Below are 115,343 nucleotides of genomic sequence, written 5' to 3' on the forward strand. Positions count from 1 at the left end.
TACATTTTCGATAACTGTGATGCAGTCGGTCTGATTTGCGATGACATTTTCGAGCCCGCGGTAAAGGAGATGAAGAGCCGGCTGGACAAGATAAAGCGGTTCTTTTCGGCAGGAGCCGGAAAATTCGATGGATTCGACTCCATAGAAGAAATAATGGCTTCCGGTGATTCATCAGACCCCGGTATAGAAGTGGACGAATACGCCGAGAGCGAAATCATCTACACTTCGGGAACTACCGGACGCCCCAAGGGTGCGGTCCTGTTACATCATAATCAGATAGTCTTGACCACCACGGTTTGTTCGCTCTATGCACTCAATCCGGACGATCGCATTTTGCATGTTGCCCCGCTGTTCCACTCTGCCGAACTCAACCTGTATCTCAATCCCGGTACTTATATGGGAGTCACCCACGTTATCATGAGGGACTTCATTCCGAACCAGATTTTAGCAACGATTCAAAAAGAGAAGATTACGCAATTCTTCGGTGCTCCGGTAATGTACCTGGCGCTAATGCAGGTTCCAAATTTTGACGAATACGATCTCTCCTCAGTACGCTTTTTCGGATACGGTGCTGCGCCAATGGCTGCGGAATCCGTAAAGCAGGCGATCAACAAATTTAAGACCACCAACTTTTTCTGTCTGTGCGGTTTAACCGAAGGAGGGCCCGGAGGGATCGCTCTTTATCCCAAAGACCAAATCCGCAAGGCTGGCGCAGGGGGGAAGTATATCGTCAACATGGAAACCAAGCTCGTTGACGAAAAAGGCAATAAGATTACCGAACCCGGTGTGGTGGGCGAACTGGTGATCAAAGGCGAAACCACCATGAGAGAATACTACAAGAATCCTCAGGCCACGGCTGAAACTATTCGGGACGGTTGGGTTCATTCGGGAGACCTGGGCATGATGGACGACGAAGGCTATATCACTCTGGTCGACCGTAAGAAAGACATGATAATTACCGGTGGGGAAAACGTGTATTCCAAAGAAGTGGAAGACGCTCTCTTCGAGCATCCGAAGATCAGCATGGCCGTCGTTATTGGAGTACCTCATGCGGTTTGGGGTGAGACCGTTATGGCTGTGGTAACACTGGCTCCCGACCAGGAGCTTACGCTCGCGGAATTGCGGGAATTTCTCAAGACACGTCTGGCGGATTACAAGATTCCACGGTTGATGGAGATTGTTCAGGCATTACCGGTCAATGTCTCAGGTAAGGTAATGAAATACCAGCTCAGGGAACAGTTCAAGGATAGAGCGTCCACCATGCAGAATTAGACCGGCGAGCGCTAAAAGTTTTTTGGAGGGGTCGGGGAAACACTTCTTACAAGAAGGGTTTCCCAGATTTTATCTCTTTGAATGCAAATCAGTATCAGTCGTTGCCGCTGGAGGAAAACATGCATTTCACACCGGAAACCGTGAAAGAGTTAGTGGAAAAGAAAATAGCCTTTGTGGAACGCATGGGGCTTAAAGTCATTGAATTAACGCCAGGATACGTGAAGCTCATAGCGCCGCTCCAGGGAAACGAAAATCACGTCGGCAGCATGTACGCCGGCGCACTTTTTACCCTTGCGGAAATACCTGGTGGTGCACTGATTTTGACCACTTTCGATCCCACAAAGTGTTTCCCCGTGATAAAAGAACTGACCATCAAATTTCTGCGTCCGGCAGTCTCCGATATAACCACAGAGATATCCCTTTCTCGTGAGGAAGTGGACCGTATTACGGGAGAAGTCTCCGAGAAAGGTAAGGCAGACTTTATTCTCCATGGAGAATTGAAGGATCAAACCGGGACTGTAGTTGCCGTGAGTCAGGGATTGTACCAGATACGTTTGACGGACAAAGCATGGGCTCACATCGACGGGTGATCGGTCGCCGTCGTCTCTGTCTGCCCGAACTGGTCGATTTGTTATGAAAAATGTGCCGGCACGGAGGCACGGCACCCACCGATTTTCGTGAAGCGCTTTTCGCAATCGGACAAAATTCTGACGTCTATCTCACGCTCCAATACAAGATCTTAGTGGGGATCGGCGTCCCTATCGGTCTATTCTGGCGATATCATTGATCATATTGAAGATGTGCCGGCACCGACGTCAATACTCCTATCCTCGAATCGAACGTTATTTCTGGCAATTCCCATAGAGAAGGATCACGTTCTTTCGGCAGTAATCCTGAGTAGTTCACGTTGTGGCTGATTTCTTACATTGGGACCGTGGGCCGAAATCACTCTTGGGGTGGGGTACTCTCGCTCGATAAGGACAATGATCAAGCATATGAACACCAGAAGCAGTATGGAGCTCCGGTTCATTGTCAAAACAGGTCCGCCAAAACCTGCTGCAACGATCATCAACCATAACAGGAGCATTACCAGGCCGTATTTGCTGTTTTTCACGATTCCTTGAATGCCGCTTCGGCCGATTATTCCCAGGATGAATATATACCAGGCCAGGGCTACAATTCCTCCTTGTGTGAAGAACTCGAGGTACGCGTTGTCCAGTACATCGGAGGTTCCCAATCCTATCCCGCAGACTGGGTCACTTCTCAATATTCGCTCGACTTGCGTCAGAATCCACCCTTCCTTTCCGAATCGTCCCGCAGTGTATACACCTATAGGATCGCTCGCCAGATAACCGGGATCGGTCATGAGTTCCAAGAAGGAGATACCGATCCACTGATCCGCAAATTCTATCGCAATAATCGCAACACCCGACAATCCGAGAAAGACTTTGAACAGTGTTCCGAAATGCAATTTCTTGCAGAAAAGAAAGTAGAGAATTCCTGCCGGTATGCCCCCGAACAGAAATACTTTGGAAGCAGAGAGAATTCCTCCGATAATTAAAAACGGAAGTAAGAGCCACTGCCAGCTAGAGCGATATTGGTTGACATAGTAAGTCCAACTCACCAGGGCAACCGAATATGCTAACCCATTTTCAACGGGCTGATCGAATATTCCACAATATCTTCCTTGTATGACTGCATTTTCCCATACAGTCCGTTCATCCATAGAGCGAAGAAAAAAATGGGCCACCGGCCACATGTCCCAGAACATCTGACATGCAGCAATCACGGTATTAAGACTCAAGAGAATACACATCGTAAGAGATACTTTTTGCAGTGCATCGGATAGTACTCTCTCTTGTTTCTCTGCCGTAATGAAGGCCATAATCCCTATGATAGCCATGGGTTGAGTAAAATTATCCAGACTGGCAAGCACCAAATTCCATGAAAGTTTTGGGTGCCCTCCGAAAAACGTTGAGACTAATGTCCATATAGCAACAGCAAAGAAAGAGAGGGTAAGCCACAGAAGCGCATGGTTAAATCTCATTGTGAAGAAGAAAGGCATATCCATAATGAAGAAAGCAATGCACAGACCATAAATAACAGCATGGTCGAGCCTCAATCCCAAACCGGGAAGCAAATATGGACCGAATGCCGATGCAACAAGACAGCAGCTCACAATACCGAGCCTGTGTGTATTGAAACAATGTGGAACACCGTGATTCCTATCGACCATCATAGTGAGCACACTTTCAACCAGGGAAATGCCCTGTTCGACTTCTCGTTCCCAGGGTCAATGCGTTCCTTACAAATAGTGTGTTTCAACGACCGCCTCCCTCAACCACAGGAAGAGAGCAGCCGATTATAATCAATAGACACTTCATCACTGCAACAGTCACTTCCGATGATCTCCTCTCAAACGAGACCATCCAAAATGAGGTTCGAACCCGCCTGGTACGGCTGGCGTTACATTTCTCAGATGGATTCTGCCTGATGAATCGTGCCGAAAGTCGTCTATTTCGATCTCTTCCAAATTCTGTGAGAAGATAGGCCATCGATGACAAGCAAAGGCTTCCCTGACCAAGGGGATCATAGAGGGTTCAAACCCCATCAGTCTTGACACTGTCGCGTCAACTTCTGCCGGATTACTCCCTGCTACAAGCACTTTGGATTTGACAGGATGCGGGCGAGTGGGACCATGGCCCTCACCACCTACGATCCCGTCTACAATGCAAAGAAAGTGCTTGCGGTTCCCCGCCTCTCTCCAGGTACCATCCAGGTTTCCGTAAAGAAGTGCTCGATTCAAATCCAATGCCATGCGCCAGCACGTGTCATTACCGTACCAATTACCATTTCGCACGACACGTTCGCTGTCTCCCAGGAACTTCTTGCCAAGCGACCGCGTGACTTCCAGAATTCGTGTTCCAAGTCCAGGCATCAGAAGCGCCATCTGGTGCATACTCCGTTTGAGAACACTCTCCATATGGTAAGAGAATCGTGCTTCCGGAAATTCGTCTCCACCTTCTCCCGGGTAGCCTTCTGCATGATGGGGCAACCAATTCTTGTCACCGTTGATACCCACCAGATTCTTCAAAGAGCACGTCAGGCCTGTCTTCTTGTGCGTTTTGAGCTTGGGAAGATTGATAAACAGATCGGAATTGAGGGGCGTCGATGCTATCAGATACTCGTGCTTGGTTCCACAGTGATGGTCGTTGACTTCCTTACGGTCATAATCCGCCCCATAATAGTGTCCCTCTCCAGGATGCTGAAAAAATAGGCTATCAACCCCCAGGTTCAACTGTGTGTAACCCAATGGATCGGGAACATTTGCCAATCTGTCGACAATTACTCCGTTGCGAATCACGAAAATCTCGCGGCGGAGATCCAGCACACTCAGCGACAACCGCGGGTAACGTTGTCGTAACCTGTCGAGTCTAACCCCAAGATCTCCTCGGTCGATTATCTTTGCAAACCGGGCATTACTATGAGGGGCGTCACAGATGATAATGGAACCAGTGCCCCCCATGTTTGCAGCCAATTCGTCAACGACAATTTCTACAATAATGGGGTGAGTAATGACCGATTCCCACTCGTTTGCATTCTTGTCGTGAGACTCTTGAATCCAGTTGGGTTTTACTACGACCATCTTGGATGTACAAGACAGTGAGTTCCAACCCATTGCTTCCCACTGCAGGCGTAATACTTCTCTGATAAAAGAGGCAATCTTTTCCGTTTCCTCGTAGGACTCTATGTGACCAATCCTTGGAATCATGGCAATTCACATATTCTTACTATTGGGGATCGGAATCTACGTTCAAAGCAATTTCTCGAAAAACAAGGTGTACACTATAGATTAACATGAAATCCGTGCTGCTTATTGGTCGAGCTTTCAAAGGCAACTATTTCACCGTCATCCATCTCAACCCTGTGAGCAGACCCGCTCTAATCCGCCACGGGGCCCAGGCAAACTTCCTTCCCAGCCATTCTGCATCTTCGCGATTTATGACTCTCAAGAATCTCAGACAGATGGCGTACATTCCGACTCCAGTGCCGACTGCTAAAGGAATAGCCGCAGGGAAGGGGAGGAGTGTCAAAACAGCCCGTGCTGACAAGGCGCAGAAGGCGGCTGCAAACAAGGTCTTCACAATGAACATATACGGTACCTTATGCTTTAGCCCAAACGCTATATACAAAGTCTGAAAAGCAATTATTCCCGTCTGAACGCCTGCGCGAACCCACACTGCTCCCCACGCGCCATGGGACGGAATAACAAAAAAACAGGCGCCTATAGCTATTAAGCCACCAAGTCCTTCTACGAATGCAACGAAACGCGAATAGCCTATCCCATACACAAGGGCAGACCCAACTCCACCGAACGTGAGACATGAAAGCCCTATCAGCACCACTGCCATAGGCACTGCAGGCCTAAACTGCTCGCCGTACAAGAAGGGAAGCAGAACCGGAACAATTGCTGCTCCCCCCAGACCGAGTGGAAAAGCCAGCAATGTCATGATGCGTGTTCCGGCTGCGTACGTATGTTCGATAGTGCTTCTATCCTCAGCTCCCAGGAGATTGGCGAAATGAGGCAAGAATGCACCCCGTAGTAGCAGAGGAGCATAAATTGCCATACTCGAAAGGGTGAGACCGGCGCTGAACAAGCCGACTTCGTAGCTGTTCCAATATTTTTCTATAAAGAAGATTTCGACCCGTCCCCAAACCACAGCGGAAACGATATGACCGATCCATGCATTGCTCGTATATGTCCAGAATTCCTGTTTCAGCATGGGGCTTGGGGTGCGTGTAACTCGATTCGGTTTTAAAACGCCCAGGATCAACAACAGTAATGGGAGACTGCCGAGCGCATAGCCTACAACCGCTCCGGTTACCCCGAAAAAGAATACTCCGAAATATTGTACTATGATCAAGAGAATCGCAGAAACGAGATTGACCAAAGCCAGTGAATGAAAGTCTAACCTCCCGGTATATTCGGCAGTTTTCATGCTGGCGAAGAAAGTCGATACGAATGCAAGCACTATTGAAGAGGTCAATACCATGTCTAAATAGTGTGTTTCTTTTTCGTACCACCATAGAAACAGCATCAACAGAGTGCACCCGAACAGACACGCAATAACAGATCGTTTGTAGATCCATTTCATCAAACCATTAATTTCACTTGTGCGACCTCCTCCCTGCAATTCGGCTACATAGCGTGTCATTCCATTTGAAAGACCGAAATTCGTCAGTACGTAGAGGCTTTCACAGACGCACGTCAAGAAAGCGAACTGCCCTATTCCGATCGGCCCTAGTATTCGCGCGATCATGATGTTGCTCGCGAAACGCCCAAGAATGCCGATCACACTTGCAAATGCCGACCAAACGCTTTTTGCTGCTAACGACTCCATCGATGTGATTCACCGGCTTCGATTGTTATAGTCAGTGCCAAAAATTCTGTCGTTTATCCCGCATGTGAATTACAGGATATTGGTAGGGAACCGGCGTCTCTGCCGGTCCATTCTAGCGATATCATTGATCATATTGAAGATGTGCCGGCACGGAGGCACGGCACTCACCAATATTCCTAATCTTCAATCGGATACACTAATTTTGGCACTTACTATAATTTCTTCCAACGAATTCCTTCCTGCATCATCAGATGATACAACCCATAAGGAATTTCACTTTTCACATTCTGCATCAGCATGTTTCTGTTGAGATCTCTTTTCAAGCAGCAATTCCATGCATTTTAATGCATCTCTTGCTTTTACTTCTCTGGAATACTTTTCTTTTGCGACTTCTCGACCTCTCCTCCCCATCTGAGTCAACCTGTCTTTCTGAGCACTCAAACCGATTACTTCTGCGGCTAATTTTTCGGCATTGCCTGAAGGAATGCATACTCCAGCTCCTGCGTCTTCAACGAGACAAGCGCTTTCACCTTCAACCGCATGAATAATAGGCACTTCCATTGCCATTGCTTCGAAAATTTTCGATGGAATTACGGTTCGAAATATGGGATCGGGCCTCAAGTGAACGAGAAATGCATCCAGACAACTCAGATAAGAGGGCATCTGCTCACGCGGAATGAAGTCTCGAATTATTACATTTTTGAGACCATTCGCATTCGTAAGCTCTTGAATTCGAGCTCGTTCAGCGCCTTCGCCCATAATAAGAAATTTCAGATGCTCGTGGTCCTTGCATAACGATGCCGCGTGTACAATGGTTTCTATCCCGTGTGCCATGCCTACCGTCCCGATATATCCGGCCAAAAAGTCTTTTCCATTCACGCCCAAAGCAGCTCGAGCATCCAATTTTACATTTGTCGGATGAAAAAAATCAGTGTCCACTGCATTTTCCACGACTGTAATTTTTTCAGCAGGTATTCCTCGGCTGACGAGGTTTTCTTTGAAAGAATGTGTCAGGCTGATAACATGATCCGAATTCCGGTAAAGAAAGAGCTCGATTTTTTCGGTAAACGAGACGATTCCGCCGTTCAAGGCGCCCACGGCTTTTATCGAATCGGGCCAGAGGTCTCTCAGTTCAAAAATCCATGGACGATCCAACAACCTCGAGATTACGCATCCTGCCATAGGCACAAACAGAGGAGGAGAAGTTGCCAGAATGAGATCGAATCCGGGAAAACGAAAGGACTGCAGAATGGCGGAAACCATGAAGCTGGCGTAGTCGAGCACTCGTCTAACGAGTTTTTCATTCGGGGCCATGTAGGAAAACAATCTTATTACTCGAATCCCTTCAATGATTTCCTCTTGATACAAGGCGTTTCTGTACCCAGGAAACAGCTCCCCTCTCGGAAAATTCGGAGCGCACGTTACTACCGTGACTTCATTTCCCAGTTCAATCCATTTCCTGGAATGTTCCAGTATCCGAAAAGAAGGGGCCGTAATTTCCGGATAAAATCTATCTGTAATGATAAGTATGTGCATGATTGGAACCCTAACAATTTCGCTTTCAACCCAAGTCAGTTGAATCTCATTATCATTTCACCTGGCGCCACGCATAACTGTGCCAAGGGTTCTTATGATAATTGCAAGGTCCAATATAAAATTACCATTCTTTATATAGTATAAATCGTAACAGAGCTTTTCTGCAGCATCTTTTTCGCTGGATCCATACCGGTACATAATCTGCGCCCATCCTGTAATTCCGGGCTTTACTAGGTGTCGTACATCGTAATATGGAATACTTGACGAGAGGAGAGATACGAATTCAGGACGTTCGGGACGCGGTCCGACAAACGACATGTCGCCTTTTAAGACATTGATAAACTGAGGGGTTTCGTCAAGTCGGGTTTTTCGTAAGATTCTCCCGATTTGAGTCACCCGGCTATCGTTCTTGGATGCCCACACCGGTTTTCCCTGCGATTCAGCGCCATCCACCATAGATCTAAACTTAATGAGAGAAAATGTCTTGCCATCCAGGCCAACACGGGTCTGATAATAGAAAATCGGTCCCGGGCCGCTTATTTTTACAAGAATCCCGATTAACACCCACAGAGGCAGGCAGAGGACCAAACCTACGCTCGCCAGGAGCACGTCCGAGGCGCGTTTGAATGCTCGGCCTAGCGGTCTCAGTAAATAGAGATCGGCAGACATGAGCCAATTCAGGTCCATTTTTTGCAAAGGGGCCTTCTGAAAAGTGCTCTCGAAATACCAGAAGAATCCTGCAACCTGTTTCCCTTCCTTGAGATACTCCAAAGCCCTGAGAAGTACTTCGCGGTCGCATGCGTCATCCACAATAATGAGATCGAACCCGCCTTTTTCGTCCAATGCCTTGGAGTCCGGGTCCGAGCGGGAAGATTGATCCAGAATGGCGCAGAAGTGACCTGGAGCAACTGCAGCTATCTTCGACAAAGATCCTCCGATCTTCTGAACTTCATCCTGAACCAGACTGGCAGTAGCAGTGGTTCCTACTACCAGAATATTTTTCTGATTTCTTGACCCAAAAAACGATAATAGTGCTCTCACGCCGAATGCTGTCGGAATGAGCGAAACTGTACTAATAAAAACGATCCATCTACCTACACTACGATAGTAGATAACATAATTTGCAAGTAAAAATATTGCCCAAGCCATCACTACCGCTGCAATTACAGCAAGAAGAGGCTGCCATAGCATACGTAAATGCCTTCGGTCGTATGCTCCTGCAGCTAGCCCGCACAGAGAAAAAACGGCACTGAAGGCCGGCATTGCGACCTCTGCGCTTACATGTTGGTCGGTCAAATCGAAAAAAGAATACGAAGGGGACAGTGAATACCCTAAAATCACTGAGGCTGCAGCTAATAAGACATCCGAAACCAGCAAAATCTTAATTTGCAGTGAAGGGGTGGCAGATAGTTGTTGTACGATCTTGATTAATTCAGACGCAATCGCTCTGGGTGTCCACCTTCTATTTGCAGGATTTTGGGCCGTACCGATGCAACTTTCAGCCGCTCGTGGACAGTTATGTATATTATCAATTCTTGAGTTGATGCTCATGGATTAATTCTCCCCTCTACAATTCTGTACACGCTAATCGCCTCAGAGCATATAATTCATCTATTTAAACAGTTTGAGGCATGAATTTCTAAGTTAAATTGTTTCAGTAATTAATTAAGTGACGAATAATACGAACAGTAGCTTGCGGTGTCCCCCCTTTCGATGAAGATAGATTATCCTAGCAACCCCTGTACGTTGTGTCAAGCCTACAATTTGGCTACGTTTGTGACCATTTTTTGTTACTTGTACGAGATCTCTACCTACTTACAAGTATTGCAGAACCCTTCTTATACCGATTCGCTTTTCTTTTCACGATCTGGGAGGCTGGAGATATCCTTCGCACGCGAATTGGTACAAGGCCTATCAACAAAGAGATCGTCCATTCCTGAACACAGATGCCGTATCCGCTGCGTTGAAAACAGTACCGATGAGATTTGCCCCACCATTCATCCCAGTAAGTGACGTAACCGCCCTTTGAACAACGAGAGGCGACGAATAACCATTCTTAACGACCAGTATTATTCCATCTGCCACATGTGTGAGGATTTTCGCATCCGATAATCCGGTTAAAGGCGGTGCATCGATTATGATGTGATGGAAATGCTCTTTAAATACGGGGATGACTTCCTCGAGGCGGCCTGACTGCAGCAATCTGGAAGGGTGCTCGGGCAAGGGCCCTGAATCAATGTAATATAATCCTGGAATTTCCGATAATTGCATTGCTCGTGCAGGATTGATATCCGGCCGGGCCAGAATGGTCGATAGTCCGTACTCGCGCTTGTCCGGCTGGGAGAAAATCTTATGGAATCTCGGACGCCGGAGATCGCCTTCGATCAGGAGGACCGGAGTTTTGTCGGAACTGAATGCGCTCGCCAGTAAAACCGAGATGAACGTCTTTCCCTCGCCGGAAATTGCGCTTGTCACCAATAATGTGCCGTGGGAATTGTCCGGATGAGACAAAAGCAGGTTGATTTTTACGGATTCTATTGCTTCAGCTATATCGGACGTGGGCAGTTCATTCACGAGTAGTTCGACCGGTTTCCTGTTTCGGGAGTTCACTTTTCGTGCCCGACGAACATTCGGGATTTGTCCTAAATTGGGGATGTCCAGATTCTCCACGTCATCGACAGATTTGATTGTATTATCCATCGACTCTGCCAGGAATGCTCCGACGAGAGCCCCAAAAACACCGATCAGGCAACCGAGAAGCAGGTTCAGAGCTTTCCGTGGTCTGATCGGTGTGATTGTCGCGGATGGGGGGTCTACCGTCACGACATTATTGCCGATGATTTGCGTATTTAGCTGTACCTCCTTGGATTTCTTGAGGAGCAGTTTGTAGATCTCCTGGGTGGTATCTGCGTCCTTTTTCAGAACAGCATATTGCACACCGAGCGAATTCGATCTGAGCGCTTCCCTTTTAGCCTCTTCAAAAGCTTGTTCATTCATCAATTCTTTTTGTTTGGCGCTTTGGACAGTACTGGATATGATCTGTTTTTGGGTAGAAGCGATTCGATCTTTCAGGACCGCTATTTGGTTTTTTAGCAAGACGAGCTTTGGATAATCATCCGAGTACACTTCGGAAAATTCGGCATATGTAGCTTCCATAGTGGCGAGCTTGGTACTAAGAGTTTCCAATTCCGGTATCTTAAACTCATGAGGAAGAGCCAACATTCCCTGCCCGGAAAGTCTATGAAGCGATTCAAGCAGTATACGATTCTCCTTTGATTTCAGAAGATTATCTGATGTGTTGGCGAAAATTGCGAGTTTATGATTGACATTGGCATTGGGATAATTCATTTCTAACGAGACCATATCGTGAGTCGTGGTGAAATCGACCACTGCATCCAAAGCCGCCAGGGCCCTGCTTTCGGCATTCTTGATCTCATCGACGAGCCAGCGGCTGGCTTCTGCATTCATTCGTCGTCTTTTAGAAAGGTTTTCATCAAAGTAGAGTTCCAGGTATTTCTCAAGCATTCTCTTGGACAATTCCGGCGATTCCGATTCGATCGCTATCACCATCGTCCTGCTTTTTCCCTCTCGTGACACCTGAATGCTATCCATAACTTTCTTTATGATTCGATCTCTTACTTCCGATTGTGACTCCAAAACATAATCATTGTCGCCCGAGAAAGCTCTGGGAATTGCTGCAAGCAGTTGAAAGCTTCTTTTAATGAATGAAACTCTACTGAATTCGGGTATTGTGTTAAGTTGCAGTTCATCTGTTAAACGTTCAGCCAAAACTTTGCTTTTTATAATTACGATTTCAGTAGCAATATCTTCATTCTCGACACCGTTATGCAGTGTGGGGGATATAGAAGTTAGTATATTTGACAGAGAAACTCCCCCGTCTTTTTCAAGCTCTACTATGGCCTGTGCACGATAGACTGGTGTTGTAGCCAGAGTAAGGAGAATCGTCAGAAATACAGTGCCGAAAAAAATACCCAGAATAATCTTTTTTCGCCGGCGGATGATTGCTCCATAATAGGGAAGAGTGGCGCCACTCTTGGCATTATATGCGGATGCAACTGTATAGACACGGGCTGAACCGTGGCCCATCTCTCTATCAGGAACGCTAATGTGAATATTATCATCGGTAAAGTCTTCGGGTTTTTTAATCAATTGCTTCCCCCTGCCGGTCTCAAACAACAATTATGTTCAGTCTATATTGTGCGGCCACAGGAGTCAAGCCATGAAATTGCAGTGAGGATAAAAAAATGTTCGTTCGTCGGAGCTTACTTTATAGATTCCACAGTATATGCAGACAACCTTTTGCGGCATGGCAGAGAGGTCTCCTTTATGGGGCAGTCACTCAAGCCCAGTTAAACCGACAAAGGAGAACGGTCAGGCAAGCCGTTCTTTTTATAGCGATTATTGAAAATAGCGACGGATTACGATTCACGTCATCATCCCCCATACGAATTCCCCTGGAATAAGATATGCTTGGAATCCTTCGGATTTGGGAAGTAGTAAGTATTAATTCCACATTATCTACCCCATGAAAGCAAGTCAACAGATTCCCGAACAATGCAATTATCGAATATAGCCAAGCCTGCTCATAGAGCGGACAGGTTTATTTTTTTCACCCTGGACGCGAGTATTACCATTCAGTAACGAACTTAATGCTGGTTGCCATATCAGGAGAATCACGGTTGACTGAAGGCATAAAGTGAATTAGAGTCGAACGCTGATCATGCTCTTGCTCCGCGTCGAGTTCAATCAATGCAAGCCGCTGGATGAACTGCGCAGTACCAAGACAAATAGTGTGATCCCAGCAAAATCTCGCATCAGGAGTTGGCATTGCGATTCAGAATTCGATTCTTACCGAGACAACTTTTCGCAGCAGCAGGAACAGCGTTGATCACCATTTTACTGGCCCCGATCATGATAATCAGAAGCATGTTTCCGGGCTCTGCCTATATCAACTACCGCATCGGCCGTTTGTGGAATTTAATTGTCGCGAAGTTTATGGGAATATCGTTCTCTATTACCGGAACGGAGAAGATCGTCCCGGGTGAATCGTACATCATCACACCCAACCATCAGAGTTTCGCTGATATCCTGGCGTTATTCGTCAATCTTCCGCTTCCGTTCAGATGGGTAATCAAAAAAGAGCTTCTCAAGATACCACTTTTCGGACGTGCTCTCGGCGCCACCGGCGCTATTTCTCTTGACCGTTCCGACAGGGAACGAGCAGTCAAGAGTCTCCGGGAGGGCGCTCGCAAATTAGGCGAAGGCTGGTCGGTCCTCATCTATCCTGAAGGAACCCGAACTCCCGACGGGCTTCTTCATTCCTTCAAAAAGGGAGCATTCATGATGGCTATTCAGACTGGAATTCCGATTCTTCCAGTCACCTGCAACGGCGCATTCAAAATCATGCCGAAGAACTCGCTTCTATTCAGGCCGGGGCACGTGTCTGTTGCTATCGGGGACCCGATCCTGACGAAAGGGCTGACCGAAAATAGCGTCATGGAGCTGATGGAGCGGACTTGGCAGGCTATTAACAGTCGTCTGAATCCGGCCTTCGATCCTTTCAGGAAGATTCTCGCAGGAACGGATGCTCTCCAGCAGCCAATTACTGACGAGGCTGTCGGTATATCGAGCTCAGAGAAAGTCCCTGACCCAAGGTAAAGGAATTATAACCTTCAGGCCGTTGCGAGTTTCTCTTTACAACTGAAGAAGTCGACTGATGAATCCCCCTGAACACCGGCTGCCTCCGACGGTGTCAAGGTGATGCTTCCATTGCGGGCGGCTCAATGGGATGAGGCTCGTCTTTGCGAGTCTTCTGCAGTGATTCTCAAAAGTTATCTCGTATTATTAAGAGCCGTTCTTCGAAATTAGTAGCCACCGGTCTCCTGCCTGTGGACGATACGTAAATAAATCAATCAATTAACTCTGTCCGAGTTTCCCAATGAACATCAAAACACTCCTGGACACGAACCGCACAGCAATAATTGATGAATGGCTCCGCAAGCTCCAGACTGAAGTCAGTCCTTCGTACTCGTCCAGACCGGAAAAAGAACTGATCCTCACGGTAACCCGAGCAATGGACGCCGATTATGATGCGCTGGTTCACGGCAATTTCGACAAGCTCAATCAAGCGATTGATTTCATAGGAAATCTCCGAGGAAAAGCCGGCTTCACCCTTTCTGAGGTGCAAAAAGCATTTGAGCTATTTCGAACCATCCTGGTTCCCATTCTCGAAAAAGAGATGACAAAATCCGAAGCCTTCAAAATCCTCGATCGCCTGAATCATTGCCTGGCCTATACCATTCATAAGTTCAGCGACCAATTCCAGCAGGTTCACGAACGAGAAATAAAGCAGCATGCCAAAAAACTCGAAGTGACGGTTGAAGAAAGGACCAGGGAACTGGCTGAGTCGGAACGCAAATACCGGCAGCTTGTAGAAGAAATCCGAGACGGCTATTTTATCCACAAACAAGGGATAATCGTTTTTGCAAATCAGGCTTTTTGCGATATGCACGGCTACACGCTCGATCAGGTAATTGGGAGCAATTTCAGAGTATTCGTAGCTCCGGAATCCCTCGCCGACGTTGAACGGCTCTATGAAGATAGAACGTCGTGCAACAAAACCGAAAGCCAATACGCATACTTGCGACTTAACAGCCGGGGTGAGGCATTTCCCACCGAGAACAAAGTCATTGTCACTCAATATGAAGGCGAACCAGTGGTCATGGGGATCTGTCGAGACATAACCGAACGCACCGAAATAGAAAAGCGAGTGAGAGAAGCCGAACGTTTTGCACATATCGGTCAACTCACGACCTCCATAGCCCACGAAATCAGGAACCCACTCTCCGCAGCCGGCATGAGTGTCCAGGACCTGCTCAAGCATGCTTCGCTCTCCGGGAACAACGAGCGACGTCTCGAAATAATCGGTAAAGAGCTCGCCAGAGTGAATAAGATCGTGACTGAAATGCTGGATTTTGCAAAGCCCGTGAAATTCGAATTTCATCCCGAATCGGTTGAGCTCTTGATAAAATCGTGTTTGGATGTACTTGAAGCACGCATACGAGAACAACGTGTCAGGGTAGTCCAAAGAATGTTGGAACCCTTACCCGAGCTGCTCATGGATCGGGAAAAAATGCTTCAAGCTCTTATAAACATTCTGCTCAACTCGCTTGAAGCGATCGGCGAAAATGGGCGACTGGAAATCTCTGCATCTATGGCAGACGGAAATGTAAGGATAGGAATCTGCGACAATGGCCCGGGTATCGCCGAAGAAGACCTGGCATATGCATTCGATCCCTTCTTTAGTAGAAAGAAGAAAGGAACGGGGCTCGGGCTTGCTAATGCCAAGAAAATCGTCGAGGCTCATGGCGGACTGATCGACATCAGAGGGATGCCCAAGGGCACGGAAGTGACGGTGACCTTACCGTGTCCGGATACTGTTGGAAGCGAACGTAGGACATAATTCCTGCCGTCTCGCATATATTAGAGTGGCTGTCAAAAATTCTGACGTTTATCCTGCGCTCGGATACAAGATTTTAGTGGGGACTGGCGTCTCGAAACTGTCTCAAAAGCCGAAATTCATTCCAGATCGTGGCACGAATTTCCATCGATCCTGACTGCCCGATTGTAGGGGCGGGCCTAGTGTCCGCCCAGATAAGGGCAGGCACGAGACCTGCCCCTACTCGGATGGAGAATCGTGGCACGATTCCTGTGTATTCGATAATTTTGAGACAGTTTCTCTCTGCCGCTGCATTCTATCGATATCATTGATCATATTGAAAATGTGCCGGCACGGAGGCCGGCACCCTGCAATAGTCCTATCCTCAATCGGACATTAATTTTAGCAATTCGTATAATCTGGTAGGATGTCCATCCCGCTCATATGAATTTTCCAGGCTTCCAGAGCCCCGCTGGTGAACCCGAGCGGGGCAGGTACTTGCGGAAAAGAGTACGAAGAGGTAAACGTAAGTTGTAATCGTAACTCAGCATTTGCCACGAATTCTCACAAAGTAGGCGCCGAAGGAAGGTCAGTAAGCTTGCAGCGAACCAGGATACTCATCGTCGATGACGAACCGTCAGCCTTGGAAGTCCTTGAAATGCACCTCACTGAAAAGAATTTCGAGGTGTATTGCACTCTCGAAGCAAAAGGGGTTATCGACAAGATCGCTTCATTCAAGCCGGCAATCGTGATTCTCGATGTACGACTGGCAGATGCGGACGGGCTCGACGTATTGAACGAGATACGTGCTTCATCCCAAAAGCCGTATGTTATCGTAGTCACCGCTTTTCACGATATGGCTACTACGATAAAAGCCATCAAACGAGGCGCTTTCGAGTACATTCCCAAACCCATAGATCTGGACGATTTGGATGCGGCCATTGAAAGGGCGGGTGACCTTTCCCGGGCTCATCTTGGTTCGGACGGCTTGTCTATAAGCGATCTTCACGATTTTGAACCCAAGGAGATCGTTGGCAAGACCAAGGAGATGAAGGAGATCTTCAAGACCATCGGGATTTTGTCCAACAACACCGTCACGGTTCTTATAGAAGGAGAGACCGGCACGGGAAAGGAACTGGTAGCCAGAGCAATCCACTACAACGGTCCTCACAGGGAGGAACCGTTTGTGGCCATAAATTGTTCAGCAATAGTAGAAGGTCTTCTCGAAAGCGAATTGTTCGGACATGAGAAAGGAGCCTTTACAGGAGCAGCTTCTTTCAAGAAGGGTAAGTTCGAAATAGCAGCGCATGGCACGATCTTATTGGACGAGATATGCGAAATGCCTCTTTCATTACAAGCGAAGCTGCTGCGTTTCCTGCAAGACAAAGAATTCCAGCGTGTGGGAGGCGAGAAAACCATCCGCTCCGAAGCCAGAATTATTGCTTCGACAAACAGGGATATGTTCGAGATGGTGCGTCAAGGCTTCTTCCGTCGCGATCTCTACTATCGTCTCAATGTGGCGACTATACGAATTCCTGCCCTGAGGCATCGATCAGCGGATATCCCCTTGATCGTCGAATATCTACTCAAGAAGATCAATCTCAATCTCAATAAACAGGTGGATCATGTCGAGCAGAACGCTCTCAAACGATTACGGGAGTATCATTGGCCCGGAAACGTGAGGGAACTCGAAAACTTGCTTACCCGAGCCGTCATGCATACCCAGGGGAATGCAATACTCGATGATGTTTTAGTCCCCCTTTTTCAAAGTCCTCAACTTTGTGAAGATGTAGATGCCGAAACAATCCCGAACAAACAGCTTTCATCGGACAAACCTCTCACCGATCGAGAACTTATATTGAACGCCCTGGAAAGTACAAAATGGCATTACGGAAACGCAGGTAAAATCCTGGGCATATCGTATCCGACGCTCAGGAAACGTATGAGAGCGTTTGGCATCGTCGCAAAACCTCATAATCAAAGTCATCCGTGAACTCCACGTGCGGTAACTTAGGGTCGCAGTTGCTTAAATGGGCACCTCCTAGTGTCAAAAAGGCCATCAATGTCCCCCTTTTCTAAAGGGGGATTCAGGGGGATTTCAGAGGTTTAGATCAAAATCCCCCCTGGCCCCCCTTTATAAAAGGGGGGAATATTCTGATAAGTCAACGTCTATGCCCGTACACCTCAGCTTCTTTTTCAAAAATCAAAATCCTGTTTTCATAAATTGAAAGACATTTTAAATCGCGGCTCACATCTAATTCGCCCAATTAAGGTGTAAATCCTTTCTTAATAGAGACTTGATTCTGCAGTGTTACGGTCAGGCACGATCCTTGCTTCCGTAAGCCCCGATTAATCATCAGAAAGGAGCAAGGATATGGCGGGCGCAGTCGAGAAGAAAGTTAATCTTGCTGAAGAGCTTATTGGGAAGAATTCGTTTGAGCGACCTGACAAGATTGCCTTTTTTTGCGGTGATGTAAAGGTTACTTACCGGGAACTCGCGAAAAATGTGAACAAATTTGCCAATGTTTTGCGAACATTAGGGGTGAAGCCCACTGAGCGAGTTATGATTCACCTTCCGGATTCCCCGCTCTTCATTTATGCGTTTTTAGGAAGCGTGAAATGCGGCGCCTGGCCGGTTCCTGTCAACACCATGCTGTCAGAGGGCGATTACCGGTACCTGCTGACCGACAGCGAGAGCAGGTTTTTGGTCACTAATATGGACAGCAGAGCCGCTCAAATCGAAACCGATCACCATTGCGACAAAATCTTCCCTGACGACCGGTTTCGAGAATTGTTCTCGGCTGCATCGGACGAAGCCGATCCATACCTTGTAAATCCTGATGATATAGCTTTTTGGCTTTACAGTTCGGGTAGTACGGGCAAACCGAAGCCCACACCGCACAAGCAGAGTTCCATGCTGTTCACCGCTGACAATTACGCAAAGCACGTCCTGGGCATTCGTGAAGAAGACATCTGCTTCTCGGTGAGCAAATTGTTTTTTGCATACGGACTGGGAAATGGATTAACCTTTCCTCTCAGGTTCGGCGCCACGGCAGTTCTGCTCTCCGATCCTCCCACACCGGAAAAGGTGATAAACACTCTGGTCACCTACAGGCCGACCGTGTTTTTCGGGGTGCCGACAATGTACAATTCTCTCGTAAAGAAAATGAACGGCGCAGACACAAGTTCGTTGCGACTCTGTGTGTCTGCCGGTGAGGCTCTGCCACCTGAGATCTTCAAACAATGGCAGGCAAAAACGGGTTGCGAGATAGTTGACGGCATCGGTTCGACTGAAGCTCTCCACATTTTTATCTCCAATCGGCCTGGTGCGGCCAAAGAAGGGTCCTCAGGGAGTCTGGTCCCCGGATACGAAGCCAAGATAGTTGACGACGAGGGGAGTGACGTTCCGGTCGGAGCAACCGGCCACCTGCTAATCCGCGGTAGTAGCATTACACCCGGCTATTGGAATAGGCCGGAGCAGAATCGTGAGAAGATGCTCGAAGACGGATGGTTCAGGACTGGTGACATGTATAGTCGAGATAACGGTTATTTCATATATCAGGGTAGGGGAGACGACATGCTCAAGGTCGGTGGGATCTGGGTCTCTCCCATGGAGATCGAATACGTCCTGATCGAGCATGCAGCAGTCTCGGAATGCGCTGTAGTCGGCCATGAAGTGGAAGGTCTGCAAAAACCTTTTGCATATGTAGTCGTGAATCCATCCCATGACGGAACGGGTAAGGAAAAACTCACAGGTGAACTCCTGGAATTTGTGTCTCAAAGATTGCCGAAGTTTAAACGTCCGTGGGGGATTCACTTCGTGAATGAGTTGCCCAAGACAGCGACAGGCAAGATCCAGAGATTCAAACTACGTAAGTCGTAAGAATAATGCTTTGCGGGATTTCGGATTATAGCAAATGACAGAATTTTTGTCCGATTGCGAAAAGCTCTTCTTGAAAATTGGTGGGTGCCGGCCTCTGTGCCGGCACATTTGTCACAACCAAACAATTAGTTAGGCCAGGCAGGGACGCCGGCTCCCTTACAAAGGGAGTTCAAAAGGTCAGAAATTATGTCAAGCTGCTGCAAATAATCGTTGACCGTCAATCGACGGACTTACCGCCCGAAGATACCCAGCAAGCCGATTATGATCAGATAAATGCCGACTATCCATGATAACAAACGCGGCACGGTCAAGATCAGAATACCGGCTATCAAAGCAATCAATGGCTCTAACGGAATATTCGTTGGCATAATTCTTTCTCCGGATGTCAAGCTGTACATTGTATGACAATAATTTAGTAATTCTTTTGGTAAAAAGTCGTCACTAATGTGACACACGGAGCGGCAAAACAGTTCAAATTGTTATTTCGTTTTCTAAATACAGTTTTCTCATCACGTGCGGCGATTCTCATTTCTTTTTGATAACTTGACATTCTATTCGGTCAAAGACCGGGGAATGGATATCGTAATTGGAGAAAAGGCAGGCATAAAACTTATGTTTCTGAAGGGCAGCGCGCATGTTGTCATTTTCGTTCAAACTCGGGAACTTGGCATCATTTAATCGTGATACTATTGGGTTACGGCATATTGCAACTACAATATCAATGAATAATTTGTACATGTATGTAATTACTAACAACCGAAAGGAATAACCATGAAAGTGTCAGAAGTTATGACGCCAACAGTGTTGACAATAAATGGGGATTCCACCGTAATTGATGCGGCTAGGAAGATGCGAGACTTTGACGTTGGTTTTTTGGCCGTGGTCTCCGATTATTCTGTTCTTGGAACATTGACAGATCGGGACATAGTTATCAGAGCCTTGGCTCGCGAAACGGAAAAATCCCCGTTCGTCAAAGACATAATGACCAGAAATCCGATCACATGCACAACAGACAGCGACATTGAGGATGTTGCTCAATTGTTATCCAAACATCAGATCCAACGTATCCTGGTAATTGACGAGACTGAAACACCCGTAGGTGTCCTCTCAATAGGAGACTTGGCATCAAAAGTGGATGACAGCCAGCTCATAGCGTCGACACTCAAGACTGTAAAAAAAGACATCGTGTCGAAAGAACCTCCGTGGATCAAAGAAGAACAGAGACCGGCAGAAATAAGCTACGAGGTGTGATTATGAGAAGAACTGGAGCTCTGCGGTCACATGCAGCCGGCCGCAGAGTCTCCTACTCTATCTAATTGTGTATCTGTTCTTTTTTCGGAAAATGAGCAACAAACGTAGTGCCATGTTTTGGTCTTGACCTGAAAGTAATGGTTCCGCCATGCTCGCGGAGAATCTTCTGAGTCACCATGAGTCCCAGACCGGTCCCTTTGTCACCTTTGGAGGTGAAAAAATCTTCAAAAACATGTTGTTTCAGGCGCTTATCTATTCCGATTCCATTGTCTGCGACTTCGATAATTGTAGCTCCTCTCCTGCCTTTGCGGGTACGAATTTCAACCAGGTGTTCGTCTTTCCAGAGATCGAGCTTACAGGCGTCCATTGCATTGGATACGAGATTCGACAGAACCGTGTGAAGGCCTTGGGGGTCTATTATTGCCTCTCCAAGCTCTTCATCGAGAGCCAGATGGATCTTGATAGCATATCTTTGAGCCGCGTCTTTGAACAACTCGTACACTTCCCGGACGATCTTATTCGGTTCGATTGTCTCGAGATTAGGCTCCCGCTCCTTTGAACAGTACAGAATGTCTTTCACGATATGGGAGATTTTCTCAAAATTTAGGAGAACAATTTCCCACCCTTCTTTCACTTCATCGGGTTTCTTGTCTTCAATGCCTTTATTGACGACGTAAATCCCGCCTTCAAGTCCCATCATAATGTTCTTGATGCTATGGGCCATGCCCGCAACGGTTTGTCCGAGGAGTATCAATTGTCTTTGGATATCTTTTACGGAAGTAATGTTCACGCCGGTTTCTATGACCGAAGACACTATTCCGGTTTCTTGATCCACCAGAGGTGCCGATGAGACCAGGATAGTCATGCGGGAGCCGTTACGGTTGGTTACCTGCAATTCTGCGCTGTGAATGGATCTATCCGAAAAGGTCTTGAGAACAGGGCATTCCGAGCAGGGCGCATTTCCGATATTGTAGAATTGATGGCAGGTTTTTCCGGACGAGTCACCGAAATCCTGTTGCACGAGATCGTTGGCCCACAGGATCTTGAGATTTGCGTCCTGAACAGTCACATAGCAAGGGATGGCATGGGCAATTCTGCCACATCCATCCTCGCTCAATCGTGTGTCAGTTTCGTGTTCTTTCATACAAGAATCCGCTGCAGATCTTTCAACTGAGGAACTCCTGCGGTTTGGGCACTCTCGTTATGAAATCCCCTATTCGCCGATCGTCTCCTTGATACTGCTCAACAATGCGTTGCGATCGATCGGTTTTTCAAAGACCGCAACAGGCTTTGAGACAGCCAGGTGGCGTCCGGGAATTCCGCTTATGACAATCACGGGAGTGTCCTTGAAGTGTTTATCTTTGATCATATTGCGATAGAACCGCGTTCCCGTTTCATTCGGCATCTGTAAATCCAGGGTCACCAGATCCGGGTTCTCCTGCTTGAGGACTTCCAAAGCCGATTCTCCATCACCTGCGGAGCACGTTTCATATCCGCAATCCTGAAGAAACGTTGTCAGATATTTTACGATATGGGGTTCGTCATCCACCACGAGAATTTTTTTCGGCATGATGTTTCCTCCCGTATCAGTGCTTCTCGGGTTCAAAATCCGGATGTTCGTACAGAATGGGCATGCGATTCATGATCCACTGAAAGGTGATGATGCCGATAGTGATCACTGTCACGGTAAGCACAACTTCCATCCAGTGGGGGACGTACCGGTCAGCCCAGGACAAGTGCCAGTTGAACGCTATAATAGAGTGATTCACCCTGTTCAGAATGATTCCGATCACTGCAACGATTGCCCAATTGCGAACCATCTGAACCAAATGGTTTTGCACTGCATACATGAGTGCGAAGGCCGGAATGAGCACGAACCCTATGATTTCTACCAGATACCAATATCCATAGCCGGTATCCAGGTAACTCCAACTGTTGCCGTGGGCAAGTCCGATCATCTTCATGAAGAAGTAGGCAAATAGTGTGACGGAAGTCGCCTTGCCCAGTCCCAGTGTAACACGATCCAGTTGATCGGGATCATGATTTTTTATCTGGTGAGCAAAGACTCTATGAGAAATGGTGCTCTCCAGAATTGTCATTGCCAAACCGCCTACAATAGCGCTCATGAAGAAAAAGAGAGGAATGTACTCAGAATACCACAATGGATGGAGCTTTTCAGGCATCAAGAGGAAGATGGAGCCCAGTGCCGATTGATGGAGCATGGAGAGACATACTCCGAATATGGTCGCTCCGAGTGTTGCTTTTATGAAAATACTCCGTAGTTTTTTCAAATTCAGCCATTCCCAGATTGCCGGACACCATTCCACGAACTGACAGCTCAGATAAAGTGCCACATGCCAGGCAACCAGGAACAGCACGGAATTGACACCCCACGACACCACCATGGGGTACGGAATTCGGTAGTACCTGCCCAAATCGAAGGTGAGGGCGATAATAGCGAACAAGTACCCGAGAAAACCTGTCAACACGGCAGGTCTGAACAGAAAACCATAATCTTTCATTCCGAACAGATGAACCGCTGTGCCGATAACAAATCCACCGGCTGCCAGAGCAACTCCACAGAGCATGTCAAAACCTATCCAGATACCCCAGGGGTTGTTATCTGACAGATTCGTTGAAGGGCCCAGTCCGTACACAAGGCGGTAGATGATGACCGGTATTCCCACCGCAAGAATGAACGCGATCACGGCATTGGACGGAGTCATGTTGCTCCGCACATAGTCTTTGAAAGTCATGCCGAGAAACAGTTTTTCCTGCATCCATGTGGGCTTGATATCCGTTGTGATTGCTGTTGTATCCAATTACTTGCCCTCCTTGCTCTCGAGAGCCTTCTTGAGCTCTTCTTCCGCCAGCTTGTCTCTTCGTTTCTTGAAGCTGTAAAACCCCATAGCCAGTGCTGGTATGGTAATAAAGACCGGTGAAACCAGTGACAAGAACGGCTTTCCCAACGTAGGTATCGGAGTCGTTCCAAGATCTGTTCGGAATCCGATCATGTTGAAAGGCACGGCCGACAAATACATCCAGCTTGTTCCGCCTACTTCATTTTCTCCATACACGTGATTCACGTATCGAGTAGGGTTGTCCCTGATCTTTTTATGGGCCAGATCGATAAGATCTGTTCGCTTTCCGAACGTCATAGTTTCGACCGGACACATGCCGACGCAAGCAGGAACGCCGCCTTCTTTGGAAATCTTGTCAAAGCAGAACGTGCACTTGGTGACTTCAGGAGTGAAGGGATCGAAATATTGATAAGCCGGGATGTCGAAGGGGCAGGCTGCCATGCAGTACCGGCATCCCACGCACAGTGAAGCATCGTATGTGACTGCGCCAACCGGCTGCTTCGTGAACGCCTTGACGAAGCACGATGACGCACAACCGGGCTCGTAGCAGTGCATGCACTGCTTTTTCACATAAATCGGCTTGGATGCATCAAGCGGATTGGGGAACCGGTTTACCACCGTGTAAGTGTCTGCATGGGTTCTTCGAACCTTAAGAAAAACGGATTGGTCTTTTTCGTATTCCTTCAAGGGCTGCTGACCGGGCAATTTATTGGATTCCTTGCAGGCCCACTCGCAGCGGCGGCAACCTATGCATACAGTCGTATCCACCAACACTCCGAATTGATCCGGATACCCACGGAGCGATGCTACGTCTGCCAGAGCATTGCCCTCCAGCCCGAATCCGAGTGCCATCCCCGTGCCCGCGAGCATTTTCAGGAAGTTGCGTCTATCGGCATTCATTTTGAGATCCTCTCCTGTAGGGGAGTTTCTGGTCCGCTATCTGAGTAGCGCAGTTAACTCAGTCTTTTTCCCGGTATGTCAGGAATCTCCAGAAGGAGATGAACACAAAAAGGTAAACGATCACGATCAGGTATTCCATTCCTTTGGTAAGGATATAGAATTCATGCAATATGTTCGGCATGGTTTCCTCCTGTACGACGATCACTTGTTCGCCGGAACATGGGAAATGACTTCTAATGCAGTCTTTATCTCCCCTTTTTCAGCATGGCATTTCGCGCATTCCAATGCAGTCGGCTTCTGCTTCATCGATCCATGACATCCGATGCACTGGCGGTGGTACGCTCCCATCAAAGTCGGTTTGCCCAAAGAAGCAAGATCCACGGTCTTATTGTGACACGTCGTACACTTGGGCACCTTGACCGCTGCCTGTTGAAATTCACTTCTATGATGACACCCTGCACAGAGAGCCTGCTCTCGTGTAGAGTGGAACCACCGGGCCAGGGAACTTTCGTTTGAAATGGTCACGAGCTTGTTCACGATTTTCAGATGCGCAAACTCTGCAGGCTTAAACTCCTTTTCCAGGAGCTTCATCACCACTTTGTCGGGAACCTTTTCTTTGTCCTGAAACAGAGGCATCGGCGGAACATCGATGGCTTTCCCGTTTGACGGACCTCGGTGGCATACGGGACATGAGGAACTTGGTGTTGGACCTGTTAACCACTGGTGACATCCTGCACATTTCTGATCCTGCTTCTTTTGAGCATGACAACCGATACACGCCTGGTTTGACGTAACCATATGGAATGCCCGCTCGTAACTGATTCCGCCGCCCTTCTTTACGTCGCCTGTTTGCGTGTGACAGTTCACACATTTTTCCAGGGAGTTGTGATGGCAAGCATTGCAGAATTGAGCACGGGGTTCATGAGCCTTGTGGTTGAAAGTCACTGCTTTCATGCGGACCGCAGGAGACTGGATTCCCGGAATTTCCTTGGGCATCTCCACAGAAGTGTTATCCGGCAAGACAAGTGCGAGATCCATAACATCTTTCTGGCCTCTCACCAGTCGAGGAACTTTCATGATCTCTTCAGGGGTCAGCTCTTTGTGCTCCCCGTGGCATCCCTTGCATTCAAACGGTCCGAATTTGTTCTGCGAAGTTGTCGATGACGATCCTTGCTGAGAAGTCGTTTCAGCCTTGGCTTTTTCCGCAAGCTTCATATGACAGCCGATGCACGCGGAATGAGCCACTTTCTGCATGGATCGTGCATTCTTTTCGTCCTTGCTCTTGTGACAGGCCTGACATGAGTTCTCGGTATCTTTTTTATAGATGAGCTTCTTCTGCTTCTCGTCGTACTGGTGATGGCAGAGTTCACACCTGTTACCGCTTGTATCCGAGACGACTTGAACCTTGTCCGCAATCGCAAATTCAGTTGCCGGATCGAGCTTCTTGACTGCTTCCACGTGCTTGCCATGTCGGGCATAGTTGAAAATAGGACTCCAGGCCCAGGTGGTTTGCTGGACTTCAGGACGTTTCTTGTGACATTTGCCGCAAAGGCCGATATCCGGTCCGGATTTCTTCCCTTCGGATTGAAGGGTACGATGACAGCTCACACATCCCTCGTGATATGCATACATGATTGCAGTCTTGTCGGTTGGATCGAAAGCGCTTTTCGGAAATTTGAAGACTTTGACTTCAGGATTGGAAAGGCTGGCACTGGCATCCTTCACAATGTGACATATTGCACAATCCTGACCTTTAGACTGTTTCAATGCTTTCGTATGCATGTCATGATCGAACACTACAGGCGGACGCTCTAATCGGGGAGATGACCCCAAATGCGATATAAGAATCGGCGGATTTGTACTACTGTTTTGAGTTGAACTTTGCGGAGAGTTGTCCGAGAAAGCCGGTACATTTGGAAACAAAGTCCACAGGAAACCCGAAAGAATTATCAAGATCGTCCTTGTAGTCGCTTGCATGAGTCTGCCCCTTTTTGCACCCGAGTCGCACATTATATTACTCGGCTCTCAGTTCATCGGGAATTTCCATTACCTGCATGAGTATCTCACTAAAGAATTTCACATGCATGCCGAGTTTGTACGAACCGATGATATCTTCAATCCCACTGTGGCAGTTGTGGCACGGCGTTATTACCACATGTGCTTTCGTTGCCGCCAATTGTTCAGCCTTGACGCTGTTACCCTTGACACGCGAGGTTTTCCACGGAGGACCGCAGTTGATGACTCCGCCTCCGGCTCCACAGCAGTAGTTATGCTCAAAGTCAGGACTGGGAGGTACAAAATGCGAACAAGTAGCTTGAACGATTTCGCGCAACTTGGTTCCGAGCCCTCTGCCTCTCACGATGTTACAAGGTTCTTGAACAGTGACCGGCTCATCGAATTTGCGAGCAATCTTGATGCGGCCTGAAGTAATAAGCTCATGGTAGAAGTCCACTGCATGAATCACCGGAATCGGAGGTTCACGCCATGCGAGCCACTTGGGGCCGTCGTACACTGCTCCTCTAAATGCATGACCGCATTCGCCCATCACAATTCGTTTGCACTTCAGCTTCAATGCAGCCTCGTGATGAGCGCGTTCAACTCGTCCCATGATCTCGAAATCGCCGGAGAACATGGCCATGTTGCTGTTATCCCAGCCATCGAACGAAGGCATGGTCCAATCGATCTTTGCTACAGCCATGATCTGAGCAATATTGCCGATGAGTTGCGCAAGAATTTTTGGTTCAGGAGCTATCACCGAGTAAAAGACTTCGGCACCTTCTTTGTCCAACGGAATTCTCGCCCCTACGACTTCAGATCTGGCATCTTCCTCTTGCCACTGGAGCGTATCGATCCACTCGTCCTGCTTCACCCACATCTGGTTCAGGGTGACAGCGTGGCTGTTAACAGTGTCTTGCATGAATTGCGGCACCATGTGGAGCTCATGGCAAATCCGCCGCACTACCAGAAGCAAATAGGCAATGTCGATGCCGAAGGGACAGTACATGCTGCATTTTCGGCAAACATTGCACTCCGTCTGGGCAATTCTGGAGCACTCCTTGATGAAGTCGGAATCCACATTCCCTTTCTTCTTGAGTATTTCCCAGAGCGTCTGTTTGACCTTGCCAACTGGAGAGAACCTGGGGTCACGATCGTTTGAAAGAAACCAGTGGCACGCGTCCGAGCAGAGTCCGCAATGTACGCAAGTATTTAAATATACGTTGAATCTGGCTGCCGTCTCTTTATCGATCACTCTGTTTATGACCTGGCTTATCTGCTCACGAGTGAGTTCCTTTGCATTGAGATCTAGACCCGGGTCGGAAACGGCCGGTAATTGTGGTAAATAGTATGCCGGTAAGCCCATATTCGCCTCCGTACGGTTTGATGGCATCTACCAATCCCTGGCATGACGGACTGCGCCGAATTCGGATCCCATGTACGCCCGGGTAAAGGGAAAGAAGAGCATATGGCTAAGTCTCGTGAACGGTATCGCCATAAGCATTGCTGACCCGCAGATGATGTGAAGGACAATGATAGTATCGTAATCAAACCACTGATTACGAGCTGCGAAACCTGTTAGAAAGGGAGCCGCGACGAGAGCTAACAAGAGATAATCCCCTATTGAAGTGACAAAATGCACTTCAGGAAGCATCCATCGTCGCACAAGAAAGAACAATGCAGCGAAAATCACAAGCACTGTGAGCCAATCTGCCGCCCTTTCCGAGATAGTCGGCCACTTGCCTCCCCATGCATACGAGAACATAGCCACGTGTGCCGTGAGAAAGATCGGTACCAGGAAAAGGCAAATATGGAATGCGAAGGTCACCAAAGTCGTCTCGTAGCGCATGCGCATGTTCCTGGAGGCAAAAGGCACGAGCCAATGGACAAGCGAACGCAAACCATATTTTAAGCTCATATAAGGGAGCACAACTTTATCCTTTTGAGCCATCCTTACCATTCTGAAAAACTGATAGAGCATCCCACCGATGAACACAGAGAATGCAATCCAGACGAGCGGTCCGCTCACGAGGTTGTACATGGCTGTCTCTCCTCTACTCAGCGCAGAAGTTCTCTGAGGGGAAGAAGGTTGCGATAAAGGCGACCGAATTGAACCGCCTTGACCAAAATCTTCTCACCATCAGGACTGAAGATTGGGTCCCACATTTGAACGTAACCTAACGACGCAATTTTGCCGTTGACTACAAGGAAATATTCCTGCCCTTTCGCCGCTCTTGCAGCTACCTGTCTCCCATCGGGACTGAAAACCGGGTCCCAAATCATGTCGAATTCCTGGTCCCACGGGGTGCCGTCTACAGCGATAGTCCATTTATTGTGATCTTTTACTACTGCCGCGATTCTCCCTCCGCTTTCACTGAAGACTGGTGGCAGTACAGCGTCGCCGAAAGTGCTTTGCCATGGACTACCATTTACTGCTACGGTCCAGCGCCCGAATGAGGGCGCAACCACGGCTGCAAGTCGTTTTCCATCAGGGCTGAATGTCTGATGCCAGAGTTGCGCGAAGTATTCATTCCATAAAGGCTCGCTGTTCAGAAGCAGCCCCCATCCTTGCGGTGTCAGACACGGAGCTATAACATCGTGCTCACGGGGAACAAAGAGAGGCTTCCAGACTGCTTTGAAACCATTTTTCCAGGGCAGGCCGTCGACACAGATCGTCTGAAGACCGGATTTTAGTCGCACTTCCGCAGCAACTTTCGATCCATCATCACTGAAGACGGAATCCCAGACATTAAGAAAATTAGTGTCCCAGGGCTCTCCGTCCACCGCAAGGCTCCAGACTCCCTCTCGAAATTTCCAGATGTCACCTTCCGATACAGGCTCCAACTGCACGTTGCCTGCCGTGCGAGATCCATCAGCGCTGATTTCGCAAGCCCTCATTTGGACAAACGTACTCTCCCAGGGCTCTCCGTTCAAAACTATACCGTAGCCTTCAGATGTCCTGATGTTTGCAGCCACTGCGGCACCATCGCGACTGAACCTCAGATTCCAGACATACTCGAATGTCTCTTCCCAGGCCCGATCGTCCTGAATAACAGTCCATTCATCCTCGTTCATTCCGAGACAGGTGAGCTTGCCATCGGGTGCAAACCTAAGAGACCACACTTTTTCAAACGTGCTCTCCCAGGGTACTCCGTTAACGCAGACTGTGAACACATCTTCATCCGACTTGACAATGGCAGCTACTGTTTCGCCATCCTCACTGACCGTTAATTCCTGCACTTCGGAATACTCGTTGTGCCAGTCATCCACGTCTGCCACGGCTTTAGAGGGGATATCCCAGTCCCAAATATTACAGGGTATAGATCGTTCTGCTTGTTCCATGAGCCCCTCCGCTGTAAGTTACTAATCCTTCAGAGAAATCACGCCTCGAAAGATTTCTGTTTCGACTCGATTGATCCCACCGGGTTCGTCTGAACGCCAGGGTCTGCTGCAGACTCCTTTTTGTCGTCAGAAGAGTCGAATAGATTGTGTTTCTTTTCTTTGGGTTTGCCGGGAGGCAGTACGACGGTAAATGTCGTTCCTGCTCCTTCCTTGCTTTCAAACGATATCCGACCACCATGCTCGGCGATGATTTTGCTGGTCACAAGGAGACCGAGACCGGTTCCTCTGCTTCCCTTGGTCGAGTAAAACCTCGAGAAAAGTTTTCGCTGGATGTCATCGCTCATTCCCACGCCGTTGTCGGACACTTCGTATGTGAGGAACCCCTCCGGATTCAGTCTTGTTCGCACTATGATGTGGTGTTCGGATTTTGCACTATCGAGAGCGCAGGCATCGATTGCGTTCGCAATCAGGTTTGACAGGCACGTGTGAATGCCCCGTTGATCGAGATAGATTGCAAACATCCTGTTTGCTTGTGCATCGAAATCCCTGCGGATCTCTATGGACTTTTCCTGAGCACTCATGTCGAAGAGGGCACAAACTTCTTCTGCCAGGAGATTTGGATCGGTTTCTTCATACTGAGGCGCTCGCTCCTTACTGTAACTGAGAAGATCCTTCACGAGAGCCGACACTCTGCTAATATTGTTTCGGACCATACTCCAGCCGCGGGGGAGCAGTTCATCGTCATGATCTTCCATAGCCGTTTCTACGACGAACACTCCACCCTCCAAGCCGGTGAGAATATTCTTGATACCATGAGCGAGACCCGCCACAGTCTGGCCTGCAACCGCGAGCCGGTCAGAAGCCTGTTTCTCACGTTCCAGTTTCTTGAACATGCGGAGATCCTGAAGAAATCCTACTGCACCGACTATTTTTTTGTCGTCGAAAAGAAGGAATCCGGAGAAGCGAACGGGAATGGATTCTCCTTCCTTTGATGTAATAACCATTTCCTGTGCGATCAAACGAGTCTGCTCAGTCTCTCGTCCCAGATGTGCAGTAAGGACCATCTCAACGAACGGTTTCGGAAAATATTTCTCCAGATCGCCGTCGCCGATCACTTCTTCAGGCGAATAACCGAACATATTTTGAGCCGCAATGTTGTAGATGTTTATTTTTCCATCTTCATCGGTTGCTATAATGCCGTGGATCGAGTTCTCGATGAGGTTGGCCTGAAAATCCTCCGAAGCTCGCAGTGCCTTCTGCAGCTCGATCCGGTCACTGATATCGACTGCTATGAGCATCGCATAGATAACTTTGCCTTTTTCGTCGAACACGGGTGTCGTGTAACTCAAGTAATTTGTTTCTTCACCCGTGATCTTGAGACCGCAATGCTCCCGTCCCGAAGATTTTCCTTCCTGAAATGTCACGTCTACATGACAGTCGTCGCATTTTGACTTGCGCTGCTTGAAGACTTCGTAACATTTCATTCCTATGGTGCCTCTGAACAGTTCCTGCATATGTGAATTCTGGCGGACGATATCGAAGCGATCGTCAATTAAACAGATGAAGCACGGCACTTGCTCGAAGAGATTCTTGTACTCCCACCGGCTGCGGACAAGCTCGAGAGTGCGCCGTCTGATCTGATCCCGCATGACATTGAATGACTGTGCGAGTTCACCGATCTGATCCGTCGACTCCACCGGCACCTTGTACGTATAATCTCCTGCTGCTATCTTTTTTGCTCCCAACCGCAATCGACCTATCGGTCTGTTCACTTTAGCTGCTATATATACGCCAATGATCCCGAAAATCGCAGCGAATGTGCCTATTCCAATGATCACTATGTTCATTACAAGGGACTTAACCCGATCGTCAAACCACTTCAGGGACATACTTACATCAAGCACCCCCAGGATTTGTTGATCCTTGGAATGAACATGACATGCCGCGGTATAGCAGCTTTCTTGTATGAATATTGGAGTGATCATACCAAGGACTCTGTAACCTTCGTGATAGTGCACTCGAGCTCTTTGATCGGTAACTACTTGATCGAACGGCTTGTCAACTGAGTGGCACACGAAACAGGCTTCGGACTGCTTATCTACCCTGGAGCCGACTTCACGCGGTCGATTTGAAAACTTTATCAAACCGTCATGATCGTATATCCGAATGGCTGAGATCCCCTCCTGCTGCCCCATATTGTTGATGATGTTCCGAGTCGCGTCCCGGTCGTCTTCCAGCATGCTGTGGTTGGTAGCATTGATCACTGAAGAACTGAATCTGTCCGCTTCTCGCATCACTTGCTCGTAATAGAAGTCCTGCTGAATGTTTAGCAGGAGAGAGACGAAAATTATGAAGGAGCCAAGAAGAATCAGCCCCACCATGGAGGCAATCCTCAGACCCAGGCTTCTTGAGAGGGCAGCCCATTTTTGCTTAAGCCAACCCACCTTTGCCTCCCGGTTTTGACGACAACTGTTGTTAAGTAAGGCCGAGAAAGCTCCGATTATTCCTGGAGAACCTCTTTTACCGCCTTAAGAAAAAGTTCCCTGTCAATCGGCTTTTCGATATACCCTTCCGGAGCAGGTAAAGATCTTTCCTGGATGTACTGCTTGAATCCTTTGAAGTCCCAGGGATCCGCTGCTTCAATTCCTGTGACCATGATGACGGGCAAATGCTTGAGACGCTCGTCCCGCCGCATCTCTCGATACATTTTGATGCCTGTTTTTTCCGGCATCAGCAGATCGAGACAGACTAGATCGGGCTTCTCTTCGATGACTTTCTTCATCCCTTCCACTCCGTCACACGCTTCACACACGGTGTATCCGTTCTTTCTCAGGAGTGTTCCGATAAACGTTAGGATATCGGGCTCGTCATCGATAACGAGAATCTTCTTGGGCATGACCGGTCCCTCCTTTGTTGTTGGCTCCGGTTATGGAGAGGGTGAACGGAGAATATTCCCCGGGATCACCCCGAATCTGCGTGCTTGACGGTTTCTTACTTGAGCAAACACCATGCCAAAGGACACTAACAGGATACTTACTCACAACCAAAATGCTTGCATAATGGGTTAGAGAGGGAGAACACAAAACGGGAAGTAGTCGGAATAGCTATCGGGAGAACGATGCTAGAGCTATTGCTAAATTAATGCTGGATTGAGCATAAGAGTGCTGGTGGGTGCCGACCTTCGTGCCTGCACATCTTAAAGATGATCAATTATATCAACAGAATGTACGGGTAGGGAGAAACTGTCTCAAAAATCGAAATTTATCCCAGATCGTGGTACGTATTTCTCATCATCTTCCTGGCATGATTGTAGGGGCGGACCTGCGAGTCCGCCCAAATTAGGGCAGACACTACAGGTCTGCCCCTACTCGGATGAGAATCGTGGCACGATGTTTTGTCCATTCATGAATTTTTGGGACACTTCCGGGACGCCGGTCCCCACTAACATCGTCAAAATGTTTCGGTTGCGCGACGCTTTTTATGAAACAGTGGTGAGGGTGACATCTGGTGGGAGTTAAGAGACCGTTTCACACTTGAAACGTTGTCTCACTGCCGGACTACTTTGCGATACCGTATTTGTCCATTTTTCGCCAGAGTGTGGCGCGGCTCATACCGAGTCGCCGCGCTGCCAGAGCTTTCTTCCAGTGAGCGCGTTCCAGTTCCTTGACAATTAACTCTCTTTCGACGAGATCGAGCTTTCCCTGGGCCCGCTGCGCGCCCCGGCTGACTGTGACGGGAGGTGCGGAAGCGATATTCTGCGGAAGATCGGAATGATGAATCAACACTCCTTTGCAGTGCACAAAAGAGTGTTCAATTGCGTTGGCCAGTTCCCTGACATTGCCGGGCCAGGGATAAGCTTCCAGGATCTCCAGAACCTGATCCGCTATTCCCTGAATACTCTTGCCCATTTGTTTGTTGAATTTTCTGATGAAATAACCGATGAGGAGCCGGATATCTTCTTTTCGTTCTCTTAAAGGAGGTAGGTTCACGGGAAAAACACTCAGTCTGTAATAGAGGTCATCGCGAAATGAACTATCCAGCACTTTCCTGTAAAGGTCCTTGTTCGTAGCTGTTATAAGGCGGACATCCACCTTGATGTTTCTGTTGTCTCCGATTCTCTGGAATTCTCGTTCTTCGAGAACCCTCAGCAGTTTGACTTGTATGGCAGGGCTTATTTCACCAATTTCATCCAGGAAGAGAGTGCCTCCATTGGCGAGTTCGAACTTGCCGGCATGATTGCGAATTGCGCCTGTGAACGCCCCTTTGACGTGTCCGAACAACTCTGTTTCGAGAACTCCCTCAGGGAGGGCAGAGCAGTTTATGGCGACAAACGGTCTGTCTTTCCGAGGGCCGTAGAAGTGCAATGCGCGAGCGATAAGTTCTTTTCCCGTCCCGGATTCGCCTTGAATGAGAACGGTAGTGTCTGTCCCAAGCAAGGATTCCAGGATGTCGTACACAATCTTCATGGGTTCGCTTCGCCCCACGATATTGGCGTACCCGTATTGCGCCTTCAACTCTTCCCGCATCCAGTAATTCTGAGAAACGTCACGGAAGGTTTCGAGTCCGCCGATGATTTGCCCATTCGAATCATAGAGTGGCGCAGCATTGACCATGAGGTGAATCAGCTCATTGCGTTTGTTATGAATCGCTATTTCTACGTCGTGATAAGGGTGGCCGCACGAAAGTGCCTTGTCCACGGGACAGTGCTCCCGGCACAGGGCCGCACGAAAAATGGTCATGCATTCCTTTCCCAGGACTTCTTCTCTATGAAAACCGGTTATATGCTCAGCGGCCCGATTCCAAGAGGCAATTCTCCAGTCTCGATCCAGCGTCATTACGCCTTCTGAGATGCTGTTGAGAATGGCCTCGCAGAATTGGTTATTTTCCATGTTTATCTCACCCCTGATTGCGTGCTCGAAAGCTGTGTAGCGAGCGGCAGGTTTGCCCGGCATGTGGGATGCCCGATTGAGATAAACTAATGCTGAATCAGGGAACTCTTCATTTTCTTATCATAGCCGATCATCGATTGTTTTGCGAGAGGAACTATTCCTCAGGGGACAAAAAGATGCAAATTTCGTGCCTCTCCCCAAAAAAATCACCGTGGGTTGTCAAATTTTCCCGCTCCTTCCTTGGCACGGGAAACAAGGACGACATCTCCCGGTTCGTTGATGACTTCCCTGCAGATTCATGGCTTTGTAAGGAAGCCGATAGGTCATTCATGTCTGAGGCTGTATTTTTCAGGCGTCGTATTGGGTCTCGGGGAGAATCCGTCAATGAGGATGTATCAAGAAAGTCGCTCCTCTGTGACGTTGCGGCGAAATTCCCCCCGAGAAGAAAGAGTTGTCAGGCATTCGGATCAATCCGTGGGGCTGAGTTCATCTCACCTCTAACGTTAGATCAGGACTTTCCTAATCTTGAGACTTAACGGTAAGCACAGGGCATTTGGCCATTCTAACCACATGCTCCGCAGTGCTTCCCACAAGCAAATGGCTCAGGCCGGTCCTGCCGTGAGTGCCCATTATGATCAGATCGACGGATTGTTCTTCTGCAAGTTTCAAGATTTCTTCGCCGGGGATGCCTTTTCTTGAAAACGTTTGAACAGCAGGCATCTGACGTTTGAATCTTTCACTAATTTCTCGCAACTGTTCTTCAGCTCTCTTTTCCACTGAATCAACTGCGTCGCCGTATACCGGAAGACCAATCAACGCCGGATGTTGAAGAAATCTGATGTTGATGACATTGACGACCAGCAAGTCTGCTTCAAAGGTTCTAGCGTAGCTCAATGCAATTCTCCCGGCTCGTTCGCTGTTTTCGGAGAAATCTGAGCAATACAGGATTCTGTTTGGGGTCAACATTCGAATCTCCTTAAGTCGTAGATCGGTGATACCGAGTTAGAGTGTACACAAGGCAATCCAAAAAAATCAAAATGGTTTTCGAAGAAGCACTTCATTCTATTACCATCAAAGATGAAGAAGCGTAGTGTGAGGCGGACCCTTCTGTCAAGACAAAAAACAGTCTTTTTGTAGGCTTTCGAGTCGATCCTCTCTGGATTTTTCAGAGTGGGGTCCGAATTGCCTCATGCATCTAAACAACGATCTCTCTTGTTTATGGGAGTAACGTCCCATGGAAGACCCGGAAGATGTGAAGAGACGCCTTCGAGTGATCTTACGCAATCACGATGGTAAGAGGCGTGCCGTTTTCGTTGAACCTAACCAGAACATTTGAGTTGACTCACGGGTTGATAGTGAGTTACCTTGAGGAACACTACCACAGAGGCTTATTCAGAGATATGACCACAGCTTTGTCTGGTAAGGTCTTGTGGGAGACACATGGGAGCCTTTTTCCGAATAGGTGAAACGGTCCTCTAGACGGGACTTGAACCAAAGGACCTCGAAGAAAAGGATACCGCAGCGTGAATCCCCTGAAATGAGATTTCTCGCGAGAACATTCTTTTCCGCCAGCAGCTCCCACAAAAATCATAGTTGGCTTATCGATTCATCATACCATGATGGAGACGTCGGAATGTCGAATAACCGTTGGACCGGAGATAGGAACCAAGCGGATATTCACCATCCTCCCTCTCACAAGTCGAATTGAGGCTTATTGCCTGGATTCGTTCCGGTTCGGAAAGACCGACGACCCGGGACAAGAGAAGAAAGGTCCCCAAAAGAGCCTTACAAACGGGAAAGTCAGCGGAGTGACGACATCGAATTTTTCCGTTTTAAGCGGCTGAATCGAAGTTGGACCCAGGGAACGCTTGGGTTGATATGTGGTGCGATTCATTGTTGCAGGAGATTGCATGACATCGTTACTGCGAGTCACCCAAAGAAAAATCGAGTGAAAGGAGAGTCAGTATGAAAAGATCATCCTTTTTGGCTATGATCATGCTGTTGATCCCAGTCTTTGCATTCGGTGACACTGTGAAAATCGGTCTGGCCCACGTCTTTTCCGGCCCCATGGCCACATTCGGAGAAGTGGCTGAACAAGGGGTGCGCCTTGCAGTCAAACGAGTAAACGAGAAGGGTGGATTGCTGGGACGAAACCTGGAAGTAATCAAGGCTGATACGGAAGCGAAGCCGGATGCAGGCCTGAAAGCAGTCGAAAGACTGGTTACAAAAGACCGGGTAGACGCAATAGTGGGAATAGTGTCAAGTGCCGTGGCGCTCAAGGTTACCCCTGAGATGGATCGGCTCAAGACACCACTAATCATCACACATGCAATGGCTGACCAAGTTACTGGCTCCAAATGCAGTCCGTGGGTCTTTCGAATGACCTGGTCTACAAGAGAGGCGTTAAAGGGTGCAGCCCTGTTGGCAAAATCGGAACTTAAGTCTGACACATGGACCACTCTCGGTCCTGATTACGGGTTCGGCCAGGAGACATGGGATCTTTTTCAAAAGTACCTTGGCGAACTTGGGCCCTATAAGTTTGTCAATCCTAACTTTTCCCCTATGGCAACCAAGGATTGGAAGCCGTATATCGAGAAGCTTAATGCCGCGGGAGCCAAAGGCGTTCTGGTCTCTTTGTGGGGAAACAACTTGCGAGACTTTATCAAGCAGGCCAACGCCGAGAAGTTCTTCGAAGGTAAGGACGTGATCTGTGTAGTGGGTGGAGGAGTCGAAGTATTCTGGGCCTTGGGATTCCTTGATATGCCTGTTGGTGTATGGTTCGGTACACCCTATTGGCAGGGAGCCAATGAGAGCCCCACCAATCGTGAATTCATTGCCGAGTACATGAACCTCTCTTCTTCGCAGGTTCCTCCGTCATATTCGGCTTATACAGCCTATGCTTCTGTGATCATGTACGCTGAGGCCGTCAAGAAGGCCGGCACAACCGACAAGACTTCAGTTGCAAAGGCGCTGGAGGGATTACGAGTTGAACTACCCGGAGGACCCACCACATTCAGACCGGGCGATCACCAGGCTGTGTTCCCGTTGGTGTTCGGCAGATCGTCAGATCAAGCCTCAAGAAGCGGAAAGAGATATCGACGGCTGACCCCGTTGAAGATATTCCCCGGTGAAGATCTCTTGCCTAAGCCGGAGGACACCGGTTGCGTCATGAAATCGTTGAACTAGGATTTCATGCCGTTTCATAACAATTGCCATAATTAACGTCCGATTAAGGATAGGAGAATTGGTGGGTGCCGGCTTCCGGAAAGTGTCTCAAGACCGTATTGACGCTCAGAATCGTGCCACGAAATTCTCATTATCTTCCCTGCCTGAGTGTAGGGGCGGACCTGCGAGTCCGCCCAAATGAGGGCAGACACACGGGTCTGCCCCTACTCGGATGGCGAATCGTGGCACGATGTTTTGCCCATTCATGAATTTTGAGACACTTTCTTCATTGCCGGGAAGAAGGATGTCGTGCCACGACTTTTTTACATATACGACTTTTGAGACAGTTTCTGACACCCACGGCTACCGTCGGGTTGCCTCTTCAGGGCTGCATCGCATTCCATACGTAAGCAAACGGTTACTGTCACAGCAAGTTTTTTGTGGATTATTCTCGATTCTTCATTATCAATGTGCAGACTGTGGTTGATAGACAATACCGGTGATTCTGTCTTTCGTAAAATCAAAGAGGGTTTCCACGTCCGATCCCTGTACGATCGTGATTTTGGGTTCCTCAATTACTTTTCCGATTACTGCCGCGTTTATTTTCCTTTCATGAAAGAGCTCAATCACTTGATCGGAGTGACGGGGAGGAACGGACAAGATAAAGCCGAAACTTTGAAAAGAAAACAACCAGTCCGAGAAAGCGATTTCCAAGGGAGTCGGAATGGAATCGAGAATAATCTCAGCGCCTTTCCCCGAGTTTTCCATCATGATCGAGGCGGTACCCACAATACCTGCGTTGCTGACATCTTTTGCCGCATTTGCCCAATTCCTTTCCGAGATCATGGGCAGGCACTCCAGCCGATAGATCAGCTCCTGCGGACTCTTTCCGGAATTAGCGTCCCAACTGGTTACCGAATGACACCCGGCCTTGCCGCTAAGATCGACTGCGAGAATCAGGTTATCTCCTGTTTGAGCTGTATAGCCATGCAGGACTTTGTGCGCCCAACCCAGAATAGCGACAGCTAAAGCGGGAGCTTCGGGAGCGGCATCCGGGTGCAGATGTCCGCCCAGCATAGGAACCTGCAATTTTTCGCAGCCCTTTCGGATGCCCTGGACTATCTTACGACGATGATCTTCATCTCCGCTGGCGAGTACGTTGACCATACCCAAAGGACGGCCGCCCATAGAATATATGTCGTTTACCGTAACCATTACCGAGGCTTTACCTGCCGCGTACGGCTCATTCATCAATAGCCTGGGCATGATTCCGTCAGCAGCAAACAGCAAGAAACCGTCTTTCCATGGAATTACCGCGGCATCATCGCCGAAATTAGGGGGTGCGAGCCCGGGTTGTCCTTTTAAGACCAATTCCGTAAAGACATCTTCAATGGGTTGCTTGCGAAGAAGTCCACTGTAATTGCGTATTCTATCAGCAAGGAGGGCGATCGGTGTTTCTCTTGTCATGTGTTCCATCTTCTGTGGAGTTCGGTCGATCAGACTCTGTCGAGATCCGCTTCCATGAGTCTATGGGGCTTACCATGGTATATCTCGACGGGTCCTATGGCTTTCCAGCCAAGCAGTGAGAAATAACGCACGTTCTGTTCTTGTATATGAGCGGTGAATCGTGTGCAACCTCGGTTCTTCACGTAACGCATCGCTTCCTGGATCAGCAATGTTCCAACATGATTGTCCCTGTGTTTCTTCCGGACTGCAAGCCTTCCCCCAATCCACTGATTGGGGCCGCCTTTTTCGGGAAAGACTCGTACGGTCCCAAGAATCCGATCGTCATGTTCTACGATGATATGAGTGCTCGATGCATCATTCTCATCGAGGTCCGAGGTTTCAAAGAGACCCTGTTCCTTCACAAAAACATCGTTGCGAATTTGCAGGGCTACGGTAAGTTCGTCGTCGGTTACAATCGGCCGGGAGGTGAACTCTTTCCTCGTCTCCAGTTCATAAGCCTGCAAGGCAGAACATGCTCCGCATCGTACACAACCCGCCAAAGACCTCGCAGCAGAAAGACCTTTTTTTCTTAAAATTCCAGCAATGGAGGTGTACAAGCGCTTCATGGTTTCGTGGTTCGGCGTCTCGCAATCTTGCATCAATGAACCGGGTATTGGACGGAATGGCACGACGAATGGATAGACTCCTCTATCTGCAAGAAACTCGCTTCCCTCAATTACAGAGTCTTCCTGTTCACCCAGACCCACAAGCAAAAAACTACTCACCTGGTTGAACCCGAAAACGTCCACTGCCCAGTTCCAGGCTTTTTCATACCGTTCAAGACCGATAGCGGATTTCACGGGAGCTAACCTGGCGAGTACTCCCATGTCAAAACTTTCTATATGAATGCCTGCAGTATCCACTCCGGCTCTTTTCAGCTCATGGAGTCTGCTTGCATCGTCAGGTGGAAGAAACTGAGCATGGATAGGCAGATCGCAAACTTTCTTGATGGCCGTTGCGCATTTTCCGAGATAAGTAATTTCTTCTCCTGACGGGAGAAATGCTCCAGTAGTCAGAACGACGTGAGATGCCGAATCCAGCTCCATTGCTTTGTGGATTACTTCAGCCAATTGGGCGGGAGTTTTTATTCTTGTGGTCTGGGCGGCGGTCAGGGACAACTCTATGCCGCAGAATTGACATCTCTTGTCAGAATTCCAGTATATGCAAGTCTGACGGACCGTCGAAGCCACGCAATTCTTTCCGTGAAATAGGGCAATGCTGGAATAGGGTACCTGATCCTGCGTCTCATAGTCATAGAATCTGGGTCTTCGCTTGATCGTTGCGGGCAGGATCAACTCTCCGTTTTTCACAAGCCAGGATTCTCCGTCAAGTAAGCGTAAGGCGTACGGAGATCTTGATACAAAGTTGCCGCTGCAAGGCACATGAGCCGGAATGCCGTCGAGTATGATCGTACCGCCTTCCGCCGGTCCTGCTCCGACCTTTCTGTTTTGCGACTCTATGGCGACTTGAACCCCGAGGCTCTGGATTTCGGTTATTGTATGGGCAAGCATCTGTCTTTACCTCCGACTTGCGGAAACCTGAAAGCGCTGGAACCTGTAGGATGCGCTGACCAGTGGACTATTTTCTCTGTTCATCAATTAGGAATTCTGGCAATGGGTTTCTGGTCTCGTGACCACAGCCGACGCCCATCGGTAGGGGCATCCCTTGTGGATGCCCAGTAGCGACCGGCCTCCGTGCCGGTCATTTCGGGAAGGGCAGGCACGAGACCTGCCCCTACTGAGGCTGTTCGCAATGCAAAGATCACATATGCCACTTTATGAACCGATGCTTTCAATTCGGATTTGAGCTAACGATATAACCCCTTTACAGAAAAGGCTCCCCGCTTTTTGCCTCGATTGCGAATCGGTATCAGTTCCTGATGGGAGAATGGCTATTCCTCTCTTGTCTGAGGATTCCAATCACCTCTCGCCTGATATCGTTGGCTATTTTACTCGTCCGATCCCTCGGATGCGGAGCAGTGAGCTCGAATATCCGCAAGATTCTCGCCGGTCTTTTGGACAGAACGACAATCCGGTCACTCAAAAAGACTGACTCGTCAACATTGTGAGTGACGAATAAGATGGTGTCGTTTCGTTTCTGCCGCAAATCCATGAGAAATTCCTGCATATCGTTGCGAGTCTGGCTGTCAAGGGAGCCAAACGGCTCATCCATCAGAACCAATTTGGGATTCATGATGAGAGTGCGCGCTATCGCAACTCGCTGCTGCATGCCTCCGGAGAGCTGGCACGGATATCGATCTTCGAACCCTTGCATGCCGAACAAGTTAATATATTTCTCTGCGATTGTTCGTCTCTCCTCTTTGACCATTCCCATGATCTCGAGTCCAAACTCGATGTTCTCGCACATGGTTCTCCACGGGAATAAAGCGTATTGTTGGAAGACGAGCCCAATATCGTTAGAAGGCCTTAGTACCTCTTGTCCGTCCAATAGGACTTTGCCCTCGAAAGATTTCTCCAACCCCGAAACGATCCTTAACAGAGTAGATTTTCCGCATCCGCTGGGTCCGACGATGGAGACGAACTCGCCTTGCTCTATCTGGAGATCGATAGAAGAGATGGCAGGGATTTTTGTGCCCTGTGCTGCATCGACGAAAATCTTTCCGAGTCCGATTAGTTCAAGATGCACTGTTCTCAACCACCTCTATACACATCTTCTGGTCTTGGATTCCCATGCTTTGAATAACCAGTCGATGATAAAACCAATCATACCGATAACCAACATTCCCGCCAAGATCTGGTCGGGTCTTTGTATGTCGCGCGCGGTCATAATCATGAAACCCAAACCGTATCCGTCCTTGACCCCGGAAAATTCTGCAGCAACCAAAGTCATCCAGGCCACGCCCATTCCTACTCGCATGCCGACAAAAATGGACGGTAACGATGCGGGTACCAGTACTTTGAAAAAAATGTCCTTTTGGGTAGCGTTGAGTGTCCTGGCTGCGTCTATCAAAATTGGACTGACGGACAAAACGCCGGACGCGGTGTTCAGGAGGATAGGGAAAAATGCGCCAAGAAAAATTATGAATGCTGCCGATCTCATCCCTATGCCCAGCCACACTATGGCAATGGGAATCCATGCAAGGGGCGGAATTGGGCGGATGACTTCGATAATTGGGCTAAATACTCGATGAAACCATGGAAACCAACCCATGAGCAGCCCCAAGGGGATGCCCAGAACGCAGGCTATTGAAAAGCCCCAGCCTACACGATAGAGGCTATACAGAATATGGTTATAAAGCAGATGACCCGGCGGCATCCCTGTAGTCAGGAGTGTCCCGAGGCCCTGCACGATCTCAATGGGCGACGGAAGAACGTAATTCGGAACAGTTCCAAGGGAACACAGGATTTGCCAAAGGCATAGCAGAAGCAGAACCGGAAGATAACGCCACATTATACATCTCAACTTCTCTGGAAGTCTCGAACACCTAATAGACGATCTTTTCTATGAAAGACTCGAGATTGTTCAACTTGATGTAGCCTAATCCATTGAGGAATTTAACATATTCTCTGAGACCCTCAACATTGAGGCTTGAGACATAGGTTACATTCTTCATTGCGTTTCTGATGGTTTCTTCATCCAGACCAGTATATTTGACGGCGATGCCGACGGCTTCATCTTGTTTTTCACGGATGAAATCGATGGATTTCTGATGAGCCTCAACAATCTTCTTTATTCTTGCGCCATTTGTTTCCGCAAATCGCTTGTCTGCGACTAAGACACAGCAAGGATGATTCTTCCATATATCACTGGAGGAAACGAGTACTTTGCCTATCCCCATTCTTACCGCCTGCGCAGGATAAGGTTCCCAGGCGATGAAGCCGTCTATCTGGTTTGTTCTCAACGCCCCTAGCATTTCAGGCGGTTTGATCACGGTCACTTTGGTTCCGTTTCGGTCTGAACCGGGATCGCCGAAAGCCTTTCGTAACAGAAAATCCTGAACAGTGGAATATCCGGGAACAGCGATCTGTTTTCCTTTCAAACTCGATATGTCCGCAATCGGGGAATCTTTTCCGACGACGATGGCCGAGCCTTCAGTGTTGACTTGTGCCAGAATGGCCACTTTTACAGTGCCGTTGGCGGCTGCGGTAACCGTTGGAGCTTCACCTACATACGCCATATCAATGGCACCTGCGGAAAAAGCGCTCATCACCTCAGGCCCGGAACGGAAGATTCCCGCTATGTTAACCTTAAGGCCCTGTTCGTTGAAGAATCCCTTGTCAATTGCGATCCAAAGAGGAAGATGATGAATGTCGTTCTGTAAGTATGCCATTCGTATCGGTTGGTCTAACTTGTCTTGCGAATTAGCCGTGCCGATAGCGATTAGGCCAAACCAGAGGGAAAAAAGAGCGAGGGCGACTCTTTTCATAGTATTGTTCCTCGATTCCGCGACTTTTATTGATGGGTCGTGACAGTGTGGCGCCGTCAAGTGGAGGCGCACTGCGTGACCTCATAGTAACGGTTTGTTACAAGCCCTGCAAACAACACCGCCCCAGGGCAGGGCACAACGAGTTTTTTCCGGAATGAACCTCCGATGATATTGTACCATTCCATACAGGCAGAGCAGACATGGGAGGTCTTACAAATCGAATAGGGGACGCGCTCGTCTCCCTCAAGAACAAAATAAACGGGTTCTATGAAGTTTGCATGATTTGCGGAGTGTGACACAAATAGGTCTTCAAATTTCACACCCCTCAATCCCATCACCTTTAACCAGCGCTCTTTCTCTTCAATTTCTTGTGATTCGATGTTGTTCCACTCGTCCGGCCGAGCGTTTTGGTAACTAAGCCTTTCAATCAGTCGAGCCTTTTCCCCAGTCAATGGAAGCGACGAGGGTTTGAACGCGCTCCGGCGTATGATAATTTCAGCGCTCATTGCAGAGTCATTGAGATCATGGGAGCTAACCAGCAGAATTTTGCCGTAGTAACTCGATGAACGGTACCATGACAACTGCCTTTTGCACAGCTCGAAACGCCCCCAGGTTTCCGGTAAGACATAACCAGCTTGTACGGATTTTGATAATGGAATACAAACCGCTTTCTTGGTTTCACGTAAGGAAATCCCGCGAGCCTCGATCTTTGTCTTCACATCACTAAAGAGGGGCTCTTCAATCCAGTAGACAAATTTCCGATAATCATAGCCGCTGTTCATTGAAATGGACGGCCTTTCCTCAGGATCACGCTCTCGGGAATCATTCCTCTTTCTTCAAAGCGCTTCTCACCAGGTGCGTCATATCTCTCATCACCAGGGGTGAACTCAAAGCGCCGATACCGACTTGAAGACCGGCATAGCAAAAAGGACACGCGCTGACCAATTCACTGGCCCCGGTCTGTTCGGCTTCCCTGATCCTTGCCTGCGCCATTTTGTTCTGCAGGTCGGGAAAACCGGCCTTGACTCCTCCGCCGGCACCACAGCATCTGGAATACGGACCATGTCGGGGCATTTCGACCAGTTCCAGGCCTGGAATGGCCTGGATGACCTCTCTGGGTTCATCAAAGATTCCCGAGGCTCTCCCGAGATGACATGGGTCATGGTAGGTTATTACTTTTTCAACGGGAACCTCGAATTTGAGTTTCTTCTGCTCGATCAGCCGACGGAGAAATTCAACGGTATGCAGTACTTCAAATTTTAGCTTACCCACTTTCGGATAATCCTCTTTTATGGTCTTGAAACATCCCGAGCACGAAGTAACAAGAGTATCAATGGAGAGGCCGTTCAGAAGTCTAATGTTGTCCGACGCGATTCGCTCGTACTCCGGATCTCCCATCCGGAGAAGAACACTCCCGCAACATTTCTCGTTCTCTCCCAGGCAGCCGTAGTCGATGCCCAGAATGTCCAGGACGTTGACGGTATCGATTGCGATCTGACGGATGTTTAAATCGTAAACTGCCGTACAGCCGAAAAACAGAAGAATCTTGCTCTTGGTTTTCTTTATATCGGGTGGCAGTTCGGGTATGAGATTATCCTTCTTTGCGCGGCGAGCCCATTTGACCCGCCCCTGACGAGGTTGCTGCCATGGGTTATCGTACGATTTCACACTCTTGGCCAGTGTTTTTTGTGGCTCAAGAGGGCCGTACCCCGCGGAAACCATCAGTTCACGAATGTTCTCCCAAAGATTGACCGTATCAATATTGGCGGGGCACACTACCTGGCACTGCCCGCACGTCGAGCATTCGTACAGATTAAGTGCGAAACGACGTACATCATCCTCGTTAATTTCATCGAGCCTGAATACTTTTCTTATGAGCCACTTGGCCGGTTCAGGCAGTTTCCCGTTCTTGAGTATGGCATTCAGAAGACTTTGCTGGTTTCTTACAATATGGAGAAAATCGAGAATCTTTTGACGGGGAAGAATATCTTCTCGGCCGTCCTGGTCAAATACCGGACACCATCTCAAGCACTCTCCGCAGCGGGTGCAAGCGTCCAATTGGACCAGACGCCTCATCTCCAGTCGGTCCAAGGGGATAACGCGAGCCGGTACAATTGAGTTTTCAGGGGTTATTTCTGTGGAATCCGTCTCTACCATGTTACATTCTCTTTCTTTTATACCTACGCTTTTTTGTAATTAAGCAGAAGGCTCAAGGGAGTGGTGAAAATGTGTTTCAGCTTGCCGAAAGGCAGGTACGCGATGAACAGAGCCCATAGCAGAGCGTGAATGTACCACATGTATCCGAAGATCGACTCCCAGCCTACGTTCATAATTGAAAACAGCCTTGACATCACATAACCGGCGAAGGCTGACAACGTGATCTGTGGCGGGATTTGTCCCATAACGAATCTCATCCCTTCCAGCATGAAGCCTGACAATGCAACAAGTCCGATGATCACAAGCGCAGCGGTATCCTGTTCCTGTGTAGACACATATTCAGGCTTCGTAATGAAGCGGCGAACCATTGCCCAGACAACACCCACAAGGATGAAGACTCCCGTCAGATCGTTGAACGTGGCGACGAAGGAACTGTCCTTGTTGATGAGCGTCAGTGTCCATTCACCCTCAGGAGAAAACTTTTGGAGGTAGAGAGTGAGGATGCTGAGTGCAAAACGGGCGAAAAACGAATAGAAGATGAGCGAGTGTATGAGCCAGCGGCTTACGCCGTTTGCCAGTATCCTGCGTTGCAAGAGTATGTCGAAGAACACGGTTTTGAGTATTGAGAAAATTTCTCTGGAGAATACCTTGCTCCAAACAACCTCTGAGCCCAGTTGAATCTTTTTGTGCACAGAAGTCGTTTCGCCCTGAACACCAGCCCTGAACCAAAAGATAACAGTCGCGACAATGCCCATTAACGCTACGATGATAGCCAGTAAAAAGACCGGGTTACCGATACTCATCGGAGAGTAATGGCAGGCAATGCAGACAAAACTCTTTGAGGGTAAAACCATGGTCGGAGCGCCCACTTGATTATTCGGTACATGGCACTTTGTACAGAAATCCTCCCGGGTCACATCGGCTACTTTGTGCTCTGCCAGGCTTATCGGAACCTGCTTGGCGTTTGTGTGTGAAAGCTTCACCTCATTATTTGCCACGTCGAGCTTAACGAATGGTGAATCCGTATGACACGCTTCACATCGTACACGCTGGTGTTCGGCATGGGTCCCCGGAGATCCGCTAATTTGGGAATGGCAACCGGAACACTGGACACCGGATAAGGAACGATGCGGCGATTGGGCCACACTCGTGTGGCATTGGATGCATGCCACGAATCTATGTGGAGACTTGAGAAAATACTCAGGTTTCACCTGGAATGAAACTTTGGAGGCGCGGAAGTCTCCGTGAGAACCGGGGTCCTGGTGGCAATTGTAGCAGAATCGCTGGGACGATAAGATGCCCTCGTTAGCATTCAGATTTCGTTGACGATGGCAGTCCAAGCACTCGGATGGCTGCTGGCCGGGTGGCTGCTGTTGAGCTACAGAAGACCCGACCATCCAAAAAGCCATGAACCAAAACGCTAGAGCGCATACTGCTACTGCTGAAGTTTGCATCCTTGGTTTCATAAGACTCTTGACTCGTTTTCTTCTTTCAAATCGTTTGTTGGTCGCTGATAGCGGAACCCTGCTGAGGAGCGTTCAACGATGCCCACTCCCCGGGATGGGCTCTCATCATGGTTTCTTTGGTTACTTTTCCTGTAAAAATAACCCAGTCACCCGGATACACTTCCGGCCGTAAATGACGGACCGATGTATGAATAAAGAATTTGTAGAGCACTGCCAGAATCGCTTCATCAAAATGAAGGACTTGGGCTATGTTGACGAAATAGCCTGGAAAGAAACGGGAGAAGAACTCAGGGAACCATAAGAAAACACCTGTGAGTGCCATACTCTGCATTCCCAGGAAAAGCGTCCAGTAATCGAATTTTTCCCACCATGTGAAACGTTCAAATGGAGGAGGGGTTTGGCTTTGACCTAACAAATACCCCATATGATCGCGGAAGAATCTGAGATCCTTGAGACGGAAACAGATGGAATCAGGGCCGAAGAGTTTTCCACGCAAGGCAAATTTGAAGTACATTATCCAAAGGACTTCTGCGACTACGCACAAATAGAGAACCACTGCACAGAAACGGTGCACATATCGCGCGCTGTCGATTCCTCCAAGAAACCATACGAATGTCCGAGCTGCACCCACAGGGCTGAATGCCAGGGAAAAGCCGGTCAGAGCCACCCCTACGAACGCGAACATTACGACAATATGCACTGCCCTGTGAAGGACGTTAAAGCGCCAGTAAGCTTCCGGTTCGACAGTTTGATCACGCATGTCAGCGCCCTCTCAATTTCCTGTGGAGCTCTCGGAGTATCCATACAAAAGTCTGCAGGGCAAAAAATACCAGCAGAATGATGGTCATAGTTTGGGCAATCGGTTTGATTGTCCCTACGAAGGCCATACTGGCCTGCTTCTCCGGATTCTTCTTTGAGATATCCTCTTTACCGGTGTGAATGACGATACCCGCAAATTGTACAGTGGCGTCTTTATGGCATCGCCGGCATGCCTCCAAGGCCTTATTTTTGTCTTTGAGGGACTCGCACGTGTGGGCTCCATGGCAATCCGTACAGTATGCCGATGCCTTCTTTTCGAGAAAGACCCCCATCCTGCCATGGATGTCTTTGAGGTAGCTGGCCTCTTGAGCTTTGTGGCACTTGCCGCAGGTTTCTATCATTTGCGTTCCGAGTTCAACTCTGGAGCGCTTGGACTGCACATAGTGAGAAGAATGGCAGTCTCCGCACGTAGGAGCCAACTTCGCCGGAGGCTGCTCTTGTCCCTCTGACTGTGCCTGCTTCTGCTTTGCCAGCTCTTTGGCGTGCTCTCCTTCAATGAAGCGCTTATAGGCCTCGGGATGACATGAAGCGCAACGCTGGTAATCGTAAGACCGAACAACAACCTTCTTCATGGCCGTTGGATCTTCACGATTGGGATGGACTTTGCCTTGGGCCGTCAATTCGATGTGGCATCTCTCGCATGTCAAAGATCCATGGGCTGATTTCAAGAATCGGCTCATATCGACAAACCAAGAGGATGAAGGGGTTGGGTCAGCGGACCATGCCGGCTGAACAGGTATCGGCAGAACCAGTAGAGCGGTGATTATCAAGCCTCGGTAGGAGTGCAAAAGCTTGGTCCTCTTTCCTATGTTCAGCCGCCGGAGAGTTAATCGTAATCGGTCCAACATGTACTCCTGTTGATAGCTTCGGAAGAAAGGTGCCGTTCAGGGGATCTAAGAATCCAGTTGTGTCCAGAAGGAGTCAAAATAAATCTGTAGAAAAACCATTGTCAACCTGCGTAAAGAATCGAAAAGATCCCCTGCCAGATCCTGTGTATCCGAATAGTCGTCTATCCTCGATTTCATCTGCCTCAAAAGATGTGTCACTCTGGAAGCGGTGGCTACAACCACTTCACATGCTTCGGGCTGAGCGCAAATCCTTCGTGAACGTTCCAGCGTCTTGATCCGCTTCCATATTGCCTCAAGGAACACTCTGATCTTTTCCGGCTCGTAGATTTTGCAGCCGATGAGCCACTGGACAGGTGCCCCTTCAAGCCCCACCGCTACAATGCGTGAATTGCTGATCTCACGTTTGATGTCGCGAACCAGTTTTTGTTTTGTCGGACCCTCAAGGATGAACTCTGAGCCGGAATAACTCCTGCCTGTTCTTCCTTTTTTCATGTCCCAGAATATGGCCGCGGCGACCATGTGGTTGGCTATCGGAAAGAATGGATGCTCGAAATGGGGGCCGAAGAGGTAAAGGTGTCCATCTCCCATGGCTGTCCTGGCCGCGGCCACTTTGCCTAACAACGTTTCTTCCGCTAACGATTCGTCCACCAGAAACAGGGTCTTTTCAGTAAATCCGTCGTAGTAGGCTAAGACTTCGGAATCTCCGGACGTAACCATTGACGGGCCGCCGTACAAAGGGGCCAGGAAAGTGTCGAATCCAATGAAAGGTTCCTTCCCTGTCATCCGTAGGCGAATATCTTCTCGAACAGGATGGTACACAAAATCGCACCCATAACTGGTAGACGCCTTTCTCCCCATTCGCTTGGCTTCGGGTCTCGTTTTGGAGAGGTTGGCGATTTTTATGTCGACGAAGTTGAAACGATCGAGATGCTGCTTGGAAGATTTGAGTGGGAGATAGGCGCCTGCACAGGACCCTATATAAAGCCCTCCTCCTCGAATAAACGCCTCGATCGCGCGACCTCCTTCTTGGCCGAGTTCCTCCGCAATTCGGATGGTGTCTCCGCCCGACATGGCGAAAACATCCAGATGCTCCAGGACGCCATCTCTCACCATATCCTCAGTCATGAAAACGACTTCATGAAATGACATCCGGTCGAAAAGCTCAACGAACCAAAGCCACGAGTGTGAAGTCCCTGTTCCCGCGTAAACTCCGATGCGAGGAATACGCAGTTGCCGCGAGGCGCGAGGCAGCACGCTCGCTTCTTCCTCTCCATAACGGAGTTGGATCCCGCGCGCCAGTTTCTGGTTGATGGACGCATATGAGTGGTAAAGATTCATTTATGCGTTCCTAAGCGCAGCGACTGGTCTCGTCCGAGTTCATACCAATGTGCTTTCAAAGCAGTAAAATCCGGGAACCTTTTTTGTAAAAAAGGTTCCCGACCCTTCCCAAGAACTTTTAGTACTTGCCCAAGTGCATAGTTTTTCAGTAGAAAAACTATGCACTTGGGCAAGTACTAAAAGTTCTTGGGAGGGGTCTGGGAAACACTTCTTACAAGAAGGGTTTCCCAGATTTTATCTTTTGAATGCAAATTCGTATAAATCCGCGCGCTGCGCACCGGCCGTTAAGTGCAAACGTCTGCAATGACCTGGTCCACAGTCTCCTGTGACAGCTCGAGTCCTGTGCCCTTGTTGATCATCTCAAGAATGATCTCTTCCGAGAGTTCCGGTGACATATTTGCAAAAATAGGGTGAATACCGAAAAGGTAGGCAACCGCTTGTCTTCTCGTCCACCAGTCGTTGGTCGAGCTTCCACCTGATGGACCGAAATCGCCAAAAATAGGTTGCTCTGGTGCCCACGAGCTGAACTTGGCTCCTTCCGGAATCGTAACAGTACCCTGCAATCCAACCAGAGACTGTTCGATAGCCTTGGGGTCCTTCTGGCCTGATTTCCCGACTATCTCGGCGACAGCGGCCGGATCCACGCCGCGGCGAGAACAGGCCCTCAGAACATATCCAGCGTCCGCTGCTGAGAATCCCAATTTTTTCAAGGCCAACAGAGCCTCTATGTCGGTGATCATGAAGCCTGGTTCGGACTTGTCGGGTTCTGTCAGCATCTTTGGATCTTCATCCAGATATATGAAAGTATTGGTCGGGTAGGGGGTGTTGTAGCAGGCGCTGTGCCGATGCAAAACAGGAGCGAGCCATTCACGGGCGTCATTTTCTCCCATTGCTATAAGAATGTCTTCAACACCGCGCTTTCCTGCAAGCGCGCTCCCTTTGATCGACTCATAGATCTCGAAACATTGGTCGACGAAATCTTCAGCATCGGAAATTTCCAGTAAGCCCATACCGCGTAGCGCCACAGCTTTCAGATTCTTTTTGCCAAAAACTTTGCCGAACCCCCAACAGTCGCCGTTTGCCCAATAGTTGACACAGACTTGCGCCAAGTCGGAGCCTTCTTCCCCAGCCTGACCGATGACCAGGGTTTGGATGAGATCGTCCCCCATACTTTTTCTCAATAAATCGGTGGTGTTCCAGACATCTTTTCCCCAGAGTTCCGACGCGTCCTGAACATCTGCAACCCCGTCATGAAGCCACAGGAAGACAGGCTTCTCCGACTTTCCGAGTATGACAACATAATCAAAGCCCGTGTACTTCAACTCCATGCCGGCCTTTAATGTAACAGGGGAATGGGTTAGATAACCCGTCCTTGGGCTCTTGGCTGAGATGACGGCCAGAGCCGAAGCCGGGAATAGAGTTCCGGTAAGTAATCCCGAGCCCAGTATGATAGGATCTCTATCCTTATAGGTTTCGTATAGCGAACTGGTGATGCCGACGCCGCCAATTTTCTGGCTCACAAGATCGTCATCGAGTTCTTCTTCGGAAGTTTCGCCCGTATTCAAGTCAACAATCAGAATTTTATTCGATGATAGATAGTCCATTCTACTCTCCTTCATCCTTCAGCGAGATAGCATTGACCGGACAAATCTTGACGCACATGGGGCCGTATTTCATGTCGCCACAGAGGTCACAGGGCTCGCGCAACAGCATGGGTTTCGCAGAGGCGTCAGCCTCCTTCTTCGGCCCGGAATCGCTTGCTTCTTCAGCCACACCGATCCTCTTGATCTCAACACCCTCGGGTCGCGCTATCGTCAAGCTCTCTTCTTCTTTTACGACTACCCCGAAGTAATCTTTCTTTTCTCGAGCCCGATAAACAACTATACACGATGCAAGCAGAGCGAAGGCGTCATCTCTGTGATAGCCGCACGCCATTTCGCAAGCCATGCACCCAATACATTTGAGAGCGTCCACGTCAATTCTCATTACAATTCTCCTTCTGGGTCTCGTTGTTCCAAGCCCAACTCGATCACGTGAATGGCATTCCTCTTCATGAGAACACCTGAAACCATCTGAGGGATAAGACGAGTTGATTTACACGGCGAGTTCTCAGTCGGCGCCCTCCAAGGCCACAGGTCCCAGATCTTCGCCGCTATATGCACGATGTTGCTAATTGGCTCCGCTGGAGTAGATTACCTGCTTCCAGCCAGAATCCTAATTGTGACGACTCGGCAGCAGGCTTCGATGTCTGCTAGATTTTCCTGGCAGCTAGTTTTGCAGAAGCTATATGGCTCTTCTACCGCAACCAACCTACCTTCAGTCGGCCAACTCTGTCAAGTAAAATATCATAAAGATATAATATTATAATCGTACACCCTGGCCGGGCTTGGGATCGCATTGGGAGCCGTTCAAAGCGTTGCTTATGCGAGTTCGCATTCAAAAAAGGTGTCTCCAAATATCCCAATCTTTGAAATCCTTAGATGAACCCAAAGGGGGGAGGGGAATTCGGGACTCATGCGATTGCAACAGGCAGGGCAGGGACATGGGGCGTCCGAGAAATGGATAGATGATCTCGCGCACCTTCCGAAAACCTGTGATTATTTTCTTGTTGGTCTGATACTAATGTGCGTTCAAAGAAGTAATCCCGCCACTGGCGGGAGCAAGTCCGGTCCCGGCATGCCTCCGGAGCGAAGTCAGGCGGTGCCGTTCGTAGCGAAGGGGATTTGGCGAGATCGGCAAATAACAGGTTTCTCAATATTCGTTCTATGAAAGCGCATTGGTATGAGTCGGGGGGGTGAAAAACAACCGACCGGACATCAAATCTCTCCGCGACGCGGCCTGTATGGTCGGCTGTGCTTGTGGGGTCGCTATCAGAGGTGAAAAAATCACCGAGGCAACAGGGGCATACAAATGGTTTATTCATCATAAACTTGGGATATGGCGCGAACGGTCTGGAATCATACCGAATGTGTGGCTTCTATTAATTAGCATAATATTAGACGATTTTTCTTGACAGGTATAACCCCCGCATCCTATAAAAATAAACGATCCATGTTGGCAGACTGAAATTCAGTCGCTGACGGTGTGTTTGACTGGATGCCTCGCGCACCAGGTTAGTCGCGTTTCCTAGGACGAATTGGCCGAACCGACCCAGGGTATATTGGCCACCTGACTGTCGCCGATCCGGAGGATCTGTCGACTCTCATTCACTGTTATTGGCCGAAGTGGACCGGATCATGTTTAAACCGAACGAAAAGGGTCACAAAGTATCACATTATGTCGTCGAGCAGATCCGAGACGCAATCTTAAAGGGTGAATTCAAGCCCGGAGATAGGCTGGCGTCCGAAAGGGAACTGATCTCTCAGTTTCAGGTCAGCAAGGCTAGTATGCGCGAAGCTTTGAGAGTATTGGAGGGAATGGGGCTCATTGAGACGAGAAAAGGAACGGGAGGGGGCATCTTTGCCGCCGAAGTAAACATGAATACCACCGTTCACAGTCTCACGAATTTCCTCCACTTCAAGAATGTGTCAGTCGCGGACATCACAGCACTTCGCTATTTTCTTGAGCCACGTCTGGCGCAGATAGCGGTATCCAAGATTACCGAGAACGACATTCGTATATTAGAGATCATGACGAATGACGAAGTAAACGCCTACCCCACAAAAGATCAACGAGGCATCGGATTCCATTATTATATTGCCAGGTTCTCAGAAAACCCCCTGCTTATTCTCATTATGGATTTCATTGAGAGCCTCCTTGCAGATCTGAAAATCAAGCTTAATCCCAGACCCGATTTCTACGATGAAGTGGGGCATGACCACTTCAAAATCATAGAATGTTTCAGACGGAAAGACGTGAATGGTGTCAGAAAAGAGATGGCGTCCCATGTGTTACGTGTGGGAGATTACCTGGCGAAGCGAGCTGGCAGCGCGCCCTTTGACGCTTCGGAATTTCAGCTTGTGGGCCCGACCGTTCCAACGGTAGATCGTGAAGATCAACTGATTGGATCGAACCATGATCGACCTCTTCCGTTGGCAGCGCAAAAGACTCTCGAGGATTTGGGGCTTTTTCTCAAGCACGTAGGTAACGGGGATTTGTACCTCATTCAAGTCAAGAGTAACCAGCAACCTGAATAGCGGAAACGCTCAGTAAGTGGTCGAGTAGCTTACTTTCGCGAGTTCGATGTAGTGAGTTTGCTTCTTCTCGACCGAAAAACCTCTCGCAAGTGATTGAAAAGATAACAATCATAGTGTGTCGTCTTGCCTTTTAGGGAAGCCGGGACAGGCATGTCCGGCTATTTCATGGAGAGATATATAAGTCAAGTATGACTATACGGTTACAAGTATGGAAGCTTTAAAGGAGAATGAAATGCATCCTATGGAATCAGCGCTTAAGAACGTCAAGTATCGGGTGGACAATGGGCAAAACCCTTACAGGTTAAAATACTGTGTCAGTGGTGAGTGGCTGGAATCGACAACCACGAAATATATGGACTGCTACAACCCTTCAACCGGCCAGGTCATTGCTCGGGCGCCGCAATGCACGGTTGACGAAGTAGAATCCGCCATTGCCGCCGCAAAAGCGGCTTTTCCGGCCTGGGCCAATACTCCGCCGAATAAGCGCGCTCAAGTACTCTTTCACATGAAAGCACTCCTGGATCAGCACCTGGAAGAGCTTACGTACCTTCTGTGCAAAGAAGAGGGTAAATCCTGGACTGAGTCCATGGGCGACATCCTGAAGGTAAATGAAGTCGTAGAATATGCCTGCGGCATACCTCACCTCATGAAGGGTGAGTCTGTAATGAATATATCCTCCGGATACGATACGGTCCTGTATCATCATCCGATGGGAGTGTTTGCGGGCATTCCCCCATGGAATTTTCCCGCAATGATACCTCATGGTTGGATGGCCCCTCTTTGTGTGGCCACCGGGAATACGATGGTCCTGAAAGCGGCAAGTTTTGTCCCCCAATCGGCGATGCGCATTCTTGAACTGTGGCATGAGGCCGGACTGCCCAAAGGTGTTATCAATATTGTGACTGCCGGGAGAAATGAGGCTGAGATCCTCCTGAGACATCCCGATATAGTGGGAGTGTCTTTTGTAGGTTCTACGAAAGTCGGTCGTCATATCTACGCGACTGCCGCTGCAAACGGAAAACGTGTCCAAGCATTAACCGAGGCAAAGAATCACGCACTTGTTCTGCGTGACTGTAAGCTTGACCGAACCGCAAACGGCATTATCAATGCGTTCTGCGGCTGTGCTGGGGAACGTTGCATGGCCTTGCCGGTTATCTGCGCAGAAGAGGCGATAGCTGACGAACTGGTCGCAGAGCTGAAGAATCTCGCGAAACAGAGAAGGATAGGGGCTGCCTACGACAAATCTACGGAATTGGGTCCTGTGGTGAATGCAGGTCATCTAAGGTTTGTCACCGACTGGATAGAAAAAGGCGTTCAAGAGGGAGCCGAACTCGCGCTCGACGGAAGAAATCCGAGTGTTCCACCCGAGTGCAAAGAAGGATTCTTCATTGGACCCACGATTCTCGACCACGTCAAACCGGGTATGACATGCGGCGATCAGGAAATCTTCGGCCCCGTGCTTTGCGTCAAGCGTGTGAAGGATTACGAAGAAGGTCTGGCGATTATGAATGCCAGCGAATTTGCTAACGGGTCCGTAATCTATACGCAGAACGGATACTATGCGAGGGATTTTGCGTATCGGACCCATGCCGGGATGGTCGGAATCAACGTCGGCATTCCCGTGCCTGTGGGAATCTTCGGCTTTACCGGACACAAGAACTCGTTTTTCGGCGATCTTCACGTAATGGGAAAAGACGGCATACGTTTCTACACGGAGATAAAGAACGTAACTTCCACGTGGTTTAAAGAGGGTGCAGTGATTTCTAAAAAGGTCGATACGTGGGATGGCACTATCACCTCTTTGCCCTCGGACGATGATAAGAAATAGCTCGGCATGATGCCGAGTGTCCAGACTAATTGTGACAGCCTCCGCCGGAAGATCCAAAGCTCCGGCGGTTAGTCCTCAAAGTCGAGAGCCCCTACAGGAAGGGGAACGTTCCTCCTTCCTCGGAAACAGTGAGCGGTGAGATAAGCATCCCGGCACATAGGCTTGGCTGTTCCCCTTTCAAGAACTCAGGAAGGAGGTCAAAATGTCTGAGTTGAGCAGTCCACAGAACGAACAAGTTTTCGCAGCAGCAGATGTCGGAAATGTCGACTCTGTGCTCAGGGAACTGAGAAAGATAGTCGGCGAATCGAACTGTACCGCGGCGAGACACATTCGTTATGCCTACTCGTACGACCTTAGTTTTGTAAAACCCAAGCTGCCTGACTATGTGGTCATGGCTGAGACCGTTGAGCAGGTCCAGGAACTTCTCCGGTTTGCCAATAAAGAGAAGATCCCGGTGATTCCGTACACTGCCGGCACAAATATTGGCGGTCTTACAATTCCCGAACGCGGCGGTATTCTTCTTGATCTAAAAAAGATGAATAAGATTATTGACATAGATCCGGAAGCACATGTCGCTGTTATCGAACCCGGAGTTTCCCACGCAAAACTGGCGGACGCTTTGTACCAGCACAAATTGAGATTCGGGTGGCCGGTCGGGCCTCCTTCGGCTTCAGTCCTGGCTTGCGCCGTTTCACACGGTATTGGAGGGTTGAACGCGAGGTATGGATTAAACAGCCAGGAAATTACGAGTATGGAAGTCGTTTTGCCTACCGGCGAGCTCGTGAGGGTAGGATCGTGCGCCATCAGGCACGACGCCTGGCACAGTTGTCTGCCGCTTCCTCAACTCGACGGCCTCTTTAAGGGATGGCTGGGATCCTCCGGTGTCGTGACAAAGATCGGCATCAGTGTGCATCCGATTCCCCCTCTTCTGAAAGTCTTTACCGTGTCGTGCGACAATGTTGAGGACATGTACTCCTACATGTTGAATTTAAGCAACTATGAAATCTGTGACGATCTCACAGCCGTTTCCTGGTGGCTTGCCCAGGTTCCTATCCCTTATCCCTTCAAACCCAAGCCCGATAGCGCTCCCGAGTGGTTTAGCTTTGCGACTACAACCTCATGGACCGAAAAGGAAAGAGAGGCAAGGTCGGAAATCTGGGAGACAGTCTTTGAGGAAGAGCAGAAAAAGAATACTTCCATCAAGCGAACGGTTTATCCGGAAGAGGCATTGAAGGGAAGAACACAACTGCCCAGTCAGGTAGTGGGTTCTACCAAGAATTACTGCAAGCAGGGTGGAGCTGGAATATCGTGGCCGGGGACCTTTACTCCCGCCAAAGTCTGGGCTCCTGTCTATAATAAGTGGAAAGAGATCCTCATCGGCCACAACCTTTCACCTTCCGTCCGCATGAGCATGTATCGGGGCGTTCACTATGGAATGCTCAGAGCGATGATTCCTTTTAACAAACAGAGCGCTGAAGAGACTGAAAACGCAAGACATGCAATTGTTGAGTGCCTCAAGGTCGATTTGGACGCCGGAGGCATCCCTTATAAGCCGCCGATCGACTTTGCCAATGAAATCAACCAGCGAGCCAGTCCAGGATATCTGGATCTTTTGAGAAGAGTGAAAAAATTCCTGGATCCCAACGACATCATGAATCCAGGCAAACTCGGCATATAAGCACTCAATAAATTCAGATTTGAACTGTGAGGAACAATGGACTGGAAGATTGCGGAGCTCAAAGAGCTAGAGGATAAAATCTGGAGGTGCACCGCATGCGGTACCTGTAAGATAGCGTATGACTACGGTCCACCACCAACGTTTGGCGAGATCTGCCCTGCTGGGACAGAATTTGGATTCGAAGGCCTCACGGCTTCCAAAGGGAAGATTGCCTTCGCTCGAGGTATTCTGAGTGGCGAACTCCCTTGGGATGAAGAGCTTCTGGAAGCCATTTACAAATGTACCATTTGCGCTGGTTGTCAAAATCAGTGTCAGCTAGATCACAAGCCTTTCATCCCGGAAATCATAGAGGCGATGAGGCGCAAGGCTGTGGAAGAAGGCGTGGGGCCGATGCCCCTTCACAAGAATCTCCTGCAGTCTATGAAGAACTACAACAACCCATACCAGGGCCCGAGGCGAGTGAGAACAGATTGGACTCGTCCATTCAAGAAGGCCGGTAAACCCATCAAGGATCTAAACAAGGAACCTGCCCCGGTGCTTTTCTTTGTGGGATGCACTGGAGCCTTTAACACAGCGGCGAGAGCTGTCCCCACCGCAACAGCGTCTATTTTCCAAAAACTTGGGATGGATTTCGGAATCCTGGGTGAGAACGAGATATGCTGCGGCTCTACGGCAATGCGGGTGGGAGACGCTGAAGAATTCAAGAGAGTAGCCACGAAGAATCTGGAGACCTTCAAATGGCTGCGTGACGAACGCGGAGTGAAAACAATTATCAGTTCCTGCGCCGGTTGCTACCGGGCGATCAAGAAGGATTATTCGCTGTCTTCCGGATATGACGCGGTAATGGAAGGTATTGAAGTCGTGCACACGGCTGACTATCTCAATCGTGCCTATAAAGAAGGAAAGCTCAAATTCAAAGGGGAGCTCCCCTGGAAAGTCACCTATCATGATCCCTGCCACACAGGCAGGCATCTGAACAAGTTTATCATTGACCACGAAGGTAAGGAACTCTGGAAAGGAGCCTATCTGGATGTGGATCAGAGCGAGTGTCTTTACGAACAACCCAGAGATCTTCTGAAAGCCATTCCTGGAATTGAATTTCTGGAGATGAAACGGAATCGAGCCAACTCATTCTGCTGCGGTGGGGGAGGAGGCGTGATGACAGGTTTTGGAGATTGGGCGAAGAAGAACGCCAGTCTGAGAGTCCAGGAAGGAATGGATACTGGAGCCGAAAGAATTGTCTCTATCTGTCCCTTCTGCCATTTCAACCTTAACGAAGGCGCAAAGAGAATCAGCTCTCAAATCAAAGTCCACGATCTGACAGAGCTGGTCGATCAAGTACTTGTCGGAAGTGATGACGACTGAGCTGCAACTTAAAGAATCTGAGACTTGGTATGAGCAACCTATAGGCCAAGTCTCAGTTCGATAACCTATCGAATCAGGAAAGGAGGTAATTGATTCTATAGAATAAGCGAACAGAACTGTCAGAATTCCCGTTAAGCACCTTGCCATGGCTCGCATGGCAGATACCGTATCGGTTCGCAGCCCAGCGTTATTGGTTTTGATGACATTGCGTCGGTGTCGACCGATTGCATCTTACTTTCATTGGGGGATTTTGGCTGAGGTTTTTCCAGAGGAATAGTTCGGCTCTGAGAGATCGTGGACGGCCATCATGGCTCCAAAGGGTCAGAAGGTTATCTCTAACATGTCTCGGTCTGGTAAATGAAAGGTGATACCATGAGTCAATCAAACGTTGAGACGGTTGCTGGAAGCATGCAGTATTCTGATTTGGCAGCACAGATGCTCAAATACAGATGGATCTGCTATGGAATGCTGTTGCTGACCTATATCTTTGTTTACTTCGATCGCGTGGCCCCTGCAGTAATAGCCCCGGAACTCATGAAAGAGTTCGGCTTGACGGCTACAAGCCTGGGGATCTTGTCGTCAATGTATTTCTATCCTTATGCTGCAATGCAGATCCCCTCGGGTATTTTATCGGATCGCTTTGGCCCCAGGATTTCAGTAACCGTTTTCTTTATCATCGCGGCCATCGGTACAGCGCTTTTCGGCTTGGCCTACACGTTCGGATGGATTATCGTCGGTCGTTTCCTCATGGGAGTCGGTGTTGCAGTCGTGTGGATACCCTGTATGAGAATTTTGGCCAACTGGTTTCGACCCAAGGAATTCGCCACGCTTACCGGTGTTATGCTCACAGTGGGTAACGCCGGCGCAGTGCTGGCCGCTGCTCCTCTGGCTTTCCTTGTTGGAATAGTTGGTTGGAGGGCGTCCTTCTACTGGCTTGGAGCATTCATGGCCATTGTTGCTATCTTGAATTATATTATCCTGAGAAATAAGCCGAGTGACAAGAATCTCCCCACAGTTTCAGAGATCGACGGAGTCGATTATTATTCTGTCCAGACCACTCAAAAAGTCACTTTTAGCGAAAACGTAAAAAGGCTGTTCGGGATGAAGAACTATTGGCTAATAGCCATCTACGCATTTGTGATCTATGGAACCGTAATGGGCTTCCAGGGTCTATGGTGCATCCCGTTCCTGCAGCAGACCTACGGTCTTCCGAAACAAGAAGCAGCTAATATATTGATGTTATGGCCGATCGGCATGGCAGTTGGTTGCTTTGCTTTCGGGTACATTTCCGACAGGATTTTGAAATCGCGAAGGAATGCCTCATTCTACGGTATCATCATTTACGCCCTGACTTGGGTACCCTTGGTGTTTTGGCCGGATAAGATTCCGGTAGGCATGTTTTATCCGCTTCTTTTCATAATGGGCTTCTTCTCCGGAGCTTACGTTCCCAACTATGCTCACATTGCCGAGGGACAACCGCATAGCTTCATTGCCACCGCGAATGGCATGCTCAACATCTGGTATTTTGTCGGTGGAGCGCTTTTCCAGGCTGTGATGGGAATGGTCCTGGATTCTTACGGAAAGGTCGGGGACAAATTCCCGGTAAGTGCGTATCAGGCCTCTTTCATAGCATGTATTATTGCTCTAGCTATTGGTGCAATAGCGATGTTTTTCACGGCAGACAGCAAAGTGCTTCAGAAAAAAGCATAGATGAAAAACCAACCTTTTTAGGGAGTTGCATTCATCACCTGGTGATGGTTATAGGATAAGCTCTAGGTCAACAGGGCCAGGGGATGCTGGATGGATCACGTTAGTGGCTGGTCCTCTGCCCTGCTAGAGACATCCTATCTGTCTAATGAGGGCTTATCTCAGATGATTGGAGATTGCTGACATGACGCTCAAAGAAAAATTCATGAACCGCCTTTCGGGTTCTGGTAGCGATGAGACTCTTTACGGCTGTACGACTACTTACGGAGTAGTAGATCTGATGGAGAAGTGCGGCTATCAGAGGCCACTTGCAGATACCGACCCCGTAGCAATGACGGAACTCGCCTTGGCAGGTTACCGGTATGCCGGATTCGAATGGATCAAGGCCATGGGGTGGGATATCACTGCCATCAGCGAAGCTCTCGGATGTACCCTCGGTCCGACCGAGATTGACCGGCAGTACTCCATCAAGGAACACCCTTTTGCCGAAAGTCTCGAAGGACTCGATTATCCTTCTGATTTTCTGCAAAGGGGCCGTTTTCCCGTCTACAAACAGCATTTCCAGATGCTCAAAGACAAGATTGGCGATGAAGTCGCTATATTTGGCGAGACCGAGGGTCCTTTTACCGCGGCAGCGAACCTCGTCGGCGCGGAAGAATTCATGAAGTGGACTATTAAGAGACCCGCCGATGTCCAAAAAGTTCTGGAAGTCACTACACAGGCTGCGATTGACGCAATCAATTTTGCCTTTGACAACGGAGCTGATTACTACGTGCTGGCAGAACCGACTTCGGGTCCGGCAGTCATGAGTGGAAGGTCGTGGGCAAAGTTCATGCTTCCCCTTATGAAAGAGGTGGTCAGTAAGTCCAAGGGACCGCTGGTACTGCATATTTGCGGGAATACCGATTCTATTATAGGCCTCATGTGTGATTCGGGTGTTGCTGGGATCAGCATCGAAGAAAAAGCTGATATGAAGAAGGCGAAAGAGATTGCCGGCCCCAAGGGTGTAAAAGTTTTCGGAAACGTTGCGACAGCGACAACGCTTTTCATGGGCAAACCGGAAGAGTGCTATCAGGAAGCAATTGCGGCTCTCGAAAACGGCACAGATTTTCTTACACCCGGATGTGGTATTGCTCCTCGATCTCCTTTGGAAAACTTACTTCAGATGAAGAAAGCAAGAGACAATTTTCATCGCAAATAGTCTATACTCTCCCTTCCAATCCTTCCCACCTTTTGCCTCGGAAGGATTGGAAAGGATTTCTTCTGAGTGTGCTGGCAAGCAATGACGGCTTCAGATAGGCGTCCGGTCTTTTTTGGATGTGCGTTGGATCCTGACGAAAGGGATGAATCCATTCAGGAGAAAATTCATCTGAGTGAGACAGATTCGCAAAAGAGCGACCCTTATTCCGAAATCATGAGACTTGTTCGTCAGGAACTCGCCCCCGAGACCTGGGAGGAAAGGGGCGTAATCGATGTCCCTCCATGGCTTAGTCCAATACCTCCAACAATCGCAAGAAAAAACATCACCCTGGACAACCTCATTTACTTTATAGATGGGAATGGGTGTCGGGATTTTGCGCAAGCAGCCGGTAAGTTTGCAGAAGAATATATCTTTCCTAATATCCCTTGCATGATTGGTGTCGACCATTCTTTGACCGGCGGCGTGTTTGGTTCGTCAGTTTCATTCTACAGACCCGCGGAGATTTCTCTGATCGTCGTCGACAGTCATGTGGATTCGTTGCCCACATCTGTAATGTCAGGAGCCATCCAGTATGATATGGCGACAAACCCTGAGTCTATGCATGATCCCAATGACCCGTTCCTGCGAAATCGCCCTGATTCATATAATGCCAGCTCGTTTCTCCAGTATCTTCTGGAAGACGGCGCGGTCGATCCGGAAAATCTCTATCTCATTGGAATAAGCGATTTTCCTCCAAAGCGCGCTTTTCGGATCAAAGATGACAGAATAAAGAACTATGTGGACTGTTACTCCACCCTTAAGAGAAATGGCGTTAAGATACTGACAAAGAAAGACTTATCTCTCAGCCCCGCTGCACTAAATAATTTGATCCGTCGAGTGAAAACTCCATACGTCTATATTTCCATAGATATGGACATCGGTGCACGGAATGCCCTTGGAGGCGTCAGGTTCCAAAACTATCAGGGCATAAATGAAAACCAAATATACAAGATAGCGAAATCTCTGAGAAAATTATTGGATCAGGATATCACTCTGGCCGGAATGGATGTGATGGAATTCAACCCGAGGCGAGCCGGCTCCGGGGAGACGCAGAGTGACGATCGGACGTACCGAATAGCTTTCAACCTCATCAAGACTATATGCTTTCCGCCCGAAGCCTTCCTTAACCGCTCTTGACCTCGATTTCCGTGGAGAAAATAAACCGTATGAGATTACTTCGACTCAAGATATTCATAAATGATATCGCTATGATTGACCGCAGAGACGCCGGTTCCTACCAATATTCTGTAATTCACACGCGGGATAAATGACAGAATCTTTGGCACTGATTAGAGAGCACTGTTAGAAGACATTTGCGGTAAGTAATAGGCCAGTAGGAATTATCCAAATATTTGAATTTTCTCCTTGACGGTTATGCCGCGCACATGTAGAAAAAGTAAACGTCCTGTCGATCTCTGAGAACCAAAAAACAGAGGATTCTTGCTGTGTTTCGAGAAGTGCAGCAGAACAAAGTCTCATTGGATATTATCTCCCAGATTCGGGATGCCATACTCAGTGGCACACTTAATCCGGGCGACAGGTTGCCCCCCGAAAAGGAACTGGTCTGCGATTTTGGAGTAAGTAAGCACACGCTGCGTGAAGCTATGAGAGCCCTTGAGGTAATGGGGTTTATTGAGGTGCGGAAGGGAGCATGTGGCGGCGCAGTAGTGCTCGAAGTCGACCTGAAGACTGCCCGGGAGTCTATATCGAATTTTCTTTATTTTCAGAATGTTTCCATACGGGATCTTTCGGAAGTACGAAAGGTTTTTGAACCTCATTTGGCCCGGTTGGCGGCTGAGCGGATGACTCCCAAGGACCTGGACGATCTGGCGGCCACTCAGGCATGTTGTCTGGAGTCTATGGCACGTGGCGATTCCACATACGAACACGAGATAGAGTTTCATCGCATAATCGCCAAGGCGAGCGGAAATCCCGTGTTCATGCTCATCCAAGACTTTGTCAATAGCGGGTTGGCGGAATCCAAGAATCGCCTCAGGCCGGGTAATGACTTCCAGGAAAGACTCTTTACTGCCCACCAGCGCATTCTGGAAGCTCTTCGCTCACGCGAACCCGAGCTTACTGCCAGCCGAATGCAGGAGCATGTGTGCGAGGTAGAACACTCTCTTGAAGAGCTGCAGGAGGAGCGCCAGGAGTCCATGAGGAAAACGGGTTGCACCGACCATGACACGAGCAACGGCAGAAACGGAGAGAGAGCCTGACGGAGTGACTCCTGAGCTCAGTTCTATGCCTGTTGGTAACGCATTCAAAATCCAAATCACTGTCCAACTCAGCTTGGACCGAAACTTCTTGATCTGATTCGAATAACCGCAAAACTCTTATCCTCACGAACTTAGGAGGAGGTTGGAACATGCCTCAAGCCTTTGAGGAGTTGCATTGGCGCCGGGACATTTCTCTGAAGGACTACCTGGTTCCTGAGACTCTGTCCCAAGCCCTACAGATGTTGAGAGAATATAAGGGGCGTGCTCGAATTATTGCTGGCGGCACCGACGTCATCGTGGCGTTGCGCCGCTGCGACTACACCGTGGACGCTCTCGTAGACATTGGGAGAATTCCGGGACTGGGACTGATCGAGCAGCAGGGAGACACTATAGTCCTTGGCGCGCTGGTTACCCATGCTCAAACAGAGTCTTCGCCTCCGATCAGGGAGAAAGCTGGTCTTTTGGCGACTGCGAGTGGTGCAGTTGGTTCACCTCAAATACGCACCGTAGCTACAGTGGCGGGTAATCTCGTCAGCGGTCAGCCGGCAGCCGATGCCAGTATACCTTTGTTGGCGCTGGATGCTCGAGTGACTGTTGTTTCCGCAGATGGAGAGCGCACAATACCTCTCTCGGATTTCTTTCTGGACGTGGGAAAGACCGTCGTTGACCCGACTCGGGAGATCCTGACACGCATCGAGTTCAAAGCCCTCGGATCTAACCGGGGTGGATGCTCGTTACGACTGAGCAAACGTAAAGCATTGTCACTTCCGATGCTGGTGTGCTCTGTAGTAGTCACCGTGGACGATGCGAAAAAGACTATTACCGAAGCAGCCATAGCATTGGGGCCAGTCGCGCCCACACCGTTCCGCTCCAGACTCGTAGAAGATGTAGTCAAAGGAAAGCCTGCGACACTTGAGACACTACAGGAAGCTGCTGAAAGTGCGTATGCCTACTGCTCCCCTCGTGACAGCCTTCTCAGAGGGTCTTGTGACTACCGTCAGGAGATGGTCAAGGTATTGGTGAAACGGGGACTTCGCAGAGCACTGGAAGATGCGGGATGCGTTTTCTAAGAGAGGTTAATGATGAGTCTAAACATTTCTTTCAAGCTTAACGGCGAAGCGGTTGAGGTGGCGGTCGAGCCGTCCACCCTTCTGGTTGATCTACTCAGAGAAAAATTGGCCCTTACGGGAACCAAAGCCGGTTGTCGCGAGGGAGAATGCGGTGCATGTACGGTACTGGTCGATGGAAAAGCATACAATTCATGCTTAATGCCGGCGATCAAAGTTCAGGGTAGGGAAGTCACCACTATCGAGGGCTTGCGCAAACCGGACGGTTCTTTGCATCCGTTACAAGAGGCATTCATGGAAGCAGGAGCTGCACAGTGCGGTTTCTGTACACCCGGGATGATAATGAATGCAGCCGCCCTTCTGAGCAGCAACCCGAATCCTGACGAACACGAGATAAGAAAGGCTCTATCCGGAGTCCTTTGTCGCTGCACCGGCTACAGGAAGATCGTGGAAGCCGTCAAGACTGCAGCCGCCGCCAATCAGTCTTAAGACCGGATTGGTCTAACCGATTCCTTCCACATGAGGCAGGAGCTATGTCTGACAAGCACGACGACAAAAGAAAAGTTCAGGTCCTCGTCAAAGAAAAGACCGATTTCTTACCATTCATACAATTCAAAGAGGCCGACCTGACAGTAGTGGGACAGTCCTTGAACAGGACTGACGATCCCCTGAAGGTAACCGGCAAACTCATGTTTGGGGCTGATTACTCCCAAGTAGGTTTCCTGCATGGGAAGATTCTTCGCAGCCCGTATCCCCACGCGCTTATCAAGTCGATTGACACTGCGAAAGCTAAGGCGCTGGAAGGCGTGGTGGCGGTGTTAACTGCTAAAGATGTGCCGGGACGCAATGGGTTCGGGGCCATTATTCCGGACCAGCCGGTCATCTGCGGCGATAAAGTGCGTTTTATAGGCGACGGCGTGGCCCTGGTAGCCGCTGAAACCGAGAAGATCGCCCATGAAGCGCTTGCTTTGATAGATGTGGATTATGAGCCCTTGCCTGCGGTATTCGATCCACGCGATGCCATCAAGGAAGATGCTCCCAAGATTCACGAACGGGGCAACCTGCTTTCTTATGACAAGCTGCGAAAAGGTGATGTAGATAAAGGCTTCGAAGAGGCTGACGTGATTCTGGAACGCACCTATGAGGTTCCTTTCCTGGAACACGCGTACATGGAGCCTGATGTGGCCATGGCAATCCCGCAACGGGACGGCACAATGCTCGTTGAGGGTCCGATGCAGGCTCCTTTTACTGTACGGCGTAACATAGCCCCTGTGCTAGGTTTGCCCATCAACAAGGTCCGTTGCCGCCAGATCCACATGGGCGGCGGTTTTGGAGGCAAAGAAGACTCTCCCATCGATTTGGGATGCCGTGCCGCGGTACTGGCCCAACATACCGGAATGCCTGTACGTATTGGCCTGGAACGAGAGGAAGTCACCATACAGACAGCCAAACGACACCCAATGATCATGGAAGTCAAAATCGGAGCCAAGAAAGATGGCACTCTGGTCGCGTTCCAAGGGGTGATCTACGATGAACAGGGAGCCTATGCTTCTCTGGGTCCAAAGATTCCTCCGGCAGGTGGCTCTCACATACATTCCATGGTTATGATGCCGGGACCATACGTGATTCCCAACGCCAAGGTGGACGCTTACCTTTGTTACACAAACCATCCTTACGGAGGGGCAATGCGTGGTTTTGGCGCCCCTCAGGTACACATCGCTCATGAACAGATAATGGACGAACTGGCTGCCGAGCTGGGGATCAGCCCCCTGGAGATTCGGCGCAAGAATGCATTTCAACTCGGGTCGGAAACGGCTACCGGTCAGGTATTGGACCAGAGTGTGGGACTGAAGGAAACCCTTGAAGCTTGTGCCAAAGCGTTTGAGTGGGATCGTCGCTCCACTGAGACCGGATACATTGATAAGGAGCGAAGCAAACGGCGCGGAGTAGGCATCGGAATGGGTTGGTACCGCACGAGCATAGGTACGGGCGGCGATGCTTGCGGGGCAAACGTGTACGTACATGAGGACGGTTCCGTACTTCTTTATACCGGTATCACGGAAATGGGGCAGGGGGCTTTCACTGTATTACCCCAGATCTGCGCCGAAGAATTGGGGGTTCTCCCGGAAGACGTTCGATTGGTTCAGCCCGACACCGACCTGGTTCCGGAATCCGGCCCCACCGTTGGCAGTCGCTCCACTACACTGATGGGAAATGCCATCATTCAGGCCGCCCGCCAGGTAAAACAATCGTTACTCGAAGCAGCCTCGGAAATGCTCGGAGTCGCTTCCGGGCAAGTGGAATTCCGCGACCGCAAGGTGTTTGATCGAGAGAATCCCGCTTCCTCGCTGGAATTCAGCAAGGTAGCAGGCCGCTGCATGGCCACCGGCAAAAGACTTGTCGGTCAGGGGTGGTGGGCTCCACCGGCCTCAAGCCTGGATCCCGAGACCGGTCAAGGCAATCCCTATTTTGTTTACACCTACTCTACTCATATGGCTCAGGTAGCAGTGGACGTAGAAACAGGCGAGGTGGAGGTCGAATATTACGTCGCAGCTTTTGACGTGGGCAAAGCCATCAACCCGCGTGCTCTGGAAGGCCAGATCGAAGGTGGTGTGGCAATGGGGCTGGGATATGCGTTGATGGAGGAAGTGGTCATTCGGGAAGGTGTCATCCAAAACACTAACCTTCAAAACTATCTCATACCTACTACCCTGGACGTCCCTGATATTAATCCGATCATCCTGGAGATGTCCAACCAGTTCGGTCCGTACGGAGCCAAAGGAATCGGTGAGATGCCCAATATACCGGCAACACCGGCAATCCTGAATGCGATTTGTAATGCGTGTGGTGGAAGGGTGCGTTCTTTGCCGGCCGACCCGGAAAAAGTTTTCTGGGCTATCAAAGAGGCAGGCGGTGCGCCGGACAAATAAGCCCCGACTCTGCGTCAAGGACCCATCTTCGTCACAGAGTCGCCTATAAGAAGGAGATAATCGAAAAGCAAGACGGAGGGATACACTACCTGCTCAAAGGTGCAAAACGATAAGGAGGGACGATGATGAAGACCAGAGGCTGTATTTTATTTATTTGCCTGACGTTGGTTTTGTTGACTCTGGGGACCATGACTCAGGGATTTGCTCAGACTCCCGACAAGATCAAGGTTGGCCTGATGTTCGGACTTACCGGCCCGGCGTCGCCGATTGGACCGGTGCAAAGCAAAGGCGCCGAGATGGCCATCAAAGAGATTAACGCTGCTGGTGGAGTGAAGCTTGGAGGCAAGCAGATCCCCATTGAAGCGGTGGTGAGAGATGACGAGACCAAGGGTGATGTAGCTGTCCGTCGGTTCAAAGAGCTACGCAATGAAGACAAGGTGGTCGGCCTGATAGGCTCGACCTTTGCCGCCATTGCCAAAGCGTTGAACAATCAAGTCGTCAATGAGCCTCTGCTGTACATAACCACATGCGTAGCCCCAATCGAAATGTTCGAAAAAAAGGAGCTCGCTCCCTCGACCTTCGGTATTCATGGAAGCGCTTACGCCATTGGGTATTCCGGTGCAGCATATATCGCGAATAACCTGAAGCCCAAAAAAGTCTACTTTTTGGCCCCGGCTTACGCTTTTGGACGCGACCAATATGCGGGAGCCAAAGCAGCTTTCGAGAAGTACAAAATTGAAGTTGTCTACGACGAAGCACCTGTCCAGACTGCTGACTACACCCCTTATATCCAGAAGATCGCAGAAGCGAAACCTGATGTCTGCATGATGGCACAGTGGGGCACGGGCGCCATTTCTGTTCTGAAACAGGCTCACGAACTGGGCTTGAAAAACAAAACCAAAATTTGGTTTAACTGGATGACCAACGTTTTCGGCAGCGGCGTACCCGCGGAAGCTCTGGAGGGGGTTTACTCCCTGATGTCGTGGTATTGGAACCTCGAGGGATTTCAAGATGCGGAAGTTGTCAAGGCAGGCAAGACCTTTGTGGACCAATACGAAAAGATGTACGGCGAACCACCGGATCCTTATGCCGGCATGACCTACGTAGCATGCAAAGAACTTGTCCGGGGAATCGAACTGGCCCAATCCACCGACCCGAAGAAGATCGCTGAAGCCATCATGAAGAAACCGGAATTCGCCTCGATGAAAGGCCCTGGCACATGGCGTGAGGATCACCAACCTGTTTTCAAATACGGAGCCTTCGTGGTAGTCGGTAAAGGACCCGGCGAGCGTAAGAGTAAATGGGATCTGGTGAAAGTCATCGGCGCCTACACAGGGGACGATTATCTGCCATCTCTCAAGAGTGAAGGTTATTAACTCATCTCTATAAAGAGAGGGGAGAGCAATCCCCTCCTCTCTCCATGACCGAAACAGGGCTCGAATATGGCGCAACCGATCCTATCGACCGCTGGGGTAATCAAGAGCTTTGACGGCCTGGTCGCAGTCAACGACATTACGTATGAAGTCTTCCCAGGTCAAACCTCGGGTATAATGGGTCCGAACGGAGCAGGCAAGTCTACATTCTTCAATCTGCTTACGGGCTATTACCGACCTCAAAAAGGCCGGGTAATTTACCAGGGAAGAGACATCACCCACATGCATTCACACGAGCGGGTGATTCTGGGGATCGCACGAACCTTCCAGTTGGTCTCGGTTTTCGATTCCATGACGGTCCTTGAGAACATGATGTTGGCCCGCGTTCGCTATGGTCGGGATTACAGCTCCAAGCTTCGTTTCTTCTTCAAAAATGTGCATCACCGGGAGCTAGAAGAGGAATGCCTGCAAGCTCTGGACGTACTGGGAATCGCCGAAAAAGCAAAGATCAAAACTTCAGATATGTCGTATGGCGAAAAACGAGAGTTGGAGATAGCCCTTGCCCTTTCCCTTCAACCGCAAGTCTTGCTCCTGGATGAACCTTTTGCCGGTCTCAGCTTGGTGGATATAGCCCATATCAGCAAGGTAATAAACCGCATAAAAGGGCAGTTCGCCATTGTCATAATCGAGCACAAGATTTCAAAGTTAATGGACCTGGTCGACACGTTGTGCGTAATCAATGAGGGCAGGCTGATTTGCCAGGGCGATCCGCAGCAAGTCATCTGCGATCCCGAAGTATCCGCGTGCTATTGGGGTAAGGAAGAGATGAAATGCTACTAACCGTTGAGAACCTCGACGTCTGTTATGGACACGCTCAAGTTTTGCATGGCGTGTCGCTGCGTTTGAACGAAGGCGAACTGGTGTGCGTCGTGGGGCGCAACGGAGCGGGCAAGACTACTTTGTTGAAGACGATCGGGGGATTCATGTCGCCAACCAGCGGCACCGTCGACTTCAGAGGTGAAAGAATAGATGGAATACCCCTGGAACAGGTAGCTCGCATGGGCATAAAATACGTCTATCAGGATAAGAGAGTCTTTAGCGAACTGACTGTACGCGAAAACCTGGAACTCGCGGCCTACGCGACAGGTCAGAGCCTCGACGAGGCCGTTGCAAAAGTGGTAGCCATACACCCGAAGATGGGAACGCTTCTCAACTCCAAGGCCAAAGGGCTCTCAGGAGGAGAGCGACAGATCCTTTTGATAGGAAGGGCGCTCGTGGGAGATCCCCAGTTACTACTTGTAGATGAACCCACAGAAGGCCTGGCGGCTATCATCATCGGCGAAATCATAGACATCCTTTTAAAGATGAAGAATCGGATCACCATGGTCGTAGTTGAACAGAACCTTTCTACCGTAGCAAGATTGGCGGATCGAGTGTACGTGATGAAGGAGGGTGTTTTTTCGCACGAGATCGACGATAAAAAGACCATCGCAAATCCCTCTTCGTATGAAGACCAACTCTGAGTTCTGAGGTATGGCATGTTTGGCAAGGTGGAAAAGAATCCGATCTTGACATTGACATGTATGGCTCTAGCTTTCCTGATCTACGGTTATGCAACTTCATTGCCGAAGATTACGGATTTCATGATATTCTGCATCTTCGTTATCTCTTTCGACCTGTTGTACGGCCATATGGGGCAGCTCTCCTTCGGACACATGCTGTACCTGGGAGCAGGCGCTTACGGCTGTGGCATGTTCGCCTATCATATCTATCCCGATCCGTTTCTATCGATCCTGGCCGGAGTGCTCGTGGGAGCAACTGTTGCTGCGCTGTTGGGCACGTTGGTGGTCAAGACGTCGCATGCAGCTTTCGCTCTTTCGAATCTGGCCTTGAACGAGGTTGGAGCCTATCTGGTACTAAGCCCCTGGCATAAATGGACAGGCGGCGAGGACGGATTGTCCCTTTTTTTCAAGAAGTATGGCTTCATCAATTTCGGCCAAAGCACATTTCGGTTTTATTTTTGCCTGGCTTCCTTGCTCCTGGTGGTCTATTTGATGCTGCTTCTGGTTCGCTCGCCGTACGGAAGCCTGTTGAAGGCGATCAAGGAGAATGAGGTTCGCGTGAGGTTCCTGGGGTACAATACCTTTCTCTACAAGTACATCACCTTTATTATCTCGGGTGCAATAGCAGCGTTTGCCGGAGCTTTGATGAGCATTAACCTTTCCTACACGAATACCAGCCTCATTTCCCCTACCCGAAACGTAGAAGTGATCTTCGCTGCGTTAATGGGAGGTGCCGGCAGCGTTATCGGGGCTGTAGTGGGAGGAACGGCTTTCATGACCATAAGCAACTATTTGGCCATTTATGTGGTTCGGTGGGAAATGTTCCTGGGGTTCGCTCTATTGATCTTCGTTTTCTGGTTTAGGGAAGGGATCTGGGGTTATCTAAGCAAGTCCGGAGGAGCTTTGGAAAAGGAGCGGTCGAACCCATGACCAATTTCGTGCAATCGATTCTGTTCGGGCTTACTATAGGAGGAATCCTTTACATAATATCGATAGGTCTGTCCCTCACTTTCGGAGCAATGGGTATCGTCAATTTTGCTCACGGGCTGATTTACGCAGTGGGCGCCTACGCAGTGTACACTGTGGTAACCGTGTTGGGAGGGGGCTTTCTTGCTGGAGTTTTAGCCGCTGTCATAGTTTCGATTCCTTTGAGCTATCTTATCGAACGGTTTGTCATAAGGAGACTGTACGGCCAGTCCATAGATTATGCCATCATAGCCACCTACGCCGTTCTCCTGATAGGAGCCGACTTGCTGAAATGGATCTTCGGGGCAAGCCCCCTACCGATCATCGATCCTATTGGTGTGCTCTGGACTTCCGGCTCATTGGTAATGCCGGTATTCCGGTTGGTCATTATCGGGACGTCGGTGCTGATATTCTTCGGTCTGCAGTTGTTATTCAAGAAAACCCTTGTTGGAAAAATCGTGGTGGCGGGCCTTCAGGATCGAGAGGCAGTTCGCAGCCTGGGAATCAATGTAGAGAGACACTTCGCAATAGTCTTTGTAATGGGCAGCGCGCTGGCCGCTCTTGGAGGAGTCCTCTACGCTCCGCTCAGTACGTTGGACCCCTACATGGGCTTCCAGATCCTTGTTCTTTGCTTCGCCGTTGTCATTGTAGGAGGCATGGGTAACCTCAAAGGAACTGCTGTTGCGGCGTTTTCTCTTGGAATGGTTCATTCTTTGACCGCGGCATATATTGCGTCTTCAGCTTCGGACGCAATGGTTTACGTTGTAATGGCTGCCGTGCTAGTATTTCGACCGGTGGAGACATAGATCAGGAGCTGTGGTGATCATGGAAAAAATTCAAGATGCATATCTCCGTATGGGTATAGTACATTTCATGGCTTTTCCGGAACTGGCCGGCGGCGAAGGCCCCTGGGAAGAGACTGTGAAACAGATAGCCCTGGACCCTTTTTTCTCGGCTATAGAAATCACTCACATCGCTGATGAGCATCAGCGGCGAAGAGTGCGTGACATATGTCAACTGGCCTCCCTTGATATAGGATTCGGAGCGCACCCTACTATCTTGGGCCAGGGACTGGATCTGAATTCCCTGGAAAAAGATCGTCGCGACCACGCTGTCGCCAAGATGAAGGAGCTGCTGGACGAAGCCTGCTTCATGGGAGCTCAGAGTTTTGTGGTTCTTTCCGGCAAAGACCCCGGTGAAGACAAACGCGAAGCTGCTATCCAAGCGCTGATAGTTTCTTTGAGCGAGTTGTGCGACTATTCCAGGAAACAAGACGGCCCCACCGTAATCATAGAAGCTTTCGATTGCGATGTGGACAAATGTTGCTTGCTTGGACCGGCTGCTCTCTGTCGAAAAGTCGCCGAGGCTGTCTCCCGTGAACACGATAATCTCGGTTTGATGGTCGACCTCAGCCACATACCGCTTCTTCGGGAATCGCCTCTGGAGGCTTTGGAACCGGTAAAGGAGTTTCTTGCTGCCGTTCATCTGGGAAATGCTGTCCTGGACCCGAATCTACCCGGTTATGGCGACTACCATCCGATCTTCGGAACCCCGGGTAGCGCGAATGGTGTCCCTGAGATGGTGGCTTTCCTGCGCACACTTGTACAGATAGGATTCCTGGATGGAAAAAGAAGACCTATGGTCAGTTTTGAGATCAAACCCATGCAAGGTCAGGATTCGCTTCTGGTGATCGCGAACGCAAAGCGGGTCATGCAACAGGCCTGGAGCCAAATTTAACAAGCAAAAATTGAGGAAAAGGATCGTCCGATGATTCCCACAATATTCGTGACCAGGCGCTTGCCCGAAGGGGCTATGCAGGTTCTGGCAGACAAATTCAATGTTGAGTGCAACCCTCACGACAGAGTGTTAACCCGTGAGGAGCTACTGGCTGGTGTAAAAGGAAAGGACGGCATACTGCCGCTTTTGACGGACCGTATTGACGACGAGGTATTGGATGCAGCCGGCCCGCAGTTGAAAATAGTGGCCAATTACGCGGTTGGCTTCAACAATATCGATCTCTCGGCGTGCACCAGGCGGAAGATTCCCGCCACCAACACCCCCGGAGTGCTGACTGACACCACCGCGGATCTGGCAATGACTCTTCTTTTGGCCGTGGCTCGCAAGGTAGTGCCCGCGGACGCCTATGCCCGAGCTGGGAAGTACGAAGGTTGGGCTCCGCTCTTGTTCTTGGGAACCGACGTACATCACAAAACCTTGGGACTCATGGGACTTGGGCGCATTGGATTCGCTATGGCCAAACGAGCAGCAGGCTTTGATATGAACATTCTCTACCACGATTCCGTGAGAGCAGACTCCGAGCTGGAAAATAAAGTGGGAGCCAAGTTCGTAAGCAAGTCCGATCTTCTCTCTCAATCGGATTTTGTCTCCCTGCACGTACCTCTCACACCGGAGACTCACCACCTGGTAAGCGGTCCCGAATTGGGACTCATGAAGAGCTCCGCATATATCATCAACACCTCCAGAGGCGAGGTTCTGGACGAAAAAGCTCTGGTTAAGGCACTGCAGCAGGGGCAGATAGCAGGCGCAGGGCTGGATGTCTTCGAGTTCGAGCCCGCTATAGAAAAAGAGCTGATTTCCATGGATAACGTGGTCATCTTGCCTCATATAGCCAGCGCTTCCACTGAAACCCGAACGAAGATGGGATTATTGGCTGCGGAGAACCTGATTTCCGTGTTGGTAGAGGGCCGAAGACCTCCCAATTGTCTAAATCCTGAGATTTTTTCCTGAGCGCTTTCTGAAAAGCGTTCCTGCGGATCACCACCTCTGCAAACAGATAGGGTCATTCCTTGGGAATCGGTAGCAATTATTGCTGAAAGGAAGATGCAGTGAAAGTAGCTTTCATAGGGCTGGGCACCATGGGCTGCCCGATGGCTTCGAATATATTGAAGGCCGGTCACGACTTGACCGTTTACAACCGCACAACGGCCAAAGAAGAACCATTGGCAACGCGTGGTGCCAGCCGCGCGGCTTCGCCCAAAGATGCCGCAGGGCAAGCCGAAGTGATAGTGACATGCCTCAGCGATACTCCGGATGTGGAAGATGTGATACTTGGTACGGACGGCGTCATTCACGGCGCCCAGCCGGGTTCTATCGTGGTTGATATGTCCACCATCAGTCCCGAGGCGACTTGCAGAATTGCTCAAGCCTTAGAAACAAAAGGAATAAGAATGGTGGATGCGCCTGTGTCGGGTGGCTCTGAAGGCGCGGAAAAGGGTACTCTTGCCATTATGGCAGGCGGCGATCCCGAAGACGTGGAAAGAATCTTGCCCGTCCTGAAATCTATGGGCACTTCCGTTACTCATGTGGGTGCAATAGGTGCAGGACAGCTTACGAAAGCCATTAATCAAACCATTATCGCCGGCGTTTATTTCAGCGTTGCCGAAGGGATGGTTCTGGGACTCAAAGCAGGTTTGGACATGGAAAAAGTGGTCCAGGCTATCGGCGGAGGCGCGGCAAGTTCCTGGGTACTCACAAATAGATCGAAGAACATGATTGATAACAACTACCCTCTAGGATTTCGCGTAAAGCTTCATCAGAAAGATTTGAGAATAGCCCTTGAAACCGCGAGAAAACTCGGTGTGACCCTCCCAGTGGCCGCTCTGGTGGATCAGGTAGAGAATGGGATCATTGCCAACGGGTACGGCGACGAGGATGTGTCAGCAATGGCGCGCAGCATCAGGCAACAGTCCGGTATCGATTGAGATGAAGTTGGAGTGCACAAATTCATCTCTGCTGGAGAGGGTTCGCGGTAAAAGTGAGCCGACCTGATTCATTGGATGTAGTCTGTCAATCATAGCCTCTACCAGGTTGCCATTAAGCGAATTTACCGCGGAAAATGAAAAAGACAGCTCCCAAAAGACAAAGACCAGCCCAAAGATAATCTCTTTCCAACGGCTCTCCCAGATAGAAGATTGAAAATGGAATGAAAACGCTTAAAGTTATCACTTCTTGAATAATCTTCAGTTGTCCCACTGATAAGACGGTATATCCAATGCGATTAGCAGGAACTTGAAGCAAATATTCGAATAGCGCGATTCCCCAACTGACCAGCGCTGCAATAACCCATATTTTGTTATTGAGCTCCTTGAGGTGCGCATACCATGCAAAGGTCATGAAGACATTGCTGCAAATCAGAAGAAATATAGTCAGTATTACCGGATGCAATTATTGTAGCCTTTCTTGTAACAGAGTTTTGCATAGTGCCATCCCGAGAATGTGGTGCTCATACCAATATGCTTTCATAGAGGGAATATTGAGAGATCTGTTTTGGGCCGGTCCCGCCAAATCTCCTTCGCTACAAACGGCATCGCCTGACTTCGCTTCGGAGACATGCCGGGACCGGATTTGCTCCCGCCGGTGGCGGGATTACTTCTTTGAACGAACATTGGTATCAGGACCTGTTTCCGACCTATCGATATCCGAAATTCTTCGATTTGGCCAATTTCAGGTACTTCAATGGAAGGCTCTTTGTCAATGCTGAAGTCGGGTTCAATGTATCCATTCAGTTATACGTGGGGAAAATCCCCCCTCCCCCCCCTTTATAAAAGGGGGGGTAAAGAAGCAACCCGAAATTCCCCCCTTAGTAAAGGGGGATTTGGGGGGATTTGGAAAGTTGGAAGGACTGTGATCCGAGAAAAGATTCTCTCTACCCCGAGTAACTGAATTGTTACGGTTCAATCACTATTATTTCAAGCAAAGCCGAGGTGAATCCGATGCCGCGTTGCCTCGAACGCGATCAAGTTCGCGTGAGTTGACAGGACGCAACCTTCCTGGAACATACCGAACGCCGGCAACCGCCGGGGGATAAACCCCGAATCGCGAGATCGACCCGATTTTTAGTGCGCGTATCGCACTTCGAGTGAACTTTTGGGTCGCGAAAAGATTAATGAAACTGTCGAGTAAGCGAGACTCCTTTGGCAGTTTTCTTTTTTAGATGATTTGTTACTTTTTGCAGCTACTTCAACTGGACTCATGGTATCTTATTTGTTCCGGTGCAAATCCGGTGTCGAAGTATTTCCATTCCGATTAAGATGTTGGGGAGAACATTGTTAAAAGGATGTAGTTTGGCGACGGCGTCGGGAACCAAACTCGGCCGGGTTGCCGCCGAATCCCCAAGATGGCGAATTTGAATCATTTTGAGCGATTGCCTTCAAAGTTTTCCGCCAGGGAATATCCGAATAAAAGTCGAGGACACGCATGACCGTAGATTTTTCGAAGTATCTGAGCCCAACAGCGATAATAGACAGCGATGACAAAAGTGTACGAGATTTCGCACATGATGTAGTGACTGGGGCGGACGATCCGATCGAAATGGCAGTGAAGCTTTATCTGGTCGTTCGTGACAACATTCTTTACGATCCCTACACGCCGTTCTATTTACCTGAACACTATCGTGCCAGCTACGTATTGAAACAACGCCGAGGATTTTGTGTCCCCAAGGCTTCGCTCCTGTGCGCTTTAGGCAGAGCTTGCTCGATTGCATCACGGGTGGGGTTTGCCGCAGTTCGAAATCATCTGGCTACGAGACAGCTTATAGAATTCATGGGGTCGGATATCTTTGACTATCACGGATTTGTCGAGTTCTTTCTGGATGGAAAATGGGTCAAATGCACCCCGGCGTTCAATATTGAATTATGCAAAAAGCATAGTGTACCGCCTCTCGAGTTCAACGGACGTGAGGATTCCCTTTTTCATGCCTACAGCCTGGATAACAAGAAGTTCATGGAATACGTTGAATATTACGGGTGTTATTCCGATATCCCTGTTGCGCTCATTGTGGCCGGATGGAAGAAAACCTATGGTGAACAGCGGGTAGACAGTTGGATAGCAGCACTTGAATCCGGTAAGAGCACCCGTCCCGATTTCGGTCGTGAAGATATCCTGAAGAACTGATAAGGATTTGGACGGCGTGTCAGGGCGCTGATTCCAGATCACCGCAATAATCGATTCTCCCATTCTCTAAAATGAGTGCCTTTGTTATTGCCATCGGCAGTTCGCCGATCCTGTGCGTACTGTAAACCAAAGCCGTTCCCGAGCATGCCAGTGAATCAAGCAGATTTAAAATCTGCGATCCAATTCTTCTATCCAAACCGGAAAGAGGTTCATCCAGCAGTAGCATTGCCGGGTTGATGACCATAGCTCTTAAGATCAGAAGAATGCGAAGTTGGCCGTAAGACAAAGTCTGAATATTCCGATCTGCCAGATGTTCCAAATCATAATCCTGTAGCCATTGTCGTGCGGCTCGGGACTGTTTTTCGGACACTGGACCAGGGACTCCTATGCTCCCGGAAAAACCCGAAATTACAACATCCAAACCAGTTTGCCGATACTCATGCCATGCCTGGATGTCCGCAGACACCAGGCCGATTCTACGACGAATTTCCCACAGGTTGTGAGAGGCTTCGTCCCCGAATCTTGTTATACTGCCTCCCCATGCTGGAGCCAGATCGCCAGAGATCAATTTGAGCAACGTGCTCTTTCCTGAGCCATTGCATCCTAACACCGCCCAGTTTTCGCCGGTTTTGATTTTCCAGTTGATGCTTTGCAGAACCAGTTTGCCTTTGCGAAATACATCGGCATTCTCGATCGCAATCAAAGGAATACTATTGGAGACCGCGGAATATTCAGGAGTCCGAGAAGTAAACAGTTTGGTAGATCCTTTTTTCTCCACGGTCGGTAGCATCGCTTTTCGTCCATTACCCACGATTTTTCCTTCATCCAATTCGAGAAAATGGGTTACTGCAGAAGGAAGATCTTCTTTGATATGGGTAGAGCACAAGATCTGTGTCCCATTTGCGGCCAGGTCCTCAATGATTTTCATGATCACATTATGTGATTCCCTGTCCAATCCTGTGCCAAGTTCGTCCAATATGAGCAGTGTCGGTTTATGGACTATTGCACGGGCGATGAGAATTCTCTTTGCCTGACCCAAGGACAGGCTCAAGAAATCTTTCTCGATCAATTCCTCGATGCCCAGAGACGCAACGACCTCTTTGGAGCGGGCCATTTCCTCCACTTTCGGCTTCTGATGAAGATACGCCGTGTCGAAAAAGCCGGACATTACCACATCCAGCGCCTTGATATTCCACCTGTTTCGTTTGTAGCTGTCCAGAAGTTCAGGGGAAACTATCCCAGTCTTCTCCCGAAAGCCTATTGGGCTCTCCCGAACTGTGCCGTTGACGTGGAATAAGCGAACACCGCAATTAGGGGACGGCCAGATGTCTCCCCGCACTAATCTCAGGAACGTGGTCTTACCAACTCCGTTCCCTCCGAGGACAGCCCAATTTTGACCTGCGGAAAGCGTCCAGGTAATGTCGGACAATATGTTTGTACGGTCTCGAAATACGGACACATTGTGCAACTCTACAAGTGCATGCAATGGATTATCCACTCTCTATTCGTTCTTGTTGTGACAGTATCATGCCTGTGATTTTGACTAACGGAATATCATGTTTCCTGAAAGGTCTGCAACCCGTCCGCTTGTCACATCTTGACTTCTTATGGAAAGCCATCATAATCAACCCATTGACAGGAAACGGTAATGCCGAAGGATGGGCATTTATGGCTCATGGCCTGTCGTGAGACCTTATAGCTGGGGGTGTGCTCTAAGCATAAGGTACCGGAAGATGTTTTGTAGTTTTCTTGCGCTCGCCGAGCCGAGCCTGAAGCCTCGACGAGGAGGATTTTTAGTGGTTTTCCCAAAATCGCGACAAGCGGATCCGGAGGCCGGGTCCTGTAAACCGGATATGGAGTTTCGGAATCTTAACAATTTTCGTCTTCTTCTCGGCGAGGCGATCGAGAAAGTCGCAGACCTTGGGGAAGGTTTTCTTGCTGACAGAGACAGACTTCTCGCCCTTCAGAAGCGATTTGAAGAAGGACGTTTTCACCTTGCCATATTGGGCCAGTTCAAACGGGGTAAGAGTAGCTTGCTGAACTCCCTGCTGGGACACGCCCTGTTACCGACATCTGTTGTTCCCTTGACCGCAATTCCTACCTTCGTGCAGTACGGACCTGATTTGCGTATTTCCGTGCGCTATCGGAATGGGAGACCTGCGGATGAGTTCGTGGGAAAGCCTGTAGAAGAGGCGGTCAAAATACTTGAGAGCTTTGTCACGGAAGAAGGTAACCCGAAGAATCGGCTAGGCGTTACTCAAGTCGACATTCTGCATCCCGCACCGATTCTGCAACACGGAGTTGTTCTAATCGATACTCCTGGAATTGGTTCCACACTCACGCACAACACCCAAGCTACACTCAATTTTCTTCCACAGTGTGATGCTGCCTTATTCGTGGTCTCAGCCGATCCGCCTCTTACAGAAGTGGAAGCGGAATTCCTCCAGGCAGTAAAGTCCAAAGTCGCACGACTGTTTTTCATTTTTAATAAAATCGACTACCTGAGCGAAACAGAGAGAGAAGCGGCTCTGGGATTCTTTAAGAAAGTGCTCGCTGAGAAGATGGAGGCCGCGGACGATTACCCGATTTTCTGTGTTTCGACTCGCCTGGGATTGGACGCGAAACTACTTGAAGACTCTCGCTTATGGAACGAGAGCGGTCTTGAAGAAGTCGAAAACCACCTCGTGTGCTTTCTTGCCTCTGAAAAGCTAAATGCGCTTCGAGAGGCATTGAGTCGGAAATCCGGAGACGTGCTGAACGATACGCTCATACGATTGAACCTCTCGATAAAATCATTGCGCATGCCACTTGAAGATCTCGAACGGCGGCTTGAGGTTTTCGCCGAGGAGCTCAAAAATGCCGATAGAGAGCGATTGACAGCTCAAGACCTTCTGACCGGAGACCTCAAGCGCTCTTTGGGGACGCTGGAGAAGGAGGCCGAAGAGCTTCGTAAGCAGTTTAGCGCCAAATTGGAACGAATACTTAAAGCTTCGCTGGATGTTAGTAAGGATAACGACGTATCGGAACAGGCGATCCTCGATGCTATGGCCAAGGAGGTCGTCTCCTTCTTCGAAACCGCTGCTGAAGGGGCGTCCGGTAAATTCAAGCTCCTTGTGACTGAGACTTTGAAGCCTCACCAGCAGCGAGCGGACGACTTGATCGATCGTGTGCGAAAAGCTGCCGTGCACCTCTTCGACATCTCGTATCATGCTCCCGATAGCTCAGAAGCCTTTGAGATGAAAAGTCGGCCTTATTGGGTGCAGAGAAAACAGGTTCCATCTCTCCCGATAGTGATTCCCGAGGAAGAACTCGATAAGCTCCTGACCAAACTTCATTCCAGACTTCATGCCAAGTTTCAATCTAAACTCTTGACCAAGGTTCTGCCCGAGAACATGATGAAGGATCGTCAAAAGCGAAGATTGTACCGTCAAATCGATACGTTGGTAAATCAGAATGTCGAGAGCCTACGATGGGCGACCCTTCAGAATCTGAGGGATGCGTTCCAGCGTTTCGGTTTACTTCTCGATCAGCGCTTCCAGGACATTGTTGCGGCTACACATGGAGCCATTCACGCGGCGTACGTCAAGCGGAAGGAGCATTCCACCGCAATAGCCACCGACGTGTCACGGTTTGAAGCAGCAGCTACGGAGCTGGCTGAGATTTGTGCCCAGCTTCAAAGGTGAGTATGAAGGTATCGGCGTAGTCGTTCGATGCCATTCTGACCGTACAGTCCGATCATCTCCGGTGGGTTGCAGACTCTATACTTCTCAGGACTGAGAGAACCTTTAAGTCGAGCCTCAGGATGATCTTTTCGCAAATCTGGTACAGTTGACGTTCATAAATTCCGGCGAAGCTGTAAGCGTCGAGGACGATCTCTGAAAGTGGATGTGCGTGGTCTATTTTGCCCACCACCACAGCGAAAGTGGTGTCGTAACATTCTCCCGCCTCCGGCCCTTCAGGCTGGGTGAACCAAACTCGGATCCTTAAAAGTGCATTTTCCGAGCTGACAAAACCTACGGGTTCGGTCCGTGCCAATCCTCTGAGGTTTTCCTTCAGGCAATCCTCAATGAGCGTCTTGGCTCCTTCACGGCTTTTGCCTGTTGTGCTGGCAACCCAGACTTCAATTCTGTAGGGAGGCACGATCGATTCGGGAGGAAACATCTGTGTGAGTACGTAATCAAGGTTCTCCGGACTGGGAAACTCATCCGGCCTGGCGGACCAGGCAGAGGCAGCACCGGAACAAAACTCCAACACGAGAAATAGAATTACGAATGTTGCTGTCATGGGGAGCGCAGTTCGTTTCATTTCAGCACCTTTTCTTTGATTTGTCTGATTCGTGAACGTGGTTCAGATGAGCTGACCACCGGAAGCTTTACTTTTTCGCACATTCGAATTCGATACCCGATCATTGAGACAACTCTGAGAAGAAATTCATAGAGACAACTGTGCCCGACGAGCCGTCTTTTCAGATTTGCGGAACTTTCAGAAAGCCTTACTGTCTCTTTTTCAGAGCACAAATTAACGGTGATGAGCATTTTCACAGGGCATACATATGTGTGTGTTGAGTGGTTGAAGCGGTTGAGGACTCATCAAGGGGCAACGCTCGTGAATAGAAACGGATCACAAGGCATCTGCTATGAATCAAGTCGCTTTTAACAACGAACGCAAGATTGAACGACATTCCTTTCCAGGAGTGAGACTCCCGTATATTTTGGCTGCCCTTTTTCTCGTCACCTACTTTGGGGCTATCAAGAATGCCGCTGCGCGGGATACGTCCCCCAAAGCTATAGTGAAGCTGGCGGAGAAGGGAAATGCTCAGGCGCAATTCGACATGGGTGTCATCTGCCTACAGGGCAAAGGAATTCCCAAAAGCCCGGAGACTGCATTCACCTGGTTCAATAAGGCCGCCAAACAGGGTCATGCTGCTGCTCAGTACGCTGTTGGCCGCATGCTTTATTACGGCCGGGGTGTGAAACAGAATGCCGAGGAAGCGTTGCTCTGGTTTCGCCAGGCAGCGGAAAACGGAGACACCCATGCTCAATATGCTCTGGGAGTCATTTACCAATTCGGCAAAGCAGGGAAAAGAGATCTGATGGAAGCGACCCGATGGTATCGCCTTGCAGCCGATGCAGGTTTAGCGGCAGCGCAATATGCCCTGGGAACGATGTACAGTTTGGGTGACGGCGTAGCGAAAGACGCTGTCGAGGGAATTAGATGGCTCCGGAAGGCTGCCGAACAGAATTATCACCCAGCCAGTCAGACGCTCGTCCTTATGGAATCCGGAGACCCTAACATTGAAGTGAAAATCAGAGGGATACAGGCCCAGATTTCGTTGGCATTCTGAAGCGATTGGCAACCGAAAATGCACAAAGGCTTGGCGAGTGAAGCACCCGATTGAGCCGGAGGAATCGTATAAGGGGGATCGCTCTATGCGGTCGCCCTTATACCCTTATACGCCTACGCAGGGACAAGGCGGACATGCGTATCGTAAAAACTGACGCTTCCTCCAACCGGATCAAGCATGCAGGTATTCTTGAGAGCCGGGTCCACCCACATGGCAGCATTGGCATGCACACCTGCGACTCTTCTCGGTTCACCCTTGATCAGGTGGCCGTCGACCGTGACGTCAGCAGCTCCGGTTGCCCAGTGGCCGAATCCTAATGCAAAGCTCATGACCCCGGGTCGCACAGTCTGAGTGAATATCACTTTGCCGACCATGAGTTTTTTGTTGCCGGCTCCCAGGTCCCATTCACCCGACGGATTTGAGGCACTTACGACTTTCGCGAGGTCTCCGTTCTTGAGTCCGAGGCGTTTGGCGTCTTCAGGGTTCACGAGGAAGCCATTCTCAGGCATGATGGGCGTGAGCCAAGGGTCAGCGACGGTACGGCTCTTGCACTGAGAAATAGTCCGGTGAGTTATCATCGCAAAGTCGTGTCCCTTGCGCAAGGCTTCGGGTTCCTTGCCGTGGTAATCCATGATGGGAATATACGCTGCATATCCCAGGTTCTTCTTTCCTGTTCCGGAGTGTACCGTCGAAGAAGTTTTCTCCTGATACATGTTCAGCAATTTCCCATAGGGATGAGCTACTCGATCGTCCTTATATCCCTTGACCCAGTCTTCGAATCTTCCGCCTCTATTGAGCACGTATACTACTTTTGGCCAGTTCTTTTCCCCGGCAATTTTCTTCCATCTCGCCTCATCGTAAACACTGGTGGGAAGATATCGGCGAGCTTCACGGAAAATTTGCATTTCCGTTTCCTCTGCATCAGGTACCGCGGCCGAACCGTCGGGTTTTTCCCCAAACGCCAAATTGGCTGCCGCACGGAGATAGAAGTCGTCCGGATGTTTCAGGTCTATCCCTTTTCCAAATGCATCTTCCCCGAATCCCGGGAGTTCGAGCCTTTCAGCTATTCCGAGAATCATCGATTCAAAGCTCATCGGCATTTTTTGGCCGTAAACTGTGCATTCCTCGGGAATGGGGGCCATGGCAGGTTGCCTGACGGGTTGCACTTTATTAGGCACGCACGGATGGCTTCCCTGGAACTCCCATCGTTCAAGATGGGACAAATCCGGGAATATATAATCCGCATACATGGACGTGGTTCCTATGAGAATATCATTTGCTATAAAAAGAGGGATTTTCTCAGTATCGCAAAGGATTTTGATATTGGTATGGCCGGCAGGCAATGAATAAGTCGGTGCACCCATATAGAGGAAGAGTGCCTTCGCCGGGTAAGGATACGCATCTCCAATGGATGGAACTATTTCTTCATAGATATCGCTGCTCAGAGGGTACCAATTTCGTTTAGCAGGATATCCGGAGAAAATGGTCGTCTTCTCGTAATCCACGCCATGACGAATCGAGCTGATACCGAATGAAGCAGTTTTGCGGGGATTAGAAGCAAGTTCATAAAGTTTTCCCTTGCCCATATAATCGTACGTGCTTGCCGCAATCATTCCGCCTTTGGCATCGAAGTTTCCCAGGAGCATGTTAACCGTCATCCACGAGAGGACGTTATAAAAACCGTTTGTGTGCTGGGCCGGCCCCCTGTGGATATCTACGGCAGCCCTCTTTCCATAGCTGGTCAGTTCCCGGGCCACTGCAATCATATCGGATTCTTTGACCCCCGAGATGTCGGCCCACTCCCTCAACGTGCGTTGCTTTGAAGACTCGAGAAGCACTTGCAGGCTGCTCTTCACCATCGTTCCGTCGGGCAGCGTTGTATCGACAAAGAGATCTCCGTTGACGGGAGTCTTGGCATCGTTGGGGTCTATCGCCACCGGTTTTCCTTGCACCATCACGAGGACAAATTTCTCCTGGTATTCTTTTCCGGCCTTGGTCTTCCGCACTTCCGGCTGGGCAAGACCGACGTCCGCTGCTCGTACGAATTTACCGGGCTTGCCGTCCTTAATCTCCACCAACCATGTCGCGTTGGACCAACTGTTTTCTCCGGCTATAACCGCCGCGGCTTTATTTGCGCAAGAAAGGAATCTTGCATCAAAGCGTTTGTTTTCAAGTATCCATTGTATCATCCCGGCTGCCAAAGCAGCATCAGTCCCGGGTTTGATGGGCAACCATTTCCATGCTTTTGATGCAAGTTTGCTGAAACGAGGGTCTGCAACTGCAATCTTGGTATAGCCGCTCACAAGGTTACCCGTGAGCCTGACTGCTCTGTTGGGCGGCCCGTAATTTCCCTCAAACAGATTGGCACCCACAAAGAAAACAAAGCGGCTATTTTCCAGGTCTGCCTGCCAATAAAACTTCTTACCATCCGCAAACTTACCGTCAACGTATTGTTCGCTTATAGCCTTGCATGTGAAATAGAGCGATCCCTGACACACAGTTGTATGCCCGTGAGCGTTGGTTGTACCAAGTCCTTCGGCCAGTCGTTTGTACAGCTCTGCTCTGCCACCTTTGAGTCTGCCCCAGGCGAGGACTATCTGATTATTTCGCGGCCCCAGGTCGGGATGATTCGGATCGATGAGTTTGTCCAGATCTGTAGCGTGCTTGGATTTGAACTCTTCGACGAGAGCTTTCTTCTTCACCTTGTCTTTTTCATCCAAAATATTCTTCACATCCCCGGCCATCTCCTTCGAGATCTTCGGATCTGTCAGTGCACGGAGTTTTTTCAGCCCTTCGACTTGACGGTTTTCCTCACCAGGTACTTCGGCGAAGAGCTTTCCGCCATCGCAAATCTCTTGAACAGCCTGATCGAATGGAATGGAGACCCATTTATTCTCGCCACGTTTTCCTGCCCTCTTGAGAACTTTTCGCAAGCGGTAAGGATCATAGGCAGTCTGAAGTCCGGCCTGACCTTTAGGACAGATCGATCCATCCACTGGTGCAGCATCCCGGGGATGAGTGGAATAGGGCAAATGGGGCAGCAGAGTCCAGGGGTTGTAGGGATTGCCGTCGATCTTGGTTATCACTCCATTCTGCTGTTTGCAGGTGATTCCACAACCCGTATTGCACTGCAAACATACTGAATAGATCATATTGATAGGTTTCACCAACTCGTAAGCTGCATCCGATCTCTTGCCGTTCAGTACGGCGCTTCTTCCCTCATTATTTTGCCCGGCCAATACCTTGGGACCTGAAACAAGAAGGCCTGTTCCGAGGAGTGCTCCGCCTGCCAGAAAGCTTCTTCTACTTTCTCTATGGTTGTCCTTCGTATCGTTCATATTCCACCTCACGCTGCTGTTCCGGTCTGTAAGCCAGTATTTTGCTCGATTGAATCGCCGTATCCATGCTCCGGGCTGGAAGCGAACGTTCTGCCCAATCGAATCCCGAGGTAAAAGATTGCCATCCCAACAGCCACCATGAAAAAGCCGATCAAGTACTCCATTGAAGTGGGATGATAACTGTAAGTGAGCCGAGCATCCTGGAATGCTTGCTGAAGGCCGGGAATATGGCCGGCGATCTGACCGGGGACAAGGATGCACATTCTAGCCGCAGCAAATCCCAGTCCCGTGAGAAGTGCACCGATCACCCAAAGGCCTCTGTGATTTGTAGCAAAGAGTGCCAAAGGGATGAGTGCTCCAACCAGTAGATGAAGGATCCAGAAGACTTGCCGGTAATCGCCGAATAGCAAGAAATCAACGCTAGGTGAATGCTGTCCCGGATTCCAAAGGACAATGGAAAACTCCGCAAATTCAAATGCGAGATAGACCAGTATCGCGACAATGGCTACAGTCCGCAGCCATCGTACAGCATTATCGTAAGCACTTCGACTGGCGGATTCATGCCAAAGCAACGCTCTCACCAGGATGAGTCCAGCCGCACCAAGAGCAATTGCGGAGGCAAGAAACAGTACTGACAAAATGGGGCTGTGCCAGAATTCATTGGTCCTCACGGCTTCAAAGAACACCCCGCTTTGACTGGGGAACAATATGGACAGGAATGCGCCGAATATCAGCAAGGGTTTTAGCCATGAGGAATTCACTTTAAATGTCAGCAGCCAACTAACTGCAGCAACCACTATGAAGATGTTGTACATCCATGCATTGAACGCCATCATGCTGGTGAACGTGGGTGAAGTAAGTACCTTGATCAGTCGCTCCGTGCGTCCGAGATCGAGCGCGACACCGATGAAAGCTGGTATCAATGCTGCGAGGCTCAGTACAATAGCAATGCGCAATTCAGACGGTCTGCTGAAACCGGGCACTCCGAAAATATAGCCCACTGCTCCGATTATGAACGAGCCACCTGAAATGCCTACGCCAAGGAAGTAGAGTCCGATCCACAACCCCCAGGGAACGTACGATCCGTAGCCTGCTGCGAGGTGGCCTGACCCGAAGCGCTGGAACACGCCGATTAGGCCGGTGACCATGAGGATCAGCCAGATTACCCACAGAACTGCTTTCCACGGAGAGGCGGAAGCACCGTGTCCCGAATCTCGGGTGGATAGTGTCATATTAGCCATGGCGCTTTACTCTCCTTTCACACGAGGTAGTAACATTGCGGTTTGTTACCGAGATGGGCAAGAAGCGCTTGGGAGTTATTCTTGATGATGAGAGTGGAAACCAGACTGTCGGGATCGTTCGAATCCCCGAAATATGTTGCTCTACCGATACATGTGGTCACACACATCGGTAATTGGCCGACCTCAAGCCGGTGAAGACAAAAGTGGCATTTTCGGGCGTTGCCAACGGGGGAACTGTGGTCTTTGCGGTTCCAGCTTTTGGCATATTCGTTATTCGGTTCATGTTCCCACTGCGCAGCAGCAGAGCCGTCAATTGGACGATCCTTCCCTGAAGGTGCCCCAACAGCGGCTTCCGCAGAATAGTACCTTCCAAAATCCGAAGTCCTCGCTCCATAGGGGCAGGCATTCAGACAGTATCTGCATCCGATACACTTGTCGTAATCTATTGCGACCACTCCGTCCGGCCTTTTCCAGGTGGCTTTGACCGGGCACACAGGGACACATGAGGGATTGTCACACTGCATACAAGGACGCGGGAGGAAACGGATCTGCACGTTCGGATATTCTCCGGTTTCGCTGATGACCACAGGCCGATACACAACGCCGGGTGGCAATTTGTTCTCAGCCACGCAGCCGATGGTGCAAGCATGACAGCCGACGCATTTACGGGTATCGATAACCATTACCCAATGGCGTTTTTCCACTGGTTTTGCCATGGCTTTCACCAATTCCCGCTGCATGCGTACATGCTCGTCTTCGTACTGCTGTTGCTTCAGGTTCTTGAGCACGTTCAGGTCACGAACGGTTTTCTCTCCGGTGGGGTCCTGCGGAGCGGAAGGCAATCTGTCTTTCACGACAGCAATCGCCCCAATAGCGGTTCCCGCTCCGACCAACCCTCCCGCAAGGAGAAATTCCCTGCGTTCCATCTTGCTTTTGGGTTCGCTCATCGGCACATCTCCTCAGTTATTGAGTGAATACATCTGCGAACAATGATTTCTTGAAATCATACAAAGTGAGCCAGCGGTCAGATCTTGTTTCGTTTGCAACCGGCAAGATCACGAAAGATGCTTTGCACGAGATACATGATTTCCTCCAAGTCAACAGGTTTGGAAACACAGGCGTAAAGATATGACTGCATAGATTCTTTCAGTTCGGGATGAAAAGACCGATCAGAAATTCCGATCATCTGGATGAAAGGGTGCTTCGTCTTGAGATCCTTAAGCACACGGTTGGATATCATTGCGTTGTCCAAGTCCAGCACGACTGCGCAACGATCGTTTTCCTGACAGAGAGCATGCAATTCCGCCAAAGAGCGGCACCGAAGGATCTTGACGTGGCCTGCTGAGAAGGCCTCAGTAAGCTCGGTCATATCTTCTTTGCCGGACTGAAACAAAATGACTGCCGGGTTCAAGATGAAGCTCCCTTTCGGTGAGATTCCTTTGCGAAAGAAATGCCAATGCAATAGTGTCGGTTGGATTCCTGTGCAGGTCTCTATCTTAATGGTATTGTTGGGAAAGCCGACCAGCCTGGTATGAATTTTCTCTCAGGATAAAATGAGAGTCTTGCAGAGCGTGTTCCGAATCGGAACACAATTGGACTATGTGGAAATAATGAAGTGATATCAGTTCAGTAAGGCGTTCCGTAGTTGGGCACAAATATCAGCCGAACAGTCGGATTTATTGCAGAGTAGGTTTAGCAATACGGTATTTTCTCAACTTGGAGTAAAGCGTGGTTCGTCCAATGCCAAGAGTGCGGGCGGCTTTTTTCTTGTCCCAGTTACTCTCTGCCAGCGCTTGCTCAATCACTGCGCGTTCGCTTTCCATGATAAGGGGCAGATCCTTTGGAGATGTCGATCTTTGTCGATTGCGAAGCACTATGGGAAGATCTGAAGTCTCTATTCGGGATCCTTTGCAAAGGACAACTGCGTGTTCCACCGAGTTCTCGAGTTCTCGGACGTTTCCAGGCCATTCATAGCTCAGAAGCATTCGCATGGATTCGGGGCTGAAGTCCGGAATCATCTTTTGCTGTTCTGCAGCAAATCTCTTCAGAAAGGCTTTAGCAAGAAGGGGAATATCATTGGGGCGTTGAGAAAGGGGAGGCAGAACAATTGGGATGACATTCAACCGATAATAAAGGTCTTCGCGGAAATTTCCCTTTCGGACTTCCTGGATGAGATCTTTATTGGTGGCGGCAATAACTCTCACATCGACTTTGATGGTTCGTTCACCGCCCAACCGCTCGAAACTCTGTGTCTGGAGAACTCTTAATAGCTTTATTTGGCTGGAAGGCGGAATCTCGCCAATTTCGTCCAAGAAAACGGTGCCTCCATCCGCTTGCTCGAAACGCCCGGCTCTCTGTCGAATGGCTCCGGTAAAAGCGCCTTTCTCATGTCCGAACAACTCGCTTTCCAGAAGAGTTTCAGGATATGCGGAGCAGTTGATCACAACGAAGCTGTTGTGCCTTCTTTCACTTTGCTGGTGTATCGCTCGAGCCACCAGTTCTTTTCCTGTGCCGCTTTCACCTTGAACAAGAACTGTGGCATCAGTTGGGGCTATATCCTGAATCAGCCGGTAAACCACTTGCATTTTCGGGTCCTTCCCGATAATGCCGCAGAATTCAGCGGTTGTCTCGATCCGTGCACGAAATTCGCTCTCAGAAAGTGTGTGGACTATTGCCCGATTTAGTACCCCAGCAGACTGAGCGAGGATCAAAGCCGCTAAATCTATGTCTTTCAGATCGCACGTGCAATTTTCCGGGCACGCAACAACGAGCCCCCCTATGACTGGGGAATCTCCGAGGAGAGGGACGAGGGCTTGCTGAGGGAACAACTGGAAAGATTCCGGCACAACAGGAGTATGAAAAAGAGAGTGAGCACATAGGATCCGGCCATCGGTGCCCTGGATAGTCTCTATAGCACTCTGGATTATTTTAGGGTCATTGATAGTCTTAAAATCATTTTCTGAAACCAGGAAGAGGGTAGTCTTGTCTTCGTCTAACATGAGTAAGACCATGTGCCTGCAAATGAGTATCCTCTGAAATCTCTTTATGAGAGCCGGACCGATTTCATTAAGTGTTGGTAAGGCGCCAATTTCGCGAACGATTTCACAGAAAGTCCGCGTCTGATTGTGGCTCCGTTCTAATTCCTTTGCTTTCTGCTCGAGACGCAGCGTGTAGTCTTTCAGACGTGTGACCATCTGGTTGAAAGAAGAAGCCAACCTCCCAACTTCATCAGCGCCTTTTATATCGACTGCAATATCAAGCTCCCCTTCATCCAATCTCTGTGTAGCTCGGGCGAGTTCCGAAAGAGGCAAAGTAATCCTACGCACGAAGATCAGACTGCCCATTACTGCAAGCAACAGTATCCCGAGGGTGACCAGGCTGATTTGTATCCAGAGTTTCTTTACCTGTTCTTCAAAAGGTTTCTCGGAAAAACCCAGACGAAGCACGCCGGCGCCGCCCGAAAAGATCGGCCAAGCAATATCCAGATAGTGTTCGCCTTCCGAGGAGGCTATTCGCTGCAGATGTCCTTCGTCCTGGGAAAGCAATCGGTTTGCGTCAATCAGTTGAGCTGGAACACCTTTGGAAAAAGTGTGCGCAAGGATTCGGCCGTCTCTATAGACGAAAAGATAGGCAAGAGACGGGTTGCTCCGCATTTGGTGCTCTAACATCTTTTGCAATGCAATCAAGTCATTGATCAGGATCTTGTCTGTTGCCTCAAGGGCGACGGCATGGGCGAGGTTTTCGGCTTGTGCAGTAATCGCCGTCCGGAGACTTTCACTGTAGCGTTGCGTTACCAGCAGCGAGATGATCAGACCGCTTCCCACTACGAGGGCAAAGACAGCTACGAGCAGTTTGCTTCTAAGGCTTTTCATGCTCACGGATGCCTCCAATACCGCGGACAGCTTTTCGCGACATATTCCTGATGCTGTCGTACCACTCGTCCTGAGGATCTATGAAACGGTCGATCATAAGCTGATCGAGGATCTTCCTGCCTTTGGCATCCTGATGCATCGAGAAGAGCAGTTCGCTGATTGATGCTTTAGCCGCCGTTCCTAATGTCTTGGATGCTACCAGAGGTGGGATGCCGTAAGGGTCGGATTTCCGTATCACTCTGGTCGAGTTCGTGATCGATGGATTGCGCTGAGCATAAAAGTCCCATATCAAACCATCCACTGACGCTCCGTCTACCATGCCTTTTGCCACTGCCACAATGGAATTGTCGTGACTGTATGTATAGATCGATTGCTTAAAGAAATTCTCCGGACGCTCTCCAATTTGCATTAGCCAATCGGTAGGGACCAATTTGCCAGTATTGGAATCCGGGTCAGTAAAGGCAAAAACCCTCCCTCGCAAATCCTCCAAATTGTTGAACCGACTTTTCTCGTTGACTATCAAGTAAGCCTGGTAAAAGTGGCTTCCATTAATTTCTGGGGTTGCTAATAGCTCGAAACCATACTTGTCCCTTTCGGTCGCATAAGGGCCTGAGCAAAGGAAGGCGAGGTCGATCTCACCTTTCCCAAGGAGTTCATTAATCTCGCCGTATGTCTTCCGCTGGACGAGTTCGACTTCTTGATTCAGCTTCTCTCCCAAATATTCGAGTAATTCTCTGTAATGAACGAACGTCTCTTTCGGCGATACCATGGCTGCTATGGCGATTCTCAGCCCTTTGTGGTCAGGCGAATGCGGTTCGGGTCGGGAAACCTGTATGGTTTTTCCGAAATCGACCTGGCGGTAATCATCATCGCTTTTACAGCCATAAATGGCAAGGATTGTCAGGATGACGATCGTGTACAGCATCTGCCATCTGCAAAACCGAACAGAGAAGTCAGAGTCAATGTCTGGAATGACCATCTCTTTGGCCTTAGTTGATCATGTCGATAACACCGGTGAAACTAATATATTGGCCGAATCCATAACCGAGAGTGCAAATATTTACAAGCTGTCGTATGACTCCGGCTATTTCACTGTTAGTCTTCCCTCGGCTGAACCTCCTTGAGCCACGACCGGATCTTCAGATCTATTTTATCCCTAATTTCCCTGAATTTGGCCAATTTATCTTCGTTGAGACCTTCAAAGGCACTCGGATCTTCGAAAGGCCAATGAAGCCTGATGCTCGCACCTGGGAAAATCGGACATGTTGCCTCGGCCCTTGCACATACTGTTATTAAATACCCGAAATGGCTTCTTCCAAGAAACTGGTTCAGATCTTTGGACTGATGGCTACTCATGTCAAAGCCTAATTCTTCCATGACTGCCTTAGCCAAGGGATGCAGTCCGGTAGGCTCCAGACCCGCGCTGTAAACCTCAAACCGATCACCTGCGTATTTTCTCAGAAAAGCTTCTGCGATCTGGCTCCTGGCGGAATTATGTGTACAGAGGAACATGACTTTGATTTTTTCCATACTATTACTCCACAATTTCCTAACGCTGCGGACAATCCTATCGTGTCATTTGAGTCCGTTCGTCGGAGACTTGCATTTCCGCGAGGGGCACAAAGTATTTTTCTCGGAATTTGAAAGCCACATTCACGAGACTGATAAGTACCGGCACCTCGACAAGAGGACCGATCACCGTGGCAAATGCTTCTCCCGAATTGATACCGAAAACGGCTATTGCGACCGCAATGGCCAGCTCGAAATTATTGCTTGCAGCAGTAAACGACAAGGTGACGGTTTTGCGATAATCACCACTGATCTTGAATCCCATCCAAAAGCTTATGAGAAACATGACCACGAAATAAATGCATAGCGGGACTGCAATCCTCACCACGTCCAGAGGAATCGTGACGATCAAATTGCCCTTCAGACTGAACATGACAACGATTGTGAATAACAAAGCTATGAGCGTGATCGGACTTATCGTTGGAATGAAAGATTTTTCATACCAGACCTTTCCTTTGAGCTTCAACATGACGAAGCGTGTAATCAAGCCGCCGATAAACGGAATGCCAAGGTAGATGAATACGCTCTGGGCGATTTCCTTCATGGTGACTTGTACTACACTTCCACTGAGACCGAACAGCGGCGGGAGTACAGTAATGAAGAACCATGCGTACACACTGAAAAAGACAACTTGAAAGATGCTGTTGAATGCTACCAAACCGGCACAGTATTCGGTGTCACCTTCCGCCAGCTCGTTCCATACGATCACCATAGCTATGCAACGAGCCAAACCTATCAGGATTAGCCCGATCATATATTCCGGACGATCCGGTAATAACACTATCGCCAGAAAAAACATCAGGATTGGACCGACGACCCAGTTCTGAACCGAAGAAAGGGTAAGGACTTTCCAGTCACGAAATACGCTGCCCATCTCCTCGTATTTAACTTTTGCCAACGGCGGATACATCATCAGGATCAACCCCACGGCAATGGGGATGGATGTAGTACCTATTTGCATGCCGGCGATGAATTTCGTTACCGATGGGGCGGCATAGCCGATTCCTACGCCAAGTGCCATCGCGACGAATATGATGAGAGTTAAGTACCTATCCAATAAAGAAAGCCGCTTCTGAGTATGCATTTCTGATTTCCTTCCCAAGTTCGAGCCCCATGATCCGATCCGGGGCCAAGACTATCGACCACCGTTCCGGAGATTTCGTCTACGTCCTTGCTGTGTACAAAGCTCGTGGGGGAGCTCTTGGAGAACCGTACGAAGTCGTTCGACATCCTGCAAAACGCTTGGGCTCTCTGAGACTGATCCGAAAACGAAAGAAACAGCGTTTGCAACGAGTCGCGAAGCTTCTGCCTCATTGGGGAGCCTGTAATAGATCCATCGACCTCTCTTGGTCGCTTCAACGAGCCTTGCCTGCTTCAGGACTGACATATGCTTTGAAACGGTAGAAGGAGCCAGGTTGAGCAATTCGATGATCTGACAGACACAGAGTTCGCCCTCTCGGAGCGACAAAAGGGCTCGAACTCTGTTCTCGTCTGCAAGTGCCTTCACGATGTCCATGAACTCTCGCATGAATTTTCCTATATTTCGTCACATGTCGAAATATAACCAAAATAGCATCCTGGTAGCCTTTGTCAAGGACGATTCGGATCATTCGGCCCGAGACAGACTCAACACTGTCCGCTTCACATTCACCTGATGGTCAGACCGCATCATGGATGTCATACGAAAGTCACGTGCAGACTATTGCACGATCTCAGAAAATGGAACAATACAACTCGCTGTTATCGGGATCAGGTTAAGCCTGACCTTCTTGTAACCATTGCCTTTCTGCCCAGCTTCACTGATCTGGCGACCGACCTCTCTCCGTTCGAGCTCTCTAAGGTAGGCCGTCTTACAACAGGTGTCTTTTTTTGTCTCTCTTGGACGGTTTTTCATTCCTGTCGATAGAGGTTCTTATTTTGTTCTGTCTAAATTAACCTTTCTCAGCACGTTGTGAATGGGGAACACGTTGCCAGGCCGTGGACGGTAGCTGAGGTTTATTTCTATTACTGCATCTCTAATTTCCGCTGGTAACGGTATCTCGACAGTCTCTTCTTTTGGAGCAAATGGTTGGATACTGGTATCGCGTATCAAGCCAAGTTTTTTGTCGGGTCCCAAAGCGGTTTGGGTAGAGCGTGAATCCGTCGCCTGGGCAGCGTAAATTCTGGACGTCTGAAAAATCTTCTTGCCGTCGGGGTCTTTTGCGGTCACATCCAGGACCACTTGAGTCTTCGAGGGTCAGCCATCGGGAATGCGGTGACCTGCTTTGCTCGTAATTTTGGTTTTCACAATCACCATTGGGAACAACTTGTCTTCCACAGGCTGAAAAGTGTAGGCCAGAGTCTGAACCTCCAAGGGCAAAGACTCCCGCAAACGAGCGGACAATTCATCTCTTCTGTTGAAATCGGGAGGCATGTAATGATCGGCATTTTTCATATGGCATCCCTGACATGTTTGCGTTCCGCCACAGGGAATGTAAGCATGAAGATAGCTGCCATAGAGCGTGGCGCATTGTACGGGGGTTTCGAATTCCAGGTTTGGACCTAATCCGTGGCATTGACCGCACATCAGAGAATCCTTCATCAAAGGGCTCTTCTTGACCACGTGTCCCTGATGATCGGGAATATCTTTGTTCCCGTAGATTACATCTTTCTCAGCTCGTCCGTGAACAATGGCCTTTGCATTGTGACACACCAGACAACCGATATTCAGCTTTCGGATGGTGGATTTGTCATCTTTCAGAATGGCTTCGGCTATCTCGGCAGCCACTTCATCCGTAGCATAATTAACCTGAGGGAGATGACACTTGAAACATGGAAAATTTGCCTTTGTTGCCTTCTCTCCGGCCTTAACGGCCAGAGGTCCTCTCTTCAAGTAAGGAGCCATAAATATCCAGTTTTCCATTCCCATCAGGGGCCTGGCGTGGTGAGACTTCTCCCACTGCTCGTAAATCTTCTCATGACATTCCCTACATCCGGATGAATCGAACATGGCCACGAGTTCCGCCAGGGAGGAAGCCTGTTTAGGAGATTCTCCCCGCGCAAACGCGGCCACAAACAGGAAAATACCGACCGTCAGCATGCAAATTGTGGGTCCGGCTCGTCTCTGAAGACTGCGACTCACCGTCATAATTTTGCCTCTTCTGACCATTATGGGGTCTGGCGACTCGCGATCCAATGGAAATATGATGCGGATTAGGTCCTTTTTGATTGCGTGAGCCATTCTCTGATTTTCTTAACTGGAGGAACGGAGCCCATTGCAACTACCTTTTCATTGATAACAAGCGCAGGCGTTCGCACGAGGCCGTACTTTGCCATTTCTTTCATGTCTGCAATGTGCTCCAACGATGCAGGCAATGCCATCTCGTCCAACACTTGCTTTACGATTTGTTCCAGACGATTACACTGGGAGCATCCTGGACCGAGAACCTCAATGCGCAATGATGTTCTCGAAGTCTCCGTACATGGTTGACCCAGGAATCTCTTGAACTCCCTGAGGAATGCCTCGCCATATTCTTTTATTGCGCAACTCGCCATATAATTCTTCTCTGACAGTCTTTCCAGAAGAGCATCCTGGATTTCCCGGTCAGTGCTCCCCGAGTGAGTCCGGGCAATTTCCTCAATTGCCTTATCCAGTCCCCTGATATGGATCTTGTCTTCGCCGATCCAAATCTGCCTACCATCATCAGCCATTCTGCCAAATCCTTTTCTACCAAAATCTAGAATGCGAATCCGATCCCGGGAAAAAGAGCTCCTATTGCGATGTAAATGCCCACACCTGCTAGAAGTGCTCCTGCCGCCTTCTTGAGTACCAGATTGGCGGCATGCATTTTCGCTGAACTGATGAGATGCTTTGCTGCTCCTGCAGATGTTCCGACTGCAAGGATCAGCAGACAGTGGCCGATACCATAGAAGAGCATCATCACGCCGCCAAAGAATGCTCCCTTAACAGGGATGACACTAACGATCAGGAGGAGAGCCGGACCTGTGCATGGAAGGGACACGAGACCGAACATAAAGCCAAACAAGGCCGCTCCCAGGTAACCTGTGTACTTGGGCAACTTATCCTGGGAAATGGGAAGTTGTATGTGAAAGATATCCATGAAATGTAGCCCCAGCAGAACACAGATCGCTGCCACTACATAAACCATGTACTCGGATTGCAGAAACGGCGCGGCAGCCAACCCCACGCTGAACAGTACGGCCAACTCCACGCTAAAGCCTAAGATAAACACCAGTGTAAACAAGAATGATTTCCTGGCAGTCATATCCTCGCCCATTCCCCCGATGAAACCGATCAGCAAGGGTACCATCACTAGTACACAGGGATTCATCGCAGTGAGCGCTCCACCAATAAACGATCCACCGGCGGCCAACCAAATGCTTCCAGAAGAAACCCACTGCTGAACGACCGCGAACAATGACTCCATAATTTGTCTCCTAGGATAATTGTTCATCTTGCTCACTTTTGTGATGCAAGATTGGAGTATGTTAATAGTTGATCTTTTGTAGAGATCCTAGATCCGGGCTGCATAGTCGTAATCAGGAATTTCTCTCTATGCCCGTTAACTTCTATCTGGACCCTTGGCCTTGTGGCGCCATGGATTGAGGAATCGGAGGAGGTAGAACTCCCTGCTGTCCAGGAACTCCAACGCCCATGTCTTGAAAGACTTTCGCTATTTGTTCACGTTCAAAAGTTCCCTCATTCCTGAAAAATTCTCTTCCGTCCGGCATGAGGAAGACCTGAGTCGGCATCATACGGATGTTGAAACTTCTTACCAAATCTTTGTTCACGTCCATATCCACGGTTGTGACAATTGCTTTTCCTGCATATGCCTTTGCCATCTCCTCGAGTATGGGTTTCATGTATTTACAGGGAATGCACCAACCACGCCCGAACTCCAACAGAATGGGCACACGTTTTGCGGTCAATGCTTTCAGATCGATTTTAGGATCGGCAGCATGGCCGGTCGAAAACATTGACGCCAGAGCCATCATTATGCCCAAGACTACAACAACACAAGACTTCTTCATTACTTAAACCTCTTTCCATATTACAGTATTGTATAGGGTCCATAGCATGACCATTTCTGTTGGGTGGACTCGAAAGGTTCCACGGTCGCTCTGAGGAGTTGCTCAAGCGGAAAGCCATTTCAATATTTCTGAATCCTTGGGCACTTTACCGGCTACTTTTACTTGTCCGTCCACGACAAGAGCAGGTGTCATGAACACCCCGTACTGGCCGAATACCTTCAAGTCCTCAACCTTGACCACTTCGGCATCAATACTATTCTTCTTCACCAGTTCGGTGACTGCCTCGTACAGCTTGGTACATTTAGCACATCCTACGCCTAAGATTTCTACTTTCATCACATTCTCCTTTTTATCCGAGTCGCCATTGACAGGCGATTTACTTTTGTTTTCCTCAGCTTTGTCACTCAAGGAATCAACCTGAAGTTTCTCCACGAATCAATCGACAATAGCTCCGAAGATCATGCCCGCGGCAGTAGATAGCGTGCACACAAGGACAACAAACACCACTGTCTTTCTGAAACCCATCACGCTATTTATAACCAGCATACTTGGTAGTGAAAGTGCAGGACCGGCGAGCAGAAGAGCCAAGGCGGGGCCTTTGCCCATTCCACTGCCGATGAGACCTTGCACGATTGGAACCTCGGTTAGAGTGGCAAAGTACATGAACGCACCCGCCACGGACGCCAGGGCGTTAGACCAGATCGAGTTTCCACCGAGAGCCCATGCAATCCACGCATTCGGAATGAGGCCTTCCTTATCCGGGCGCCCCAACAACAGACCTGCCACGAGCACTCCCAAAAGCAACAATGGCATTATCTGTTTTGCAAAACCCCAGGACTCATTGAACCAGTCCTGAGTCTCGCCTTCTGAAGTGGTGGTCATAACCGAAAGCGCTATAACACCGGCGGTAAATGGAACAAGTGGGTCATGTGAGAAGATCGTTGCCAAAATTGATACTATCACACCGGAAATCGCCATTTTCCAGGCAGGTAACCCGAACCATACGACTAAGGCAATAGCAAAACCCAGTCCGAGTAGGCCGGAAATGATCCATTTAGATGAGTAAATCGTGTACCAGAGGCCACTTTCCACATCGGGCTTCCCCCAGTTGGCGAATACGAGAACTCCGACCATGAGAGCGAAATAAATGGTGGTCTGCCATAGAGGTCGAACTTCATGTTTTATCCCGGCCATGGCTGCCAACGTGGCTTCGGTTCGAGCCTCTTCTTCTTTGCGGAAGATCAGATGCATCAAGAGTCCAATTACTACGCTAAAAGTAACAGCTCCCACAGCACGAGCTATGCCGATTTCCAACCCGAGGATTCGAGCAGAAAGGATAATCGCCAGCACGTTTATAGCGGGGCCCGAATAAAGAAACGCAGACGCGGGCCCCAGCCCCGCTCCCCGCGTCCAGATTCCAGCGAAAAGGGGAAGAATTGTGCAAGAACAGACGGCAAGTACTGTGCCGGAAACAGAAGCAACAGGATAAGCGACCCATTTGGAAGCCGTGGGCCCCAAGTATTTCATCACTCCTTCCTGGCTCACAAAAACGCCTATTGCCCCGGCTATGAAAAAAGCGGGGACAAGACAAAGCAACACGTGTTCCTGTGCATACCATTTGACGAGGTGGAACGCTTCCATAACGGCATTATCGAAACGCGCATTTCCTACCGGTATGTAGTAGCAGGCCAAGAATACCCCAATAATGAGGGCCAGAGGCTTCCACTCATCTTGCCAATAGGACAACAAATGGCTTTCTCTCACAATTTCCACTAACGAGCGAGAGGGGCTAGCTACCTGTGCATCTACTGTCTGGAACTTCTTTTCCGGCGCCATGTTTACCTCTGTTAGAATATCCGTGTTCGGCTCCTCTTTTGGAGCACGATCTTGGTGAACGAATGCTTTGAATTACCTTCCACTTTCAGGATTAAGGGAACTGGCCCTGTCTGACGGTTGACTATTTGACAAAACACTCAAATAATAGAGCCAAATCCTTTCACGCACCCCATTAACCTCTAGGATCACGAGATTCCTGATGTTCTGGAAATCAAGCCACCATGACAGCTCGCTGCTCTTCAAGCCTTTTGATAACTACCCCCTCAACACAGCGGGCGAAATCCAGAGCACACGGCATGGTCAATCTGTACATTATCTTGAGCCCGTCTCGGCGATCCGCAACCAGGCCGGTTTTTTTCAGAAGAGAGAGGTGCTTGGAGACATTGGAAATCTCTGTGCCCACATGAGCCACTATGTCACAGACGCACATCTCGCCCTGTTGGAGGAACTCAATGATTCCCAAGCGGATGGGGTGCCCCATGGCCTTGAATACCTCGGCCTTTAATCGCAGCCTTTCTTTTTCGTTCAGGTTCATTTGTTTCTCCATTTTGCCAATTGGTTAAATACTAGAATATGAACGCCTTCCTGTCAAGTGGTTTTTACGGGTTGTTCGCTGTTTTGTTGGGAAGTTAAGTCAGGAGTAGTCCCACGGGGGTCGCTGAACTTTTGTGCCTACGATCAGAAGAGCAAAATGCCTAAGACTTGGAGCAGTGAAACAACTCCGAAAATTTATATCCTCAATGCCGAACGGTTGTGGTAAATTGCGCTTGGTCATAGGCGTTACCCCTTTTTGGTTTATTGTGCTGGAGTAACGCCTTATTTTTATAATCCTTTCTTGTCCAGTTCTTTTTCGTAACATCGAAATGGCAAAACTATAGTCTATTGGAGATTATCCGGTTCCAGCAGGAGCAGATTCAGGAACTGAGAGACGAGATAGCCCGGTTGAGGGCTCAGAAGCCAAAGCCCAAGATCAAGCCTTCCGCACTTGAGAAGGACAGTGGGGTCAAGGGCAAGCAGGCCGGCACCATCGATCAAGCATCACACCTAGCCTGTCGGTTCCAGGGATACCCCTGCCTGAAAGACCCCGTGACGACCTTGCCTTATTACCAAAGAAGTACCCGGACTTATTGAGAAGTTGCGTTTGCGACGGGCTAAGAAGTTTTTTCTTGACAGGCTTTTCTTGACAGGCTTGCAATTAATGTGCATATACACCTATAGAGAATATGAGGGCATGAACAATGGATAAGGAAAAACGAGGACACGTGAAGGACATAGTCAGACGGTGCGCGAGTTTCAATCTGAGACGAGCGTCCCGCCTCATTACCAGGAAATTCGACGAAGCCCTTCGCGATTTTGGAGTGAAGGCTACTCAGTTGTCCGTGCTGATGGCCATCTATTCTGAGCCCAACCAACCGCTTTCGAAATTGGCGTGGACCCTGGGAATGGACCGAACTTCCCTCACCCGCAATCTCAAGATCCTTCATGACAGGGGCCTGGTGCTGATAGAAGAGAGCGGCGACAAGAGAGAACACAGGATTGGCATTTCCCTGGAAGGAGAGCGTTTGCTCAAGGACGCATTCCCTGTCTGGCGTAAGGTTCAGGGTGATGTCGAAGAGGCCCTGGGTGGGGAGCACTGGAGAAATCTTCTCTCCGGTCTTCACGAGGTGGCGCATTTTTTTTGCAGCAAAAGGTGCGTACGCACTCATGGCTCAGAAAATGGAGAAAGCCATGGCCGGTAAAGTCTATTTCGACCTTCGGGAGCAGTTGGACCAGTATTCGGTAGGATTTCCTGCAACCAAGTCCGGGATCGAAATCAAGATCCATAGACGAGGCTATTTGTTTCCGTTGCGGATCGTAAAATCAATTGAGGAATCCAGCATGTATATGACAAAAATACTATTGAAGAAGTTTGCCGGCTTGTCGCACAGGTATCGCATATTGCTCCTCATAGGAGCATTGGGCTTCATTGTCTGCGGTGCTGTACTAGGAAATGGAAGAGAAAAACAAATGCCTGTCGAGTCGGCATCTCCCCGCCTGGTTCGTTCCTTTACCGTTATTTCCGCACAAGGTGGCGTCGCGGAATATACCGGTGTGATTCACGCTCGAACGGAAAGCGATCTAGGTTTTCGCGTTTCGGGCAAAATCATAGAGAAACTCGTCAAGGCCGGAGATCATGTCAAACGGGGACAGACTTTGATGCGGCTTGATCCGACAGACCTGCAACTTGCCGTCAATGCAGCCCGTGCAAATGAGGAAGCGGCCCGTGCCCAGAATAACCGCGCTGTCTCCGATGAACGTCGCCAACGTGCTCTGGTCACCATAGAAGCCGTATCCGTACAGCAATACGACCATGCCAAATCAGCAGCAGACGCAACAACCGCACAACTGAATTCCGCCATTGCATACTCCAGGCAAATGGAAAACCAGGTGGGCTATGCCGTTCTCAGGGCTGATGCGGACGGCGTCATCATGGAAAGACCAGCTGACGTCGGACAAGTGGTAAGTGCGGGTAACGTGGTGATTCGCCTGGCCCATGATGGTGCACGCGAAGCGGTAGTCAACCTTCCTGAAGGGAATACAAAGATTGCAAAGACCGTGGCCATCGCCCGTCTTTATGCTGATTCAGGTCAGACTTTCCCTGCAAAACTGCGTGAATTATCCGCAATGGCGGACCCTCTCACACGAACCTATCAGGCGCGCTACAGTCTGGGTGGTGGGGAAAACGCTCCTCTTGGTGCAACAGTGACGGTTCATTTGTATGGTGACAACGGGAACGGCGCGGCGCAGCCGTACGAAATTCCCGTCGGCGCGTTGTATGATGATGGCACTGGCACAAGCGTGTGGGTCATAGATCCTGATACATTATCCTTATCACGCCGATTTGTCCAAGTTGCGAAGCTTGGCAGCGAGACAGCGCTTGTCAGCAAAGGACTCAAGCCGGGCGAACGAATTCTGGCACTGGGTACTCACCTGGTTAAAGAAGGAGAAAGAGTAAATATTCTCCCCGGCCCGGAGAAGGAGCACAGATGATGACCCGCTTCAATCTGTCCGCTTTTGCTGTCCGCGAACGCGCTATCACCCTGTTTATGATTATTGCGATTATGGTGGCCGGGGGATTTGCCTTCCTGCATCTGGGACGGGCAGAAGACCCTAAATTCACCGTTAAGACCATGACGGTAACAGCCATATGGCCGGGAGCCACCGCAAAGGAAATGCAGGAACAGGTGGGTGACCGGCTGGAAAAACGTCTTCAAGAACTTGAATTTTACGACCGGGTAGAAACCTCCGCATACCCCGGAATGCTCTTGATGAAGCTCCAACTTAAAGACTCCACGCCTCCCAAAGATGTGCCGGATGAATTCTACCAGACGCGAAAAAAGCTGGGGGATGAAAAAATTTACCTACCCCAAGGTGTGATTGGTCCGATTCTGAATGACGAATTTTCCGATGTGTATTTTGCCATGTATTCACTGGAAGCAAAAGGCCTTCCACACCGCCAGCTTGTGCTGGAGGCGGAAGCGCTTCGTCAGCGCCTTTCTCGGGTAGACGGCGTAGAGAAGGTCACCATTCTCGGCGAGCAGGATCCCAAAATCTATGTCGAGATTTCCTACAAACGCCTTGCAACTCTTGGGGTAAAGGCGACCGATCTGTTTCATGCACTAAGAACCCAAAATGATGTTACCCCTTCGGGGTTTGTGGATACGGCCGGACCGCGTGTCTATCTGCGCCTTGAAGGAGCCATTGACGGAGTCGAAGCAGTCAAGGCGATTCCCGTGGCAAGCGGGGGAAAATTACTGAAAATCGGTGATGTGGCCGAGGTCACCCGCGGCTACGAAGATCCGGCAACAAAACAGATACGTCACCAGGGAGAGCCTTCGATCATCCTGGCTCTGGTGATGAAAAAAGGCTTCAACGGCCTGACATTGGGCAAGCTGCTGAAAGCCGAAGAGACGGCGATTCACAAAGAATTACCAGTCGGTCTTGTTCTGTCCAAGGTATCGGATCAGTCTCAGGTCATTTCCGAGGCCATTGACGAATTCATGATCAAATTCGCGGTTGCGCTTGCCGTTGTCATGGTGGTGAGTCTCGTAACGCTGGGGTTCCGCGTCGGGATCGTTGTTGCTGCCGCAGTACCTCTTACCCTTGCCGCCGTGTTTGTCATCATGTTGCTTACCGGAAGGGATTTCGACCGGGTCACGCTGGGAGCGCTGATTATTTCCCTGGGGCTGCTGGTGGATGATGCGATCATCGCCATCGAGATGATGGTGGTCAAAATGGAAGAGGGATTGGATCGGATCCAGGCTGCCACATTTGCCTGGACATCCACGGCCAGCCCCATGCTTTTCGGTACCCTGGTTACCATCGCCGGCTTCCTGCCGGTTGGTTTCGCCAAATCAACCGCAGGTGAATATACGGGAAATATATTCTGGGTAGTGGCATTCTCATTGATCACCTCGTGGTTTGTCGCAGTCCTCTTCACCCCCTACTTGGGCGTCAAGCTCCTACCTGACATCAAACCTGTCATAGGAGGGCATGATGCTATTTATGCAACTCCGAACTATCAGCGGTTTCGTAGCATCGTGCGGCGGGTAGTTGATCATAAATGGATTGCAGGCGGACTAACGATTGTTCTTTTTATGTTGTCTGTGGTCGGAATGGGATCTGTGGAGAAACAGTTTTTTCCCAACTCAGACCGCCCCGAATTGATTGTTGACGTCAACCTTCCGCCTGGCAGTGCTTTTGCCGCGACCGATAGATCGGTAAAAAACATCGAAAAAAGAATTATGGCCGAGCCAGAGGCCAAAATAGTCACCAGTTATATCGGCCACGGCATGCCACGCTTCATACTGCCGTTGAATCCCGAATTACCCAACCCGGCCTTTGCCCAAATTGTAGTCCTGACCGAAGGCCATGCGGCGCGCGATGCGCTCAAGAAAAAACTTCGCCAAGTTATTGAACAAGGAGCGTTCCCGGAAGCACGCGTGTGGGTGAAGCAATTCGTTTTCGGTCCCCCTGTCACGTTTCCCGTGCTATTCCGTGTCATGGGACCGGACGTGGATGAGCTTCGCAGGATTGCGCGTGATGTTCAAGCCATCATGGCTGAAAATCCGAACATGCGTGATGTGCATCTGGATTGGGGGGAACGAACTCCGAGCCAGCGCTTGGTCCTTGATCAGGATCGCCTGCGCCTCCTTGGCCTCACCCCGCAAGAATCCGCGCTGCAATTACAGACGATTCTGAATGGCGCTCCCACCACGCAGATGCGCGAGGGCATCCGTTCGGTCGACGTGGTGGTTCGCTCTCCCGGTTCCGAGCGCCATAGCCTGGAGAACCTAGGCAATGTGACTTTGACCACCAGGGACGGGCGCTCGATCCCGCTATCACAGATGGCTCACCTCGAATCCCGGATGGAAGATCCCCTGCTGAAACGCTACAACCGCGAGCCGTATATCGCTGTTCAGGGGGATGTCGTGGACGGGGTCCAGCCTCCGGATGTAACGGCCCAAATTCTCCCCAAACTGGATAAACTGAAGGCAGCCCTTCCCGTAGGATATCGCATAGAAACGGGTGGTTCCGTGGACGAGAGCAAGAAGGCCGATGCGGCGCTGGGACTTCTTTTCCCGCCGATGATACTTCTGATGCTGATATTCATCATGATTCAGGTCCGGTCATTTGCCACCATGTTCATGGTGTTTGCCACTGCTCCTCTTGGCTTGGTCGGGGCAGTGCCAACCCTGCTCGTTTTCCATCAGCCATTTGGATTTAACGCAATTCTCGGTTTGATTGGGTTGGCGGGGATCATCATGCGCAATACGCTGATTCTGGTGGACCAGATCCACTACGATAAGGCAGCAGGATTAAGTGATTACGATGCCATACTCGAATCCACCGTACGCCGTGCGCGCCCGGTAGTCCTGACCGCTGTGGCTGCAATGCTTGCCTTTATCCCCCTGACTTTTTCGAGCTTCTGGGGATCAATGGCCTATGTCCTGATTGGCGGAGTTGGCGTTGGGACGATTCTGACGCTGCTCTTTTTGCCGGCCCTCTACGCAATCTGGTTCAAAGTTAAACATCCCCATGTCGCCCTGAAGGAGGATTCACGGACACGTTCCGAAGAATTGCAGTCCTGACTGAGCATCGCCGGCGCTTGCCTGGCCGGCTGCAACAGAATTAGAACGACCGGTCCAATTTGTAAATCATGGAACGAAATTACAGAAAAGATTGCACTACATAGGAGTGCGCTATGAATACCATATCAAAATTCACGGACGCGGATCGGCTCGGTAATATTCTCTCGCGAACAGGGTGTACTTTTCCACCTTAAAAAAGTCTCTTTTTGGTCTTGATAAAAAGGTACACCTCACCCATCTTTCTGTAGTGTCTGAATTGCAGAAAGTATTTAAGAAGTGCTTGACTCCAATCCTAATAGGTGTATATACTCGTTGTTAAAGGATAATGAGAAACCTTGTTAGGACTTACACAAGAACCATTTTGACCGATGGATTTCTGAGTTGCTCAATATGGAAAAGCAGTCAAACAGACCTATCAAAACCTTCGCCCGCGACTGCATCGCCGTGCGCCTGCTGAACCGGGTTGTCACGAAGTGTTACAACGAGCCCTGATCCTCGGAGCCGGACCTGCCGAGTCCGGTCGTGAGAAGGGCTACATCGCTCGAACCCGTGATCCTTGGACACCTGTCGCCGGGTGGTGACAAACCTCTGAGGAGAAGCCCATGTCAACCGATAAGACTTTCAGCGTCACGCGGCACACCCTGACCACGCCGAAGCCGTTCGACGAGTTCATCGGCGAACTCGAGAAGCGCTCGCCCGTGGTCCCGCCGGAGGTATTCGGGGAGCTCGCCGACTTGAACCTTCCACAGGACGAGCTCAAGGCGCGGGTCGAGGGTCTCATCGGGTCGAGCGGCTTCGTCTTCTTCTTGAAGGTCAGACACGATCAACTGTTCTCCCACTTCGGCCGAACTCACGCCAGCGTCCAGTACGCCATCGGCAATCCGCTCATAGCGAAAGACGTGTCCGACAAAGCCCCGGCCATCTGCCTGTACACGCCGTTTCGGCTGGCCGTGTACGAGTCGCCCGAGACCCACGAGACGATCGTGAGTTACGACAGCCCCGCGTCGCTCTTCGGCTCCTTCGGTGTTCCCGAGGCGGCCGAGATCGGCGCAAAGCTCGAGGGAAAGCTGCAGGACCTCCTGACCCGGTGCCTGTGAGCGGTTGCTTTCAAGGGGGGGAGTTTGATGGACAACCAGACCCAGAACCCGGACTTGCATCCTCCGGCGGCTGAGGGTCCCAGCGTGGGCCGTCCCGTCCGTCGTCTCGAAGACGAACGCTTGCTGCGAGGCGGGAGCCGCTACGTCTCGGACCTGATCGCGACGTCCGACGCCCTGCGCCTCAAGATACTGCGTTCACCCCACGCCCACGCCCGGATCCTCGCGGTCAGCGCCACCGCCGCCCGCGCGATGCCGGGGGTCGTGGCCGTCCTCACGGCCGACGACCTGGCGGGCGTCGGCGACCTCCCCTGCGATTGGCAGGCCCCCGGCATGATCGCGATCCCGCTGCATCCGGTCCTGGCCCGCGACCGTGCCCGGTACGTCGGCGAGCCGATCGCGGCAGTCGCGGCCGAGAGCGCTCACGCGGCGGAGGACGCGCTGGCGGCAATCGCGGTCTCCTACGAGGTGCTCCTTGCGGTTGCCGACCAGGAGGCGGCCATCGAGCCGGGTGCTGCCCTACTTCACGACGCCTTGCCCAACAACATCGGCTACCAGTACCGCCGCGAGGGGGGCGACGTCGAGCGCGCATTCGCCGAGGCCGAGGTCGTCGTGCGACGGCGTCTGACCAACAACCGGGTCGCACCCGCACCGATCGAGGGCCGCGTGGTGCTTTCCGAGTTCGACCCCGCGTCCGGCCGGCTGGTCCACCACACAGCGAGCCAGCTCCCTCACATCCACGCGCGGTCCCTCGGCGCATGCCTTGGCCTGCCGCTCCATATGCTGCGGCTTATCGTCCCCGACATCGGCGGAGGGTTCGGAGCCAAGCTCTGCTTTTACGCCGAGGACGTGATCTGCGCCTTTCTGTCGATGCGCACGGGCCGCCCCTGCGCCTGGTCGGAGGAGCGCGGCGAAACCTTTCTCGCCACCACGCACGGGCGCGACCAGATCCAGTACGCCGAGATCGCGGCCAGGCGCGACGGGCGCATCACGGGCTTCCGCTCTCGGCTCCTCGCCGACATCGGCGCCTATGCGATCGGCATGGGGCCTGGCGTGCCCGCGATCAACACAGGGTTCGGGGTCTCCGGCCCTTACAACATCCCGAACGTCGCGACTGAGGTAGTGGGTATCTTCACCAACCGCACCCCGACCGGTCCCTACCGCGGCGCGGGACACCCCGAGGCCACCTTCCTCCTCGAGCGGATGGTGGACGAGCTGGCACGCGAGCTCGCGATGGATCCCGCCGAGGTCCGGAGGGTGAATTTCGTGTCCCCGTCCGCCATGCCGCACCGGATGCCGACGGGGTGGACGCTCGATTCGGGCGACTACGCCGCCAACCTGGACGCGGCGCTCAAGCTCGCGGGCTACCGCGAGTTGCGCGAGCGTCAGGCGACCTTGCGGGCGGAGGGTCGTTTCCTTGGCATCGGGCTCGCGACCTTCACCGAGAGTTCGGGCGTTGGGCCCTCGATCGGGATGGAGTCGGTCGGTTTTCGTCGGGCCGGCCACGAGAGCGCCCGCGTAGTCGTCCACGCCGACGGTCGCGCGACCGTCTTCTCCGGGGCGATGAGCACCGGGCAGGGCCACGCGACGAGCCTCGCCCAGGTCGCGGCCGACGTGCTGGGGCTGGCGCCCGACGAGGTCGAGGTAGTGGAGGGCGACACCGAGGCCGTGCCGTTCGGGACCGGCACCTTCAACTCGCGCTCCATGGCGATCGGCGGCACGGCCGTCTACGAGGCGGCTCGCAAGCTCCTGGACAAGGCCCGGAAGATCGCCGCCCACAAGCTCCAGAGGCGTCCCGAGGACCTCACCTTCGAGGACGGCGTTTTCCGCCCCTCGGACGGATTGGGGATAATAGCGGCGGCCGCACACGCCGGCAAGAAGGTCGAGGACAAGGTGGTCCACGCCGTCTTCCGGCGGCGGATGGGCATGGATCTCCCCCCGTCGGACCGCGAAGCCGGGACCGTGACCTTCGCCGACGTGGCGCGCGAGGCGCATCTCGGCCACGGCCTGCCGAGGGGCATGGCGCCGGGCCTCGACGAAACCCACTTCTTCGACCCCGTGGACATGCCCTTCGCCTACGGCACCCACGTCGCCGTGGTCGAGGTCGACCCCGAGACCGGGCAGGTCGCCTTGCTGCGTCACGTCGTGGTCGACGACTGCGGCCGGATCATCAACCCCCTGCTCGTCGAGGGGCAGGTGCACGGCGGCGCGGCGCAGGGCGTCGGCCAGGCGCTCATGGAGGCGATGGTCCACGGGGTAGGCGGAGAGCCGATGGTCGACGATTTCGGCGAGTACGCGATGCCGCGCGCGGCCGACCTACCCGCGTTCGAGACGGGCCATACCGAGGTCCCAACCAAGCTGAACCCGCTCGGCGCCAAGGGCGTCGGCGAGGGCGCCACGATCGGGGCGACGCCGGCCGTCGTCAACTCCGTTCTGGACGCGCTGGCGCCGCTCGGCGTGAGCGAGGTGTCCATGCCGATGACCCCGATGCGGGTGTGGCAGGCAATCGAACGGGCACGAGAGGGGAGGGGCACGAAAGGAGAGAACAATGCCTGAAGTCTCGATGACGGTGAACGGCCTCGCGGTCCGCGGCACGGTCGAGGGGCGCACGCTCCTCGTCGAGTATCTGCGGGAGCATCTTCACCTGACGGGCACTCACGTCGGCTGCGACACGACCCAGTGCGGAGCCTGCGTTGTCCACGTCGACGGCCTCGCGGTGAAGTCGTGCACCATGCTCGCGCTGGAATGCGAGGGCGCGGCGGTCACGACCATCGAGGGCCTGGCCCCGCACGGCGCCCCGCTCCACCCCATGCAAGCGGCCTTCCGCGAGCACCATGCTCTGCAGTGCGGCTACTGCACGTCCGGCATGGTGATGATGGCGGTCGACATCGCGCGCCGCCTGGGTGAGCCGGACGAGGCGACGATCCGGGAGGAGCTCAAGGGCAACATCTGCCGGTGCACGGGCTACCACAACATCGTCAAGGCGATCGCGGCAGGCGCCAAGGCGATGGCCGCCGAGCGCGAGTGAGGACTCTCTCCATGCACGACTTCGTTTACCATCGGCCCCCCACGCTCGACGAGGCTTGCCGGCTCGGCGCCGAGGAGGGGGCTGCCTTTCTCGCCGGGGGCCAGACGCTGCTTCGGGATCTGAAGCATCGCCGGCGTGCACCCGTGAGCCTCGTGAAGATCTCCGGGGTGCTTTCCCGGGAGATCGACTTCCGGGATGGCGAGATCATGATCGGAGCGGGCGTGACGCACGCCGAGGTCGCTATCTCGGAGGTCGTGCGGGAGCGGCTTCCAGCGCTGGCGGGCCTGGCAGGACATATCGGTGACCCGGCGGTGCGGCACCGCGCCACCCTGGGCGGCGCCGTCGCCGCCAACGAGGCCGCAGGCGACTACCCCCCCGCCTGCCTCGCGCTTGGCGCGACGGTGCACACGACGGAGCGGGACCTCGCCGCCGCCGAGTTCTTCTCCGGCCCCGGCCGGACGGTGCTCGAACCGGGCGAAATCATCACCGCGGTGACGTTTCCCGTGCCCGTGAAGGCGGCCTACGTCAAGTTCCTGAATCCGGCAGCGCGATATCCGATGGCCGGGGTGTTCGCGGCGCTCGCGGCGGACGGGAGGCCCCGCCTGGCCGTCACGGCGGCACGTGCCGACGGCGCATTCCGCTGGCGGGAGGCGGAAGCGGCGCTGGCCGCGGCGTTCGTCGCCGACGTGCTTCGAGACGTGCGCCTCCCGCCCGAGGGCCTCGCGGAGGACTTGTTCGCAGACGCGGCGTATCGAGGACACCTCGTGGGGGTGCTCGCCCGCAGGGCGGTGGCCCTTTCCAACGCGCCCGGGCCCGGCGTCGCGGTATTCTCACATGGATCTCCCCTGCAGAGTGGCTAAGAGCGTGCGGAGAAAGTACCTCATCCCGTTTGATAAATTGCCGTCAAGGGTTTCGATCAGCAAACCATAGAATTACTTGCTAGGCCGCGCCGTAAGCAGAGGAATCGATATGGATCTCATTGCTGTCCTGTTCATCTTGTTCGCGTCGCTTGTCGTTGTCTGGCTCGTATCGTTCGTAGTTGAAGCGCTCAGGCCGGCACGTACTCACGAAGCTTCCTGTCCGAATGCACACGGAAATAGACGAGAAGGGGGCTGAGATGCGATCTGAGCTATTTCAGCTTGATACGGGTAGAAATGTCTAGAAAGAGGGAGTTACTCCATTTTTCTATTGACAAGGAAGAGTGAGTGTATATACACTCAGTGTGCTTCGCTGGATGGCGAGTCCTTCGGATAATTCGAAGACGAGAGATGGCTCCAGAAAAGAAACGAGATGTATCGGCAATTCAGCAGAATCCAACCGGTCCTAGCGCGTGTTTGGCAACCGTTCGAATGCGCCCTATGCCGACAGAAAACCAAGACTCCGCATCTTGAGCGGATCAAACTAACCATTTTTAGCCCACATTGATGACTCCCCGAGAGGGCAGTCATCATGAGCCCATGAAAGGACGAGGGAAGGCCATGAGCACACAATTGATGGATTTTTTCAACAAGCAGCCCAGACTGGGCATCCTGGCAACCGCGGACAAGAATGGCAAAGTTGATGCGGCCTATTTTGGTTCGCCTCGCATGATCGATGAGAAGACTATTTTTATGGGATTGGGTAAGAATCGCTCGTTTGAAAACCTTCAACAGAATCCCAATGCCGTCTTCATGATTATGGAACCCGGGCAATCACTTCCTGAATGGAAAGGCGTCCGGGTCTACATGAAAATGACCGATTGCCAGACGTCAGGAGAAAAACTCGATGCGATTCGGACCCGCATCGCCGAAGCGTCCGGTGAGAAGGCATCCCAGATGGTACATGCCGCAGTCACGTTCAGTATTGAAGAGGTACGCCCCCTGGCCGACTTTGGACAGGGTTGGGAAAAATCCATCTGACAGCCTGAAGACGTGACTCCGCGCAAGGCTCGCAAGGGTAGGCAGCCCCAATACTAACCAGCGCTGATCACCATGGTCCGTGAGGTACACGGGCATGCCGTAAGGCCGTGCCGCCGGGTATCGATGCGCTACTATAGACGGTTCTCAAAAGTTTTCGCGTCTTGTGCCGACATTCAGCAAGAGGCCAAGGTTGTGTCTCGGGTGCCACTGACCTGGTAGCGCCAGGTCAGTGCCCTTGCCACTTGACGCGCCCAACACTGACCTGAGCGTGCTCAGGTCAGTGGCACCCGACTGACAGAACTGCGCAACGAACAACCGAGAAAAGATAGCCTCACGTGAAGTCAATCCGTGATTACTTTCGAGAACTGCATAAATGAATGAGCTGATCACGGTATAGATCCTCAAAGGTCAGCCTGTTTCGAAAACTAAGCCCCATTTTCTGACCAAATCGGACCAAGGCTCTTGCGATTGCTCAGGTTTGGAACGATTCACCCCTGCGCCGCATGTTCTCTTGTTAAATCGCTTTCCGCAAGCACAACAGAGGTGTCTAAGCCAGGGAGGAGCTTTCGTGAAAGGTGGCTATGATTCAATCTATCTTGACTTAATCACCAAGCTTTCTGAATGTGGTTTCCAGGAAAGTGCTGACCGCCTTGGTCTTGAATATGTTGATGGTGGTGTTCAAGTATGTTTCTTGAAGAGAGAATATCGTATTACCGTAGATGGCGTTGAGCCTCTGGACGGCCAACCTGTCAATGTAAATAATCGCAGTGTTCTTCTCTATTACCTTCTATCCAAAGGTCAGGGAGACCCCGAAAACTCTTACGTTCCGTTTGAGAGTATTCCAAGAATGATTAGTGGGCTACATGTACAAACCCGGTTGATGAATACTCCGCTGGAACGATACTTGGGTAACGACTACGTCAAATTTAGCCAAGCAGCGGTAAAACTTGGTGGAATCGAAGAAGAGTCTCAAGTGAGCAAACATCTGTGGAGATTTGACGTTCTTCCAAAAATCCCGTTGAAGATTGTCTTTTATGAAGCTGATGATGAGTTCCCGGTCAACATCCAAATCATGTTGGATAAGACAGCTCTTCAATTCTTGGAATTTGAATGTCTTGCTTTTATGGTGAGATGTTTTGTTCGTGCTCTAATCAAGACGGCGCAATACGGTGATGTTGTTGGTTGGGACAGTAATATGAATCCCATCTAAGTCAGGTGTAGGGCTGCAACGGTTTTCCCATCAGCGTTTGCTCCAACTTCAAGCTTGTCGCCTATTCGTGAATGCTGAGCGCGTGTCCAAAATGGGGCGTTACTCCATTTTTCTCTTGACAAGGAGCACAAGGGTGCATATACACTTGTTATGGTCGCTGATAGGAGAACCCTTCGCGACAGTTCGGAGATGAAAGATGGCTCCTCAAAAGAAACGAGATATATCGACAAATCTGGAAACTTTTCCGCTTGATACGGCCCTTGAAATGGGAAAAAGCTGTACGTGTTTCAATCTTCGAAAAGCCACCAGACGTGTGACGAGCTTTTATGATGCCGCTCTGAAGCCTTCCGGTTTGAAAGTAACCCAGATGACTCTTCTCACGGCCATCAGGGTCCTTGAACCGGTAACCATTAAACGGCTCGCCAAAGCCATTGTCATGGATCGAACAACTCTGAGCCGCAATGTCTCCTTATTGCACAAGAAAGGCATGATTGACATAGAGCCGGGCGACGACCTTCGCACCCGAAAACTTACTCTTACCGAAAGGGGACATACCGCACTGGTTGCAGCGTTCCCGCTTTGGCAAAAGGCGCAGGTCGAGATAATCAATGAATTGGGAGAAGACCGTTGGGCTTCTCTGTTAGAAGGGATCTCTGATCTGGTGGCTATCACATAATTTTTTTGTCTGGATGTGTGTATATACACATTGCCTAAGAGGAGTAAAACATGGACGCACAAGCAAAGGCAGAAACAATGCTGGACCGAAGCATGATCTCGGGGGAATTGCCTGACCCGCCCATAGCACAGTTGTTAGGTGTCAGAGTCATCGCCGTACTACAGGGCGAGTCCCAGCTTGAACTCGAAGCGGGTCCCCAGCACTCCAATCCAATGGGAACATTACACGGCGGAGTTTTGTGCGACCTGGCCGACCTGGCCATGGGTGCAGCATACGCCAGCACTTTGGACCGTGGGGAGACCTTCACGACGCTGGAACTAAAAATCAACTTCCTCAGACCCGTTTGGAAAGAAAAGTTATTTGCAGTGGGCAAGATTGTGAATCGGGGTCGCACAGTAGGCATGGTCGAGTGCGACATCACAGATTCTCAAGGCCGTCTTGTCGCCAAAGCCACGAGCACCTGTCTGACTCTCCAAAAGGAAAGGCATCGAAATCGTTAGGAGGCACGATGTATTCCCAAGATCATCCCACGATCAAATGGTACGAAGGGAAGTCGGCTCAAGAAGAACCGTCTCCAGAGAAACTGGAATCCACTGTGCTGCAAAAGATTTGTCT

96 protein-coding genes (2 of these 96 running past the window's edge) are annotated in these 115,343 nt (G+C 50.3%); 43 read left to right on the plus strand and 53 right to left on the minus strand.

Annotated features, from left to right (window positions below; genetic code table 11):
* Both DESTI_RS26335 and DESTI_RS26340 read left to right on the plus strand, forming a co-directional pair.
* On the plus strand, window positions 1-1,272 hold the 3' portion of the coding sequence (locus DESTI_RS26335) for a class I adenylate-forming enzyme family protein (RefSeq protein WP_014812999.1). 273 nt of this gene lie to the left of the window's left edge; 1,272 of the gene's 1,545 nt are visible here — the last part of the coding sequence; its start codon lies beyond the left edge, outside the window; its stop codon occupies window positions 1,270-1,272.
* Window positions 1,273-1,391: 119 nt separating this feature from the next.
* Window positions 1,392-1,862, plus strand: a complete 471-nt coding sequence (locus DESTI_RS26340; RefSeq protein ID WP_014813000.1) for a PaaI family thioesterase — start codon at window positions 1,392-1,394, stop codon at window positions 1,860-1,862.
* 281 nt (window positions 1,863-2,143) lie between these two features.
* Here DESTI_RS26340 and DESTI_RS26345 read toward each other — a convergent pair whose 3' ends face one another.
* From DESTI_RS26345 to DESTI_RS26370, 6 genes are all read right to left on the minus strand, one after another.
* Window positions 2,144-3,451 carry a hypothetical protein gene (locus DESTI_RS26345; RefSeq protein ID WP_157212283.1) on the minus strand — a complete coding sequence of 436 codons (1,308 nt, stop codon included), beginning with the start codon at window positions 3,449-3,451 and terminating at the stop codon, window positions 2,144-2,146.
* Window positions 3,452-3,667: 216 nt separating this feature from the next.
* Complete coding sequence (locus DESTI_RS26350; protein WP_014813002.1) at window positions 3,668-5,044, minus strand: DUF362 domain-containing protein; 1,377 nt, start codon at window positions 5,042-5,044, stop codon at window positions 3,668-3,670.
* Between the two features lie 127 nt (window positions 5,045-5,171).
* Complete coding sequence (locus DESTI_RS26355; RefSeq protein ID WP_041286514.1) at window positions 5,172-6,674, minus strand: oligosaccharide flippase family protein; 1,503 nt, start codon at window positions 6,672-6,674, stop codon at window positions 5,172-5,174.
* A 273-nt stretch (window positions 6,675-6,947) separates the two neighbouring features.
* Complete coding sequence (locus DESTI_RS26360; RefSeq protein ID WP_014813004.1) at window positions 6,948-8,210, minus strand: glycosyltransferase family 4 protein; 1,263 nt, start codon at window positions 8,208-8,210, stop codon at window positions 6,948-6,950.
* A 57-nt stretch (window positions 8,211-8,267) separates the two neighbouring features.
* On the minus strand, window positions 8,268-9,761 hold the full coding sequence (locus DESTI_RS26365; RefSeq protein WP_014813005.1) for a sugar transferase: 1,494 nt from the start codon (window positions 9,759-9,761) through the stop codon (window positions 8,268-8,270).
* A gap of 363 nt (window positions 9,762-10,124) precedes the next feature.
* Window positions 10,125-12,380 (minus strand): GumC family protein, encoded by a 2,256-nt coding sequence (locus DESTI_RS26370; protein ID WP_014813006.1) that lies wholly within the window; start codon window positions 12,378-12,380, stop codon window positions 10,125-10,127.
* Between the two features lie 678 nt (window positions 12,381-13,058).
* On the opposite strand from DESTI_RS26370, the gene DESTI_RS29525 reads away from it, so the two are divergent.
* From DESTI_RS29525 to DESTI_RS26395, 4 genes are all read left to right on the plus strand, one after another.
* The gene (locus DESTI_RS29525; RefSeq protein ID WP_014813008.1) at window positions 13,059-13,889 is read left to right on the plus strand and encodes a lysophospholipid acyltransferase family protein; all 831 of its coding nucleotides are present in this window, start codon (window positions 13,059-13,061) and stop codon (window positions 13,887-13,889) included.
* Window positions 13,890-14,169: 280 nt separating this feature from the next.
* A complete protein-coding gene (locus DESTI_RS26385) occupies window positions 14,170-15,693 on the plus strand; it encodes a PAS domain S-box protein (RefSeq protein ID WP_014813009.1) in 1,524 nt (507 codons plus the stop codon).
* A gap of 574 nt (window positions 15,694-16,267) precedes the next feature.
* The gene (locus DESTI_RS26390) at window positions 16,268-17,662 is read left to right on the plus strand and encodes a sigma-54-dependent transcriptional regulator (protein WP_041286516.1); all 1,395 of its coding nucleotides are present in this window, start codon (window positions 16,268-16,270) and stop codon (window positions 17,660-17,662) included.
* Between the two features lie 381 nt (window positions 17,663-18,043).
* Complete coding sequence (locus DESTI_RS26395; RefSeq protein WP_014813011.1) at window positions 18,044-19,552, plus strand: benzoate-CoA ligase family protein; 1,509 nt, start codon at window positions 18,044-18,046, stop codon at window positions 19,550-19,552.
* Window positions 19,553-19,782: 230 nt separating this feature from the next.
* On the opposite strand, the gene DESTI_RS30375 is transcribed toward DESTI_RS26395, so the two are convergent.
* On the minus strand, window positions 19,783-19,920 hold the full coding sequence (locus DESTI_RS30375; RefSeq protein ID WP_014813012.1) for a DUF3096 domain-containing protein: 138 nt from the start codon (window positions 19,918-19,920) through the stop codon (window positions 19,783-19,785).
* Window positions 19,921-20,323: 403 nt separating this feature from the next.
* On the opposite strand from DESTI_RS30375, the gene DESTI_RS26400 reads away from it, so the two are divergent.
* Window positions 20,324-20,803, plus strand: a complete 480-nt coding sequence (locus tag DESTI_RS26400) for a CBS domain-containing protein (RefSeq protein WP_014813013.1) — start codon at window positions 20,324-20,326, stop codon at window positions 20,801-20,803.
* 61 nt (window positions 20,804-20,864) lie between these two features.
* Here DESTI_RS26400 and DESTI_RS26405 read toward each other — a convergent pair whose 3' ends face one another.
* From DESTI_RS26405 to DESTI_RS26465, 13 genes are all read right to left on the minus strand, one after another.
* Window positions 20,865-21,947 carry a two-component system sensor histidine kinase NtrB gene (locus tag DESTI_RS26405; RefSeq protein ID WP_014813014.1) on the minus strand — a complete coding sequence of 361 codons (1,083 nt, stop codon included), beginning with the start codon at window positions 21,945-21,947 and terminating at the stop codon, window positions 20,865-20,867.
* 69 nt (window positions 21,948-22,016) lie between these two features.
* A complete protein-coding gene (gene divK / locus DESTI_RS26410) occupies window positions 22,017-22,373 on the minus strand; it encodes a DVU0259 family response regulator domain-containing protein (RefSeq protein ID WP_014813015.1) in 357 nt (118 codons plus the stop codon).
* A gap of 16 nt (window positions 22,374-22,389) precedes the next feature.
* Window positions 22,390-23,625, minus strand: coding sequence for an NrfD/PsrC family molybdoenzyme membrane anchor subunit (nrfD, locus tag DESTI_RS26415; RefSeq protein WP_014813016.1), 1,236 nt, complete (start codon window positions 23,623-23,625; stop codon window positions 22,390-22,392).
* Window positions 23,626-24,564, minus strand: a complete 939-nt coding sequence (locus tag DESTI_RS26420; protein ID WP_014813017.1) for a 4Fe-4S dicluster domain-containing protein — start codon at window positions 24,562-24,564, stop codon at window positions 23,626-23,628.
* Between the two features lie 58 nt (window positions 24,565-24,622).
* Window positions 24,623-24,745, minus strand: a complete 123-nt coding sequence (hmcD, locus tag DESTI_RS31655; protein ID WP_014813018.1) for a sulfate respiration complex protein HmcD — start codon at window positions 24,743-24,745, stop codon at window positions 24,623-24,625.
* A gap of 20 nt (window positions 24,746-24,765) precedes the next feature.
* Window positions 24,766-26,574 (minus strand): sulfate respiration complex hexadecaheme cytochrome HmcA, encoded by a 1,809-nt coding sequence (gene hmcA / locus DESTI_RS26425; RefSeq protein ID WP_014813019.1) that lies wholly within the window; start codon window positions 26,572-26,574, stop codon window positions 24,766-24,768.
* Between the two features lie 4 nt (window positions 26,575-26,578).
* On the minus strand, window positions 26,579-27,925 hold the full coding sequence (locus DESTI_RS26430) for a (Fe-S)-binding protein (RefSeq protein ID WP_014813020.1): 1,347 nt from the start codon (window positions 27,923-27,925) through the stop codon (window positions 26,579-26,581).
* A gap of 27 nt (window positions 27,926-27,952) precedes the next feature.
* Window positions 27,953-28,600 carry a TmcC family electron transfer complex membrane anchor subunit gene (gene tmcC, locus DESTI_RS26435; RefSeq protein ID WP_014813021.1) on the minus strand — a complete coding sequence of 216 codons (648 nt, stop codon included), beginning with the start codon at window positions 28,598-28,600 and terminating at the stop codon, window positions 27,953-27,955.
* A 17-nt stretch (window positions 28,601-28,617) separates the two neighbouring features.
* Window positions 28,618-29,901: an electron transfer complex subunit TmcD gene (gene tmcD, locus DESTI_RS26440; RefSeq protein WP_014813022.1), complete on the minus strand. Its 1,284-nt coding sequence runs from the start codon at window positions 29,899-29,901 to the stop codon at window positions 28,618-28,620.
* A gap of 38 nt (window positions 29,902-29,939) precedes the next feature.
* Window positions 29,940-32,345, minus strand: a complete 2,406-nt coding sequence (locus DESTI_RS26445; protein WP_014813023.1) for an ATP-binding protein — start codon at window positions 32,343-32,345, stop codon at window positions 29,940-29,942.
* 56 nt (window positions 32,346-32,401) lie between these two features.
* Entirely contained in the window at window positions 32,402-32,797 is a 396-nt protein-coding gene (locus DESTI_RS26450; RefSeq protein WP_014813024.1) for a response regulator, read from the minus strand.
* Between the two features lie 661 nt (window positions 32,798-33,458).
* The gene (locus tag DESTI_RS26455) at window positions 33,459-34,790 is read right to left on the minus strand and encodes a sigma-54 interaction domain-containing protein (protein ID WP_041286518.1); all 1,332 of its coding nucleotides are present in this window, start codon (window positions 34,788-34,790) and stop codon (window positions 33,459-33,461) included.
* A gap of 519 nt (window positions 34,791-35,309) precedes the next feature.
* Window positions 35,310-35,756: a universal stress protein gene (locus tag DESTI_RS26465; protein ID WP_014813027.1), complete on the minus strand. Its 447-nt coding sequence runs from the start codon at window positions 35,754-35,756 to the stop codon at window positions 35,310-35,312.
* Window positions 35,757-36,755: 999 nt separating this feature from the next.
* On the opposite strand from DESTI_RS26465, the gene DESTI_RS26475 reads away from it, so the two are divergent.
* Window positions 36,756-37,976 carry an ABC transporter substrate-binding protein gene (locus DESTI_RS26475; protein WP_014813029.1) on the plus strand — a complete coding sequence of 407 codons (1,221 nt, stop codon included), beginning with the start codon at window positions 36,756-36,758 and terminating at the stop codon, window positions 37,974-37,976.
* A gap of 444 nt (window positions 37,977-38,420) precedes the next feature.
* Here DESTI_RS26475 and DESTI_RS26480 read toward each other — a convergent pair whose 3' ends face one another.
* The 13 genes from DESTI_RS26480 to DESTI_RS26540 all read right to left on the minus strand — a co-directional run bounded on the left by DESTI_RS26480 (window position 38,421) and on the right by DESTI_RS26540 (window position 52,462).
* Complete coding sequence (locus tag DESTI_RS26480) at window positions 38,421-39,422, minus strand: AIR synthase related protein (protein ID WP_014813030.1); 1,002 nt, start codon at window positions 39,420-39,422, stop codon at window positions 38,421-38,423.
* Window positions 39,423-39,451: 29 nt separating this feature from the next.
* Window positions 39,452-40,972 carry an MSMEG_0568 family radical SAM protein gene (locus DESTI_RS26485; protein ID WP_014813031.1) on the minus strand — a complete coding sequence of 507 codons (1,521 nt, stop codon included), beginning with the start codon at window positions 40,970-40,972 and terminating at the stop codon, window positions 39,452-39,454.
* 358 nt (window positions 40,973-41,330) lie between these two features.
* A complete protein-coding gene (locus tag DESTI_RS26490) occupies window positions 41,331-42,107 on the minus strand; it encodes an ABC transporter ATP-binding protein (RefSeq protein WP_014813032.1) in 777 nt (258 codons plus the stop codon).
* Between the two features lie 15 nt (window positions 42,108-42,122).
* Window positions 42,123-42,872 (minus strand): ABC transporter permease, encoded by a 750-nt coding sequence (locus DESTI_RS26495; RefSeq protein WP_014813033.1) that lies wholly within the window; start codon window positions 42,870-42,872, stop codon window positions 42,123-42,125.
* Between the two features lie 34 nt (window positions 42,873-42,906).
* Window positions 42,907-43,848, minus strand: coding sequence for an ABC transporter substrate-binding protein (locus DESTI_RS26500; protein ID WP_014813034.1), 942 nt, complete (start codon window positions 43,846-43,848; stop codon window positions 42,907-42,909).
* A gap of 56 nt (window positions 43,849-43,904) precedes the next feature.
* Window positions 43,905-44,630 carry a hypothetical protein gene (locus DESTI_RS26505; protein WP_014813035.1) on the minus strand — a complete coding sequence of 242 codons (726 nt, stop codon included), beginning with the start codon at window positions 44,628-44,630 and terminating at the stop codon, window positions 43,905-43,907.
* 40 nt (window positions 44,631-44,670) lie between these two features.
* Window positions 44,671-46,005 carry a (Fe-S)-binding protein gene (locus DESTI_RS26510; RefSeq protein ID WP_014813036.1) on the minus strand — a complete coding sequence of 445 codons (1,335 nt, stop codon included), beginning with the start codon at window positions 46,003-46,005 and terminating at the stop codon, window positions 44,671-44,673.
* Window positions 46,006-46,028: 23 nt separating this feature from the next.
* The gene (locus tag DESTI_RS30385; protein ID WP_014813037.1) at window positions 46,029-47,471 is read right to left on the minus strand and encodes a respiratory nitrate reductase subunit gamma; all 1,443 of its coding nucleotides are present in this window, start codon (window positions 47,469-47,471) and stop codon (window positions 46,029-46,031) included.
* A gap of 25 nt (window positions 47,472-47,496) precedes the next feature.
* Window positions 47,497-48,231 (minus strand): formate dehydrogenase subunit gamma, encoded by a 735-nt coding sequence (locus tag DESTI_RS26520; protein ID WP_041286521.1) that lies wholly within the window; start codon window positions 48,229-48,231, stop codon window positions 47,497-47,499.
* A 1-nt stretch (window position 48,232) separates the two neighbouring features.
* Window positions 48,233-48,958, minus strand: a complete 726-nt coding sequence (locus DESTI_RS26525) for a cytochrome c3 family protein (RefSeq protein ID WP_157212284.1) — start codon at window positions 48,956-48,958, stop codon at window positions 48,233-48,235.
* Between the two features lie 225 nt (window positions 48,959-49,183).
* Window positions 49,184-50,476: a BPL-N domain-containing protein gene (locus tag DESTI_RS26530; protein ID WP_014813039.1), complete on the minus strand. Its 1,293-nt coding sequence runs from the start codon at window positions 50,474-50,476 to the stop codon at window positions 49,184-49,186.
* 284 nt (window positions 50,477-50,760) lie between these two features.
* Window positions 50,761-52,080, minus strand: a complete 1,320-nt coding sequence (locus DESTI_RS26535) for an aldehyde ferredoxin oxidoreductase N-terminal domain-containing protein (protein WP_014813040.1) — start codon at window positions 52,078-52,080, stop codon at window positions 50,761-50,763.
* Window position 52,081: 1 nt separating this feature from the next.
* Window positions 52,082-52,462 (minus strand): 4Fe-4S dicluster domain-containing protein, encoded by a 381-nt coding sequence (locus DESTI_RS26540; protein WP_014813041.1) that lies wholly within the window; start codon window positions 52,460-52,462, stop codon window positions 52,082-52,084.
* Between the two features lie 1,250 nt (window positions 52,463-53,712).
* On the opposite strand from DESTI_RS26540, the gene DESTI_RS29530 reads away from it, so the two are divergent.
* The 19 genes from DESTI_RS29530 to DESTI_RS26640 all read left to right on the plus strand — a co-directional run bounded on the left by DESTI_RS29530 (window position 53,713) and on the right by DESTI_RS26640 (window position 76,269).
* A complete protein-coding gene (locus DESTI_RS29530) occupies window positions 53,713-54,612 on the plus strand; it encodes a FadR/GntR family transcriptional regulator (protein WP_014813043.1) in 900 nt (299 codons plus the stop codon).
* Window positions 54,613-54,853: 241 nt separating this feature from the next.
* Window positions 54,854-56,440 carry a CoA-acylating methylmalonate-semialdehyde dehydrogenase gene (locus DESTI_RS26555; protein ID WP_052316157.1) on the plus strand — a complete coding sequence of 529 codons (1,587 nt, stop codon included), beginning with the start codon at window positions 54,854-54,856 and terminating at the stop codon, window positions 56,438-56,440.
* Window positions 56,441-56,642: 202 nt separating this feature from the next.
* Window positions 56,643-58,118 carry an FAD-binding oxidoreductase gene (locus DESTI_RS26560; RefSeq protein ID WP_014813045.1) on the plus strand — a complete coding sequence of 492 codons (1,476 nt, stop codon included), beginning with the start codon at window positions 56,643-56,645 and terminating at the stop codon, window positions 58,116-58,118.
* Window positions 58,119-58,154: 36 nt separating this feature from the next.
* Window positions 58,155-59,483 (plus strand): (Fe-S)-binding protein, encoded by a 1,329-nt coding sequence (locus DESTI_RS26565; RefSeq protein WP_014813046.1) that lies wholly within the window; start codon window positions 58,155-58,157, stop codon window positions 59,481-59,483.
* Between the two features lie 372 nt (window positions 59,484-59,855).
* Entirely contained in the window at window positions 59,856-61,193 is a 1,338-nt protein-coding gene (locus DESTI_RS26570; RefSeq protein WP_014813047.1) for an MFS transporter, read from the plus strand.
* A 181-nt stretch (window positions 61,194-61,374) separates the two neighbouring features.
* Window positions 61,375-62,391 carry an MtaA/CmuA family methyltransferase gene (locus tag DESTI_RS26575; protein ID WP_014813048.1) on the plus strand — a complete coding sequence of 339 codons (1,017 nt, stop codon included), beginning with the start codon at window positions 61,375-61,377 and terminating at the stop codon, window positions 62,389-62,391.
* Between the two features lie 123 nt (window positions 62,392-62,514).
* Window positions 62,515-63,567 (plus strand): arginase family protein, encoded by a 1,053-nt coding sequence (locus tag DESTI_RS26580; protein ID WP_157212285.1) that lies wholly within the window; start codon window positions 62,515-62,517, stop codon window positions 63,565-63,567.
* Window positions 63,568-63,875: 308 nt separating this feature from the next.
* Entirely contained in the window at window positions 63,876-64,649 is a 774-nt protein-coding gene (locus DESTI_RS26585; protein WP_014813050.1) for a FadR/GntR family transcriptional regulator, read from the plus strand.
* Between the two features lie 149 nt (window positions 64,650-64,798).
* Window positions 64,799-65,719, plus strand: a complete 921-nt coding sequence (locus DESTI_RS26590) for an FAD binding domain-containing protein (RefSeq protein WP_014813051.1) — start codon at window positions 64,799-64,801, stop codon at window positions 65,717-65,719.
* A 12-nt stretch (window positions 65,720-65,731) separates the two neighbouring features.
* Entirely contained in the window at window positions 65,732-66,205 is a 474-nt protein-coding gene (locus DESTI_RS26595; protein ID WP_014813052.1) for a (2Fe-2S)-binding protein, read from the plus strand.
* Between the two features lie 44 nt (window positions 66,206-66,249).
* Window positions 66,250-68,646 (plus strand): xanthine dehydrogenase family protein molybdopterin-binding subunit, encoded by a 2,397-nt coding sequence (locus tag DESTI_RS26600; RefSeq protein ID WP_014813053.1) that lies wholly within the window; start codon window positions 66,250-66,252, stop codon window positions 68,644-68,646.
* A gap of 122 nt (window positions 68,647-68,768) precedes the next feature.
* Window positions 68,769-70,022: an ABC transporter substrate-binding protein gene (locus tag DESTI_RS26605; protein ID WP_041286524.1), complete on the plus strand. Its 1,254-nt coding sequence runs from the start codon at window positions 68,769-68,771 to the stop codon at window positions 70,020-70,022.
* 66 nt (window positions 70,023-70,088) lie between these two features.
* Complete coding sequence (locus DESTI_RS26610; protein WP_014813055.1) at window positions 70,089-70,859, plus strand: ABC transporter ATP-binding protein; 771 nt, start codon at window positions 70,089-70,091, stop codon at window positions 70,857-70,859.
* Entirely contained in the window at window positions 70,850-71,542 is a 693-nt protein-coding gene (locus DESTI_RS26615; RefSeq protein ID WP_014813056.1) for an ABC transporter ATP-binding protein, read from the plus strand. The genes DESTI_RS26610 and DESTI_RS26615 overlap by 10 nt, the downstream gene beginning before the upstream one ends.
* 15 nt (window positions 71,543-71,557) lie before the next feature.
* The gene (locus tag DESTI_RS26620; protein WP_014813057.1) at window positions 71,558-72,511 is read left to right on the plus strand and encodes a branched-chain amino acid ABC transporter permease; all 954 of its coding nucleotides are present in this window, start codon (window positions 71,558-71,560) and stop codon (window positions 72,509-72,511) included.
* The gene (locus DESTI_RS26625) at window positions 72,508-73,353 is read left to right on the plus strand and encodes a branched-chain amino acid ABC transporter permease (RefSeq protein ID WP_014813058.1); all 846 of its coding nucleotides are present in this window, start codon (window positions 72,508-72,510) and stop codon (window positions 73,351-73,353) included. The genes DESTI_RS26620 and DESTI_RS26625 overlap by 4 nt, the downstream gene beginning before the upstream one ends.
* 19 nt (window positions 73,354-73,372) lie before the next feature.
* Window positions 73,373-74,284, plus strand: coding sequence for a sugar phosphate isomerase/epimerase family protein (locus tag DESTI_RS26630; protein ID WP_014813059.1), 912 nt, complete (start codon window positions 73,373-73,375; stop codon window positions 74,282-74,284).
* Window positions 74,285-74,314: 30 nt separating this feature from the next.
* Complete coding sequence (locus DESTI_RS26635) at window positions 74,315-75,295, plus strand: 2-hydroxyacid dehydrogenase (RefSeq protein WP_014813060.1); 981 nt, start codon at window positions 74,315-74,317, stop codon at window positions 75,293-75,295.
* Window positions 75,296-75,393: 98 nt separating this feature from the next.
* Entirely contained in the window at window positions 75,394-76,269 is an 876-nt protein-coding gene (locus DESTI_RS26640) for an NAD(P)-dependent oxidoreductase (RefSeq protein ID WP_014813061.1), read from the plus strand.
* A 112-nt stretch (window positions 76,270-76,381) separates the two neighbouring features.
* On the opposite strand, the gene DESTI_RS26645 is transcribed toward DESTI_RS26640, so the two are convergent.
* Window positions 76,382-76,732 carry a DMT family protein gene (locus tag DESTI_RS26645; RefSeq protein WP_014813062.1) on the minus strand — a complete coding sequence of 117 codons (351 nt, stop codon included), beginning with the start codon at window positions 76,730-76,732 and terminating at the stop codon, window positions 76,382-76,384.
* A gap of 1,032 nt (window positions 76,733-77,764) precedes the next feature.
* Here DESTI_RS26645 and DESTI_RS26650 point away from each other — a divergent pair.
* Window positions 77,765-78,460 carry a transglutaminase-like domain-containing protein gene (locus DESTI_RS26650; RefSeq protein ID WP_014813063.1) on the plus strand — a complete coding sequence of 232 codons (696 nt, stop codon included), beginning with the start codon at window positions 77,765-77,767 and terminating at the stop codon, window positions 78,458-78,460.
* A gap of 19 nt (window positions 78,461-78,479) precedes the next feature.
* On the opposite strand, the gene DESTI_RS26655 is transcribed toward DESTI_RS26650, so the two are convergent.
* Complete coding sequence (locus DESTI_RS26655) at window positions 78,480-79,946, minus strand: ABC transporter ATP-binding protein (protein WP_014813064.1); 1,467 nt, start codon at window positions 79,944-79,946, stop codon at window positions 78,480-78,482.
* A 310-nt stretch (window positions 79,947-80,256) separates the two neighbouring features.
* Here DESTI_RS26655 and DESTI_RS26660 point away from each other — a divergent pair, with 310 nt between their 5' ends.
* The gene (locus DESTI_RS26660; protein WP_014813065.1) at window positions 80,257-82,143 is read left to right on the plus strand and encodes a dynamin family protein; all 1,887 of its coding nucleotides are present in this window, start codon (window positions 80,257-80,259) and stop codon (window positions 82,141-82,143) included.
* A gap of 52 nt (window positions 82,144-82,195) precedes the next feature.
* Here the strand turns inward: DESTI_RS26660 and DESTI_RS26665 are convergent, their stop codons facing one another.
* A complete protein-coding gene (locus DESTI_RS26665) occupies window positions 82,196-82,765 on the minus strand; it encodes a hypothetical protein (protein ID WP_014813066.1) in 570 nt (189 codons plus the stop codon).
* Window positions 82,766-83,096: 331 nt separating this feature from the next.
* On the opposite strand from DESTI_RS26665, the gene DESTI_RS26675 reads away from it, so the two are divergent.
* Window positions 83,097-83,804, plus strand: coding sequence for a tetratricopeptide repeat protein (locus DESTI_RS26675; protein ID WP_014813067.1), 708 nt, complete (start codon window positions 83,097-83,099; stop codon window positions 83,802-83,804).
* A gap of 113 nt (window positions 83,805-83,917) precedes the next feature.
* Here DESTI_RS26675 and DESTI_RS26680 read toward each other — a convergent pair whose 3' ends face one another.
* The 17 genes from DESTI_RS26680 to DESTI_RS31025 form a co-directional block, all read right to left on the minus strand.
* Complete coding sequence (locus tag DESTI_RS26680) at window positions 83,918-87,142, minus strand: molybdopterin-dependent oxidoreductase (protein ID WP_014813068.1); 3,225 nt, start codon at window positions 87,140-87,142, stop codon at window positions 83,918-83,920.
* 8 nt (window positions 87,143-87,150) lie between these two features.
* Window positions 87,151-88,383 (minus strand): NrfD/PsrC family molybdoenzyme membrane anchor subunit, encoded by a 1,233-nt coding sequence (nrfD, locus tag DESTI_RS26685; RefSeq protein ID WP_014813069.1) that lies wholly within the window; start codon window positions 88,381-88,383, stop codon window positions 87,151-87,153.
* A 17-nt stretch (window positions 88,384-88,400) separates the two neighbouring features.
* A complete protein-coding gene (locus DESTI_RS26690; RefSeq protein ID WP_014813070.1) occupies window positions 88,401-89,330 on the minus strand; it encodes a 4Fe-4S dicluster domain-containing protein in 930 nt (309 codons plus the stop codon).
* 77 nt (window positions 89,331-89,407) lie between these two features.
* A complete protein-coding gene (locus DESTI_RS26695; protein WP_014813071.1) occupies window positions 89,408-89,794 on the minus strand; it encodes a DNA-binding transcriptional response regulator in 387 nt (128 codons plus the stop codon).
* A 265-nt stretch (window positions 89,795-90,059) separates the two neighbouring features.
* Entirely contained in the window at window positions 90,060-92,255 is a 2,196-nt protein-coding gene (locus tag DESTI_RS26700; RefSeq protein WP_014813072.1) for a sigma-54-dependent Fis family transcriptional regulator, read from the minus strand.
* A complete protein-coding gene (locus DESTI_RS26705; RefSeq protein ID WP_211213726.1) occupies window positions 92,242-93,180 on the minus strand; it encodes a substrate-binding domain-containing protein in 939 nt (312 codons plus the stop codon). Before DESTI_RS26705 ends, DESTI_RS26700 begins: the two co-directional genes overlap by 14 nt.
* 170 nt (window positions 93,181-93,350) lie before the next feature.
* Window positions 93,351-93,785, minus strand: coding sequence for an arsenate reductase ArsC (locus tag DESTI_RS26710; protein ID WP_014813074.1), 435 nt, complete (start codon window positions 93,783-93,785; stop codon window positions 93,351-93,353).
* 37 nt (window positions 93,786-93,822) lie between these two features.
* Window positions 93,823-94,908: an ACR3 family arsenite efflux transporter gene (gene arsB / locus DESTI_RS26715; protein ID WP_014813075.1), complete on the minus strand. Its 1,086-nt coding sequence runs from the start codon at window positions 94,906-94,908 to the stop codon at window positions 93,823-93,825.
* 51 nt (window positions 94,909-94,959) lie between these two features.
* On the minus strand, window positions 94,960-95,352 hold the full coding sequence (locus DESTI_RS26720; protein ID WP_014813076.1) for an ArsR/SmtB family transcription factor: 393 nt from the start codon (window positions 95,350-95,352) through the stop codon (window positions 94,960-94,962).
* A 384-nt stretch (window positions 95,353-95,736) separates the two neighbouring features.
* Window positions 95,737-96,951 (minus strand): multiheme c-type cytochrome (seleno)protein ExtKL, encoded by a 1,215-nt coding sequence (gene extKL / locus DESTI_RS26730; protein ID WP_248595809.1) that lies wholly within the window; start codon window positions 96,949-96,951, stop codon window positions 95,737-95,739.
* Between the two features lie 65 nt (window positions 96,952-97,016).
* Window positions 97,017-97,514 (minus strand): thioredoxin family protein, encoded by a 498-nt coding sequence (locus DESTI_RS26735; protein ID WP_014813079.1) that lies wholly within the window; start codon window positions 97,512-97,514, stop codon window positions 97,017-97,019.
* A gap of 26 nt (window positions 97,515-97,540) precedes the next feature.
* Window positions 97,541-98,251 (minus strand): cytochrome c biogenesis CcdA family protein, encoded by a 711-nt coding sequence (locus tag DESTI_RS26740; RefSeq protein ID WP_014813080.1) that lies wholly within the window; start codon window positions 98,249-98,251, stop codon window positions 97,541-97,543.
* A gap of 142 nt (window positions 98,252-98,393) precedes the next feature.
* Entirely contained in the window at window positions 98,394-98,855 is a 462-nt protein-coding gene (locus DESTI_RS29535) for a thioredoxin family protein (protein ID WP_014813081.1), read from the minus strand.
* Window positions 98,856-98,957: 102 nt separating this feature from the next.
* Window positions 98,958-99,191, minus strand: a complete 234-nt coding sequence (locus DESTI_RS26750; RefSeq protein ID WP_014813082.1) for a thioredoxin family protein — start codon at window positions 99,189-99,191, stop codon at window positions 98,958-98,960.
* Between the two features lie 99 nt (window positions 99,192-99,290).
* A complete protein-coding gene (locus DESTI_RS26755) occupies window positions 99,291-100,691 on the minus strand; it encodes a permease (protein WP_014813083.1) in 1,401 nt (466 codons plus the stop codon).
* Window positions 100,692-100,902: 211 nt separating this feature from the next.
* Window positions 100,903-101,226: an ArsR/SmtB family transcription factor gene (locus tag DESTI_RS26760; RefSeq protein ID WP_014813084.1), complete on the minus strand. Its 324-nt coding sequence runs from the start codon at window positions 101,224-101,226 to the stop codon at window positions 100,903-100,905.
* A 344-nt stretch (window positions 101,227-101,570) separates the two neighbouring features.
* Complete coding sequence (locus tag DESTI_RS31025) at window positions 101,571-101,726, minus strand: hypothetical protein (RefSeq protein WP_157212287.1); 156 nt, start codon at window positions 101,724-101,726, stop codon at window positions 101,571-101,573.
* 203 nt (window positions 101,727-101,929) lie between these two features.
* Here DESTI_RS31025 and DESTI_RS26770 point away from each other — a divergent pair, with 203 nt between their 5' ends.
* The 13 genes from DESTI_RS26770 to DESTI_RS26825 all read left to right on the plus strand — a co-directional run.
* Window positions 101,930-102,430: a MarR family winged helix-turn-helix transcriptional regulator gene (locus DESTI_RS26770; protein WP_014813085.1), complete on the plus strand. Its 501-nt coding sequence runs from the start codon at window positions 101,930-101,932 to the stop codon at window positions 102,428-102,430.
* Window positions 102,396-103,721 carry an efflux RND transporter periplasmic adaptor subunit gene (locus tag DESTI_RS26775; protein WP_211213727.1) on the plus strand — a complete coding sequence of 442 codons (1,326 nt, stop codon included), beginning with the start codon at window positions 102,396-102,398 and terminating at the stop codon, window positions 103,719-103,721. Before DESTI_RS26770 ends, DESTI_RS26775 begins: the two co-directional genes overlap by 35 nt.
* Window positions 103,721-106,822, plus strand: coding sequence for an efflux RND transporter permease subunit (locus tag DESTI_RS26780; RefSeq protein WP_041287685.1), 3,102 nt, complete (start codon window positions 103,721-103,723; stop codon window positions 106,820-106,822). Before DESTI_RS26775 ends, DESTI_RS26780 begins: the two co-directional genes overlap by 1 nt.
* A 602-nt stretch (window positions 106,823-107,424) precedes the next feature.
* Window positions 107,425-107,919, plus strand: a complete 495-nt coding sequence (locus tag DESTI_RS29540) for a DUF302 domain-containing protein (RefSeq protein WP_014813088.1) — start codon at window positions 107,425-107,427, stop codon at window positions 107,917-107,919.
* A 27-nt stretch (window positions 107,920-107,946) separates the two neighbouring features.
* A complete protein-coding gene (locus DESTI_RS26790) occupies window positions 107,947-110,472 on the plus strand; it encodes a xanthine dehydrogenase family protein molybdopterin-binding subunit (RefSeq protein WP_014813089.1) in 2,526 nt (841 codons plus the stop codon).
* Complete coding sequence (locus tag DESTI_RS26795; protein ID WP_014813090.1) at window positions 110,465-110,944, plus strand: (2Fe-2S)-binding protein; 480 nt, start codon at window positions 110,465-110,467, stop codon at window positions 110,942-110,944. Before DESTI_RS26790 ends, DESTI_RS26795 begins: the two co-directional genes overlap by 8 nt.
* Window positions 110,945-110,955: 11 nt before the next feature.
* Complete coding sequence (locus tag DESTI_RS26800; protein WP_014813091.1) at window positions 110,956-111,804, plus strand: FAD binding domain-containing protein; 849 nt, start codon at window positions 110,956-110,958, stop codon at window positions 111,802-111,804.
* A 109-nt stretch (window positions 111,805-111,913) separates the two neighbouring features.
* Window positions 111,914-112,060, plus strand: coding sequence for a hypothetical protein (locus DESTI_RS31030; RefSeq protein ID WP_014813092.1), 147 nt, complete (start codon window positions 111,914-111,916; stop codon window positions 112,058-112,060).
* Between the two features lie 362 nt (window positions 112,061-112,422).
* A complete protein-coding gene (locus tag DESTI_RS26805) occupies window positions 112,423-112,842 on the plus strand; it encodes a pyridoxamine 5'-phosphate oxidase family protein (protein WP_014813093.1) in 420 nt (139 codons plus the stop codon).
* Window positions 112,843-113,410: 568 nt separating this feature from the next.
* Window positions 113,411-114,052, plus strand: coding sequence for a DUF3786 domain-containing protein (locus DESTI_RS26810; RefSeq protein WP_014813095.1), 642 nt, complete (start codon window positions 113,411-113,413; stop codon window positions 114,050-114,052).
* 196 nt (window positions 114,053-114,248) lie between these two features.
* Window positions 114,249-114,728 carry a MarR family winged helix-turn-helix transcriptional regulator gene (locus tag DESTI_RS26815; RefSeq protein ID WP_014813096.1) on the plus strand — a complete coding sequence of 160 codons (480 nt, stop codon included), beginning with the start codon at window positions 114,249-114,251 and terminating at the stop codon, window positions 114,726-114,728.
* Window positions 114,729-114,778: 50 nt separating this feature from the next.
* On the plus strand, window positions 114,779-115,228 hold the full coding sequence (locus DESTI_RS26820) for a PaaI family thioesterase (protein WP_014813097.1): 450 nt from the start codon (window positions 114,779-114,781) through the stop codon (window positions 115,226-115,228).
* An 8-nt stretch (window positions 115,229-115,236) separates the two neighbouring features.
* Window positions 115,237-115,343, plus strand: partial view of an SCP2 sterol-binding domain-containing protein gene (locus DESTI_RS26825; RefSeq protein ID WP_014813098.1) — the beginning only. 1,228 nt of this gene lie beyond the right edge of the window; 107 of the gene's 1,335 nt are visible here — the first part of the coding sequence; it begins with the start codon at window positions 115,237-115,239; the stop codon falls past the right edge of the window.

The sequence above is a fragment of the Desulfomonile tiedjei DSM 6799 genome (assembly GCF_000266945.1).
Classification (GTDB): Bacteria; Desulfobacterota; Desulfomonilia; order Desulfomonilales; family Desulfomonilaceae; genus Desulfomonile; species Desulfomonile tiedjei.

Coding starts and splice junctions, on each gene's coding strand:
- DESTI_RS26340 (WP_014813000.1), top strand. CDS start 1,392: ATGCATTTCACACCGGAAACCGTGAAAGAGTTAGTGGAAAAGAAAATA.
- DESTI_RS26350 (WP_014813002.1), bottom strand. CDS start 5,044: ATGATTCCAAGGATTGGTCACATAGAGTCCTACGAGGAAACGGAAAAG.
- DESTI_RS26355 (WP_041286514.1), bottom strand. CDS start 6,674: ATGGAGTCGTTAGCAGCAAAAAGCGTTTGGTCGGCATTTGCAAGTGTG.
- DESTI_RS26360 (WP_014813004.1), bottom strand. CDS start 8,210: ATGCACATACTTATCATTACAGATAGATTTTATCCGGAAATTACGGCC.
- DESTI_RS26365 (WP_014813005.1), bottom strand. CDS start 9,761: ATGAGCATCAACTCAAGAATTGATAATATACATAACTGTCCACGAGCG.
- DESTI_RS26385 (WP_014813009.1), top strand. CDS start 14,170: ATGAACATCAAAACACTCCTGGACACGAACCGCACAGCAATAATTGAT.
- DESTI_RS26395 (WP_014813011.1), top strand. CDS start 18,044: ATGGCGGGCGCAGTCGAGAAGAAAGTTAATCTTGCTGAAGAGCTTATT.
- DESTI_RS30375 (WP_014813012.1), bottom strand. CDS start 19,920: ATGCCAACGAATATTCCGTTAGAGCCATTGATTGCTTTGATAGCCGGT.
- DESTI_RS26400 (WP_014813013.1), top strand. CDS start 20,324: ATGAAAGTGTCAGAAGTTATGACGCCAACAGTGTTGACAATAAATGGG.
- DESTI_RS26405 (WP_014813014.1), bottom strand. CDS start 21,947: ATGAAAGAACACGAAACTGACACACGATTGAGCGAGGATGGATGTGGC.
- divK (WP_014813015.1), bottom strand. CDS start 22,373: ATGCCGAAAAAAATTCTCGTGGTGGATGACGAACCCCATATCGTAAAA.
- DESTI_RS26420 (WP_014813017.1), bottom strand. CDS start 24,564: ATGAATGCCGATAGACGCAACTTCCTGAAAATGCTCGCGGGCACGGGG.
- hmcD (WP_014813018.1), bottom strand. CDS start 24,745: ATGCCGAACATATTGCATGAATTCTATATCCTTACCAAAGGAATGGAA.
- hmcA (WP_014813019.1), bottom strand. CDS start 26,574: ATGTGCGACTCGGGTGCAAAAAGGGGCAGACTCATGCAAGCGACTACA.
- DESTI_RS26430 (WP_014813020.1), bottom strand. CDS start 27,925: ATGGGCTTACCGGCATACTATTTACCACAATTACCGGCCGTTTCCGAC.
- tmcC (WP_014813021.1), bottom strand. CDS start 28,600: ATGTACAACCTCGTGAGCGGACCGCTCGTCTGGATTGCATTCTCTGTG.
- tmcD (WP_014813022.1), bottom strand. CDS start 29,901: ATGGAACAAGCAGAACGATCTATACCCTGTAATATTTGGGACTGGGAT.
- DESTI_RS26450 (WP_014813024.1), bottom strand. CDS start 32,797: ATGCCCAAGAAGATTCTCGTTATCGATGACGAGCCCGATATCCTAACG.
- DESTI_RS26455 (WP_041286518.1), bottom strand. CDS start 34,790: ATGGAAAATAACCAATTCTGCGAGGCCATTCTCAACAGCATCTCAGAA.
- DESTI_RS26465 (WP_014813027.1), bottom strand. CDS start 35,756: ATGTTGACCCCAAACAGAATCCTGTATTGCTCAGATTTCTCCGAAAAC.
- DESTI_RS26475 (WP_014813029.1), top strand. CDS start 36,756: ATGAAAAGATCATCCTTTTTGGCTATGATCATGCTGTTGATCCCAGTC.
- DESTI_RS26480 (WP_014813030.1), bottom strand. CDS start 39,422: ATGACAAGAGAAACACCGATCGCCCTCCTTGCTGATAGAATACGCAAT.
- DESTI_RS26485 (WP_014813031.1), bottom strand. CDS start 40,972: ATGCTTGCCCATACAATAACCGAAATCCAGAGCCTCGGGGTTCAAGTC.
- DESTI_RS26495 (WP_014813033.1), bottom strand. CDS start 42,872: ATGTGGCGTTATCTTCCGGTTCTGCTTCTGCTATGCCTTTGGCAAATC.
- DESTI_RS26500 (WP_014813034.1), bottom strand. CDS start 43,848: ATGAAAAGAGTCGCCCTCGCTCTTTTTTCCCTCTGGTTTGGCCTAATC.
- DESTI_RS26505 (WP_014813035.1), bottom strand. CDS start 44,630: ATGAACAGCGGCTATGATTATCGGAAATTTGTCTACTGGATTGAAGAG.
- DESTI_RS26510 (WP_014813036.1), bottom strand. CDS start 46,005: ATGGTAGAGACGGATTCCACAGAAATAACCCCTGAAAACTCAATTGTA.
- DESTI_RS30385 (WP_014813037.1), bottom strand. CDS start 47,471: ATGAAACCAAGGATGCAAACTTCAGCAGTAGCAGTATGCGCTCTAGCG.
- DESTI_RS26520 (WP_041286521.1), bottom strand. CDS start 48,231: ATGCGTGATCAAACTGTCGAACCGGAAGCTTACTGGCGCTTTAACGTC.
- DESTI_RS26530 (WP_014813039.1), bottom strand. CDS start 50,476: ATGAATCTTTACCACTCATATGCGTCCATCAACCAGAAACTGGCGCGC.
- DESTI_RS26535 (WP_014813040.1), bottom strand. CDS start 52,080: ATGGACTATCTATCATCGAATAAAATTCTGATTGTTGACTTGAATACG.
- DESTI_RS26540 (WP_014813041.1), bottom strand. CDS start 52,462: ATGAGAATTGACGTGGACGCTCTCAAATGTATTGGGTGCATGGCTTGC.
- DESTI_RS29530 (WP_014813043.1), top strand. CDS start 53,713: ATGTTTAAACCGAACGAAAAGGGTCACAAAGTATCACATTATGTCGTC.
- DESTI_RS26555 (WP_052316157.1), top strand. CDS start 54,854: ATGGAATCAGCGCTTAAGAACGTCAAGTATCGGGTGGACAATGGGCAA.
- DESTI_RS26560 (WP_014813045.1), top strand. CDS start 56,643: ATGTCTGAGTTGAGCAGTCCACAGAACGAACAAGTTTTCGCAGCAGCA.
- DESTI_RS26565 (WP_014813046.1), top strand. CDS start 58,155: ATGGACTGGAAGATTGCGGAGCTCAAAGAGCTAGAGGATAAAATCTGG.
- DESTI_RS26570 (WP_014813047.1), top strand. CDS start 59,856: ATGAGTCAATCAAACGTTGAGACGGTTGCTGGAAGCATGCAGTATTCT.
- DESTI_RS26575 (WP_014813048.1), top strand. CDS start 61,375: ATGACGCTCAAAGAAAAATTCATGAACCGCCTTTCGGGTTCTGGTAGC.
- DESTI_RS26590 (WP_014813051.1), top strand. CDS start 64,799: ATGCCTCAAGCCTTTGAGGAGTTGCATTGGCGCCGGGACATTTCTCTG.
- DESTI_RS26595 (WP_014813052.1), top strand. CDS start 65,732: ATGAGTCTAAACATTTCTTTCAAGCTTAACGGCGAAGCGGTTGAGGTG.
- DESTI_RS26600 (WP_014813053.1), top strand. CDS start 66,250: ATGTCTGACAAGCACGACGACAAAAGAAAAGTTCAGGTCCTCGTCAAA.
- DESTI_RS26605 (WP_041286524.1), top strand. CDS start 68,769: ATGATGAAGACCAGAGGCTGTATTTTATTTATTTGCCTGACGTTGGTT.
- DESTI_RS26610 (WP_014813055.1), top strand. CDS start 70,089: ATGGCGCAACCGATCCTATCGACCGCTGGGGTAATCAAGAGCTTTGAC.
- DESTI_RS26615 (WP_014813056.1), top strand. CDS start 70,850: ATGCTACTAACCGTTGAGAACCTCGACGTCTGTTATGGACACGCTCAA.
- DESTI_RS26620 (WP_014813057.1), top strand. CDS start 71,558: ATGTTTGGCAAGGTGGAAAAGAATCCGATCTTGACATTGACATGTATG.
- DESTI_RS26625 (WP_014813058.1), top strand. CDS start 72,508: ATGACCAATTTCGTGCAATCGATTCTGTTCGGGCTTACTATAGGAGGA.
- DESTI_RS26630 (WP_014813059.1), top strand. CDS start 73,373: ATGGAAAAAATTCAAGATGCATATCTCCGTATGGGTATAGTACATTTC.
- DESTI_RS26635 (WP_014813060.1), top strand. CDS start 74,315: ATGATTCCCACAATATTCGTGACCAGGCGCTTGCCCGAAGGGGCTATG.
- DESTI_RS26650 (WP_014813063.1), top strand. CDS start 77,765: ATGACCGTAGATTTTTCGAAGTATCTGAGCCCAACAGCGATAATAGAC.
- DESTI_RS26665 (WP_014813066.1), bottom strand. CDS start 82,765: ATGAAACGAACTGCGCTCCCCATGACAGCAACATTCGTAATTCTATTT.
- DESTI_RS26675 (WP_014813067.1), top strand. CDS start 83,097: ATGAATCAAGTCGCTTTTAACAACGAACGCAAGATTGAACGACATTCC.
- DESTI_RS26680 (WP_014813068.1), bottom strand. CDS start 87,142: ATGAACGATACGAAGGACAACCATAGAGAAAGTAGAAGAAGCTTTCTG.
- nrfD (WP_014813069.1), bottom strand. CDS start 88,383: ATGGCTAATATGACACTATCCACCCGAGATTCGGGACACGGTGCTTCC.
- DESTI_RS26690 (WP_014813070.1), bottom strand. CDS start 89,330: ATGAGCGAACCCAAAAGCAAGATGGAACGCAGGGAATTTCTCCTTGCG.
- DESTI_RS26700 (WP_014813072.1), bottom strand. CDS start 92,255: ATGAAAAGCCTTAGAAGCAAACTGCTCGTAGCTGTCTTTGCCCTCGTA.
- DESTI_RS26705 (WP_211213726.1), bottom strand. CDS start 93,180: ATGCTGTACACGATCGTCATCCTGACAATCCTTGCCATTTATGGCTGT.
- DESTI_RS26710 (WP_014813074.1), bottom strand. CDS start 93,785: ATGGAAAAAATCAAAGTCATGTTCCTCTGTACACATAATTCCGCCAGG.
- arsB (WP_014813075.1), bottom strand. CDS start 94,908: ATGCATACTCAGAAGCGGCTTTCTTTATTGGATAGGTACTTAACTCTC.
- DESTI_RS26720 (WP_014813076.1), bottom strand. CDS start 95,352: ATGCGAGAGTTCATGGACATCGTGAAGGCACTTGCAGACGAGAACAGA.
- DESTI_RS26735 (WP_014813079.1), bottom strand. CDS start 97,514: ATGGCTGATGATGGTAGGCAGATTTGGATCGGCGAAGACAAGATCCAT.
- DESTI_RS26740 (WP_014813080.1), bottom strand. CDS start 98,251: ATGGAGTCATTGTTCGCGGTCGTTCAGCAGTGGGTTTCTTCTGGAAGC.
- DESTI_RS29535 (WP_014813081.1), bottom strand. CDS start 98,855: ATGAAGAAGTCTTGTGTTGTTGTAGTCTTGGGCATAATGATGGCTCTG.
- DESTI_RS26750 (WP_014813082.1), bottom strand. CDS start 99,191: ATGAAAGTAGAAATCTTAGGCGTAGGATGTGCTAAATGTACCAAGCTG.
- DESTI_RS26755 (WP_014813083.1), bottom strand. CDS start 100,691: ATGGCGCCGGAAAAGAAGTTCCAGACAGTAGATGCACAGGTAGCTAGC.
- DESTI_RS26760 (WP_014813084.1), bottom strand. CDS start 101,226: ATGAACCTGAACGAAAAAGAAAGGCTGCGATTAAAGGCCGAGGTATTC.
- DESTI_RS26770 (WP_014813085.1), top strand. CDS start 101,930: ATGGATAAGGAAAAACGAGGACACGTGAAGGACATAGTCAGACGGTGC.
- DESTI_RS26775 (WP_211213727.1), top strand. CDS start 102,396: ATGGCTCAGAAAATGGAGAAAGCCATGGCCGGTAAAGTCTATTTCGAC.
- DESTI_RS26780 (WP_041287685.1), top strand. CDS start 103,721: ATGACCCGCTTCAATCTGTCCGCTTTTGCTGTCCGCGAACGCGCTATC.
- DESTI_RS29540 (WP_014813088.1), top strand. CDS start 107,425: ATGTCAACCGATAAGACTTTCAGCGTCACGCGGCACACCCTGACCACG.
- DESTI_RS26790 (WP_014813089.1), top strand. CDS start 107,947: ATGGACAACCAGACCCAGAACCCGGACTTGCATCCTCCGGCGGCTGAG.
- DESTI_RS26795 (WP_014813090.1), top strand. CDS start 110,465: ATGCCTGAAGTCTCGATGACGGTGAACGGCCTCGCGGTCCGCGGCACG.
- DESTI_RS26800 (WP_014813091.1), top strand. CDS start 110,956: ATGCACGACTTCGTTTACCATCGGCCCCCCACGCTCGACGAGGCTTGC.
- DESTI_RS31030 (WP_014813092.1), top strand. CDS start 111,914: ATGGATCTCATTGCTGTCCTGTTCATCTTGTTCGCGTCGCTTGTCGTT.
- DESTI_RS26805 (WP_014813093.1), top strand. CDS start 112,423: ATGAGCACACAATTGATGGATTTTTTCAACAAGCAGCCCAGACTGGGC.
- DESTI_RS26815 (WP_014813096.1), top strand. CDS start 114,249: ATGGCTCCTCAAAAGAAACGAGATATATCGACAAATCTGGAAACTTTT.
- DESTI_RS26820 (WP_014813097.1), top strand. CDS start 114,779: ATGGACGCACAAGCAAAGGCAGAAACAATGCTGGACCGAAGCATGATC.